Annotated in this window: 99 protein-coding genes and 3 pseudogenes (2 of these 102 running past the window's edge); 37 read left to right on the top strand and 65 right to left on the bottom strand. The window is 70.1% G+C overall.

Features of this window, described 5'->3' with window-relative positions; all coding sequences use genetic code 11:
• On the bottom strand, positions 1-312 hold the start of the coding sequence (locus DWB77_RS03865; protein ID WP_162952406.1) for an MFS transporter. The gene continues 1206 nt to the left of window position 1, outside the view; 312 of the gene's 1518 nt are visible here — the first part of the coding sequence; its start codon is at positions 310-312; the stop codon falls past the left edge of the window.
• Between the two features lie 144 nt (positions 313-456).
• On the opposite strand from DWB77_RS03865, the gene DWB77_RS03860 reads away from it, so the two are divergent.
• Positions 457-1704 (top strand): cytochrome P450, encoded by a 1248-nt coding sequence (locus tag DWB77_RS03860; RefSeq protein WP_120719882.1) that lies wholly within the window; start codon positions 457-459, stop codon positions 1702-1704.
• 184 nt (positions 1705-1888) lie between these two features.
• Entirely contained in the window at positions 1889-2557 is a 669-nt protein-coding gene (locus tag DWB77_RS03855; RefSeq protein ID WP_120719881.1) for a phosphatase PAP2 family protein, read from the top strand.
• A 31-nt stretch (positions 2558-2588) separates the two neighbouring features.
• Here the strand turns inward: DWB77_RS03855 and DWB77_RS03850 are convergent, their stop codons facing one another.
• The 21 genes from DWB77_RS03850 to DWB77_RS03750 form a co-directional block, all read right to left on the bottom strand.
• A complete protein-coding gene (locus DWB77_RS03850) occupies positions 2589-3929 on the bottom strand; it encodes a glutamate-1-semialdehyde 2,1-aminomutase (protein ID WP_428985185.1) in 1341 nt (446 codons plus the stop codon).
• A 73-nt stretch (positions 3930-4002) separates the two neighbouring features.
• Positions 4003-4554, bottom strand: coding sequence for a dTDP-4-dehydrorhamnose 3,5-epimerase family protein (locus DWB77_RS03845; RefSeq protein ID WP_120719880.1), 552 nt, complete (start codon positions 4552-4554; stop codon positions 4003-4005).
• A complete protein-coding gene (locus DWB77_RS03840; RefSeq protein ID WP_120719879.1) occupies positions 4551-5789 on the bottom strand; it encodes a polysaccharide pyruvyl transferase family protein in 1239 nt (412 codons plus the stop codon). Before DWB77_RS03840 ends, DWB77_RS03845 begins: the two co-directional genes overlap by 4 nt.
• Entirely contained in the window at positions 5786-6733 is a 948-nt protein-coding gene (locus DWB77_RS03835) for a glycosyltransferase family 2 protein (RefSeq protein WP_120719878.1), read from the bottom strand. The genes DWB77_RS03840 and DWB77_RS03835 overlap by 4 nt, the downstream gene beginning before the upstream one ends.
• A complete protein-coding gene (locus DWB77_RS03830) occupies positions 6730-8022 on the bottom strand; it encodes a hypothetical protein (protein WP_120719877.1) in 1293 nt (430 codons plus the stop codon). The genes DWB77_RS03835 and DWB77_RS03830 overlap by 4 nt, the downstream gene beginning before the upstream one ends.
• Positions 8019-9302, bottom strand: a complete 1284-nt coding sequence (locus DWB77_RS03825) for a DUF4910 domain-containing protein (protein WP_120719876.1) — start codon at positions 9300-9302, stop codon at positions 8019-8021. Before DWB77_RS03825 ends, DWB77_RS03830 begins: the two co-directional genes overlap by 4 nt.
• Entirely contained in the window at positions 9290-10354 is a 1065-nt protein-coding gene (locus DWB77_RS03820; protein ID WP_120719875.1) for an NAD-dependent epimerase/dehydratase family protein, read from the bottom strand. The genes DWB77_RS03825 and DWB77_RS03820 overlap by 13 nt, the downstream gene beginning before the upstream one ends.
• Before the next feature lie 3 nt (positions 10355-10357).
• Positions 10358-11005: a PIG-L deacetylase family protein gene (locus DWB77_RS03815; RefSeq protein WP_120719874.1), complete on the bottom strand. Its 648-nt coding sequence runs from the start codon at positions 11003-11005 to the stop codon at positions 10358-10360.
• A complete protein-coding gene (locus DWB77_RS03810) occupies positions 11002-11811 on the bottom strand; it encodes a glucose-1-phosphate cytidylyltransferase (protein WP_120719873.1) in 810 nt (269 codons plus the stop codon). Before DWB77_RS03810 ends, DWB77_RS03815 begins: the two co-directional genes overlap by 4 nt.
• Positions 11808-13043 (bottom strand): class I SAM-dependent methyltransferase, encoded by a 1236-nt coding sequence (locus DWB77_RS03805; protein WP_120719872.1) that lies wholly within the window; start codon positions 13041-13043, stop codon positions 11808-11810. The genes DWB77_RS03810 and DWB77_RS03805 overlap by 4 nt, the downstream gene beginning before the upstream one ends.
• On the bottom strand, positions 13040-14248 hold the full coding sequence (locus DWB77_RS03800) for a glycosyltransferase (RefSeq protein WP_120727324.1): 1209 nt from the start codon (positions 14246-14248) through the stop codon (positions 13040-13042). Before DWB77_RS03800 ends, DWB77_RS03805 begins: the two co-directional genes overlap by 4 nt.
• Before the next feature lie 8 nt (positions 14249-14256).
• Entirely contained in the window at positions 14257-15534 is a 1278-nt protein-coding gene (locus tag DWB77_RS03795; RefSeq protein ID WP_174248506.1) for an O-antigen ligase domain-containing protein, read from the bottom strand.
• A 1-nt stretch (position 15535) separates the two neighbouring features.
• The gene (locus DWB77_RS03790) at positions 15536-17074 is read right to left on the bottom strand and encodes a right-handed parallel beta-helix repeat-containing protein (protein ID WP_120719870.1); all 1539 of its coding nucleotides are present in this window, start codon (positions 17072-17074) and stop codon (positions 15536-15538) included.
• The gene (locus DWB77_RS03785; RefSeq protein ID WP_120727322.1) at positions 17071-19041 is read right to left on the bottom strand and encodes an alginate lyase family protein; all 1971 of its coding nucleotides are present in this window, start codon (positions 19039-19041) and stop codon (positions 17071-17073) included. The genes DWB77_RS03790 and DWB77_RS03785 overlap by 4 nt, the downstream gene beginning before the upstream one ends.
• A complete protein-coding gene (locus tag DWB77_RS03780; RefSeq protein WP_120719869.1) occupies positions 19038-21218 on the bottom strand; it encodes a bi-domain-containing oxidoreductase in 2181 nt (726 codons plus the stop codon). Before DWB77_RS03780 ends, DWB77_RS03785 begins: the two co-directional genes overlap by 4 nt.
• A 17-nt stretch (positions 21219-21235) precedes the next feature.
• Positions 21236-23182, bottom strand: a complete 1947-nt coding sequence (asnB, locus tag DWB77_RS03775) for an asparagine synthase (glutamine-hydrolyzing) (RefSeq protein WP_120719868.1) — start codon at positions 23180-23182, stop codon at positions 21236-21238.
• Between the two features lie 2 nt (positions 23183-23184).
• On the bottom strand, positions 23185-24705 hold the full coding sequence (locus DWB77_RS03770) for a Wzz/FepE/Etk N-terminal domain-containing protein (protein ID WP_120719867.1): 1521 nt from the start codon (positions 24703-24705) through the stop codon (positions 23185-23187).
• Positions 24702-26060, bottom strand: coding sequence for a Wzz/FepE/Etk N-terminal domain-containing protein (locus DWB77_RS03765; protein ID WP_120719866.1), 1359 nt, complete (start codon positions 26058-26060; stop codon positions 24702-24704). The genes DWB77_RS03770 and DWB77_RS03765 overlap by 4 nt, the downstream gene beginning before the upstream one ends.
• Positions 26050-27363: a glycosyltransferase family 4 protein gene (locus DWB77_RS03760; protein ID WP_174248505.1), complete on the bottom strand. Its 1314-nt coding sequence runs from the start codon at positions 27361-27363 to the stop codon at positions 26050-26052. Before DWB77_RS03760 ends, DWB77_RS03765 begins: the two co-directional genes overlap by 11 nt.
• Positions 27320-28633, bottom strand: a complete 1314-nt coding sequence (locus DWB77_RS03755; protein ID WP_120719865.1) for a nucleotide sugar dehydrogenase — start codon at positions 28631-28633, stop codon at positions 27320-27322. Before DWB77_RS03755 ends, DWB77_RS03760 begins: the two co-directional genes overlap by 44 nt.
• A 73-nt stretch (positions 28634-28706) precedes the next feature.
• Positions 28707-30185: a sugar transferase gene (locus DWB77_RS03750; RefSeq protein WP_120719864.1), complete on the bottom strand. Its 1479-nt coding sequence runs from the start codon at positions 30183-30185 to the stop codon at positions 28707-28709.
• Between the two features lie 881 nt (positions 30186-31066).
• On the opposite strand from DWB77_RS03750, the gene DWB77_RS37595 reads away from it, so the two are divergent.
• The 4 genes from DWB77_RS37595 to DWB77_RS03740 all read left to right on the top strand — a co-directional run bounded on the left by DWB77_RS37595 (position 31067) and on the right by DWB77_RS03740 (position 36280).
• A complete protein-coding gene (locus DWB77_RS37595) occupies positions 31067-31228 on the top strand; it encodes a hypothetical protein (protein WP_162952405.1) in 162 nt (53 codons plus the stop codon).
• Positions 31229-31416: 188 nt separating this feature from the next.
• Entirely contained in the window at positions 31417-33747 is a 2331-nt protein-coding gene (locus tag DWB77_RS03745; RefSeq protein ID WP_162952404.1) for a DUF6624 domain-containing protein, read from the top strand.
• Complete coding sequence (locus DWB77_RS38735; RefSeq protein ID WP_246033395.1) at positions 33744-34961, top strand: hypothetical protein; 1218 nt, start codon at positions 33744-33746, stop codon at positions 34959-34961. Before DWB77_RS03745 ends, DWB77_RS38735 begins: the two co-directional genes overlap by 4 nt.
• Positions 34962-34990: 29 nt before the next feature.
• Positions 34991-36280 (top strand): cupin domain-containing protein, encoded by a 1290-nt coding sequence (locus tag DWB77_RS03740; protein WP_246033394.1) that lies wholly within the window; start codon positions 34991-34993, stop codon positions 36278-36280.
• Between the two features lie 37 nt (positions 36281-36317).
• On the opposite strand, the gene DWB77_RS37590 is transcribed toward DWB77_RS03740, so the two are convergent.
• On the bottom strand, positions 36318-36470 hold the full coding sequence (locus DWB77_RS37590) for a hypothetical protein (RefSeq protein ID WP_162952403.1): 153 nt from the start codon (positions 36468-36470) through the stop codon (positions 36318-36320).
• A gap of 228 nt (positions 36471-36698) precedes the next feature.
• The gene (locus DWB77_RS39235) at positions 36699-37382 is read right to left on the bottom strand and encodes an LAETG motif-containing sortase-dependent surface protein (protein ID WP_120719861.1); all 684 of its coding nucleotides are present in this window, start codon (positions 37380-37382) and stop codon (positions 36699-36701) included.
• 289 nt (positions 37383-37671) lie between these two features.
• Here DWB77_RS39235 and DWB77_RS03730 point away from each other — a divergent pair, with 289 nt between their 5' ends.
• The gene (locus DWB77_RS03730; RefSeq protein WP_120719860.1) at positions 37672-39279 is read left to right on the top strand and encodes a molybdopterin-dependent oxidoreductase; all 1608 of its coding nucleotides are present in this window, start codon (positions 37672-37674) and stop codon (positions 39277-39279) included.
• Positions 39280-39384: 105 nt separating this feature from the next.
• Positions 39385-40035 carry a fasciclin domain-containing protein gene (locus tag DWB77_RS03725; RefSeq protein WP_120719859.1) on the top strand — a complete coding sequence of 217 codons (651 nt, stop codon included), beginning with the start codon at positions 39385-39387 and terminating at the stop codon, positions 40033-40035.
• Between the two features lie 361 nt (positions 40036-40396).
• On the opposite strand, the gene DWB77_RS03720 is transcribed toward DWB77_RS03725, so the two are convergent.
• Positions 40397-41242 carry an alpha/beta fold hydrolase gene (locus tag DWB77_RS03720; RefSeq protein WP_120719858.1) on the bottom strand — a complete coding sequence of 282 codons (846 nt, stop codon included), beginning with the start codon at positions 41240-41242 and terminating at the stop codon, positions 40397-40399.
• A 118-nt stretch (positions 41243-41360) separates the two neighbouring features.
• Between DWB77_RS03720 and DWB77_RS03715 the strand changes: the two genes are divergently transcribed.
• Positions 41361-42293, top strand: coding sequence for a LysR family transcriptional regulator (locus DWB77_RS03715; protein WP_120727318.1), 933 nt, complete (start codon positions 41361-41363; stop codon positions 42291-42293).
• A 198-nt stretch (positions 42294-42491) separates the two neighbouring features.
• Here the strand turns inward: DWB77_RS03715 and DWB77_RS03710 are convergent, their stop codons facing one another.
• The 8 genes from DWB77_RS03710 to DWB77_RS03670 form a co-directional block, all read right to left on the bottom strand.
• Positions 42492-43052: a GNAT family N-acetyltransferase gene (locus tag DWB77_RS03710; protein WP_120719857.1), complete on the bottom strand. Its 561-nt coding sequence runs from the start codon at positions 43050-43052 to the stop codon at positions 42492-42494.
• Positions 43053-43056: 4 nt separating this feature from the next.
• A complete protein-coding gene (locus DWB77_RS03705; protein ID WP_162952402.1) occupies positions 43057-44274 on the bottom strand; it encodes an MFS transporter in 1218 nt (405 codons plus the stop codon).
• 13 nt (positions 44275-44287) lie between these two features.
• Positions 44288-47440, bottom strand: a complete 3153-nt coding sequence (locus DWB77_RS03700; RefSeq protein ID WP_120719855.1) for an amidohydrolase family protein — start codon at positions 47438-47440, stop codon at positions 44288-44290.
• Positions 47441-47563: 123 nt separating this feature from the next.
• Positions 47564-49024: an NAD(P)/FAD-dependent oxidoreductase gene (locus DWB77_RS03695; protein WP_246033393.1), complete on the bottom strand. Its 1461-nt coding sequence runs from the start codon at positions 49022-49024 to the stop codon at positions 47564-47566.
• An 81-nt stretch (positions 49025-49105) separates the two neighbouring features.
• Positions 49106-51301, bottom strand: coding sequence for an aminotransferase class I/II-fold pyridoxal phosphate-dependent enzyme (locus tag DWB77_RS38380; protein ID WP_216826823.1), 2196 nt, complete (start codon positions 51299-51301; stop codon positions 49106-49108).
• Complete coding sequence (gene pabB, locus DWB77_RS03680; protein WP_120719853.1) at positions 51298-53454, bottom strand: aminodeoxychorismate synthase component I; 2157 nt, start codon at positions 53452-53454, stop codon at positions 51298-51300. Before pabB ends, DWB77_RS38380 begins: the two co-directional genes overlap by 4 nt.
• 24 nt (positions 53455-53478) lie before the next feature.
• Positions 53479-53814: a chorismate mutase family protein gene (locus tag DWB77_RS03675; protein WP_120719852.1), complete on the bottom strand. Its 336-nt coding sequence runs from the start codon at positions 53812-53814 to the stop codon at positions 53479-53481.
• Between the two features lies 1 nt (position 53815).
• A complete protein-coding gene (locus DWB77_RS03670; protein ID WP_162952401.1) occupies positions 53816-55159 on the bottom strand; it encodes a phenylacetate--CoA ligase family protein in 1344 nt (447 codons plus the stop codon).
• A gap of 829 nt (positions 55160-55988) precedes the next feature.
• Between DWB77_RS03670 and DWB77_RS03665 the strand changes: the two genes are divergently transcribed.
• On the top strand, positions 55989-57335 hold the full coding sequence (locus DWB77_RS03665) for a class II 3-deoxy-7-phosphoheptulonate synthase (RefSeq protein ID WP_246033811.1): 1347 nt from the start codon (positions 55989-55991) through the stop codon (positions 57333-57335).
• An 11-nt stretch (positions 57336-57346) separates the two neighbouring features.
• Here the strand turns inward: DWB77_RS03665 and DWB77_RS03660 are convergent, their stop codons facing one another.
• Positions 57347-58123, bottom strand: coding sequence for an alpha/beta hydrolase family protein (locus DWB77_RS03660; RefSeq protein ID WP_216826822.1), 777 nt, complete (start codon positions 58121-58123; stop codon positions 57347-57349).
• A gap of 295 nt (positions 58124-58418) precedes the next feature.
• On the opposite strand from DWB77_RS03660, the gene DWB77_RS03655 reads away from it, so the two are divergent.
• Together DWB77_RS03655 and DWB77_RS03650 are read left to right on the top strand one after the other, a co-directional pair.
• Positions 58419-59789 (top strand): histidine-type phosphatase, encoded by a 1371-nt coding sequence (locus DWB77_RS03655; RefSeq protein ID WP_120719848.1) that lies wholly within the window; start codon positions 58419-58421, stop codon positions 59787-59789.
• Positions 59790-60221: 432 nt separating this feature from the next.
• Entirely contained in the window at positions 60222-60665 is a 444-nt protein-coding gene (locus DWB77_RS03650) for a transglycosylase SLT domain-containing protein (protein ID WP_120719847.1), read from the top strand.
• Between the two features lie 117 nt (positions 60666-60782).
• Here the strand turns inward: DWB77_RS03650 and DWB77_RS03645 are convergent, their stop codons facing one another.
• Both DWB77_RS03645 and DWB77_RS03640 read right to left on the bottom strand, forming a co-directional pair.
• Positions 60783-61454 carry a DUF4232 domain-containing protein gene (locus tag DWB77_RS03645; protein WP_120719846.1) on the bottom strand — a complete coding sequence of 224 codons (672 nt, stop codon included), beginning with the start codon at positions 61452-61454 and terminating at the stop codon, positions 60783-60785.
• Positions 61455-61780: 326 nt separating this feature from the next.
• Positions 61781-62428 (bottom strand): TetR/AcrR family transcriptional regulator, encoded by a 648-nt coding sequence (locus tag DWB77_RS03640; RefSeq protein WP_120727314.1) that lies wholly within the window; start codon positions 62426-62428, stop codon positions 61781-61783.
• A 154-nt stretch (positions 62429-62582) separates the two neighbouring features.
• Between DWB77_RS03640 and DWB77_RS03635 the strand changes: the two genes are divergently transcribed.
• Positions 62583-64067, top strand: a complete 1485-nt coding sequence (locus tag DWB77_RS03635; RefSeq protein ID WP_120719845.1) for an MFS transporter — start codon at positions 62583-62585, stop codon at positions 64065-64067.
• Here DWB77_RS03635 and DWB77_RS03630 read toward each other — a convergent pair.
• Positions 64003-64308: a MarR family transcriptional regulator gene (locus DWB77_RS03630; RefSeq protein ID WP_120719844.1), complete on the bottom strand. Its 306-nt coding sequence runs from the start codon at positions 64306-64308 to the stop codon at positions 64003-64005. The genes DWB77_RS03635 and DWB77_RS03630 overlap by 65 nt on opposite strands.
• On the opposite strand from DWB77_RS03630, the gene DWB77_RS37585 reads away from it, so the two are divergent.
• Positions 64307-64531, top strand: coding sequence for an alpha/beta hydrolase fold domain-containing protein (locus DWB77_RS37585; RefSeq protein WP_162952400.1), 225 nt, complete (start codon positions 64307-64309; stop codon positions 64529-64531). The two genes, DWB77_RS03630 and DWB77_RS37585, sit on opposite strands and share 2 nt — an antisense overlap.
• A 34-nt stretch (positions 64532-64565) precedes the next feature.
• Here the strand turns inward: DWB77_RS37585 and DWB77_RS03625 are convergent, their stop codons facing one another.
• The 3 genes from DWB77_RS03625 to DWB77_RS03610 are packed head-to-tail and all read right to left on the bottom strand — an operon-like array spanning position 64566 to position 67203.
• Positions 64566-65351: a hypothetical protein gene (locus DWB77_RS03625; RefSeq protein WP_162952399.1), complete on the bottom strand. Its 786-nt coding sequence runs from the start codon at positions 65349-65351 to the stop codon at positions 64566-64568.
• Entirely contained in the window at positions 65348-66862 is a 1515-nt protein-coding gene (locus DWB77_RS03615) for a C2 family cysteine protease (protein WP_120719841.1), read from the bottom strand. The genes DWB77_RS03625 and DWB77_RS03615 overlap by 4 nt, the downstream gene beginning before the upstream one ends.
• Complete coding sequence (locus DWB77_RS03610) at positions 66859-67203, bottom strand: hypothetical protein (RefSeq protein WP_120719840.1); 345 nt, start codon at positions 67201-67203, stop codon at positions 66859-66861. Before DWB77_RS03610 ends, DWB77_RS03615 begins: the two co-directional genes overlap by 4 nt.
• Positions 67204-67785: 582 nt before the next feature.
• Between DWB77_RS03610 and DWB77_RS38725 the strand changes: the two genes are divergently transcribed.
• Complete coding sequence (locus DWB77_RS38725; RefSeq protein ID WP_246033392.1) at positions 67786-67986, top strand: hypothetical protein; 201 nt, start codon at positions 67786-67788, stop codon at positions 67984-67986.
• Positions 67987-68062: 76 nt separating this feature from the next.
• Positions 68063-68594, top strand: a pseudogene (locus tag DWB77_RS03600) (transposase family protein); the annotation flags it as partial.
• Between the two features lie 375 nt (positions 68595-68969).
• On the opposite strand, the gene DWB77_RS03595 reads toward DWB77_RS03600, so the two are convergent.
• Entirely contained in the window at positions 68970-69575 is a 606-nt protein-coding gene (locus DWB77_RS03595) for a dihydrofolate reductase family protein (protein ID WP_120719839.1), read from the bottom strand.
• Positions 69576-70068: 493 nt separating this feature from the next.
• On the opposite strand from DWB77_RS03595, the gene DWB77_RS03590 reads away from it, so the two are divergent.
• Positions 70069-71079, top strand: coding sequence for a terpene synthase family protein (locus DWB77_RS03590; protein ID WP_120719838.1), 1011 nt, complete (start codon positions 70069-70071; stop codon positions 71077-71079).
• A 184-nt stretch (positions 71080-71263) separates the two neighbouring features.
• Here the strand turns inward: DWB77_RS03590 and DWB77_RS03585 are convergent, their stop codons facing one another.
• The gene (locus DWB77_RS03585) at positions 71264-71491 is read right to left on the bottom strand and encodes a hypothetical protein (protein ID WP_162952398.1); all 228 of its coding nucleotides are present in this window, start codon (positions 71489-71491) and stop codon (positions 71264-71266) included.
• Positions 71492-72071: 580 nt separating this feature from the next.
• On the opposite strand from DWB77_RS03585, the gene DWB77_RS03580 reads away from it, so the two are divergent.
• Entirely contained in the window at positions 72072-74417 is a 2346-nt protein-coding gene (locus DWB77_RS03580) for a phosphoketolase family protein (protein WP_120719836.1), read from the top strand.
• A 44-nt stretch (positions 74418-74461) separates the two neighbouring features.
• Here DWB77_RS03580 and DWB77_RS03575 read toward each other — a convergent pair whose 3' ends face one another.
• From DWB77_RS03575 to DWB77_RS03560, 6 genes are all read right to left on the bottom strand, one after another.
• Positions 74462-75349: an ABC transporter permease gene (locus DWB77_RS03575; protein ID WP_120719835.1), complete on the bottom strand. Its 888-nt coding sequence runs from the start codon at positions 75347-75349 to the stop codon at positions 74462-74464.
• Positions 75346-76458, bottom strand: a complete 1113-nt coding sequence (locus tag DWB77_RS03570) for an ATP-binding cassette domain-containing protein (RefSeq protein WP_120719834.1) — start codon at positions 76456-76458, stop codon at positions 75346-75348. Before DWB77_RS03570 ends, DWB77_RS03575 begins: the two co-directional genes overlap by 4 nt.
• A 108-nt stretch (positions 76459-76566) precedes the next feature.
• Positions 76567-76722 carry a VenA family class IV lanthipeptide gene (locus tag DWB77_RS37580; RefSeq protein ID WP_162952397.1) on the bottom strand — a complete coding sequence of 52 codons (156 nt, stop codon included), beginning with the start codon at positions 76720-76722 and terminating at the stop codon, positions 76567-76569.
• Positions 76723-76772: 50 nt separating this feature from the next.
• Positions 76773-79445: a class IV lanthionine synthetase LanL gene (gene lanL, locus DWB77_RS03565; protein WP_120719833.1), complete on the bottom strand. Its 2673-nt coding sequence runs from the start codon at positions 79443-79445 to the stop codon at positions 76773-76775.
• Positions 79446-79691: 246 nt separating this feature from the next.
• Positions 79692-79928, bottom strand: coding sequence for a hypothetical protein (locus tag DWB77_RS37575; protein ID WP_162952396.1), 237 nt, complete (start codon positions 79926-79928; stop codon positions 79692-79694).
• Between the two features lie 102 nt (positions 79929-80030).
• The gene (locus tag DWB77_RS03560; RefSeq protein WP_120727310.1) at positions 80031-80264 is read right to left on the bottom strand and encodes a bacteriocin immunity protein; all 234 of its coding nucleotides are present in this window, start codon (positions 80262-80264) and stop codon (positions 80031-80033) included.
• Positions 80265-80435: 171 nt separating this feature from the next.
• Between DWB77_RS03560 and DWB77_RS03555 the strand changes: the two genes are divergently transcribed.
• Positions 80436-80996, top strand: coding sequence for a GNAT family N-acetyltransferase (locus tag DWB77_RS03555; protein ID WP_120719832.1), 561 nt, complete (start codon positions 80436-80438; stop codon positions 80994-80996).
• Positions 80997-81071: 75 nt separating this feature from the next.
• On the opposite strand, the gene DWB77_RS03550 is transcribed toward DWB77_RS03555, so the two are convergent.
• Entirely contained in the window at positions 81072-81776 is a 705-nt protein-coding gene (locus DWB77_RS03550) for a hypothetical protein (protein WP_174248675.1), read from the bottom strand.
• A gap of 287 nt (positions 81777-82063) precedes the next feature.
• Between DWB77_RS03550 and DWB77_RS03540 the strand changes: the two genes are divergently transcribed.
• A complete protein-coding gene (locus DWB77_RS03540; protein ID WP_120719830.1) occupies positions 82064-82816 on the top strand; it encodes an alpha/beta hydrolase in 753 nt (250 codons plus the stop codon).
• Positions 82817-83224: 408 nt separating this feature from the next.
• On the opposite strand, the gene DWB77_RS03535 is transcribed toward DWB77_RS03540, so the two are convergent.
• Positions 83225-83443 (bottom strand): peptidase inhibitor family I36 protein, encoded by a 219-nt coding sequence (locus DWB77_RS03535; RefSeq protein ID WP_120719829.1) that lies wholly within the window; start codon positions 83441-83443, stop codon positions 83225-83227.
• Positions 83444-83704: 261 nt separating this feature from the next.
• On the opposite strand from DWB77_RS03535, the gene DWB77_RS03530 reads away from it, so the two are divergent.
• Positions 83705-84700 (top strand): ArsR/SmtB family transcription factor, encoded by a 996-nt coding sequence (locus tag DWB77_RS03530; protein ID WP_162952395.1) that lies wholly within the window; start codon positions 83705-83707, stop codon positions 84698-84700.
• A gap of 55 nt (positions 84701-84755) precedes the next feature.
• Here the strand turns inward: DWB77_RS03530 and DWB77_RS03525 are convergent, their stop codons facing one another.
• The 4 genes from DWB77_RS03525 to DWB77_RS03510 all read right to left on the bottom strand — a co-directional run bounded on the left by DWB77_RS03525 (position 84756) and on the right by DWB77_RS03510 (position 88204).
• Positions 84756-85295 carry a hypothetical protein gene (locus tag DWB77_RS03525; RefSeq protein WP_120719827.1) on the bottom strand — a complete coding sequence of 180 codons (540 nt, stop codon included), beginning with the start codon at positions 85293-85295 and terminating at the stop codon, positions 84756-84758.
• A 242-nt stretch (positions 85296-85537) separates the two neighbouring features.
• A complete protein-coding gene (locus tag DWB77_RS03520) occupies positions 85538-86101 on the bottom strand; it encodes a YbaK/EbsC family protein (protein WP_120719826.1) in 564 nt (187 codons plus the stop codon).
• 309 nt (positions 86102-86410) lie between these two features.
• Positions 86411-87130, bottom strand: a complete 720-nt coding sequence (locus DWB77_RS03515; RefSeq protein ID WP_120719825.1) for a class I SAM-dependent methyltransferase — start codon at positions 87128-87130, stop codon at positions 86411-86413.
• A 171-nt stretch (positions 87131-87301) separates the two neighbouring features.
• A complete protein-coding gene (locus tag DWB77_RS03510) occupies positions 87302-88204 on the bottom strand; it encodes a LysR family transcriptional regulator (RefSeq protein ID WP_120719824.1) in 903 nt (300 codons plus the stop codon).
• A gap of 130 nt (positions 88205-88334) precedes the next feature.
• Here DWB77_RS03510 and DWB77_RS03505 point away from each other — a divergent pair, with 130 nt between their 5' ends.
• From DWB77_RS03505 to DWB77_RS03495, 3 genes are all read left to right on the top strand, one after another.
• The gene (locus DWB77_RS03505) at positions 88335-89213 is read left to right on the top strand and encodes an inositol monophosphatase family protein (RefSeq protein ID WP_120719823.1); all 879 of its coding nucleotides are present in this window, start codon (positions 88335-88337) and stop codon (positions 89211-89213) included.
• Positions 89214-89285: 72 nt separating this feature from the next.
• Positions 89286-89882: an NADPH-dependent F420 reductase gene (locus DWB77_RS03500; protein ID WP_120719822.1), complete on the top strand. Its 597-nt coding sequence runs from the start codon at positions 89286-89288 to the stop codon at positions 89880-89882.
• A 168-nt stretch (positions 89883-90050) separates the two neighbouring features.
• Positions 90051-90893: a class I SAM-dependent methyltransferase gene (locus tag DWB77_RS03495; protein WP_246033391.1), complete on the top strand. Its 843-nt coding sequence runs from the start codon at positions 90051-90053 to the stop codon at positions 90891-90893.
• Here the strand turns inward: DWB77_RS03495 and DWB77_RS03490 are convergent, their stop codons facing one another.
• Positions 90894-91781, bottom strand: a complete 888-nt coding sequence (locus tag DWB77_RS03490; RefSeq protein WP_120719821.1) for an AraC family transcriptional regulator — start codon at positions 91779-91781, stop codon at positions 90894-90896.
• Between the two features lie 139 nt (positions 91782-91920).
• Between DWB77_RS03490 and DWB77_RS03485 the strand changes: the two genes are divergently transcribed.
• The 6 genes and pseudogenes from DWB77_RS03485 to DWB77_RS03460 all read left to right on the top strand — a co-directional run.
• Entirely contained in the window at positions 91921-92727 is an 807-nt protein-coding gene (locus DWB77_RS03485; RefSeq protein ID WP_120727306.1) for an alpha/beta fold hydrolase, read from the top strand.
• A gap of 248 nt (positions 92728-92975) precedes the next feature.
• Complete coding sequence (locus DWB77_RS03480; RefSeq protein WP_246033390.1) at positions 92976-94142, top strand: serine hydrolase domain-containing protein; 1167 nt, start codon at positions 92976-92978, stop codon at positions 94140-94142.
• Between the two features lie 693 nt (positions 94143-94835).
• Positions 94836-97970 carry an AfsR/SARP family transcriptional regulator gene (locus DWB77_RS03475; protein ID WP_120719820.1) on the top strand — a complete coding sequence of 1045 codons (3135 nt, stop codon included), beginning with the start codon at positions 94836-94838 and terminating at the stop codon, positions 97968-97970.
• A gap of 123 nt (positions 97971-98093) precedes the next feature.
• Positions 98094-98528: a hypothetical protein gene (locus DWB77_RS03470; RefSeq protein WP_120719819.1), complete on the top strand. Its 435-nt coding sequence runs from the start codon at positions 98094-98096 to the stop codon at positions 98526-98528.
• 174 nt (positions 98529-98702) lie between these two features.
• On the top strand, positions 98703-99239 hold the full coding sequence (locus DWB77_RS03465; protein ID WP_120719818.1) for a hypothetical protein: 537 nt from the start codon (positions 98703-98705) through the stop codon (positions 99237-99239).
• A gap of 153 nt (positions 99240-99392) precedes the next feature.
• Positions 99393-99639: pseudogene (locus DWB77_RS03460) on the top strand (maleylpyruvate isomerase N-terminal domain-containing protein); the annotation flags it as partial.
• 27 nt (positions 99640-99666) lie between these two features.
• On the opposite strand, the gene DWB77_RS03455 reads toward DWB77_RS03460, so the two are convergent.
• The gene (locus tag DWB77_RS03455) at positions 99667-100518 is read right to left on the bottom strand and encodes an alpha/beta fold hydrolase (RefSeq protein WP_120719817.1); all 852 of its coding nucleotides are present in this window, start codon (positions 100516-100518) and stop codon (positions 99667-99669) included.
• Positions 100519-100621: 103 nt separating this feature from the next.
• Here DWB77_RS03455 and DWB77_RS03450 point away from each other — a divergent pair, with 103 nt between their 5' ends.
• A complete protein-coding gene (locus DWB77_RS03450) occupies positions 100622-101038 on the top strand; it encodes a winged helix-turn-helix transcriptional regulator (protein WP_120719816.1) in 417 nt (138 codons plus the stop codon).
• Positions 101039-101120: 82 nt separating this feature from the next.
• Here the strand turns inward: DWB77_RS03450 and DWB77_RS03445 are convergent, their stop codons facing one another.
• Complete coding sequence (locus DWB77_RS03445; RefSeq protein ID WP_246033389.1) at positions 101121-101882, bottom strand: DUF2812 domain-containing protein; 762 nt, start codon at positions 101880-101882, stop codon at positions 101121-101123.
• Positions 101879-102226 (bottom strand): PadR family transcriptional regulator, encoded by a 348-nt coding sequence (locus DWB77_RS03440; protein ID WP_120719815.1) that lies wholly within the window; start codon positions 102224-102226, stop codon positions 101879-101881. The genes DWB77_RS03445 and DWB77_RS03440 overlap by 4 nt, the downstream gene beginning before the upstream one ends.
• A gap of 392 nt (positions 102227-102618) precedes the next feature.
• Here DWB77_RS03440 and DWB77_RS03435 point away from each other — a divergent pair, with 392 nt between their 5' ends.
• The 3 genes from DWB77_RS03435 to DWB77_RS03425 all read left to right on the top strand — a co-directional run bounded on the left by DWB77_RS03435 (position 102619) and on the right by DWB77_RS03425 (position 106625).
• Positions 102619-104886 carry a catalase gene (locus tag DWB77_RS03435; RefSeq protein WP_120719814.1) on the top strand — a complete coding sequence of 756 codons (2268 nt, stop codon included), beginning with the start codon at positions 102619-102621 and terminating at the stop codon, positions 104884-104886.
• A gap of 297 nt (positions 104887-105183) precedes the next feature.
• Positions 105184-105657: a DUF1360 domain-containing protein gene (locus DWB77_RS03430; RefSeq protein ID WP_120719813.1), complete on the top strand. Its 474-nt coding sequence runs from the start codon at positions 105184-105186 to the stop codon at positions 105655-105657.
• Between the two features lie 119 nt (positions 105658-105776).
• Complete coding sequence (locus tag DWB77_RS03425; RefSeq protein WP_120719812.1) at positions 105777-106625, top strand: oxygenase MpaB family protein; 849 nt, start codon at positions 105777-105779, stop codon at positions 106623-106625.
• Positions 106626-106737: 112 nt separating this feature from the next.
• Here DWB77_RS03425 and DWB77_RS37570 read toward each other — a convergent pair whose 3' ends face one another.
• The 4 genes from DWB77_RS37570 to DWB77_RS03410 form a co-directional block, all read right to left on the bottom strand.
• The gene (locus tag DWB77_RS37570; RefSeq protein WP_162952393.1) at positions 106738-106914 is read right to left on the bottom strand and encodes a DUF6381 family protein; all 177 of its coding nucleotides are present in this window, start codon (positions 106912-106914) and stop codon (positions 106738-106740) included.
• A 325-nt stretch (positions 106915-107239) separates the two neighbouring features.
• Positions 107240-108853, bottom strand: coding sequence for an RICIN domain-containing protein (locus DWB77_RS03420; protein WP_120719811.1), 1614 nt, complete (start codon positions 108851-108853; stop codon positions 107240-107242).
• A gap of 199 nt (positions 108854-109052) precedes the next feature.
• Positions 109053-110198, bottom strand: a complete 1146-nt coding sequence (locus tag DWB77_RS03415) for an IS701 family transposase (protein ID WP_120719399.1) — start codon at positions 110196-110198, stop codon at positions 109053-109055.
• Between the two features lie 203 nt (positions 110199-110401).
• On the bottom strand, positions 110402-111076 hold the full coding sequence (locus tag DWB77_RS03410; protein WP_246033388.1) for a class I SAM-dependent methyltransferase: 675 nt from the start codon (positions 111074-111076) through the stop codon (positions 110402-110404).
• 196 nt (positions 111077-111272) lie between these two features.
• Here DWB77_RS03410 and DWB77_RS03405 point away from each other — a divergent pair, with 196 nt between their 5' ends.
• Positions 111273-112034 carry a metallophosphoesterase family protein gene (locus DWB77_RS03405; RefSeq protein ID WP_120719809.1) on the top strand — a complete coding sequence of 254 codons (762 nt, stop codon included), beginning with the start codon at positions 111273-111275 and terminating at the stop codon, positions 112032-112034.
• A gap of 52 nt (positions 112035-112086) precedes the next feature.
• On the opposite strand, the pseudogene DWB77_RS03400 reads toward DWB77_RS03405, so the two are convergent.
• The 3 genes and pseudogenes from DWB77_RS03400 to DWB77_RS03390 form a co-directional block, all read right to left on the bottom strand.
• A pseudogene (locus DWB77_RS03400) lies at positions 112087-112425 on the bottom strand (arsenate reductase ArsC); the annotation flags it as partial.
• Positions 112426-112510: 85 nt separating this feature from the next.
• Positions 112511-113629, bottom strand: a complete 1119-nt coding sequence (gene arsB / locus DWB77_RS03395; RefSeq protein WP_120719808.1) for an ACR3 family arsenite efflux transporter — start codon at positions 113627-113629, stop codon at positions 112511-112513.
• Positions 113626-114027, bottom strand: coding sequence for an ArsR/SmtB family transcription factor (locus tag DWB77_RS03390; protein WP_120719807.1), 402 nt, complete (start codon positions 114025-114027; stop codon positions 113626-113628). The genes arsB and DWB77_RS03390 overlap by 4 nt, the downstream gene beginning before the upstream one ends.
• 101 nt (positions 114028-114128) lie before the next feature.
• Between DWB77_RS03390 and arsM the strand changes: the two genes are divergently transcribed.
• Together arsM and DWB77_RS03380 are read left to right on the top strand one after the other, a co-directional pair.
• Positions 114129-115016, top strand: a complete 888-nt coding sequence (gene arsM / locus DWB77_RS03385) for an arsenite methyltransferase (protein ID WP_120719806.1) — start codon at positions 114129-114131, stop codon at positions 115014-115016.
• A gap of 128 nt (positions 115017-115144) precedes the next feature.
• On the top strand, positions 115145-115343 hold the 5' portion of the coding sequence (locus tag DWB77_RS03380; protein ID WP_120719805.1) for a hypothetical protein. Its footprint extends 17 nt past the window's final position; only the first 199 of its 216 coding nucleotides appear in the window; it begins with the start codon at positions 115145-115147; its stop codon lies off the right edge, out of view.

Raw genomic sequence — 115343 nt, 5'->3', positions numbered from 1 at the left:
GGTGCAGACGACAAGGCCCGCCACGAAGGCGCGTCGACGTCCCAGGCGGTCCGTGAGTCCGCCGCTGGTCAGCACCAGACCGCCCAGGGCCAGCACATACGCGTCCACGATCCACTGGGTCTGCCGCATGCTCGCGTTCAGGTCGTCCCGCAGATCGGGGACGGCCACATTCAGTACGGTCAGATCCAGCCCGAGCAGAAAGAGTCCCAGACACACGGTGAGCGCGGCCCCCCACCGGCGCCGAACCGACAGCCCGGCCACTCGTGCCACCACGTCCTGGGGGAGGCCCTCGACCGTCATGAATTCAGCCATGGAGCCAGCGAACCATCGACGGCGCGGCGCATCCGGGCGCCACATGCCGCCAAAGGAAGGGCGTATGAACGCCCCCCGAACGCCGGAGCACGGCGCGACGTGGCTCAACGATCGTGAGCGGGGCGGCCCTTACAGTCACACCTCATGCCGAACACGCGCACCGCCGACCCGGTCTCCTGGCCCGACCTCATCGCGCAGCAAGTGAACTGCGACACGGCGAGCGAGGCCTATCGCGCCGATCCCAACGGGTTCACCGAACCCCTGCGCAGCAGATCCGGCGCCGTTCACCGCACTCCGTCAGGCGCGCTGGTCCTCCTCGGCCACGCCGAGTGCGCCGAGGTGCTGCGCGATCCCCGGTTCGGACACGGCGCCGCCACGGCACGTGACATCACCGCCTACGGCGTGCCCGCCCGGTCGTTCCTGCTGACCGACCCGCCCGACCACGACCGTCAACGCGGCAGGGTCAGCGGAGCCTTCACCGCTCGGGCCGGCGCCCGGCTCGCGCCCAGAATCGAGCAGTACGTCCTCGACCTCGTCGGCAAGGCCTGGCAGCGGCGGGAAGTCGATGTGGTCGCCGACCTCGCCCGGCCGCTCGCCGCATCGGTCCTTTCCGACGTCCTGGGCCTGCCACCCGGCTACGAGCACCACTTCGTGGAGATGGCGGAACTCCTCGTGCGCGGAATGGACCCCCAGCAGGACACCGCGCCCGCCGCCCGCGCCGCCATCACCCGGGCCCGCACCGACTTCGTCCGCACCTTCACCCAACTCCTGCGACGCACCCCCGACGGCTGCGGCACGAGCGTCATCGACCAACTCGCCCGGGGCATCGCGCGCAAGGACGACCCCGTCAAGCTGAGCGAGGCCGTCGCGACCTGCGGACAACTCATCGCGGCGGGCTACGAAACCACGGTCGGGCTGATCGCGAACGGCCTGCACACCCTGCTCACCCACCCCGAGGAAAGCAGCGTCCTCGACACCACCCATGCCGACGCCGATGCCATGGCGACGGCCGTGGAGGAGCTGCTGCGGTACGAGCCGCCCGTCCACATCGCCGTGCGCACCGCGCTGACCGATGCGCAGGTGGGCGAGGTGACCGTTCCCCGGGGGACGATCCTCACCCTGATGCTCAACGCCGCCAACCGCGACCCCCTCGTCTACGCCGACCCCCACCGCCTGGACCTCCGGCGCGGCGGCCGTCACCTCGCCTTCGGTCTGGGCCCCCACTTCTGCCTCGGCGCACCCCTGGCCCGCATGGAAGCGCACCTCATGCTGTCGGCCCTGTGGTCCGGCAGGCCGGAGTTGGTCGAGGAGCGCGTCACGTACACCTTCGGCTTCGTGGCCCGCCGCGTGCAGCGGCTACGCATCCGTCTGACCCAGCGCCCGAAGCCGTAGTCGCGGGAGCGGGAGGGCGCGCGGCCGCATCCTTTCGCGGTCCGCGCGCCCGCAATAGGCTCGCTCGTGCCCGGGCGCGGTGGTGGCGGACCCACCCGACCCGGCGGGGAGGGTGGGGGGTGCTGGTCGTGACGGCTGGGGCGGTGGGGCGAACCAGGGCAGGCCGGCCCGGCGCGGTGAGCGCGTGACCCGCCGATCGGCGCCCGGCGGGGTACCCGCGGTACTGCCCCGACCGTTGCGTGCGTGGCTCGGAATCGCCGCGGCGCTCGCCGCCGTGGTGGTCGTCTCGCTCGGCGTCCTCTACGCCGGCCGGGACAGACCCGGCCAGGTGGATGTGTGGGCGGCACCGGTGGGGAACGACGTCTCGTCGCCGTGGCGCCAACTCGCCCTGATTCTCGACTCCTTGGGGGAGCCCCTCGGATCGGCGGCGCTGGTGGTGGCCGCCCTGGCGGGGAGTCTGTTGCTGCGGTGGTCACGCGCGGTCGTGTTCATCGTGGTCGGCGTCGGCGTGACCGTGGGGGCGGCCACGCTGGGCAAGCACCTGGCGGGGCGTACCATCCACGGCGGCAATCTCTCCTACCCGAGCGGACACACCGCCTTCTTCACCGCGCTCGCCCTCATGGTCGCACTGCTCGCCGCCGGCCGGCTCCGCCTCGGCCGGGCAGCCGGAACGCTGCTCGTATGTGTCGTCACCCTCGTGGCCGGCGCCGCCATGGGCTGGGCCCAGGTGGTGCTGGGAGCGCATTACCCGACCGACGTCCTGGGAGGGTGGTGCACCGCCTGGGTGGCGGTAGGGGCGACGGCGTGGACGGTCGACGGGCTCGCTAATTCAACACCGGCGAAGGTGACTTGACGTACCGTCAGGGCTGGCTCATCAGGTCACGTCACGCCAAGCGGCGGAATACGGGCTTCACCGGTCGTCCTCTCACCCAGGGGGTCGGGTCGGCGGCGTCGAGCGCCTTGCGGTACACGGCGCACGCCTGGGCCACCACCTCGACGGTCTGATCGATGTCGGCCTCGCTCAGTGCGCTGCTGACCACGAACGACGGGGCCAGCACCCCGCCGGCGAGGAGCTGACGCAGGAACAGGGTCCGATAGGGCTGTGACGGCTGCCCGTTCTGGTCGAGGGTGGCGAACACCAGGTTGCTGGCCCGGCCCCGCACGACCACGTGATCGCCGACGCCCATGGCGGCCGCGACATCGCGGACACCCCTGGCCAGGCGTTCGCCGAGCGCGTGCAGTTGTGCGGTGACACCTTCCTGCACATAGATGGCTTGTACGGCCATGGCGGCGGCCAACGAGTGTGTCTCCGCACCATGGGTGGTGGACAACAGGAACACGCGGTCACGGGAGTCGCGCAGGCCGCCCCGCTCCATCAGTTCGCGGCGCCCGGCCAGTGCGGCCACGGCAAACCCGTTGCCCAGCGCCTTGCCGAACGTGGAGAGGTCGGGCACCACCCCGTACAGGCCCTGGGCGCCCGCCGGGGACCAGCGGAGGCCGGTGATCATCTCGTCGAAGATCAGGACACAGCCGTGCCGGTCGGCCAGCGCGCGCAGCCCTTCGAGGTACCCGGGGGGCGGCTCGGTGTGGCCGGCCGGTTCGAGGATGAGGCAGGCGACCTCGTCCCGGTACCGGGTGAGCACCTCCTCCGTCGCGGCCAGGTTTCCGTAGGGGAACGCGACGGTCAGCTCGGCGGCCGTCGCCGGAATCCCGGCGGACATCGGCGTGGTGGCGATGAACCAGTCGTCTACGGAGAAGAACGGATGGTCGCCGCAGATGGCCACCCGCGGCCGTCCGGTGACGGCGCGCGCGAGACGGACGGCGGCGGTGGTGACATCGGAACCGTTCTTCGCGAACTTGACCATCTCCGCCGTCGGCACGGTGGCCAGAAAGCGTTCGGCGGCCTCCAGCTCCACGATGGACGGCCGGACGAAGTTGCTGCCGCGGTCGAGTTCCCGCCGCACCGCCTCGTTCACACGGGGGTGGGCGTGGCCGAGACTCACCGAGCGCAGGCCGGAACCGTACTCGACGTAGCGATTGCCGTCGATGTCCCACACATGCGCGCCACGGCCGTGGCTGATGACGGGGGCGAGATGCTCGGGGTACTGGTCGTCGCCCTTGGCGTACGTGTGGGCGCCGCCCGGGATCAGCGCGTGCAGCCGCTCGTTCGCCAGCCGTGACCGGGACAGGCACAACTCCCCGCCACTGTCGGCGTGTTGGGGCACGTTCGTGTGCGGGGGCAGTTCGGTGTGCGGGGCCAGTTCGGTGGGTCGGGGCAGTTCGGTGCTCACGCCGGCATCACCTCTCCATTCGCTTGAGTGCCTCGTCGAGCGTTGGCGCCTCCCGGTCCCGCTGGGACATCGACGTGACCGGCAGCGGCCACGGAATGGCGAGCTCCGGGTCGTCGAACGCGATCGTCACGTCCTCGGCCGGATCGTGCGGGCGGTCGATCCGGTACGAGGTGTCGGCCGTCTCCGTCAGAGCCTGGAAGCCGTGTGCGCACCCGGCCGGGATGTACAGCGTCACCTGCGTCTCGCCGGACAGCTCGAAGGAGGCTACGGTGCGATAGGTGGGGGAGCCCGGCCGCAGGTCCACGACGACGTCGAAGATCCTGCCGTGGGAGCACCGCACGAGCTTGGCCTCCCCGGCACCCGCGCGCAGATGCAGGCCGCGCAGTACGCCCCGTACCGAACGGGACACGCTGTCCTGGAGGAAGGCGCCCGGGTCGAGGCCCACCGAGCGGACGACATCGGCGTCGAAAGTGCGGCAGAAGAAGCCGCGTTCGTCGGCATGGGGTGTCGGTACGAAGAGATACGCGCCGTCGATCTCGGGGACCTCGATCGCCTTCATGGCTCCTCCGGCATGGCGTGGACGGGGATGCGCGCGGCCGCCGGGAACAGGGCCGCGGTCAAGTCGGCGAACTGGCGGGCCAGTTGGCGTTCGGCGATCAGGTTGCGCTCGACGAGCGTCTGACGCAACCGCGCCGATCGCCGCTCAAGGGAACGGAACTGATCGAGGAGCCGGTCCGCGTCGACCTCGCGCGCCGGATGGCAGTACGCGGCCAGGCCCATCCGGTCCATGAGTGCGTCGCTCTTCGCCGCATAGCTGAGCGCGAGCGTGGGTGTGCCGACCTTCAACGCGCACACCAGGTTGTGGTAGCGCGTCGCCACCACGCTGTCGGCCGCCGCCATCTCCGCCATCAGCTCGGAGAGGGAGGACGTCTCGGCGGCGGTGACCAGCGGCGAGGGCACCGCGTCGAGGATCGCGGCGACCACCGGACGATCCACCTCGTCGCCGATGAGCAGCCGGACCGGCCTGCCGTCCTCCACCAGTGCACGGACGAACCGGGTCGTCCCGTCGAGATAGCGTCGATGGATCGTCTCGGCGCGCGCCCGGTCGTCGTCGCTGCCGTGGTAGTCCATGACGCCGACACAGACCGGGCCCGGCGGCCCCGGCGGCGCGCTCGCCCGTGGTGTCGGCAGGGCGAACGCGAGGTCCGGGTACACCTCGTCGCGCGCGGTGTCCACGCCCAGGGACCGCATCGCGTCACGGGACAGGGCGTCACGGTACGAGCGGTAGGTGGCGAGCCGCGCCGACCAGCGCACCAGGGCCCGGGTCACCCGACTGGTGATCGGGGCGGCGCCGACGCCGACCAGGGCGACCCGTGTGCCGGCCAGCCGGCCGCTCGCGCAGAGCAGGAACAGCGAGTACGGGAAGCCCCAGGGCCGCAGCGGCAGCGTCGCCTCCAGAACGCCCATGCCCGGCACGATCACCACATCGTGCCGCCGCACCCAGGCCGCGGTGCGCGCGGCGTCGACGAGCTTGCCGAGCCCCTTGCCCGCGATCGCCCCCGCCCGCGAGGCGGTCCGGTACTCCCCCCGGTACCAGTGCAGTCGCGTCGCGGGAATCCCGTATCGGCTCGTGACGATCTCGGGTCCGCCACACAGCGCGTCCACCGCCGCCTCCGGGTGCTCGGCGCGGAGGTACGCCAGCACGGCCTCGAGGGATCCGTCGTTGCCGAGGTTTCCGGAGCCGAGCAGCCCGAACACCCCGACGCGCACCGGGAGTTGAGCGGGTGACGTCATGTCTGGCGTCCCTCCCGGCCGGCGACGAGGGCGTCGACGGAGACGGTGAACTCAGCCGGGTCGACCGGGGCGCGGTCCTCGACCCGCTCGCCGGCGCCGGGCCGGAGCCGACTGGTCATCCACGCGGCCAAGTGGCGGTAGCAGGCGCGCCGGTCGGCCGAGGACAACGGCGCCCGCCGGATCGCCGAGGCGAAACCCCAGACGTACTCGGCGAGCAGCCGGGGCGTGGGATGCAGCGGGCCCGCCCGGCGCGGGTCCAGATTGACGCAGCGGGAACGCTTCGAAGGGTTCGCGCGCTCGGCGCGGTCGGGGTGGTCGCGGCGGAAGTACAGCAGCTCGGGCACCTGATGGAAGGGCCCGTGCAGGGTGATCTCGGCGACGAACGTGCGGTCCGCGTGGTGGTAGCTGTCGTGCGGCTTCACACGGCGCAGCACATCGGCGCGCATCACCCCGTAGAAGTCGTCGCCGCCGGGCTCGAAGAGCAGGCTGCGGAAGCGCTCCGGGGCGTGCGGCGAGTCCGTGGCGAGTCCGTACGGGTAGGGGACCTTGACCTTGCCGTCGCCGTCGATCACCGCCTGCCCGGAGTGCGCGAGGATCACCTCCGGCCGCTCGTCGAGCGCCGCCACACAGCGCCCCAGCAGGTCCCGGGCGTATAGGTCGTCGTGTGAGGCCCACTTGAAGAGTTCGCCGCGACACTGGGTGAAGACGTGGTTGTGGTTGGGTGCGGCGCCGATGTTGCGTGGCAGCCGGAGGTAGCGGATGCGTGTGTCCTGGGCGGCGTACGCACGGCAGATGGCCTGTGTTTCGTCGGTCGAGGCGTTGTCGGAGACGACCAGCTCGAAGTCTTCGTAGGTCTGGCCGAGCAGGGCGTCGAGCGACTCGGAGAGGTACTGCTCGCCGTTGTAGACGGGCAGGCCGATGCTCAACCGGGGAGAGGTGGTCAAGGCGTCCTCACTTCGCGGATGGAAGGGCGGTGCTCGCGCAGGGCCCGGTGCAGGTGCAGCCACCACACGACCGAGCCGCAGGCCGTGGCGGCGGCGACGCCCCAGGCCGAGCCGACCGTGCCGGCCACGGCCGCCCCGCCGAGCCCGCCGATGACGTAACAGGTGGAGGCGAACAGTTGGCAGCGCAGGCTGCGGCGGGCCGCGGCGAGCGCCCGCAGACCGGCCGCGGCGCCGGTGCCGAGCCCGGCGCCCGCGACACCGAAGGTGATCGGCACGATGAGCGCCGACGCGGAACTCCAGACGGCGCCGAGCGCGAGTTCGCCGATCCTCTGCGGCAGGAGCAGCAGCGCGGCGCCCCACAGCAGTGCGGCGACGGCCTGCCCGCCGCCCAGCAGGAGACAGAATCCCCGGAGCCGGTCAGGGGCCCGCCGCAGCACCCGCGCCGCTTCCGCGACGGTGACCAGGGAAAGACCCATGAGCACCGCCATGAACGGGCCAAGGAGGAGCTCGGCGCCGCGGACCACACCCACCGCGCTGACCCCGACGATCGCGCCGAGCCCGTACGCCCGCAACTGGCTCGCGCCGCTTACACCGACGTTCTCCACCAGATACCGGTAGCCGAGGTCGCGCTGCTCGCGCAGCCACAGGCGCGCCTCGCCCACCCGGGGCCGGATGCCGCACTGGAAGCAGCCGTACACCGCCGCCACGGCGGCGGATCCGCCCCAGGCGAGCACGAAAGCGGCGACGGTGTCCACGCGGGCCGCCACCACCAGGGCCGGGACGAGCGCGACGCCCCAGACGAGGTCGTTGACGAACGCCTTGCGCCCGGCGCCGGCGGCGAAGAACGCGTAACGCCAGGCGTCCTGCGCCAGCAGTCCCGGCAGCATGACGCCGAGACAGGCGAACGCCGGCCCCATGCCACCGCCCAGGGCGAGACCGGCCGCCAGGCAGGCCGCGCCGATGGCGGTGCCGACGGCGAGGGAGGTGCCCGACGACCGGGCCACCGCGGTGCGCCAGGCCGCCTCCGGTACGCCGCTGAAGCGCACCACGAGCGGGTCGGTGGCAAGGCCCCGGGAGACGCTCAGCACCACGCCGTAGGTCACCCAGGCCAGGCTGAACACGCCGAACGCGGCAAGCCCGAGCGAGCGGGCCACATAGATGCCCACGGCGAAGTTGGAGACGCTGGAGGCGGCCTGGTCCGCGAGCCCCCACGACAACCGGCCGAGGACGGCCCGCCGTGCGCCCCCCGGCGCCGTCGTCGTCCGCTCCGTCCCGGCCACGGGCGTCATGCCTTGATCAGCCCGGCGTCGCGCAGGGCGCCGGCCGCGGCGGCGACCGCCTCGAACGGCAGCCGCGACCGTTCGGCGATGTCCAGCAGACTCTGCTCGCCGTCGGCGTAGTTGAGCACCCACAGCATCGCCATCTCGGCCTGTTTCGCGTCGCTGCGGCCTCCGAGCGAGTCGTACAGCCCCCGTCGGCCCAACTGCGGTTCGCCGTAGGGGCTGAGGTTCACGTATCGCCGGTTGCGGTCGAGGACGGCGAACGCCTCGCCACAGACGGCGAGGGTGTCCGCCAGAGCCTCGGCGCAGACGAAGTCGAGGTCGTCCGCCGAGGTGTGGTACTCGGGGTAGCCCGCATACGGCGTGCGGCTGAGCGAGCCCACGCCGAGATCGAAGCCGGGCGAGCAGAACTGCCGCTCGTCGTAGCCGTAAGGAGTGAACTCCCTGACCGTGTGCGGGCGTTGAGAGGTGTGCAGCACGTGTCGCATCACGCGGTCGATCTCCGCGTCGCCGTTCCTGCTCTGCTTGTACGTGAGCTGCCCCCGGTCACCGGCGCAGGCGAGCACCAGACCGTGCTTGACCCGCTCTATCTGTTCCGCGTTGCGGGCCAGCCAGGTGATCGCCCCGATGGTGCCCGGCGCGAACAGGAACCGGTAGGTGTAGTACGGGGTTTGCTCCGCGAGTCGGCGTGCCAGGAACACCGCCACCGCGATGCCGGCCAGGTTGTCGTTGGCGAGCGAAGGGTGGCACACATGGCAGGAGACGATCACTTCGTCGGCGACCTGGCCGGGCACCACGTGTTCGGCATAGGTGAGGTGGCCGTCGGCGAGCGTGGAGTCGATACACACCTGGTACGCGCCGTCCGGCAGCGCGTCCAAGGTGTCCTGGGCCAGGCAGAATCCCCACTGCGGCTTGTAGTAGCTCGTGCGGTACGGCACCAGGGCGGGCTGGTCCGGCAGCGTGTGCAGATGGGGCCGGAGCTCGTCGAGGGACATCGTCGCCGACACCGGTGTGCTGTAACCGAGCACGTGCAGGTTGGACGCGGCGAAGTCGACGACCCGGCGGCCCGTCGCGTCGGCGATGTACGCGTCGCGGATGTTCCACTCCTGCGGCACCGTCCAGTCCAGCACCCGCGTCCCGGTCGGCACCTCGTGCACCTGGAGCGGGATGTACTCGTCGACGATCGCGAGGGTGGCGCGCACACCGTCTCCGGTGATGCTCCGGCACAGCGGATACAGCCGCTCCACCAGCGCGTGCATCTCCTCGCCGAGCGCGGTCACCGGCGCCACCGCAGCGTCTCGTCGACCGTTCCGGCCTCGGTGGCCGCGCGCAGGACGGCGAGGCGGGTGAAGCGCCGCTCGAAGTCCTCCCGTGTCAGGCCGAACGTGCGGTAGGCGTCGGCGAGTTCGAGGGCGCCCTGCTTCACCGTCCACTCGCAGTCGAAGCCGGGGACCGCGGCGCGGAAGCGGGAGAAGTCCACGCGGTAGGACCGCGGGTCCGCGCCGTTCTCGCCGGTGATCACCACACGTGAGCCGGTGACCGCCTCGGCGACCTGATCGGCGATCTCGGCGACCGTGACGTTGTTGGTCTCGCTGCCGATGTTGAACGCCCGGTCGTGCACCGCTTCCCGCGGCGCGGTCAGCGCGGCCGTGAAGGCCCGCGCGATGTCGGCGGCGTGCACCAGGGGGCGCCAGGGCGTGCCGTCGGAGAGCACGAGGACCTCGCCGGACAGGAGCGCGTGACCCACCAGGTTGTTCAGGACGATGTCGGCGCGCAGTCGGGGCGAGTAGCCGAAGGCGGTGGCGTTGCGCATGTAAACGGGGCTGAAGTCGCCGTCGGCCAGCGCGTGCAGATCGTCCTCCACCCTCACCTTGGACTCCGCGTACGGTGTCACCGGGCGCAGCGGGGCGTCCTCCGTCACCAGCTCGTCACCGCCGGCGGCGCCGTACACCGAGCACGTCGACGCGTACAGGAAGCGCCGCACTCCGGCGTCGCGGGCCAGGGTGGCGAGGCGCACGGACGCATGGTGGTTGATGTCGAAGGTGAGCTCCGGCGCCAGCGACCCCAGGGGGTCGTTGGACAGCGCGGCGAGGTGGATCACGGCGTCCACGCCCGCCACGTGCTCGGCCGTGATGTCGCGCAGATCCACCCGGCCCCAGGTGCTCGGCGCGGCTCCGGCAGGCGATGCCCCGGCGCCCAACGGGTCCACGGGCGGCGGCCCGAGGACGCAGTCGGCGAACAGGCCGGAGTCGAGGCCGACGACCTCGTGCCCCGCGGCTTTCAGGACCGGGGCCATCACGGTGCCCAGGTAGCCCTGGTGTCCGGTCAGCAGTACACGCACGGTTCAATCCCCCAGATCGAGAACGAGTTTGGTGACGGCGAACGCCTCGGCGTAGCGCGCATGGCATTCGATGCCGCGAATGCGGGCGAGACCGAGGAAGGCCTCCCGGTCGTACCAGGGCCGGTGCCGCTGCGAGGGGTAGTGCTCCCACAGCAGTTCCGCCTTGCGTTCCGCGACCTCCGGTGTCAGCGGCTGGTAGGCGGTGGGACGGCCGAGGTCGCCGTCCCACTTGACGATCTCGTAGCCCAGCACCAGATGGTCACGGAAAGCGGTGGTCACGAGCTTGGCCAGGCCCCGGTGGTCCTGGTGCGCGTCGTCGGTGCGGGGGGCGAGGACCAGATCCGGGTCGGCCCGCAGCCGCACTTCCTCCACCGCGGCCTTGGCCTCGTCCCAGTGCGCGGGCAGCCGCCCGTCCGGCAGTTTGAGGACGGTCAGCCGCACATCGGCGCCGGGGCAGAAGGCGGCGAGCGCGGCCCGTTCCTCCTGCTCCCGCTCGCCGCCACCACCGGAGAGCACCAGGGCGTCCACGCGGATGCCGGGCCGCGCGAGACACAGGGCGAGGAGCGTGCCGCCGGCGCCGATGGCGATGTCGTCGCAGTGCGCGCCCACCGCGACGAGCCGTTCCGGGCGCCCGGCGCCGAGCCGGATCACGCTGTCCCCGCCTCGATGCCCGCTCCCACGCCGTCGCGTTCCCACACCGCCCACGGGCGCTCGCCCCGGGCGTAGGCGGCGTCGAGCGCGGCCCGCTCCTTCACGGTGTCGGTCGGCTTCCAGAAGCCGCGGTGCTGGTGCGCCACCAGCCGCCCCCGCTTGGCCAGTTGGGCACATCCGTCGGCGACCAGGTCCCCGCCCTCGGGGATGTGGTCGAACACCTCCTGGCGCAGGACGAAGTAGCCGCCGTTCTCCCACAGCGGCAGTTCGCTCACCGCGGTGATGCCTCCGACCAGGCCGTCCTCGCCCAACTCCACACAGTGGAAGGAGGATTGTGGTGGCACCACCATCATCGACGCACCGGCGTCGCGCCCGGCGAACCGGTCGATCATCTGGGGCAGCGGGGCGTCGGTGAGCACATCGGCGTAGTTGGCGAGGAACATCTCGTCGCCGTCCAGATGGTGGCGCACCCGGCGCAGCCGCTCCCCGATCGGTGACTCGATGCCGGTCTGCGCGAAGGTGATCGTCCAGGTGGCGATGTCGGTGGACAGCAGCTCGGTCCGGCCGCCCCGCAGCACGAAGTCGTTGGACGTCGTCTCCTCGTAGTTGAGGAAGAAGTCCTTGATGTGATGGGCCCCGTAGCCGAGGCACAGGATGAACTCCGTGTGCCCGTAGTAGGCGTAGTAGCGCATGACGTGCCAGATCAGCGGCCTCGGGCCGACCATGGCCATCGGCTTGGGCATGTCGTCGAAGGCTCCTTGGCGCATGCGCAGCCCGTAACCGCCGCAGAACAGAACGACCTTCATGGCTTGACCTCGACAATGCTCAGTTCCGGTATGGGGAAGACCAGCCGACCGCCCCAGGCGTGAATGAAGGACAGCTGCTCGACCAGCTCGGCCCGCAGATTCCAGGGCAGCACCAGGACGTAGTCGGGTTTGTCGACGCCGATCCGCTCGGGCGGCAGGATCGGAATACGGGCGCCTGGGGTGAACCTGCCGTGCTTGTACGGGTTGCGGTCGACGGTGTACGGGAGCAGGTCGGGCCGGATGCCGCAGTGGTTGAGCAGCGTGTTGCCCTTGCCCGGAGCGCCATAGCCCACCACCGTCTCGCCGCGGTCCGCCGCCTCGATGAGGAACCGCAGCAGATCACGGCGGACCTTGGCGACACGGGCGGAGAACTCCGCGTAACCGGAGAGCTCTTGAAGCCCTGCGGCCTTCTCGCGGGCCAGCACATCGGCGACCGCCGGAGCCGGATCCGCGGCGACCTCGGCGGGCCTTGCCCACAGGCGGATCGATCCCCCGTGCGTCGGCAGCAACTCGACGTCCACGAGGGCGAGTCCACCGCTCGCCAGGGCGCGGATCGCCGAGGCGACCGTGTAGTACTGGAAGTGCTCGTGGTAGATCGTGTCGTACTGGTTCTCCTCCATCAGGGTCAGCAGGTGCTGCACCTCGATGGAGACCCAGCCGTCGTCGGCGACCAGCGCGCGCAGCCCCCGGGTGAAGCCGACGACGTCGGGGATGTGTGCGTACACGTTGTTCGCCACGACCAGGTCCGCGGGGCCGTGTTCGGCGCGGACGGCGGCGCCGGTGGCGGGGGCGAGGAACTCCGTGAGCGTGGGCACGCCCGCGTCCCGCGCGGCGGCGCCGACGTTCACCGACGGTTCGATGCCGAGACAGCGGATCTCGCGGTCCACCAGGTGCTTGAGCAGATATCCGTCGTTGCTCGCGACCTCGACCACGAAGGAGTCGGGGCCAAGTCCCAGGCGCTGTACGGCGTCGGCGACGAAGGTACGCGCGTGCTCCACCCAGGACGTCGAGTACGAGGAGAAGTACGCGTACTGCGTGAACGTCTCCTCCGGCGTGATCAGCGGCGGGATCTGCGCGAGCCAGCAGTCGGTGCAGACCCGCAGGTGCAGCGGGTACGCGGGCTCGGCCCGATCCAGTTCGTCCGCGGCGAGAAAGCTCTCGCACGGTGGTGTCGCCCCCAGATCGACGACGCTTGCCAGCGCCGTCGAGCCACAGAGTCGGCATCGTGTCATGTGCTGCCCCCCATGCGTTGTGACCGTCCCGCGATCGCGGTGCGGTACTCCTCCACCAGGTGCTCGAGCCCGACGGCCGGGCTGAAGCCCTGCTCGTAACGGCGCCGGGCCGCCCGGCCCATCTCGCGGTTGCGGGACGGCTCGGCGGTGATCCGGCGCAGACAGGACGCGAGCGATGCGGGCTCGCCCGGCCGGTGCAGCAGCCCGGCCACCCCGTCCTCGACGAGCTCGACGAAGGCGCCGTGACCGGCGGCGACGGCGGGGACCCCCGCCGCCATCGCCTCCACGACCACCAGGCCGAACGCCTCCTGCCAGGTCGAGGGAGCCACCACCGCGACCGATCGCGCGATCGCCTTCTGGACTTGCGCCGCGTCGTACAGGCCGACGTACCGCACGTCGTCCCGGCCCGCCGCCCAGGCGGCGACCTCCCGCTCCAGCGGCCCGGCGCCGGCGATCACCAACGGCACGCCCACACCGCCTCCGGCGGCGAGTTCGTCCCACGCGGCCATGAGCAGCGGTACGCCCTTGGCCTCCGCGAGTCGCCCCAGATACAGCAGGTACTCGCCGTCACCCACCCGCCGCACGCCCGGCTCCGGCACGAAGTTGTGCTTCACCGCCAGCCGCTCGGACGGCATGCCGGCCCGTACCAGGACCTCGCGCTGCGCCGCGGAGATGCACAGGAACCGCTCCACGCCGGACCACCAGCGCCGCCGGTTGACCGACAGGCTGACCGCGAGCGGCACCGTGGCGAGGCGGGAGCCGCGGTAGCAGCCGTGCCGGACGGCGGGCAACGGCGTCGCCCCGACACACTCGGCGCAGGGCCGGCCGTCCCTGCGCAGCGTGCCGGGCGGGCAGACCTGGGTGTAGTTGTGCAGCGTGGCCACCGCGGGCACCCGGGCGTCGGCACAGGCGGCCAGGACCGCGGGAGACAGCAGCGGGAAGACGTTGTGGACGTGGACCACGTCCGGACGCTCGGTGCGAAGCCGCGTGGCGAGCTCCGCGCGGACCGACGGATTCCAGGGCACGCGGAGCGGCAGCGCCGCCTTGCCGAGCAAGGACAGGCCGGAGATGTCGTCACTGCGCCGCTCGAACACCTCGACCCGGTGGCCCGCCGCGCGCAGCAACGCCACCTCCTGGTCCACGACGGTGTTCTCCCCGCTCGGCTGCGCCGAGGAGTAGCGGTTGTGCACGACCAGAACGTGCAGGGGTGGGGTCACCTCACGTCCTCCGCCCAGCGCGGGACACGCCGTCGAGGCCCCCGGGGCACCGCGAGCGGGGCGGCCTCGGCGGGCGCCGCCAGCAGCGAGGCGGCCAGGGCCAGATGGAGCAGATACGGGGACGCGTCGCCGAGGCCCGCCTCGGTGTACGAGGCGATCGCGCAGTAGCTGATCAGGAAGATCGCGCAGGCCCGCTCGAGCGACGGCGGCCGCAGCAGCGCGACACCGGCGAGGACGAGCATGAGCGCGGCCACCAGGGCGATGCCGACCAGACCCTGCTCGTTGTAGATGGCCAGCCAGCTGTTGTCGATCGGCAGACCGCCGAACGACTTGTCGCCAAGGCCCACGCCGAACACCTGCTCCCCGGTCGTCCGGGGCGCCGCGAGCAGCGCGTCCCACACCTTGGCCCGGCCGGTGAGGTTGGAGAAGTTCTCCTTGCTCTGCCCGCGCAGGAACCACGTCTGGAGGGCCGAACTGAACACCACGGCGGCCACCGCGGCGCACGGCACGGTCCAGGTGAAGAGCCGGCGGGCGGCGGGGCTGGTCAGGACGAGCGAGCCGATGGCGAGCGCAAGACCGATGAGCAGGCCGAGCGTCGCGGTCCGGGTGTGGGTCAGCGCGAGCAGGACGAGCGAGGGCACGATCACCACCAGCGCGCTGGTGCGGTCGGTGCGACGGCCCAGGACGAGCAGCACGGTGAGCCCGATGATCACCGCCGCGTACTGGCCGATCTGCGGCGGCGTGAGCGGCCACACCGCACCGACCAGCCGCCCGCCGTAGAGCCCGGGCAGCGCGGCGCCGGGCGAGACGGCAAGCCCGACGGCCACCGACCCGAGCACCGCGAAGTACATCCGGATGTGGGGCCTGACGAGTGCCAGGCCGCCCCACCAGCGGCTGAGCAGCCACAGCGTGCCGACGAACAGGGCGAGCCGGAAACACCGGAACAGGGCGCCGAACCCGGCCTCCAGGTGAGCACTGGAGATCACGCTCGACACCAGCAGCAGGGTGAGCAGGGACAGCAGGGCGCCGGATCGCACCCGCAGGCGCGGGTTCAGGGTGAGCGCCAGCGCGAAGGCGGTGACCAGCGAGCCCATGGTGACCAGCTGGATGAGGGAACGGGGCAGCGGGACGATGGTCTTCGCCCCGGCGGAGCCGAGCGTGTTGAGGATCAGCAGCCCCCAGACCGTCCCTACAAGCCCGGGTGGCGCGGCAGGTCGTGTCTCGGTGGTGACGGAACCCTCCGTCGGCCCACCGCGTCGCAGCTCCCCACCCATGTCAACCACCGGCCTGAGGAGCGAAGGTGCTGTCCGCGTCCTGCCGGTACGGCGTGCCCTGCCATTGCCCGGCGTCGAGCACCCGGCTCGGGTCCTCGGCGACGAACTTCCACGGCCCGACATAGACGTTGTGGTGCCAGCGGTTGTCCTGCTTCAGCGTGATCGCCTCGGCCACCTGCTCACCGTGGTACGGCGACCAGTCCGGATAGGTGCCGTAGTTGGCGAGGAGCGCCATGCGGTCGCATCGCACCGTGCACTTGACGACGGAGGGGTCCAGGACGAAGCGGTTGTCGTGGATGTCCACCCGCTGGGTCTTCCACCGGCAGTCGGCGTAGAGCGGCGCGGTCGCGATCGCCGGGCGCGCACAGCGCTCGGAGTGCGGCACCAGCAGAGTGCAGTCGCCGGACGAGGTGTTGGCCGGGCTGTTGCAGAACCGGTCGGCGTTCTCCCACAGGGTGATGCCGGACCAGTTGTTCTCCAGCGTGTTCCCGTAGATCTCGATCTTGTTGGTGCGGGCGTGGATCCGCGGTTCGCCGCCGGACTCGGACACGTAGACGGTCGGATAGGGGAAGGTGTCCCCGCGGTCGGCGTACTTGCGGCCCTCGACCCAGTTGTTCCGCAGGAAGGAGTTGTTCCGGATGACCGCGTTGTAGCTGGTCTCGTAGATCAGCGCGGCCCCGTCGTTGGCCTCGACCACGTTGTTCTCGATGCGGAAGTCGTTGTTGTTGGTGTCCGCCCACAATCCGGTGCCGCGGTTGTCGTGCACCCAATTGCCGCGCAGATCCGCGCCGTTGACGGCCCAGAACTTGACGCCTCCCGTGCAGCCGCAGCCGGGGGTGCGCCGCTCCCAGTCGTCGGTGTTGTTGCCCGCGATCTCATTGCCTTCCAGCACGAGACCGGTGAGAGGGGCGCCGTTCTTGTAGGCGTTCATGCCGTACTGTCCGTTGCCGCGCAGGCAACTCGCGCGGACCTGCTGGTGGACACCGGCCATCAGACCGGCGCCGGAGTTGTTCTGGATGGTCGTGTGCTCGATCAGCCATCCGTCGGCCGAGTCGTGGTTGACCACGCCCTCGTTCTGCGGCGCGACGAAACCCTGCACGGTCACATAGCGCAGGGAGACGTCGCGGGCGGCGCCGCCGAAGGCGTACTGGTTCGTCTTGTGGCCGTCGAGCACCGCGCCCGGCGCGCCGAGATAGCTGTCCCCGTCCTTGGGGATGACCTGGGCGTAGCGGTCCTGTTCGAGGCGGTGCGTGCCGGAAGCGAGCCAGAACGTGGTCTTGGGGGGATTGCTCTTGGTCTTGGTGGCGAGGTCGCCGACCACCGCGGGGTCGACCGGCACCGCCCCTGCCGGGGCCTTGGTCGGGCCGGCCGGCGCCTTGGCGCACACCCGGGCCACGGACAGCGAGGGCGCCCCGGACGCGCTGGCGGTACCGGTCGGTTCCGCCGGGCCGTCCGGTGCACTCGTGCAGGCGGTCGCCACGAGCAGGATCAGCGCCAGCGCCGCCGCCGGCCGTGCCCGGTGCCGCCACGCGATCGTCACGGGGCCCCCTGATCGCGGAAGGCGAGGACGGTGACGAACCTCTCCGAGCCGTCGGCGAAGCCGGTCCCCACCAGGGTGGTGGCGGGTTCCTTGCGTCCGAAGCCGGGGGAGTACCAGCCGAGCGGCGGATCGCTCTCGCCGCGATGCGCCCGCCAGGACAGCTGGGGCGGCAGATCGAGCGTGGCGGAGCGGCCCTCGCCGTCCCGGGACCAGGTGAGCGACGCCCGGTTTCCCTCCAGGTCCGCGGTGATGAGCGGGCCGAGGTGGAAGGCCAGACGCACGGCCCGGCGCGGGCCCCGCACCTCGTCCGTGATCCGCAACTCACCTCCAGCGGCGGCCAGTTCGGCCCTGCGGCGGTGCACGGAGTCCCGGTAGCCGTCGTGCTCGGCACACCAGCGGATTACACCCGCCTCGGACCGGTCCATGCCCAGGACGCGGCTGCGGGCGTGCCGGGTCCACAGGAACGGGCCGCCGGAGACCGACTGGTCGGCGCCGTCCAGTTGCAGCGTGTTGTGGCCGAGGGTCGAGCGGAAGTAGCGCCGCCACTCGGGCTGTCCGTGGTAGCAGTACGTGCCGGGGTCGGCGAGTACGTCGACCCCGTCGTGCCGCACCTCCACGGACAGCGCGTCCGCATGGGCGTGCGCGGCGATGGAGAGGAAGCCGTGCGGGCCGCCGTCGCAGCGGCACCAGAGCCCGCCCGGGCCGCGCAGGATGGTCAGGCCCGCATCGGGGAAGTGGTCGGGCCGGGTCGCCGGGCGGCCCACGGCCGGCGCGGGCGCCCCGGACGGGCGGGGCCGGATGAGCGCGGCGAGGAGCGGGGTGCGCACATCGGTGCCGGTGACCGTGGGCCACCAGTCGAGCCGGCCGAACACGGCTTCGCCGGTGGCCAGCAGGGAGGCCCAGCGGTCGGTGCCCGCGCCGTCCACGACCAGACCGTGGCCGTCGTCCGCGTCGCCCTGGCGCGGCGGCCGCAGCCGGCTGTCCACGACGGCCGCGAGGGCGTCGGTCATTCCCAACAGCACACGGCGGACGGAGTCGGGGACCGGCACACCGGAGGCATCCGCCTCGGCCACCGCGGCCAGACCCAGTTCCAGTACGAGGCCGTGGTACTCGGTGGCCAGCTCGCGGTTGAGGCCGGAAGCAAAGGTGTTGGCGCGCAGATGCCGTTCGAGGGAGCGCAGCGCGCCGGAGCGCCAGCGCGCCGAGGTGGAAAACCACGGGAACGCGCAGGCCGCCGCGAACTGCCCGGCCGCCTCGGCGATGACGTGGTTGTTCGCCGAGGACCCCCGGCTGGGGAAGTCGGCAAGCCAGCGCTGGTGGTGCCAGACCTGGTTCACCGCCACCGCGTTGTTCTCGAACAGTGCGGGGGCACCCGACCAGCCGTCGAGCAGCCGGCGGATCCACACCCAGGACAGGAGCCGGATGCCCAGCTCGATGCCGCTGATCCAATGCACGCCGTGCAAGGGCGGGTTGACCGCCCACCACGACCGCAGGTGCTGGGCCACGCGCTCGGCGTACCGGTCTTCACCGGTGATCGCGTAGGCGGCGGCGAGCACCGTCAGATACTGGTGCCGGGACGGCTCCCAGATCTGCTTGATGTCCCCGACCACGCTCTCGTCGCGGTACGGCACGTCGAAGGCGTGGCCGTGCCCGGCCCGGCGTCCGGTCTTCGGGTCGTACCACCAGTCCGGGTCGACCAGGTCGTCGCGGGCCACGCCGAAGTACTCGGCGCGCCCCGACATCAGCCGGTCCGCCTCGACGACGAGACGCTTCGCCGCGTCCGGCGGCACGGCGAGCACCGCCCCGGCCGGCAGTGCCGTCGCGAACCGGCAGCCGGTCGTGCGCGGGCAGGTGGGCGGCGCCGAGCGCCGGCGCCGTCTGCGCACCGCGTCGCCGGCCCGCCCGGCGATCTCCCGCGGTCCCATCCGGGAAAGACGCCGCAGGTACCAGCTCGCGCTCAGGGTCACCGCGCCCTCGCCAACGTCACGGGCGCGCCGCACACCAGGCCGGTCCGCACGGCGAGGGTCGCGGCCGTGGTGGCGACCAGCGACTCGAGGGGCACCGGCATCGGGCCGCCGGTGCGCACCGCCCGCACGAACGCGGCGAGCTCGGCCGACTGACCCTTGTCCCGCGCCTTGGGCAGCCGCGAACTGACCCACCGCTTGTCGCCGTACACCGAGGCCCGTACGAAGTCGTCGAGCCGCAGCACCTTGCCGTCCGCGATCAGATCCAGCGTCTCCTTGGGGAAATTGGGCGCGCCGGTGGTGACGTAGCTGAGGGTGGCGGTGGACTCGTCCGGGTAGCGCAGCACGATCTGGAGGTCGTCGCCGCCGGCCGTCGCGAGCGCGTACACCGAGACCGGATCGGAGCCGAGCAGCCAGCTCGCCGTGTCGATGAAGTGGCCGCCCTCGCCGGCGAACCGCGTGCCCTCGGCGCCCTGTTGGAGGTACCAGCTGCCCTGGTTCAGGCGACCGGCGTTGACCAGATAGCGCAGGCTCGCCGGGCCGGTGCGGGGACCGAACCGTTGCTTGGCCTCCCGCAGCAGCGGCGCGAAGCGCCGGTTGAAGCCCACCTGCAACCGGTCGTTGCCGGACTCCTCCACCGCCGCGAGGACGTCGGTGAGTTCTTCCTCGGTGAGCGCCAGCGGCTTCTCCACGAAGACCGCCTTGCCGGCCAGCAGCGCCTTGCGGGTCAGTTCGGCGTGCGAGCTGTGCCGGGTGACCACGAACACCGCGTCGATGGCGGGGTCGCCGAGCACGGCGTCGAGATCGGTGGTCGCCGCGGTGAAGCCGAACTTGCGCTGTGCGTTGGCCGCGGACAGCGCCGTCGTGGTGACGACCGTCGACAGCTCGATGCCGTCACGCCCGGCCAGATGCGGCAGCAGCATCGACGTCGCGTAGTTGCCCGCGCCGACGAACGCGAGCCGCACCGGTCCCGCGGCGGCCCGGGTCCTGGTCGGCGCGCCGGCGCCGCGTCGTACCGAGGGCACCGCCGCCGTCGGGGCGCCCGCCTCGGGTGCCTGGGCCGGGTAGCGGAACAGCACGGCCACGGCTTTCAGGTCGCCGTCCTTCAGTCGCCGGTACGTCGTGACGGCGTCCTCGAAGTCGGCCGTGTGCGAGACCAGGGGCTCCACGTCGACCCGGCCGCGGGCCATGAGGTCGAGGAAGCACGCCAGGTTGCGGCGCTCGGTCCAGCGGACGTAACCGATCGGGTAGTCCCGCCCGTCCAGCTCGTACTCCGGGTCGTAGCGCCCGGGACCGTAACTGCGGGAGAACCGGACGTCGAGTTCCTTCTCGTAGTACGCGTTCCACGGCAGGTCCAGACGGCACTTGCCGATGTCGACGACCCGGCCGCGGTCCCGGCACAGCCGGGCGGCCAGCTCGACGGGCTGATTGCTCGCGCCGCCGGCGGCCAGATAGACCTGATCGACGCCATGGCCACCGGTGAGCTCGGCGACGGCGGCCTCGACGGTGGTGGACGCGGGATCACCGCAGGCCACGGCCCCGGTGCGGACGGCGAGTTCACAGCGCTCAGGGTCGGGGTCGGCCCCCACGACCCGCACCCCCGAGGCGGTCAGGAGCTGCACCACAAGCTGCCCGATCAGTCCGAGGCCGATGACGAGCGCCACGTCGCCGAGGTGTGACTCGCCGCGGCGCACTCCCTGCAACGCGATCGACCCGACGGTGGCGAAGGCCGCGTGCCGTGGCGCGAGGCCGTCCGGCACCGGCGTGAAGAGGTTCTTCGGCACCCAGTTCAGCTCGGCGTGCAGCGCGTGCTCGTTCCCCGCGCAGGCCACCAGGTCGCCGACCTTCACCTCGTCGATGCCGGCGCCGACCTGCTCGACCACCCCGCACAGGGAATAGCCCAGCGGCGTATAGGAGTCCAGCTTGCCCATCACCTTGCGGTAGGTGGCCGGCACCCCGTTGGTGGCCACGCTCTGCATGACCTTGGCCACCTGGTCCGGGCGGGAGCGGGCCTTGCCCAGCATCGACATGCCGGCCTCGGAGACCTTCATCAGCTCGGTCCCGGTGGATATCAGCGAGTAGGCGCTGCGCACCAGCACACCGCCCGGCTTGCACCCCGGCACCGGCACGTCGAGCACCGCCAGCTCGCCGGTCTTGTAGTTCTGCACTACCTGTTTCACCCAAGTCCCCTTGTTTCTCAGCCGTGTTCCGTGCCCGCCGTGCGCGTGCTCCCGCCGGAACCGGAGGTCGCCTCGCGGTACCAGTGCTCGAGCGTCAGCACGTGCCACAGATGCTTGGAGAAGTCCCGCTGCCCGGCGGCGTCCTGGGCGACCATCCGGGCCAGCGCGTCCCGGCGCAGCAACCCGGAACGCACGAGCACCCCGTCGTGCACCACCTCGCGCACCAGCGGCGCGAGATCCCGGCTCATCCAGGCGCGCAGGGGGGCGCTGAACAGCCCCTTGGGCCGGTAGACGATCTCCCGGGGCAGGATCGAGGTGGCCGCCTCCTTGAGGGCGGCCTTGCCCTGCCGTCCGACGATCTTGCGGTCACCCGGGATCGCGAACGCCGCCTTCACCACCTCGACGTCCACATAGGGCACCCGCACCTCCGTCGAGGCGGCCATGCTCGACCGGTCGGTGTAGGCGAGGTTCAGGCCCGGCAGGAACATCCGTGTGTCGCCCAGGCACATGCGGTTGACGAAGTCGTCGAGGTCGTTGTCCCGGTAGACGTCCGCGTGCTCGGTCAGCACGTCCTGGACGGCCCCGGACAGGTCCGGATTGACCAGTGCGAGCAACTCCTCCTGGTCGTACAGGGTGTAGCTGCGCCGAAAGGCGGTCTCCTCCGGCAGATCGGCGAAGGACAGGAACCGTTTCGCGAAGCGCACCGACCTGAACCCCCTGCGGGAGGTGGCGACCGGAAGCCGGTCCACGGCCGAGGACAGCCCCCGCCGCAGGGGCCGCGGCACCCGTTGATAGCGCAGCGCCAGCACATTGGCCAGGTGCTTGCGGTACCCGGCGAACAGCTCGTCGGCCCCCATCCCGGACAGCATCACCTTGATCCCGGCTTCCCGGGCGGCCGAGCAGATCAGGAAGGTGTTGATCGCCGCGGGGTCACCGATCGGCTCGTCCAGGTGGTACGTCATCCGCGGCAGCAGGTCGAGCACGTTCGGAGCGATCTCGATCTCGTGCAGTTCGACGCCGAACCGCTCGGCGACCTGCCGGGCGTAGCGCAGATCGTCCGGCATCGCCTCGAACTTGGCGTCCTCGGCGCGGAACCCGATCGTGTAGGCGGAGATCCCGGGCTGATGCCGGCTCGCCAGCGCGGTGAGGAGACTGGAGTCGAGACCGCCCGAGAGGAAGGTCGCCACCGGTACGTCGGACAGCAGGTGCCGCCGTGTCGACTCCTCGACCACGGCGGCCAGGTCCGGCCGCTCACCGTCGAGGGCCCGCTCGCGGCCTTCGGCGGCCACGTCCTTCAGGTTCCAGAACCGGCCGCGCTCCACCCGGCCGTCGGGACGGCACCTCAGCCAGCTCCCCGGCGGCAGCTTCTCCACGTCCCGGAAGGCACAGCGCGAATCCGGCACCCAGTAGTACAGGAGCGAGGCCACCAGAGCTGTGTGGTCCACCTCGAGCGCCGCGCCGTCCACGGCGGCGAGCGCCTTGAGTTCGGAGGCGAACACCAGGCCCGCCCCGCGCCGCAGCAGGAACAGCGGTTTGATGCCGAGCTGGTCGCGGGCGAGCACCAGCTCACCGGTCCGCTCGTCGAAGACCGCGAACGCGAACATGCCGCGCAGCCGGGGCAGACAGTCCGTGCCCCAGTGCCGCCAGGCCTCCAACAGCACCTCGGTGTCGGACGTACCGCGAAAGCGGACCCCCTTGGCCGTCAACTCGGCCCGCAATTCAGGTGAGTTGTACAGCTCGCCGTTGTATGTCAGGGCCAGTCCGCCCGACACCATCGGCTGGGCGCCGGTCTCGGACAGGTCGATGATGGCGAGCCTGCGGTGCCCCAGGTGTACGTCGCCGTCCCCCAGCGGGTGGCTGTAGTGGCCCGCGCCGTCCGGGCCGCGGTGGGCGAGGGTGTCGGTGAGCCGGTCGGTCACGAGCTTCCCGTCCGGCCACCGGTAGGTGCCTGCGATGCCACACATCTCTAGCGCGCCTCCTGATCGCTGTCCGGGACCCGTACGGGCGGCATCGCCGGCCGCACCGCGCGCGGCAGCCCCGTCCCGTTCCGCCGCACCAGCCGCTCGTGATGGCCGCGCAGCGCCGTGTACAGCCCGTCCCACAGCGTGCCGTCGGTCCGGTCCCGCGGATCGGGGTCGATCAGCACCACACCGATCACCGGAATGCGCTGGTCGGTGAGTTGCCGCGCCACGGTGTGCAGCCATGCGGCGCCGGCGTGCCCGGCGCGGACCACGAGCACGGTCTGCGCACCGAGGTGGGGCAGGTCCAGCCATGCCGCGCCGGGCGCGACCGAGCCGACACCGAGCCGGCGCGTCCGCTGCGGCAGATCCGCCACGTCCTGGGCGCGCACCACGGCCGGACCTCCCGACTCCCGGCCCAACGCGGCGAGTTCAGGTCCGGGCAGGGCGTCGACGACGGCCACCGGACCTTCCACCGCCAGCGCCTTGGCGACGTTCCACGCGATCAGGCCGGCGCTGCGCGCACAGCCCAGTTCCAGGAGCGAGACCGGTTCCCCCGCGCCGCGCACGGCACGGACCACGGTCGCGGTCAACCGCTCCTGGGCCGCCCGGGCCCGTCCGCGCCGCCACCGCCTGCCCGTGCGGCCGGGCAGCTCGGCGATGACCGAGGCACCCAGGTGCGCCGCGATCTCCCTGCGCAGCACGGGACGGTCCGCGACCACCGAGCCGACCGCCGCCAGCGCGAGGCCGAGGACGAGCCCGAGTACGAGTCCGATCGCGGCGTCGGTCAGCACGGCCTTCGGCACCGAATGCGGCACCGCGCGCGGGGAGTCCACGATCTGCGTGCCCGCGACGAGCTTGGGCATGCCGGTACGGGCCTCCGCTGCCCGCTGATCGAAGTCGGTGATGCGGGAGCTGAGTTCGGCCCGGTGCGCGAAGAGCGACTCGATGCTCGCCGACGCCCTGGGGTCGTTGCCCGGCGTCCGGGTCCCGATCTCCTTGTTGACCTGGGCCAGTTCGTCCCGCATACGGTCACGCTGCCCGAGCAGCGCTTTGGCCTCGGCGTCGGACGCCGCCTGTATCCGCTGCGCGTGGTCCGCCACGAAGGCGTCCGCCAGCGCCTTGGCGCGGGCCACCGCCTGCGCCTGGCTCGCGCCTGTCACGGTGATGAGCAGCAGGTTGTTGGTCAGGCCGGTGGCCGTGTACTCCCGCAGGAAGTCCTCGGCGCGTTCGGGGGAGTTGAGCGCGCCCAGGGCCGCGCCGGCGATCCGGGTGGTTCCCAGGAGCGCGACATCGGTACGGATCAGGGTTCCGGGGTCGTTGGGCTGGTCGCTCTCGTGCGCGACCAGCACCGTGGTGACCGCGGTGGGCGGCGGCTTCAACAGGACCGCCGTCGCCGCGCCGAGCAGCAGCCCGATCAGTGCCATGGAGCACCACAGGCGGCGGCGCCTGCGGACCGCCGCGACCAGCGCGTGCAGATCCAGAAGCGGAACGGCCGTCTCCGACCGGGACGTCGTGCTCGTCGTCACGCAGAACCCCCCGCCGCGTGCTGGTGAACCGCGAGCTCGGGAGCTCGGTGCTCCGATGGCTGGACGGCGGAGGAGGGCCGGACCGGACCGGCGACCACGACACCGACGACGACATGTCCGCCGTCCGCGCACGCCCCGGCGAGGTCCGCGAGTTCCTCCGCGGTGCGGCTGCCCACGCTCAGCACGACGAGGGCGCCGGACTCGGTGACGCGGTCCGGCACCATCGGCTGGGACACCGGGACGCGCACCGTCCGCAGCCGCGGGGTGCTCCCGGCCTCGGCCACGAGCCGCTCCGCGGCCCCTCGGCCGATGTCGTCCCCGCCCGGCACGACCACCAACAGCCGCTCCGCGCCCGGCAGTTGCTCGCGCAGATGGGCACAGATCCGCTGGTAGCGGATCCGCTGTTCGGCCTCGGCGGCCCAGGTCCGTGGGATCGGGATGTCCCACCGGGTGTCGACTCCGAGCAGGCGGCCGACCCGAGCCCGCGGACCTGGGCCCTCGGCGCGGTGCGCGGGACGCTCCTGGGGTACGTCGACGGTCCCGAGCAGCGTCGAGCCCAGCGCGGCGGCGATCTCCGCCGGCGTACGCAGTCGGCGGTTCATCCGTGCGGCGGCGAGATGGCCGACGACCGCGAGCAGGAGGAACAACACCGCCCCGGCGACGACGAGTTGCGTCGTGGTCGGTGGCGCGGGGGCGGTCGGCCGGGCCGCCGGGCCCATGACGACCATGCCGGCCTTGTTGGCGGTCTGGTCGGCCAGGTCCAGCTTCTTCATCGCCTCTTGCAGCCCGGTGCGCAGCTTCTCCAGTTCGGTGCGGGCCTGCACGCTCTCCACGGTCTGTCCGGGGTCGGCCGCCTTGGCGAGGTCGCTGATGCGCTGATTGGTCTCCGCCACCTGTTTGCGCAGGGCCTCGGGTCCCGACGTCGGATCGGAGTCGGCGCCGCTGCCCGCGATCCGCGCGGCGAAGGTGACGAACTGCTGGGCGACCTGGTCGGAGAGTTGCTGCGCGCGCGCCGGGCGATCGGCCGTGGCGGAAATCTTGATGATGTTCCCGTCGGAGGCCTGTGCGCTCACCCGATTCCGCAGTTCGCTCCGGTTGACGTCCCGCCAGCCGAGCGCGTCGGCCGCGCGGTCCACCACCGCCGAACTCGCCGCGATCTCCGACTGGGTCAGCAACTCGCGCTCCTCCCACTGCCCCGGCAGCAGGACCGACGCGGTGGCCGTGTAACGCGGCGGAAACAGCATCGAGGCGCCGTAACCGACGAGCGCGCCCACCACGGCGATGATGAGGAGAAACCGCCGACGGCGACGGAGGATCCGCCCGATCGTGACCAGGCGTATGGTGTCATCGCTCAACGGCGCGGCCCTCTCCTTCGCCGGTCTGCCGGGCCGGGGTGTCCGGCGTCGGCGGGACGCGGTCACGGCAGGCGGCGGCGTAGGCCGCCAGCAGCGATCGCTGGGAGTTCCGCCAGGAAAGCTCCCCGCCGATCCGCTCCTGGCCGACCTTGCCCATCCGGGCCCGCCGCTCCGGATCGTCGAGCAACTCGCCGATGAGACGGGCGAATTGGGCCTCGTCGTTGGCGGGTGCGTAGACGGCGGCGTCACCGGCGGAGACCCGTGCCTCCCGCAGGTCGAACGAGACGATCGGCCGGCCCATCGCCATGTACTCCAGGACCTTGTTCATGGTCGACACGTCGTTGAGCGGATTGTGCGGGTCGGGGGAGAGGCACACGTCAGCTGTGGACAGGTAGCGCACCAGGTCGGCGTCCGGAATCCGTCCCGTGAACTGCACCTGGTCGGTGAGACCGAGCCGCTCGGACAGCCGCACCATCTCATCGAAGGCGTCACCGGCACCGATGAACACCGCGTGCCAGTCCGCGCGGCCGATCTCGTCACGCAGCTTCGCGAGGGCCCGCAGGGCGTAGTCGACGCCGTCCTGCGGCCCCATGACGCCGAGGTAGCACAGCAGATGCGGCTTGCCCCGCTTCAACTCCGGTTCGGGCGGCACCGGTTGGAAGCGGTCGCTCGCGGGGGCGCTGCGCACCACGAACACGTCCTGAGGCCGTCGGCCGCCGCGTCGCAACGCGACGTCCCGATAGCTCTCGTTGGTGGCGAGCACGACGTCCGCGGCCCGATAGGTCAGCCGTTCAAGGGCGCACACGGCGCGGTAGAGCAGGTCCTCGCCGCGGTCGAACCGGGACAGGTACAGCTCGGGCACCAGGTCGTGCTGGTCGAAGACGAAGCGGGCGCCGCGCCGCTTGAGCCACAGGGCCGGCAGGAACAGCAGGTCGGGCGGGTTGCAGGCGTGGACCACATCGACCGGGCCGACCCTGCGGGCGAGCCGAACCGTGTGCCACAGCGCCGATCCGTACTCCCGCAGATAGCCGGCCGGGCCCGCGGTGGCCGCCCGCAGGGGATAGCGGTGGATCCGCACCCCGTCGATCTCCGCCTCCGCCTCCGTGTCCCGGGTCCGCCCCCGGGGGCAGATGACGTCCACCCTCCAGCCCGCCTCGCGCAGCGTCGTGCACTCCTGCCAGACCCGCCGGTCGAAGGGCACCGACAGGTTCTCCACCAGGATCAGCGCGCGCCGGCCCCGCCGGTCGCCACCCTGCGCGTCACCAGGCAAGGCCCACGTACCCGGGTTCGGCACGGCGCGCATCGGCGTCGGGCACGCGGACGAGATCGATCAGCACCGGGCCGCCGTGGGGCAGGGCGGCCAGAACGTCCGGGTCCCTGGTGCCGACCAGGCACACCTCGGCATGGTCAAGGACGTCGTCCACGGAGGTCGCCAGTAACTGGGCGAGGTGGGGCAGCCGGGTCTCGATGTACTCGCGGTTGGCGCCGATCAGCCGGGACAGGCTCACGTTCGCGTCGTAGATCCGCAGGTCGTAGCCCCGTCCGAAGAGTCGCTCCGCGAGCTCGACGAGCGGGCTCTCGCGCAGGTCGTCGGTGCCCGGCTTGAAGGACAGCCCGAACAGTCCCACCCGGCGTTTGCCGGTGCGCTCGACCAGCTCCACGGCCCGCTGCAAATGGTCGGAGTTGGACGGCAGCACATGAGCGAGGATCGGGACCGACACATCGGCCCGCCGCGCCGCGTGCACGAAACTGCGCAGGTCCTTGGGCAGACAGGAGCCGCCGAAGGCGAAGCCGGGGCGCAGATAGGCGGGGCTGATGTTCAGCTTGCGGTCGGCGAGGAACACGTCCATCACCTGGTGGGAGTCCACGCCGAGCGCCCGGCACACCGCGCCCACTTCATTTGCGAAGCCGATCTTGAGCCCGTGGAACGCGTTGTCCGCGTACTTGATCGCCTCGGCGGTCGGGATGGGCACCCGGAACACCTCGCCGGGCAGCCCCTCGTACAGCGCCGCCACCGCGTCGCCGCTTGCCGGGTCGAGCTCGCCGATGACGGTCTTGGGCGGGTCGAAGAAGTCGCGCACGCTCGTGCCCTCGCGCAGGAACTCCGGGTTGACCGCCACCCCGAAGCTCACCCCGGCCGTGCCGCCGACGTACTTCTCCAAGATGGGCACCAGCAGGTTCAGACAGGTGCCCGGGAGCATGGTGCTGCGGAACACGATGGTCTGGCGCCCGCCCCGTTCGGCCAGGGCCGCGCCGATCTGTTCGGTGACCCGTTCCAAGTAGGTCGTGCACAGGCTGCCGTTGGGCTCCGACGGCGTGCCCACACAGATCAGCGATATCTCACTGCCCCTGATCGCCTCCCGCACGTCGCGGGTGGCGCGCAGTGCCCCGGCCCGCACCACCTCGGCGGTGAGATCGGCGATCCGTTCCTCGACGACGGGGGCCTTGCCCTCGTTGACCAGGTCGACCTTGACCTGGTTCACGTCCACCCCGATCACCTCGTGCCCCATGCTGGCCAGGCACGCGGCCGACACGCAGCCCACGTAGCCGAGCCCGAAGACACTGACCCTCATGCCCCGCCCCTTTCCCCTGGCAGACCGCCCCGGCCCGGAGGCCGGGCGCCCGCCGAACGACCCCGTTCGCGCATCAGTAGGCCCCCTGCCCGTAGACCACCGCACGCAGGGTCTTCCACAAGATCACCGTGTCCAGGGCGAGCGACCAGTCCTCCACGTACCGCAGGTCGAGCCGGACCGCCTCCTCCCAGGGAAGGTCACTGCGTCCGCTGATCTGCCACAACCCGGTGAGTCCCGGCTTGACCAGCAGCCGCCGCCGAATGTCGGGCCCGTACGCGGCGGACTCCTCGGGCAGCGGAGGACGCGGGCCGACGAGCGACATCGATCCGGTGAGTACGTTGAGGAGCTGCGGCAGCTCGTCGATCGAGTAGCGGCGCAGCACCGCGCCCACCCGGGTCACCCGTGGGTCCCGGTGCAGTTTGAACAACAGCCCCGCACCCTCGTTGCGGTCGGCCAGCTCGGCCCGCGCACGGTCGGCCCCGGCCACCATGGTGCGGAACTTGAGGATGGTGAACTCGCGGCCGTCCTTGCCCACCCTGCGCTGCCGGTAGAACGCGCCGCCCCGGCTGTCCGCCAGGACGAGCAGCGCCACGAGCGCCATCAACGGTGCGAAGAGCACCAGCAGGATCGCCGCGCCCAACCGGTCGACGACCTCCTTGACCGCTCGGCGTCCCCCGGTGAAGGTCGGCATGCTCACGCGCAACAGCGGGATCCCGAGCACCGCGTCGACGTGCAGCCGGGGCCCCGCCACCTCCATGAGGACGGGCGCCACGACCATCTCCACGTCGCTGCCTTCGAGGTTCCACGCCAGACGCTGCAACCGGTCGGGTGACCAGTGCGGGTCAGGTGTGACGGCCACGACCCGGTAGCCGTCGCGACGGACGTGGCCCGCGATGTCCGCCAGCCGGCCGACGACCGGCACTCCGGCCAGCTGGTCACCGTCGACACCGAGGCCGTCCGTCGTGCACACCGCCTCCACCCGCCAGCCCAGGTGCGGGAACTTGCGGGTGCGGATGATCAGGTCGCGTACGGACTCCGGGCTCCCGGCGGCCAGTACCGGCCGCAGACACTCGCCCTGCTTGCGTCGCTTGTGCAGCCAGAGGCGCAGAAGGTAGCGCTCGGTCATGGTGACCAGGGCGATCGCGGGAATCGCGACGAAGATCCAGAGTTTGATGTTGCGCGAGGTGAGGGCGATGCCCTCCAGCGCCAGCACCACCGCCGACGTGGACAGCGCGCGTCCGAGCCGGCGGAATTCCTCGGCACCCTGGCCGAGCACGGCCGGAGCCCAGGCCCGGCCCACCACCAGCGTTCCCAGCACCAGCAGTTCGGTGCCGAACGAGAGGATGCCCCACTTCTCGTGCCAGTTGGCCGCGTCGCGAGCCCCGAAGAAGAGCCCGATCGCCATCACCACACATGAGGTGGCCAGGGCGTCGCCCGTGATGACGGTACGGCGGTACCGCTGCTCCCAGTCCATCGCGGGCCGGCTGATGACCCCGTTCGCCAGACGTCTGCGCGTCGACGGAAACGGGCTGACTAATCCCCCCTGCCGCATACGACCCCCCAGGTCGCCAGTGGTTCGTAGGGTTCGCGCAACACTGTTCCTCCCCCTGGGAGGCCCCCGCCTCCCGCACTGCCTCCCCCACGAAACCCATGCCCTTGGCATGACATTTCGGCTGTTCAGTGCCCTTTGAACGCCCACACCGGCGCAAGCGGGCTCGTAAGCCTGCCGGAATTACCAGTGGTGGGAAAAACGCTGAACCCCCGGTGCTCCCCGCACCCGAGGCCGCCCGCCCCGCTTAAGACCCCCTGCCCGAACCCAAGAATTGATCACCCCCATGGACGGTGCCAGGACATGGTCGCCGACCGTCCAGCACCGGACCCGTAGATCATTATTGGTCGCCCCGTATCCGAGGAGCTGAAGCACGGTCAACTTAGACCACCGGAGCCCATATGTAGAGAGGGTGTGAGTAATTTGTGCTCGGCTTTCAGACGCGATCCGCCGCTCCGGCCCCCGGCCGGTTTGCCGCCCCCGCGCCCCTCTTGACCCCTCCAGCCCCTGGTGGCAGCGTCGGGCGACAACGAGCGGCGAGCACACCGCGTTTCGGCGGTGCCTGGTGGGGTGACGAATTCGCGCTGTTCACGCACGGCGGCGGGACGCTGTCCGTGTCCGAAGCGGACCGTGCGCCTTCTTGATCGCGCCGACGGCCGGCAGTCTGTCCAAAAGCGGGCTCCTTTTCCACGACGGGAGTTTTGGCGGCGTCCATCGGAGAACCGCACGCAAACGCACTCTTGACAGGTGCATGGGCCATTGGAAGGCTTACACGCGCCAAAGCCCTTGTGATCTACGGCAGTTACTCCGTGCGACCAGAATCTCCGACCGGGACATCCGATCGGGGTGGTTTTCGTGTGTCACTGATGTGTCAGGAGGAAGCGATGAACGCTGTTGTGGTCCAGGACCCCACGAGCGCGGCGCAGGTCACCGACGAGGTGTTCGATCTGGTGATCGGCGAGCTGGAGCAGGAGCTCCCGCAGGACGCGCCGGACCGTGCCGCGCAGGGCAGCACCTGTATACGGGTCTACTGCATCGTGGAGTGACCGTGTGAAAGCTGACAGGGGTGGTGCCGTCCGTCCGCGACGGCACCACCCGTGCTACCTGGCCGAGGCCGGCCACGGACAGGTGGGGGAGTGCGATGCCGGAATGCTTGTGGGAGCTGCGTACCGCCGACACCGGGCCAAGGCCGACAACGTCCGGTAGCCGCCAACTCCCGTCCGCTGTAAGGAAGTTGCTGGCCAACCTTGCCGCAGGGGGCGCCAAGGGAATGTTCCCGCCCGTCGTGGGGGACGGGCCGGACGGAACCGTCCGCGTCGTGCGGCACCTGGAGTGCCGCGCGGAGTCCGATGCCCTGGCGACGGCCCTCTCCGACGACCGCTTCACGCCCTTGACCGCGGCCCTTGAGCGGCTCGACACCTGGTGCCTGCGGGCGGCCGAGCAACAGAGGGGGCGGGTCGCCCCCGGGGTCCTCGACGTCACCAATGCCGAACTGTTCGGTCCTGTGGTCACGGAACTCTTCGAGGCGTGCGCGACCCGGACCGCACGGCGGGCCGCCGACTTCACGGCGCTGCGCGTCGCCCAGTTCGAACGCTGCCTCGACCTCTTCCTGGCCCGCCTGGCCCACGACCGCCCGGCCGGCCTGCCCGACGTGCCGGGGCTCGACGGCCCCGTGAGCGGGATCCGGGCACACGGCGACGAGACACACAACGGCGGCGGCCGGGTGCTGAGGGTGGAGTTCGCCGGGGGCGGGAGACTCGCCTACAAGCCTCGGCCGGCCTCCGGCGAGGTGCTCTTCCTCGCCGAGAGCGCCGAGGGGGCACCTCCCGATTCCGTATTCGCGCTGCTCAACGCCCTGCCCCCGGCATCGGGACCGGTACGGCTCCCGGTGCTGCGGTGCCGGATGGGGCAAGACCCCGACGGCGCCGCCTACAGCTGGCACGAGTGGATCGAGCCGCCCGCATCCATCGGCGACCTGCGCACCGACGGTGAACTCGCCCTGCGCGCAACGGTGTTGGACCCGCCGTGCGCCGGCGCGCTCTGGCACCGGGCGGGCGCGCTGGCCGCGGCGGCCTTCGCGTTCGGGATCGCCGATCTCATCGGGCCCAACGTGCCGGCCGGAAGCCGCCCGAGGGACGACGGCCCCCTGCTCTACCCGGTCGATCTCGAGGTCTACTTCACCGACGTGGAGCGGCTGTCCGGCACCGGACTCGTACAGGGCCCGCTCGGCGCCGGACACCATCACGTGGGCCTGGAGAACGTGCCCCGCTGGTGCGACCTGGACGGCCCGCCGACCTGTTGGACCCAGGATGCCGACGGGGTGCTGCGCCTGACCCGCAGGACCCGCCCCCTCGCGCGCACCCGGGCCCCGTCGCTGGTGGCGGACACGGAGGGCCGCACCGGCTACGGGCCCTACCTGGGCCGGATGCTGCGGGGCATGTTCGACGCCTGGACCCTGATGTGCCGCAACCGCCGACGCATCGCGGAGTTCATCGCGGAACGCGCCCCCGACCACGTCGTACGTGTCCTCGCACGACCCACCCGGGAGTACGCGAACGCCCTCGGGGCCGGCCCGGGCGACACCGTCGTCCTCGCCCGCGACGAACGGTCGCAACTGGCGCGGGGCGACGTGCCGTACTTCTTCCGCAGAGCCGACGGCGGACCGTTGTGGGCGCTGGACCCCCGGAACGGACGCACCGTCGAGGCGCGGTTGCCGGAGTTTGACGACGGCCACGCCGGGCCGCCCGCACCCGCCGTACGCGAGAGCCACGGGCTCGACCTCGCGGGTCTCGGAGTCGCCCTGCGCGACGCCGTCACCCATGTCGCCGCCGACCTCGACGGACCCGACGTCACGCTCCACGACGACGGCGTGCGGATCGCCCTGCACGGTCCGCACGACGGCGAGGTGTCCTTCGAGTGGACCGGGACGGGACGGCGGATCACCTACTCCTGGACCCTGACCACACTCCGGCTGCACATCGACGAGATGGACGAGCCACCCGGGACGAGCCCGACGGACGGGGAGGCCGCGCGCCCGTGCGACCGCATCCGGGAACGCCTGCGACGCCTTGCCCGAGTGGACGCGGCCCTGCGCGAACCGTGGGCGGCGGGCGGCTTCACGGACACGGAACTGGAGCGCAGGCTACGGCAGTTGACCGACACCGCGGCCGACTGGCTCGATGGGGTGATCGCGGAACACGGCTGGCCGGGACGACGACTCGTGGGCGAGGAGGCCGCGGCCGTGGCGAGCCGGCTGGTCCAGCACCTCGTGGACCGGACCGACTTCCAACGCCGCTGTCTGCGTCTGGTCGAGCAGGCCGCGGCGGAGGGCGATGTGCCGGAGCGCGAGGTCGCGTATCTGACCGACGCACTGCGCTGGGCGGAGGGGAGGGAGCAGGTGTACGGGACGAAGTTCCGCGACGTGGCGGGAGACCTCGTGCCCTGCCCGATCGAGGACCCGACCCGTGTCGACGAACGCCGGGCCGCCGTCGGGCTCTGCCCGCTGGACGAATACGCCCAGCGGCTGCGCGAGCGCTTCGCGCCCACGGTGAGGGAACCGGCGTGACGGACGTGACGAGCGTGACGGGCGAACAGGACGTGTACTGGGACGAGTTGGCGACACACCACTGGGGACACCGACCGGGCCGATTCATCGTCCCGGTGCCGTTCTCGGCCGCGTGGGCCCATGAGCTGGTGGTGAAAGCCGCCGAGCCGTTCCGTGCGGGCACCGTCTACGGGGCGCTGCCGAAGGTGCGTCTGCACACCTCCCGTGGATGGCTGGGCGCGCCGGGGCGACTGCTGCCCGGCGCGGGCGACACGAGCGCCGAGCGGTATCTCGCCCGCGCGGAACGGGAGTTGGCGCTCCCAGGGCTGTTGCTGAGCGTGCACCGGCCCCTCCACCTCGATTACGCCCTGTGGGCGGCCGTGCGAGACGCGCTGGCCGGACTGTGGCGCACGGTCGGGTGGCCCTGCCTGCCCGTCGAAGCCGAGCTGACCGAGGCGCGGGGGTTCACCTGGGACCGGGGCATGGGTGTCCCTTCCGAGCACGCGGTGCTGCTCTGGGTTCTCGAAGGGAACCTGGAGGTCACCCTGTGGCCCGGCACGGAAGGCGAACCCATGCAACTCGCCGCCTCTGCCGGTGAGTTGCTGTACTGGCCGGACGGATACCGCAGCCAGGAACGACACGCGGAGCGATGTGTGACACTGCGTGTCCATGTGCCGAGGGCGTCGCGGCTGGCCACGACCGCGGTCAGGACGTTCCTCGCGGACGCCGTGCACGACCGCCTCGGCCGCGACGGATCCGTACCCCTGCTGCCCTTTCCCGCGCCCGCGGCGTCCGACGGCGGCGCCCCCGTCGCGCAGGTACTCACCCAGGTCGGCGAGGCTGCCGGGGCGGTCATGAAGGACGAGCACCTCGCCCGTGCGCTCCGGGTCCGCTGGGCCGCTCTGCGTTCGGCCGCCGGACTCGACCCCGCACCCCCACCCCGCCCGACCGCACCCCCGGCCCCCGGGCGGCGCATCGAAGTGGTGCGCGACATCGTCCGGATACCCGACGGGCCGAATCGATGGATCTGGGCCGCCGAAGGACACGCCTTTCCCGTGGGCGGATCGTCGGGAGCCCGTCTCGCCGAACAACTCATCCCCGGACGCCAGCTGACGATCACTCAGCTCTGCCGATCAGTCGGTGCCGACGAACACAACACGGCCGTACTCGCCCTCGTCACCAAGCTGGCCGGGTTGCGAGCGGTCGAGCTGCTGGACGAGGAGACACGGCGTTGACGGTAAGCGACAGGCAAAGGAACCACGAGGTGATCGTCGAAGAGCGTTTCGACTGGGGTGCGTTCACCTCGCGCCACTGGGACCGGCACCCCGTGTTGTACAAGTCGGTGCGCCCGGAGCCCTTCCAAGAGGACGAGGTGTTCCAGGCGGCGCTGCGCGCGACCCGAGCCCCAAATCCGTATCTCATCCCGCCCCACGCCCAGTTCGCGGTCGGACGATTCCAGCAGACGGCACCCGGAAGGTGGCTGCCGCGTGCCTCGGACCGTACGTTCACGGGCTACGGCGAACGCCTGGCGACCACGGACCCACAGGTTCGCGCGGACGGTTACGCACTGATGGTGCACGCGTTCCACACCTTTCACGCCGCGCAGTGGGACCGCGAACGCTCCTTCTTCGCCGGCCTGTGGGAACAGGTGGGCCTGCCGACGACGGGAGCGATCACCACCCTCTTCCACGGCACCTACGAGCACACGCCGGTCGGCGTGCACAAGGACCGCTTCGCCACCTTCCTCTTCGCGGTCCAGGGCCGCAAGCGCATGCGCTTCTGGACCCACCGCCCATGGAGCCACACGGCGACCACGGTGCTCGACTACGAGCCCTACCTCGCGGATTCCTGCACCGCGGAGGTGGAACCCGGGGACCTTCTGTACTGGCCCGCCAGCCATTACCACGTAGGTGAAAGCGTGGGGAAGTCGATGGCGACCAGCGTCAACGTGGGGGTGCCGCGGGAGAACCACCGCGCGGTGTACGACCTCGACGACCTGCTCGTGGAGCACGACGCCCAGTCCTTGATGGACCCGGACGCCGCCCTGTCGCGGCTGCCCGCCGTCCCGGCGTCGCTGTCCGTCCCCGATCCGGCGACGACCGGGCTGCCGGCCGCCCTCGACCAGGCGCTGAGCACGTTGGGCACGTACACCGAAACGGCGCGTATGCGGGACCGGGCGATCGTGCAGTCCCTGCGGACCTGGACAGCGGGTGGCCTGCGCCCCGTACCCCCGCCCGAGGAGCCACGCGCGCTGCGCGACGAGACGATCGTGCGCGCGACCGCGCCGGTGCTGTGGGGCGAGACCGAGGACGCGCGGGTGTGTGCGACCAACGGTCACGCGGTGACCACCGCCCTGGACGCGAAGTGCGTCGCCCGCATGGTGGGCCTCTTGAACGGAACGGTGAAGGGCGTCCGGGTGGGCGACCTGTTGGGTGGCCTCACGGACGCGACCGTCGATACGAGCGGCGACGACACACTCCCGGCGAACAGGGCGGGCGCCCGACGGCTCTTGGAGGTCCTGGAGAGCTTCCGGGGGATCGGGCGGACCGAATAGGGGCCGCACGTCCCTCCGGCTCAGGAGGTACCTGTACTCAGGAGTTCGTCTTCTCCACCCGGCTGACGATGCACTCGCCGACCAGTGTGCGCATGTCGGTGTCCGGGGTGGCGGCCGTCTCGGTGACGGTGTTGACCGCGGTCTGTCCCGGGGCGAGGTCCTTGACGGTGAGCGTAGGAACACTCAGCACCTGGCGGTCCGAACTGCGACAAGAACCACCGCGAACACGGCTATGGACCGGACATGGCGCAGCTTCACCTGGGACCCCCGTCGACCGAAGTAGCCGCCAGGCGGCCTGACTTGGCGGCCGAAATACCCTGACAGTCGGGGGACGGGGGCTCTCGGTTCTCTTCGGCCCGCATGTGCGGTCAGCGACCCGCTCCGGTGGTCCGGGGCGGGCCACCGGAGCGGGTCGCGGTCAGCGGCGTGTGGTCGCGCCGCGGCGTCGCGCGGCGAACAGCACGCCGGCACCGCCCACGATCACCACCGCGGCCGCTCCACCGATGAGCGCGGTGTGGCTACCGCCGCCCGTCTCGGCGAGCCCGGTGCCGGCCGGCGAGGACGCGGACGCCGACGGGAGCGGGGACGTCGAGGTTCCCGACGCGGCGGCCGAGGAGGCCGGCGTCGCGGCGGCGGACGGCGATGCCGAGTGGCCCGGGGCCGGGTGGGACGGGGTGCCGGAGGGGTGGGAGGAGGCGGAGGAAGCCACGCAGGGGCTGTCCGGGGAGACCGGCAGGTTCGTCAAGCGCTCCTCCTTGAGGCTGCCCGCCGTCACGTACACGTTCCACTGGTAGCCCTGCATCCAGGGCACCAGGATCGTGGTGCTGACGCCTGCCGCCGTGGGGTGCTCGATGTGCCCGGTGCCGACCGTCTCGCCGTCGGTGCCGACGGCCATGCGTATCCGCACGGTGATGTCCGCGGGCGTGCCGGACGGGTCCTTGTTCGTGATGGTGATGGCCGCCCGGGCCTTACCCGTGCTGGTGTCGCACGTCGCCTTCGCGGTGAAGTCGCCGATGCTGCACGCATAGGCGCTTCCGGAGGCCAGAAGCACGGCAGCTGTCGCGGTAGCGGCGGTGACGGTGACGGCGCGCTTGAATGCCACGGGTCCCTCCCAGGGAACGTTCCACGAAGAGTGCCCCCGACGGGCACCCGTTCGTCGCGGGCGGGGACCCGCGGAAGGCTTCGAGAGGGGCAGAAGCCCGATCGAAGCGGCTCATCATCGCACCCCCGGAAAGCGTGAACGCACTTGCCCCGGCCATAGCTCAGCCCCCCGTCGATCGCGTACCGCACCGCCGGCGGAGCCGAAGTTCCTGCGTCAGCCATCCATGTGGGGCCACTCGTTGGAATGAGAGGCCAATCCCGATGCCCACCGGCTCCGAATAGGAGCCGTGATGAAGATTCTGAGCAAAGGCATCCGCCTTCCGCTCGCGGCCCTTTCCGGACTGCTGGCCGGGCTCGCCGCGCTGGCCGTCGCGGAACTGGTCTCCGCCGCCGTCCGACCCGAGGCCGGACCGGTGATCGCGGTGGGTGGTGCGGCCATCGACCGCACGCCGCCCGCGCTGAAGGACTGGGCGATCCGGCACTTCGGCACCCACGACAAACTCGTCCTTCAGCTCGGCATCCTCGCGGTCCTGGCCCTGCTCGCCCTCGTGCTCGGCGTGCTGGCCCTGCGCTTTCGCCGGGTCGGCGCCGCCGGAGTGCTGCTGTTCGGTGTGGTGGGAGCGATGGCCGCCGTCACGCGGCCCGACTCCACGAGTACGGTCGACGCGCTGCCCTCGGTGGTCGGCTCGTTGGCGGGGGCCGGGCTGCTGTACGTGCTCATCGGCCGCCTCTCCGTACGCACCGGCAGCCCGTCCGAAACGTACGGCGCTACCGGCCCCGATGGACGGACCGCAACCGGGACCGAGAACTGGGACCGGCGCGGGTTCGTGATCGCGGCGAGTGCGGCCGCCGCCGCGTCGGCCGGCGCGGGGCTGCTGGGCAGGTCGTTGAAGAACACCCGGGGCCAAGGAGCGATCGCCTCCCGCAGCAGGGTGTCGCTGCCCCGGCCCGCGTCCGCCGCACGGCCCGTTCCGCCGGGTGCCGTTCTGCACACCCCGGACATCAGCCCGTTCGTGACGCCCAACGGCGACTTCTACCGCGTCGACACCGCGCTGGTGGTCCCGAAGGTGGACGCGTCGTCCTGGCGGATGAAGATCCACGGTCAGGGGGTGAGACGTCCCCTCACGCTCACCTTCCAGGACCTTCTCAATCGCCGACTGATCGAGCGGGACATCACGTTGACCTGCGTCTCCAACGAGGTCGGCGGCCCCTATGTGGGGAACGCCCGCTGGATCGGGGTGCCATTGGCCGACCTGCTGAAGGAGGCGGGGGTACGGCCGCCGTCGCGTGGAGGACCGGCCGATCAACTCGTGGCGCGCTCGGTGGACGGCATGACGATCGGCAGCCCCGTCGAGGACATCATGGACGGCCGCGACGCGATGCTCGCTCTGGGCATGAACGGCGAACCCCTCCCGTTCGTGCACGGATTCCCGGTCCGCATGGTCGTGCCCGGTCTCTACGGCTACGTCTCCGCGTGCAAATGGCTCCAGAGCCTGGAACTGACCACGTTCGCCGCCTACGACTCGTACTGGGTCAAGCGATCCTGGGCCAGGAAGGCGCCGATCAAGACCGAGTCGCGTATCGACACCCCGAAGCCGTTCGCCCGCCCGAAACCCGGCACGGTGATGATCGCCGGGGTCGCCTGGGCCCAGCATCGGGGGATCGACCGGGTCGAGGTACGGGTCGACGACGGGCCCTGGACACAGGCCGACCTCGCGGTCGAGGACACCACCGACACCTGGCGTCAGTGGTCCCTGCCCTGGAAGGCCACCTCCGGCGCGCACACCTTGACCGTCCGGGCCACCGACCGCACCGGCCAGGCGCAGACCGAGCAGCGCACGCCCACCATCCCGTCCGGCGCCGACGGCTGGCACTCGGTGGTGATCACCGTGGACTGACCGGCCCACCTTCCATCACCTCACGACCCCCCCCTCGATCCGATCCCTGTCCGTGCGGGCCCGGCCTGCGAATGGCCCGCCCCACACCACCTCATAGGAGAAGTCATGAATGCCCTGCGTTTTCGCCGTGCCGCGATCGCCGTCAGCGCCGCCGCCGTCCTGCCCTTGGCACTGAGTGCCTGTGGAGGTGACGACAGCAAGAAGGACGCCGCCTCCTCGGCTTCGGAGTCCGCCGCGGCCCCCGCCGCGCAGCCTTCGACCGGCGGCGACGCGTCGATGACGGACAAGCCGTTCGGCCCCGGGTGCGCCTCGGTGCCCAAGGACGGCGCCGGCAGCTTCGACGGCATGGCCAAGGACCCGGTCGCCACCGCCGCGTCCAACAACCCGGCGCTGTCCACCCTGGTCGCCGCGGTCAAGAAGGCGGGCCTGGTCGACACCCTCAACAACGCCCAGAACATCACCGTGTTCGCCCCCACCAACGACGCCTTCGCGAAGATCCCGAAGGCCGATCTGGACAAGGTCCTCAACGACAAGGCCACCCTCACCAAGATCCTCACCTACCACGTGGTCGGCCAGAAGCTCACCCCCCAGCAGCTGGAGAACGGCTCCTTCGACACCCTGGAGAAGGGGAAGGTCACCACGTCGGGCTCGGGCACCGCGTACAAGGTCAATGACAGCGCCAACGTCGTCTGCGGCAACGTGCCGACGGCCAACGCGACCGTCTACATCATCGACTCCGTCCTGATGCCCAAGTAGGCAGGCGGCCCCCGGCCGCAAGGCCATAACCGGATACGAGCCGGAGCGCGCGGACCTTTCAGACAACGGCGGGTCCACCGCTCCGGCCCACCGCTGGAGCCGCGGGGAGGAACGCGACCCGAACGTCCGGAGCGAGGACGCGCGTCAGTAGAGCTTTCTGGCCGCGGTGGCGCAGGACGTGCTGACGAGGTCGAGGGTCACGTACTTGAGTGGCACGTTCGACTCCACAAGGCTGTCCGGCTCGGACGCGTCGTGTTCCCCAGTTCCAGGTGGAACTCGGGGAGAGTGTGACACGAGGTGCCGGCCGACCGGCGCACACCCCGGGCAGGTCGTCAGGCCCCGGGCGGCCCGCCCAGACGGCTTACGTGGCGAGGGCCGCGGCGAGTTCGTCAGGGCGGGCCGCGAACGGGCTGTGGCTGCCGGGCAGGGTGCGCACCGTGAACGGGCTTTCGGGGAAGGCCCGGTCGGCTTCGGTGATCATCAGGTCCTGCGCGGCCGGTGTCAGCGCCCGGTCCTCGGCGCAGCGCAGGAACGTGCGGGGAATGCGACCCCACCGTGCCGGGGTCAGGGCGACCGGAGCCGTCGGGATCGCCAGCGGCAGGTCAGGGCTCAGCGCGGACCGCCACCGGTCGAAGCGGTCCTGCGGGGTGTCGTGGTAGTGGGTTTCGCGCAGTTCGTGGAGGTAGGCGGGATCCGGTGAGAGCGGGTTGATCCGTATGGCGCCCAGGGCCTCGGGGTCGCCGAGGATCAGGTTCTGGCCCAGCGCGGTGGCGTTCTCGGGTGAGCCCAAGTAGTCGCGGAACCGCGACCGCCCGCCCGGGACGAACGCCGACAGGTAGACGATCCGGTCCACCAGCTCGGGCGCCCGCTCCGCGGCCAGGGAGGCGGGACCGCCGCCCGCGCTGTGCGCGACGAGCACGACGGTGTGATGGTGCCGCACCCGGCGCAGGACGCCGAGCACTGCCTCGGCGCAGTCGTCCATCGTCAGGGAGGCGAGCCGTGACTTCTCGGTCAGCAGGCCCGGCTGACCGGGCAGCAGGTATCCGCTGGGCAGGCGGGCGTCGAAGCCGTGCCCCGGAAGGTCGACGGCCACGCTCGCGGCGCCGAGCCCGGCCAGTGTGCGCTGCGTCGCCGCCCACTGTCCGGAGCTGTGCCAAGCGCCGTGCACGAGAACGAAGACGGTGTCGGTCAGAGGTGCGTTCTTCATGGCTCCATTCCAGGCAGGAACCACGGCGCCATCCACTCCCAGATCCGGTAGGTGGCCTGGCGATATCTTTGAGGTCTTGTCCAACAAGTGGACGGGGTCGATGGGATGGGGGCGCGTCGTGGAAGCGCGACACCTGCGGTACGCGGTCGCTCTCGCCGAGCACCACCACTTCGGTCGGGCGGCCGGCGAACTGGGCATCGCGCAGCCGCCGTTGTCCAAGCAGATCGCCGACCTGGAGCGCGAGGTCGGGGCCCGGCTCTTCGACCGCACGCGTCAGGGGGTCTTCCCGACCGCCGCGGGTGAGGCGTTCCTCGCGCGGGCACGCCGGGCGCTCGACGAGATCGCGGCCGCCACGGTCGACGCCGGCCGCGCAGCGCGCGGCGAGACGGGACGTCTGCGCCTCGGCTTCATCGCCTCGGCACTGCTCGACCCGCTGCCGGGTGTACTGAACCGCTTCCGCCGCGAACGGCCCGACGTGAGGCTGGAGTTGCACGAGATGGCGACCAGCCGCAGCGGCTCGGCCCTTGTCGGCGGGGAGCTGGACGTGGCCCTCACCCTCGGCCCGCCACGGGGCGCCGGAGCCGAGCATCTCGTGTCGGTCCCGATCGGACGCGACCACGTGATCGCCGTGGTGAGTACGGCGCACCCATACGCGGGTCAACAGACGGTAACTGCCGATCAGTTGCGACAGCAGACGCTGATCGTGTCGGCCGGCGAGGACGAGCCGGCCGTGGCCGCCGGGCTGCGGACCCTGCTGGGCGCGGACTCGCCGGCTCTCGGCGGCGCGACCGTCGCGAGGGATGTGCACACGATCATCGGCCTCGCCGCCTCGGGCGTCGGCGTCGGCCTCGGGCCTTCCCGTATGAGGGCGGTTCCGCGTCCGGGAGTGCGGTTCTGTGACGTCACCCCGCGCACGCCCCTGCCCGATCTCGTCCTGTCCTTCGCGGGCCGCGATCGCTCCCCGGTGCTGCGCGCCTTCCTCGACACCGTCCGGGAGAACTGCCCGGACGTCGGCGCCGCCCTCAACGACCGGCTACGGCACCACACTTGAGCGGTCACCGAAGGGTTGCCGACCACGGGTCGGTGCATGGGGCCGGTGCACGGGGCGAGCGCCGCCGGCCGAGGGTCGACGTAACGGGGCAAGGGGCTGGGCGCGGACCTGACGGGGCATCCGCGCGTCCCGGTCTCCGTGTGCTGCGGCCCGATCGCCGGTACGGATGCGGGCCTGGCAGCACGCCGTGCGGTCGGGTCAGTTGGTCGGGTGCCAGTCGCGGGCGAGGATCGCGTAGATGACCTCGTCGGTCCATTCGCCCTTGACGAACTCGTTCTCCACCAGGTGCGCCTCGCGCCGCATGCCCAGCTTTTCCAGGACGCGTGCCGAGGCGGCGTTGCGGCCGTCGAGGCGGCCGACGATCCGGTGCAAATCGAGTTTCTCGAAGCCCAGTTGGAGGAGCGGCCGCGTCGCCTCGGCGGCGTAGCCCCGGCCCCGGTGGTCGGGGTGCAGGACGTAGCCGATCTCGCCCTGGCGGTGGGTCCGGCTCGTCCAGTGCAGGTTGACGTCTCCGATGAGGGCGCCGGTGTCGCGCAGGGCGACCGCGAGGAGCAGGGTGTCGCCCTCGTCCTCCAGCTTGGTGAAGGTGATCCGTTCGAGGAGCTTGGCCCGCACCTCGTCGCGGGTGCGCGGCGCGGAGTACAGATAGCGGTTGACGTCCTCGCGGCGCTGGATGTCGTACAGCGCGTCGAGGTCGTCCTCGACGAAGGGGCGCAGCACGAGGCGTTCGGTGGTGATCGGATGGCCCAGGCTGATCATTCGGCTACTCCATGACCGTTGCGGTGATCGAGGCGGGTTCCTCGGGGGCCGGGGTGAACGAGCGGCCGCCGACGGCGGTGGTGGCGGTGGCCAGCGCCCCGAAGCCCACGACGAAGGTGAACGCGAGTCGGCTGCCCCCCATGTCGGCGAGCGTACCCGCGATCGCGTTTCCGGCGGACATGCCAAGCGTGAGCGCGCTCCCGACCACGGCGAAGCCCTCGGCGAGGGCCTGGCGGGGCACGATCGAGCCGACCACCGAGCTGCCGGTGATGAGGACCGGTGAGATGCCCACGCCCGACAGGATGACGAACCCGTACATGGCCGCCATCGAATCGACGAAGACCAGCGGCGCCATGGTCAGGCACAACAGCACATTGGTGGCCAGGAGTTGACGCACTACCGGGATCTTCCAGTTCACCAGGCCGAAGGCGAATCCGGCGACCATGCTGCCCACGATCATGAGCGCGAGCAGCAGGCCGGCCATCCCCGATTCGCCGTGCTTGTCGGCGAAGTTGAGGACGGCCACATCGGCCGTGCCGAGCAGGGTTCCGGTGGCGAGGTAGCCGAGCGTCAGAAGCGGCATCCCGCGCATCCGGATCACACCGATCCGCGGCCGGTCCGCGTCCGGATGGATCGTCGGCTCGGAGCGCCGCAGCGTCGCCATGACCAGGGAGCCGCCCACGGTGAGAGTGATCGCGCCGATCAGGCCGGCGCTGGGGAAGAGGTCGACGGCCAGCCAGACCACCAGGAGCGGGCCGACGATGTACACGACGTCGTCGAGGACCGCTTCCAGGGCGTACGCCGTCTGCATGCGCTTGCCGTCGTCGAGTACGGCGTTCCACCGCGCGCGCACGAGCGATCCCAGGGGCAGGGCGGAGGCTCCCGCCAGGATCGCGACGGGGAAGAACGTCCAGGAGGGCATTGCCGACTCCGCCACCAGGACGAGGCCGAGGATCCCGCAGGTGTGGATGAGCGTCGACCACAGGATGACCGGTCGCTGGCCGCGCCGGTCGGCGAGGCGCGCGAGGAACGGCGCGGTGAAGGCGTTGGAGAGGCCGAACGCCCCGGCGACCGCGCCGCCCAGCGTGTAGGAACCGGTGAGCGCCTCGACCATCAGCAGACAGCCGAGCGTCCGCATGGACATGGGTATCCGGCCGATGAAACCGGCGGCCACGAAGGCCGCGGCACCCGGCACTTTCACCAGGTCGCGGTAGGAACGCATGAGCAGAATCTCCTTATCGAGCCCGGCAGCAGCCGTTGTGCGCCCACTCCGGCTCGTGCCAGTAGTGGTCGTCGCGGGGGAGGGCGGTCGGGGCGTCGGCATGGACCCGAGTGCCGGGCCGGGCCATCCCGTCGGCCTTCAACTGCCGGAAGGGGGAGAGGAGTTCGGGCACGGTCCGCACCTGGCCGCCCACCAGTACGGTCCGCACGGCGGCCGCCGCCCGGATGTCGTGCAGCGGATCGCCCTCGACGAGGACGAGGTCGGCGAGCTTTCCGACGGCGATGGACCCGACCTTGTCGTCGATCCCGAGACACCTGGCCGCGTTGCCGGTCGCCGTGGTCAGCGCCTCGCGGGGGGTGAAGCCGTACTTCACCATGGCCCGCAGGTTCTGGTGGAGACTGATGCCGACGTCGTCCAGCGCGGCGTCGGTCCCGGCGACCACGAGACCCCCGGCCCGGTGCACCCGCAGCAGCATCTCCGCGTCGCCCATGGTCCACGCGTGGTTCACGTCGGACCCGGGGCCGCCGTCGGCATCCGCGGCCTTTTGCAGGAGCCGCTGGTACTCCCAGTCGGGATAGAGCACCTTGGTGCGGTCGTCGTCGATCAGCGAGCGGTCGCCCACGAACAACTCACTGGCGAAGATGGTCGTCGTCGAGATCCACATGCCACTCGCGGCGAGGATCGCGACGGAGTCCGACGCGGTGCGCCCGCCGGCGTAGCTCAACGTCCGCGAATAGCCCAGGCGGTTGCCGCCGCCGGTGTGCTCCATGCCGTCAAGTCCCGTGTGGGCGGCGGGATACAGATAGTGGGACGTCACCGGGATGCCCCGCTCGTGCGCCCAGGACACCACGCGCTTCTCGAACGACACCGGCAGCCGCATATAGGACTTCACGAGGTCGTAGTCGAGTCCGCGCGCCCGCTCCAGCTCCCGTTCCAGCTGCTCGGGCGTGAACACCGGGCGCATGAAGTTGTAGTACGCGCGCGTGCCGTCGAGCGCCTCCCCGGTGCCCAGGTAGCGCGGGCCGACACGGGAGCCGCTCGCCAGGGCCTCCCGCGTCTCGACCATCTGGTAGGCGGGGTCGCCGGGGGAGCGGCTGGTGGTGATGCCGTACGACAGCCAGAGCCGACCGGCGCGGTCGCCCCACTGGCGGCCGCGGATGTGCCAGTGGTTGTGGGTGTCGATCAGGCCCGGCATGACGGTGAGCCCGGACGCGTCGACCACCCGGCCACCGCGCCCGGCGCCGCGCGGCAGGAGCGCAGCGATCTTCCCGTCCTCGATGACGAGGTCCACGTCGCGGCGCAGCTCCGCGCTGGTTCCGTCCCAGATCGCGCCGGCGCGCACCACGACCCGCTCGGGCCGGTCGGCGGCCCGCCAGGACAGGTGGACCGGGATGGTGCGGGGGCGGCCGCCGTCGACGGAGACCGTGCGCAGGGCGCCGTTGGAGAGGTAGAGGACGGTCCGGCCGTCCGCGCTCACCGAGATCGAGTCGGTGACCTCGTCGGTGAGTCTGCTCGGCGCGCCGGTGATGTGGCCGCTCGCGTCGACCGGCACCCGCCACGCCAGGCTCTCCATCGCGAAGACGAAGTACTTTCCGTCGCCCGTCCACACGGGCCCGTCGTCACCCCGGGTGGCTATGGACCGGTCGGTGGCCACGGCCTCGTACCGGATCTGGTTGCCGTGCAGGTCGACGGTGAGGATCTGGTTGTGACCCGCGCGGGAGCGCTGGGAGTACGGTCGGATCGCGGCGAGCGAGAGGCGGGCGGAGTCGGGGGACCAACTCGGCCTGCCCGGCTGGTACATGGCGGGCAGGACCTTGGTGGCGGCCTTGGCCGCGAGGTCGAAGACCCAGGTCGCCCCGCTCTCGTCCTGGTACGCGATCTTCGCGCCGTCCGGGGACCAGCGGGGGGTGAGCTGGGCGTTGGGCAGATCGGTGAGCCGCTCGGAGCGGCCGGTGGCGAGGTCGTGGCGCCAGAGGTTGGCGGTGCCCGCACGGTCGCTGACGTAGACGAGCGAGCGCCCGTCGGGCGACCAGTCGGGGTCCGTGTTGAAGTAGCCGTCCGACACGATCCTTTGGGGCCGGCCTCCGATCCGCAGCAGCCACAGGGCGTTGAGCGCGCGGAAGGCGATCCGGGAGCCGTCCGGCGAGAGGACGGGCCCCGCTATCCCCTTGAGGTCGAAGGGGCCGGTGGCGGCCAGGTCCCTGACCTTGCGACGGTAGTCCCGGCGCGCCAGCGGCACGACCGCGGTGAACGCGATGTCTCGTACGGCGCCCGGGAGTTCACGGCGGCGGATCCTCCCGTCGGAGGTGTAGAGGAGTTCCTTGGCGGACACCCAGCCCGGCGCGAACGGCGACACGTCCTCGTCCCCGCTCACCACCGTGTCCCCGATGACGAGTTCGCCGCGGGGGCCGCTCACCCGCGTGTAGCCGAGCGTCCTGCCGTCCCGGGCGAGCTGCGGTCCGTAGAACGTCGCGTCGCCCTCGGCGGTGACCAGCTGTTCACGGCGGCCCGAGGCCACGTCGACGGCCTCGATGACGGAGAAGTCGACGACGTAGACCACGCGGGAGCCGTCGGGCGACCAGGACGGCATGGTGTACGCGTGGCCCTCGTCCACGAGCGCGCGGATCGTGCCGGTGGCCCACTCCAGGAGGCAGATCCGGCTGCGCCCACCCTGGTCCGACGCGTACACGACGTACCTGCCGTCGGGTGAGAACCGGGGCTCCAGGTCGTAGCCGGGTCCGCTGGTCAGCCGGCGCAGGCCCGAGCCGTCCGCGTCGATCCGCCACAGGTTGTAGACGCCGTCGCGGAACGACTGGAAGACCAGGCTCTTACCGTCGGGCGACCAGTCGGGCTGGGTGGCGTCCTGTACGTCGTCGGTGAGCCGGCGCGCCTGCCCGCCACCGGCGGGCACCAGCCAGATCGAGTTGAGCGCGTCCATGGCCAGGGTGCGGCCGTCGGGCGACATCACCGCACGGAGGTTGGAGCCCTCGTGCACCGCCACCGACCGCGCGGTCCCGTCCGTGTCCTGGGCGGCCACCGCCCGGCCCCCGGGGCCCACCAGCGAGGGGGCGAGCCAGAGGGCTTCGGCCGCCACCGCGAGTCCGCCGCTGTAGCGCAGCACCTCGCGGCGTCGGATCTGGTTCGGTTCACTATCGCTTGCGGACACTAAGACCTCGATCTTCGCTGGCGGCAACGGGCAGGAACGCGGAGCATCGACGAGCAGAAGCGGAAGTGCGGGAACAGCGACGGTCCGCGGGGCGACTTCCGCCGCCCCGCGGACCGTGGTGGATCACGCCTCGGCGCGACTGGCCTCGTAGTAGTCCTGGAGCATCTTGACCAGACTCGGGTGGATCCTGGACGCGGCGAGCAGCTCGGGCGGCGGCGTGAACTGCGGGTCGAAGTCCTCCGCCCACTCCTGGTACGACGGGCGCATGTTGTACTCGACGATGACCGGCCAGTCGACGGTGACCTGCCAGTTGTACTCCCAACCGGTGGCCAGCATGTGGGTCACCGCCTGATTCACGGCCTCATCGCGGCTCATCGGCTGGATCGGCGCCCGCACCGGCCGGAAACGGTCGATGTCCAGCTCCGGCTTCTCGCCGAGGATCCGGGCGGCCATCTCCTTGGCGAGCAGCGGGGACAGGTGCAGACCGTCCCGGTAGGTGCCGGTCATCATCCACAGACCGGCCAGCCCCTCCGTCTCGCCGAGCAGCGGGAAGGCGTCCAGGGAGACCGGCCGGTTGCCGACCTGCAACTTGGCGAGGCCACCGTTCCACAGTCCGGTACGGACCTGGCGGTGCGCACAGTCGAGGAGGAACTGGACGTCCCGCAGGACCGGGGTGTCCATCGGCTCCGGCGAGATGATGTTGGTGGCGCCGACGTACACCTGTCCGTCGCCGCGCGGCACGATGTGCAGACCGCAGGCGAACGCCCGGTTCGGGGTGCGGATGACGCTGCGGGGCACGGTGTTGTCGTCGGTCTGGATGATTGCGGACACGCCGTAGCCGCTGATCAGTCGGGGCACCCTACGGGCGATGTCGGGCACCGTGTCGAGGAGGTCCTGGCACCGGACGCCCGCCGCGAGCACGACGTCCTTCGCGCGGAGGGTGTCCCCGGATTCCAGGACCACCCCTTCGATCGTGCCGTTGCCGTATTCGAGCCGCACGGCGTGCTCGGCGATGAGCACCCCGCCGGTGCTCAGATAGGCCGCCTGGAGCTGGTCGAGCAGCCGGTGCGAGTCCACCGCGTGCTCGCCGGGGATGAAGAACGCCTTCAGCGAACGCTGGCTCGCGTGGGCCTCCATCCACTCGATGTCGGCCGGGTCGAGGTCCTCGTAGGGCTCGTCGTATCGGTCCAACTCGGTGCGGATCGCCTCGTAGTTGCCCTCGTCGATGCCGGGGTGGCCCACCGTGTTCAGATGGACGATCGTCCCGTCGGCGGTCTGGACGTTGGCCTGGCCGGTCTCCTCGGCGAGCTGCTGCGACCACTCGGGCCACATCTTGCGGGACTGGATGTCCATCTCCAGCTTGTACCGGCCGTGTTCGCTGGCCACCAGCGTGGTGGTGACCTCACCGAAGCAGCCGTTCATCGCGCCGGCCGCGGTCGACGCCGCCCACGGGCGGTGCGGCTGCCCGAGCAGGGCGACCCGTATCTTGCGGCGGGCCAGCGTGAGCGCCAGCGAGAGGCCGAGCGCCCCGTTGCCGACGACGATGACGTCGTAGGACTGCTTGTCTTCCTGAGTGATCGTCACGGTAGTGCTGTCTCCTCATGGATGGGAAAGCAAGGTGCGGCTGCCAGAACAAGTGCGTGGGGCAAGCGATGTGATGATGAGTCAGCTGCTTATGTGGTCCAGCGCCAGGGCCTTGGCGGCGGTCTCCAGGTGCTCGCGCTCGTGCAGGGCGGACAGGGCGAGGCGGACGAGTCCGGTGCCCTTGGCCACCGTCGGGAAGAACGCGGGCAGCACCAGCACGCCGGCCGCCCGCAGCCTTCTGGCGGCCGCGAACCCCTCCTCCTCGGTGGGGTAGTGCGCGCCCCGAACCGGCGAACGCAACCCGGCGTTGACCAACTGCCCGCCGGTGAGCGCGTCGAGTTCGTCGGCGTTGCGCCAGAGCCGCTGTTGCAGCGCGGCCACCTCGCCGTTGAGGTGCAGGTGGGCGGCGGCGACATCGGCGGCCAGCATCGGCAGCATGATCGAATGGCCGAACACCAGGGGGTTGGCGAACTTCCGCAGCACACGTACGTCGGCGTCGGCGGGGACCAGGGCGAAGCCGCCCGCCCCGCCGAACCCCTTGGAGAGCGAACCCGCGATCACCACGTTCGGCGGGAGCCGGTCGCCGAACTCCTCGAAGGCGTAACCGCCGCCCAGGGGGCCCGCGATGGAGATGCCGTGCGCGTCGTCGACGTACAGATGGCCGCCGTACGGTTCCAGGGCCGCGCGCAGACCCACCACATCGATCAGACCACCCATCGAGCCGACGCCGTCGACCAGCACGATCGGTGTGCGCCCGGCCGCACCGCAGTCCCCGAGGACGCGGCCGAGCGCCTCCTGATCGGCGAGGTCGAAGCGGTGCAGCGGGCCGATCTGCTCCAGGATGCCCCGGATGACCTGCATGGAGGCGTGGGCCGTGCGGTCCACGATGAACGTCACGCCGCGGGGTGAGACCGGATAGCTGGGCAGCGCACCGGATCCGAGGAGCGGCAGCAGCCCCAGATGGACATTGCCGACGGAGGTGAAGGCGACGGCCTTGTTGCCGTGGTACACGGTCGAGAGCAGTTCCTCCAGCTCGCCGAGGTAGACCGGGCGCATCCGGTTACGGGACGACGACAGGTGCGCGCCGTAGCGCCGCAACCCCTCGGTTGCGGCGTCGACCAGGGCGGGGTGCTCCTCCAGACCGAGGTAGGAGCAGGACACGAACTCCACCGACTCCGAGCCGTCCTCCAGGCGGACACGCTTGCCCTTGCGCTCGGTGACGACGTGTCCGGTCAGGCCCTCGTTGAAGGCGCGGTCCATCGAGTCGGAGGTCTTGCTGATCCGGGACTCGACCCAGTTCGCTGGGTTCGACTCCTTCTCTGCCAGGGGCATCGTGCCCCTCCCGTCTCCCGTGGGATCGTGCGAGGTGGGCGAAGTCGCGGTGGAGCGTGGGGTGTTCATTTCCTCGAAGGCGTGGGCGCAGACGGCGGCGTAGTGCTCGCCGTGGGAGCCGAGGAACCCCCGGCATTCGTCGAGCAGCGTGGCGAAGTCGGCCACGCCTCCGATGTGGTCGGCGAGCCGCCGCAGCCCCTGGGCCAGCGCCTCGCGGGCGGCCGGCGCCTGCGGGTTGGCGGCCTGTACGTCCCAGTACACCTCCGGGGAACCGGCGGTGATGCGGGCCAGCAGGGCGAGCAGCATCGTGGCCGGCGGCGGTGCGATTGCCCGCAACTCCACGATGTTCACGTCGAGTTGAGTTACGGCGAGACCGAAGCTGAGGACGGCCGCGTGGGTGAGTGCCTGTGATGCGGCGGCGAGGCGGTCGTGGTCGTGTTCGTCGACCCGGACCACTCGGCCGCCCCAGTCCTCGATGAGTCGCAGCAACTCCGCACCGCGCGGCCCCCCGTGGACGACGACGGTGGCGACCGGCCGGCCCTCGATGCCGAGCGAGGGCGCGAACATCGGGTTGAGACCGACCGCTTCGAGCCCGTCGGCCGACTCGCGCACCAGCTTGATGAACGGCGTCTTGACCGACAGGGTGTCCACGAGCAGCGTGCCGGGCCGCAGCATCCCGGTCAACGACTTGATCGCCGACAGGGCGACCTGTTCGGGAACGGCCAATACCACCGTGTCCGCGCCGCCCAGTTCCCGAGCCAACTCCGTGTCGATGTCGGTGAGATCGCCGCGTTGGATCCGGGGGAGCGCGGGGTCGTCCTGGAGGCCGGGCGCGCGGTCGACGACCAGGACATCGGCGCCGGAGCGCGAGAGCAGCCGGGCGAACAAGGTGCCCACGGCCCCCGCCCCGACGACGACAACGCGACCCAGCACATCGGCGGTCATCGACTCAACTCCGCGCGCTCGACGATCACTTGAGAGGCCGGCTCGGTGGCGGTCTTGGCGCTGGCGGCCACCGCCGCGAGCATGGCCCGCGACTTGACGACCGTCTCCGTGTACTCCTCCTCCGGGTCGGACAGGGCGACAATGGCGCCCCCCACCCCGAAGCTGGTCCGTCCGCTCGCCGACACCAGCGTGCGGATGACGATGCTCAGATCGGCCGCCCCGCTGAGCGAGAACCAGCCGAGCGCCCCCGAATAGACACCGCGCGGCCCGTCCTCCAGCCGGTCGATGATCTCCATGGTGCGCAGCTTGGGCGCTCCCGTCATCGAACCGCCAGGAAACGCCGCCCGCACGCACGACACCGCGGACTCCGACGGGCGCAGCCGGCCCCGGATCGTCGACACCAACTGGTGCACCGGCGCGTACGTCTCCACGTCGAACAGCACGGGCACGTGCACGCTGCCGACATCGCACACCACGTTGAGGTCGTTGCGGACCAGGTCCACGATCATCAGGTTCTCGGCCCGGTCCTTCTCGTGGCCGAACAGGTCGGCGCGCAGCGCCTCGTCCTCGCTCGGGGTCGCACCGCGTGGCCGCGTCCCCTTGATCGGCTTGGACTCGGCGATCCGGTCGGCGCCGATCGACAGGAACCGTTCCGGTGAGGCGCTCAACACCGCGAGGTCCTCGAAGTCGAGCAGCGCCCCGTACGGCACCGGGCTGATCCGGCGCAGCTGGGTGTAGGTGCGCAGCGGGTCGACCACTTCGGCCGCCCCGACCATGTTGGTCAGGCAGATCTCGTACGACTCCCCGTCGCGGATCTCGTCCAGGCAGTGCGCGATGCGCTTGAGGTACGCCTCCTTGTCGTGGCGCGGGCGGGGCTGATGATGGTCGGGTCCGGCGGTGAGCACCGCGGGCGGCACCTCCCGGGACGCGTCCGGGGACGGGATCGCACGCAGCCGTTCCGCGGTGTCCGCCAGCCAGGACTCGGCCTGCGCCGGGCCGGTGCCCGCTCCCTCGCCGTCGCTGAGGGCGAGCAGATAGGTGGTGCGCTCCAGGTGGTCGAGGACCACCAGCCGGTCGACGAACACCATCGCCGCGTCGGGTGTCGGGGAGCGGTGGGCCGCGCGGCCGCCGGTCTCCGCCTTCAACTCGTACCCCAGATAGCCGACATAGCCGAGGTTGAAGTCGAACGGGAGCCCCTCGGGCGTGGGCACCGCACGGCGGCGCAACCGCTCGTCGAGGTAGTCGAAGAAGTGCTGCCGGATCCGCCGCGTCCGGCCGTCGGCGCGCCGCACGCTGACCGTGTGGTCCGCGACCTCGTGGGTGATGTACTCGGCCAGCGGTCCGTCGGCGGCCCCGAGGAACGAGAACCGGGAAAGGCCGTCGATCACGGAACTGCTGTCGAGCCAGAAACTGAGCCCGGAGTCCGCGAACAGGTCCCGGTAGACCGCGTCGGCGCCGGGCAGGTGGGGCACCTCGCGGACGTGCACCCGAAGAGCGCTGTCACCGGACCGAGCCGGCGTACGCGTCGACGGTGCCGCGGCGCGCGCGACGCGGGGTGCCACCGTCGTCGGCTTGCGGACCCAACCGCGCGCCATATCACGGAAGTTGGCAAGCAGTTCCCTGCCGTACTCGCTGCCGATGGACTCCGGGTGGAACTGCACCCCCCAGATGGGCTCCGTACGGTGCCGCAGTGCCATGACGACGCCGTCCGGGGTCCAGGCGATGGTTTCGAGCTCCTCGGGCACCTCGGTCACCGCGAGCGAGTGGTAGCGCACCACCGAGAACGGCGAGGGCAGGCCCTTGAGGATGTCGACATCGCTGTGGAGGACCGGCGAGACCCTGCCGTGCATCGGCTGCGGCGCGTGCGCCACGGCGCCGCCGAACAGATGGCTGATGCCCTGGTGGCCGAGGCAGACGCCAAGGGTGGGCAGACCGCCGGAGCGAATCGCCGCCGCGCTCACACCGAAGTCCCGTTCGCGATCCGGCCGGCCGGGGCCCGGGGAGACGACCAGAGCGTCGAATGCGGCGAAGTCGAGGTCGTGGACGTTCACGTCATTGCGGACGACCGTCGGCGGCCGGCCGTTCACCTCGCCGAGGTATTGGTAGAGGTTGTAGGTGAAGGAATCGTAGTTGTCTATCAGGAGTGTGCGCATCCCAGCATTCCCCCGTAGTCAAGCTCATTCTGGAGTGCCGCCCACGACTGCCTTCGGGAAGGTGGCGGCGGGCCCCGCTATCACCAGGTCCTCCACCCGGCAGGTCTCATCGACGATCACGTCGTAGAGGCGGCGAAGGAAATCGCGGTCGACACCGTGGGCCGCGCCGTATTCCGCCGCCCTCTGCTGAACGATGCCGATGCGATGGGGTTGCATCATGGGGACGTCGTTCTCACGCTTGTAATCCGCTATGCGCACACAGCATTCGATGCGCTGCCTGATGATGTCAAGGAGCTTCTCATCGATGCGGTCGAGTTCTCCGCGTAGGACTTCGAGTGGGTCCGAATTACCGACGGGCATGTCACATCCTCTGGTAGAGAACCGGCACTTTGTTCCGTTCGGTCTGCGCGAACTTCTCCAGGCCCGTCCGCTCCACCGTGAATTCGACACACCTCGGACCGGTGATGACCTGGTGGATGTGATGGGCCGCGTGCAGTGCTTCGGCGACGGCCGCCGTGGTGATTCCGGCCGGCGTCCTGGGCGAGAGCAGCAACTTCACTCGGTAGTGGGGGAACTCCCAGAGCACCTGGAATTGGCAGTCGGCCGGGTCCACGACACCCAACACGGCCAATCGCTCCATGAGGTGGTCGGACGAGACCTTCCAGGTGTCCACGATCAGCGTCTGGCCGGTGCGGCCCAGCAACGTCAGCCGCGGTGTCGGGCTGCCGCACGCGCACCCCGGCGGGTCCAGTCGGCCGCGGTCCCCGATCCAATAGCGGAACAGGGCCATCCCGGTGGTGGTGAGGGGAGTGACGAGCACGGCCCCGGGACGGCCCGCGGGCACGGGCTCACCTGTGCTTTCGTCGACGATCTCCACCACCACGGCGTCCTCGTGCACATGGTGCTCCGTCGCGGAGACGTGCGCGCACTGGTATCCGATCGGACCGGTCTCGGTCGTCGAGTACGCGAAGGAACGGACCGTCAGTTCCGGTGCCGCGGCGGCGATCGCGTCCCTGCGCACCTGCCCGACCGGTTCTCCCATGTAGAGGATCCGCCTCAGGTGCGGCACCGTCCGCGCGGTCTCGGTCGTGACGAGTTCCGCGCCGTGTGAAGGCGAGGCGACGATCGTGTCGATTCCGTGCTCGCTCACCAGTTCGGCTATATGGGCCATGGCGGGTTTGCTGCCGAGCGGGAAGGCGAGGGCGGGGATCAGTTGGAGCACGTCCTGCACGAAGGTGAAGGCGCCACCCAGTTCCGCCGGGTGCATGCAGTTCGCCACCCGGCGGGGCAGGGGGGACGCGGCGTCACGGAGGCCCCGGGCGCCGAGCCGGTTCACCTGGCGGGTGAACTGCCAGGAGTGGTAGAGGACTTTGTCGAGTCCCGAAGTCCCGCTGGAGCGGATCACCAGGCCCGTTTCCCCGCCGTCGATGAGGAATTCGTCCGACCCCGGTGGACAGCCCTCGGCGAGCTCCTGCGGCGTCAGCATCGGTAACCGGGCCAGTTCGGACGGGTGGGTCACGTGGGCAAGGGTCGGCCAACGCCGGTGCACCGAGGGGCTGTTGAGGGCCGCCGCAACCATGGCCCGCACATTGTCGTCCCGCAGTCGTTCCAGATCCGGTCGGCTGAGCGTGCTGAGGCGATCGGCGAGCCTTATCGCGTCATCGCCGGCGACGTCGTTCGGGCGTGTGTGTGTCTCGGTTGCCATGATGAGCGGGCCGATAACCCTTCTGGTAAGTGCACGACGGCGTCGCATCGCGCACATTCGGGCCTGCGGCCCAGTGCGCGCTGCCTTGAGATCGACATCTGTTTTGACGCTGAGATCGATATGTCAACGTGGTGCCCAGTGCGGTGCCGCGGTCAAAGACCCGGCTATTCGACGCGATTGTCCACGGATGCCATGCGAAGATCGGCACGGCCAAACGGATGGTGATACTCCACAACCGTCAAAATCCCCGCTGTTGCCGCAGCATTGCATGGCGCTCGGCTGTTGACAAGGGGTCTCCGGTTCGACCGAAATGCGTTGTCGGCATTCCGGTTCGGTGGCACTTCGCAGGGATTCGCGGGGTCGCCGACAAGCCAAGTGGCTTATTCGCCATGATCGCTGTGGCTGGTTGTCGCCGTGTACGTTCCGTATCGCGGAGCGGGCTGGTTATCCTGGCCGCTATCTGACGCAGCGCGTTTCGGGGGACCCTCGGGAAGGGGTGGCGCTTCGCTTCACGTGGCTCCGTGGCCACGTCTCCGTGATCGACTTTCCAAGAGAGCCGCTGTCGGCCGAGTGCCGACGGTGCTGCTGACACGCGGATTTCCAGTGCAATGCCGGCCCGGTGCCGGAAACGGGAGGCGCGCGTTCTTCTGGCGCGCCCCGAACAAAGGTGTCGCGCGATGTGGGCGCGACGCCCCGGTGTGCTGCTTATGGACGCTAATCGACGAATTAGGTGCCTATGAAAAGTACCGTGCGTTCCAACGACGTGTTCGGCCTGGCGGGACCGCCGCCGAAGGACCCGGCGCCGGGGGCCGTGTCGCTCCCCGCGGAACTGCGACGACGACTGCGCGAGGCCCTGGACCGCCCCGCCGCCCACCAACCGGACTGGGCCGATCCGGCGCAAGTGTCGCAGGTGAGGACGGTATTGGAGAGCGCGCTCCCCATCGCCGTACCCGCCGAAGTGGACCGACTGCGCGAGCGCTTGGCCGAAGTGGCGCACGGCAGGGCGTTCTTGTTGCAGGCCGGCGACTGCGCGGAGACCTTCGCGGGGAACACCGAGACCCCTCTGCGCTCGACCATCCGGACCATCTTGCAGATGGCGGTGGTGCTGACCTATGGAGCGAGCCTGCCCGTCGTGAAGGTGGGGCGGATCGCCGGACAGTACGCCAAGCCCCGCTCCTCGGCGACCGACGCGCGGGGCCTGCCGTCCTACCTGGGCGACATGGTCAACTCCGCCGAGCCCACCCCGGCGGCCCGCACTCCCGATCCGTCACGCATGATCCGGGCCCACGCCAACGCCGGGGCGACGATGAACCTGGTGCGGTCCCTGAACACCGCGGGCCTGGCCGACCTGCGTCAACTCCACGACTGGAACAAGGACTTCGTGCGCGACTCACCGTCCGGGCGCAGGTACGAGGCGGTGGCCGCCGAGATCGACCGGGGGCTGCGCTTCATGTCCGCCTGCCGCGCCGACGACGCCCAGGTGCGGGGCACGGAGATCTTCGCCAGCCACGAGGCACTCGTCCTGGACTACGAACGGTCGATGCTCCGCCTGGACACCAGCAGAGGGCCGCGACTCTACGACGTATCAGCGCACTTCCTCTGGATCGGGGAGCGCACCCGGCAGTTGAGCGGGGCCCACGTCGCACTGGCCGAGCTGGTGGCGAACCCCATCGGGGTGAAACTCGGCCCGAACGTCACCCCCGAACAGGCGGCCGAGTACGTGGAACGCCTGGATCCGCACGGGGTGCCGGGCCGGCTGACGCTGATCACCCGGATGGGCAGCGAACGGGTCCGTGACGTGCTGCCCACGGTGGTGGAGAAGGTGACCGCGACCGGCCACCACGTGATCTGGCAGTGCGACCCGATGCACGGCAACACCCATACCTCGGCCAGCGGCTACAAGACCCGCCATTTCGACCGGATCGTGGACGAGGTGCGCGGCTTCTTCGACGTCCACCGGCACCTGGGCACCCACCCCGGCGGCATCCACGTCGAACTGACCGGCCAGGACGTCACGGAGTGCCTCGGCGGCGGCCAGAAGATCGCCGACACCGATCTCGCCGGACGCTACGAGACCGCCTGCGACCCCCGGCTCAACGCGCAGCAATCCCTCGAACTGGCCTTCCTGGTAGCCGAGATGTTCCGCCCGGGGAAGGAGGCCGCGCCCAGTCGTTGAGGGCGTACGCGTCATGCCTTGTCCAGGATCTGACGCACCGCGTCCCGCACGGCGGCCCAGGCGGAGGAGCCAGGCCTGACGACGTCGACGTGGCTCGCGCCCGGCACCTCGACGAGGGTGCCTCCGGCCGCGGCCCGGTAGCTGCGGGAAACGGACACCGGCACCATCTCGTCCAGCTCGCCGTGGACGAGGAACACCGGGATCCCCAACTCCCCGAAGCGGGCCGGGTCGGTGGCCGCGTACCGGTCGGGCACATCGTCCGGGCCGCCCCCGAGGACATGTGCCACCGCACCATTGTCCAGGTTCAACCGATGTGATTCGGCCATGTCCGCCAGGGCGGCCAGCGCGACGACTCCGGCCACCTTGGCAGGATGCGCACGCCATCCGGGCGTCCCGGGCGCGAGCCGGTGGCGGAGCGCGGCCCACAGCCCGAGCTGTCCACCGGCCGAATGCCCGACGTACACCACCGCGTCGAGATCGACCCGGCCCGGATACCCGCGCTCGATGAGGGCGGGCAGCGCGTCGAGGGCCTGGGCGACATCGGTGAACGTCGTGGGCCAGCCGCCGCCCGCGCCGGTCCGCCGGTACTCCACGTTGGCCACGGCGATCCCGTCCGCCGTGAGCGAGTCGGTCGCCTTCGCGAGGTAGTGACGGTCGTTCTGCGCGCGCCAGAAGCCGCCGTGCAGCAGCACCACCAGGGGCACGGGTCCGACCGCGGGGGCCGGGACGACGAGGTCGACGACCTGATCGGGCTCGGGCCCGTATCTCACCGTGGAGCGGTCGTTCACCGTGACGCACCTCGCGGATGGGATGGGCAACGTGAGGCCGCCCAGGATCCCGCCCCGGCGCGCGGACATCAATACCTCGTGCGTAGGGGTGCGTTGAATTCGGCCAGGGCGAGGGCGAAGGCGAGGGACAAGGGCAGGGGAGGGGGCAGGAGGGGCTCGGGGCTATGGAACAAAGCCGTTCAGCGTCTCTTCACCCGGACTGAGGGGTGACGCCGCCAAGGGTCTTCATGTGCGTGCCAGCGTGCGTCGGACCGCGGCTGCCGAAGGGTGGCCCGTACCGATCCGGAGGGCCTTTGTGAAGCGCACCGCACCGTTGTCCGCCGCCGTGGCCGTCTCGCTCGCCGCGAGCCTGCTGTTCACCTCGGGCACCGCCTCCGCGTCGCAGGGGCACGACGGGTCACGCACCGATCGTGATCTGTACGGAACCAAGGCCCCGTACATACCGCAGGGGAGTCCGGGCGACTACCAGCGGGCCCCGAAGGGTTACGTGCCGGTCTTCACCGAGAATGTGGCCCGTCACGGCTCCCGCGCCATGACGGACAGCGCCGACGGCGACGCCGTGCTCGCCCTGGTGCGCACGGCACAGGATCAGGGGCGGCTCACCAATCTCAGCGCACGCCTGGGACCCCAGGTCCAGTCACTGCTGGACGCGGCCTCCGCGCTCGGTTATGGCGGGCTGTCCGCCCGCGGTGCCCAGGAGCACCGGCAGACCGCGCTGCGCATGGAGCAGCGGTTGCCGTCCCTGTTCGCGCGCATCGCGGCCCGGCACGAGCCCGTAGTGGTGGAGACGTCCGGGGTGCCGCGCGCCGTGGCGAGCGCCGACGCGTTCACGGCCGCGCTGGTCGCCGGCGATCCCGCACTGGCGGACCTGGTCGAGCCACCGGTCACCGACAAGAACCTGCTGTACTTCCACAAGCAGCCGCAGAACGCCGACTACCAGGCGTATGTGAAGAGCGATCCACAGCTGGCCGAGGTCCTCGCCCGGATCGACGGTGACCCCCGCACCGCCGAGGCGGCCCACCGGGTCGTCGCGCGCCTCTTCCGGGCGGACTTCACCGCGGCGCTCTCCACGGAGCAGCAGATCTCCTTCGCCCGTTCGCTGTACCAGCTCTACAGCGCGGCGCCGGACCTCAGCGTGGAGGCGCCGACCGTCGATCTCACCCCCTTCCTGGACCGCCGCGACGCGCGCTGGTTCGCCTACCTCGACGACGCCGAGGAGTTCTACCAGAAGGGGCCCGCCTTCAGCGGGCGCACCATCACGTACAAGATGGCCGACGTCCTCCTCGACGACCTCCTGGCCCAGGCCGAGGCCAAGGCGGCCGGGACCCGTGACAACGGCGCGGTCCTGCGGTTCACGCACGCCGAGGAGATCGAGCCGCTGGCCGCGCTGATGGGACTGCCCGCGAGCACCGCGCCCGCCGAACCCGACCGGCCGTACACCTACGGGAACAACCCGTGGCGCGGAGCCGAGGTGTCACCGATGGCCGCGAACATCCAGTGGGACCTCTTCGCGAACACGCCCGCCAAGGACCGTCCAGCCACCTACCTGGTGCGCATGCTCTACAACGAGAAGGAGACGGCCTTCAAGTGGTCCTGCAAGCCCGTCGCCAAGCACAGCTACTTCTACGAACTCGACGAGCTCAAGCGCTGCCTCACCCGCAGCTGACCCGCCGCCGCCACTCGGCCGGGTCCGGCTTCAGACCTCGATATCGGGTGGTGGGGTGCGGGGGTTTCCTTCGATTTTGGGGGTGGTGTGTGGTCCGGGCCACGCGTCTCGAAGGGTACGTACGGTGACATTCGGTTAGTTTCGGGCATTTGGGCGGTGAGGCGGCCCACAGGACCCACGTCACATACGGCCGGGGTTAGTGGGTTGAGGTGCCGCGAGACCGTGTGCCGACAGGGCTGTCACCTGGGGGTTTGGTGCAGGTGGTGGGTGGGTCGGAGGTCCTTGGGTGTGGGGTGGGGTAGTAGGTGGGGGGCATTGCCAGGGTGCTGGTGGGTGGGTAGAACTGGATGAGTCGCCGGGCGGCACGGGGTGGTTTCACCCGCCGCAGACGAACCCCCTTGCTTGTGTGAGTGGCTTCCGCATGTCCCTGGCATGCCGCGACCGTCCTTGTTCCCTTTGGAAGGCTTCTCTGTGTCCAACGCTGTCATCCGCCGTATCGCCGCTTCGAAGAAGACTCTCGCGGGTACCGTCGTCGCCGTGGGTGTCGCCGGTTCTCTGTTCGCCACGGTTCCCGCTCAGGCGGCTCCGGTGAACGCGAAGGCGATCGCCCAGCAGATGATCAAGGACCCGGCTCAGTTCGCGGCGTTCAGCAAGATCGTGTCGCAGGAGAGTGGCTGGGACCACACCGCCACGAACTCCTCCTCGGGTGCGTATGGTCTGGTCCAGGCGCTGCCGGCGTCGAAGATGGCCTCTGCCGGTGCGGACTGGAAGACCAACCCCGCGACCCAGATCAAGTGGGGCCTGGACTACATGAACTCCCGCTACGGCAGCCCCGTCGGCGCCTGGAACTTCTGGCAGAACCACCACTGGTACTGAGCCACACCCAGTCGTACCGGGCCGCACTGAGGCACCCGTAAGACACCCAGACACACCACAACGCTCGGCCGGGACCCCCGGCCGAGCGTTGTGGTGTGTCTGGGTCGAGCCGTGACCTCAGTTGGTGGTGTGGGTGGGGTAGACCTGGACGTCGGTGTAAGCGCCCTTTATCTGACCGTCGCCCGCGGGCCACTTCAGGGTCACGCTGTGGGTCTCGTTGGGGGGCGTCACCAGGATGTTGGTGGGGTGGGTGAGGCTCTTGCCGGTCCGGTCGAGGGTGTAGGCGAGGTCGAAGACGGCGGCGTCGCCGGGCTTCAGGGTGGTGATGCGCGGCTGGGCGGGACCGCGTTCGATGGGGTTCGAGGTGTGGTCGGCGTCCTTGATGTCGACGCCCGCGAAGCCGGTGGCCGAGCAGGTGGTGGAACCCCGGTTGATCATGGTGATGTCGACCCTGCCGGAGTCCTTGTCGGTCGCGGCGTTCCGGGCGTCGATCGCCAGGTCCGCCGTCTTGCAGAACGGGGTCTTGCCGTCGCTCTTGCCCTGGCCGTTGGCGGAGCCCGCCGGGGCTTTGGTGTTTTTACCGGTGCCCGAGTTCCCGCTCCCGGCGTCCGAGCCGCCCGCGCCTGAGCCGTCCTCCGGCTTCGAGCCGCCGTTCGAGGACGAAGAAGACGGGTGCGAGGAGGCCGTGGCGGGCGCGCCCTGTGCGGAGTCGTCGCCACCGCAGGCGGTGAGCGAGAGGGCGGGGGCCATGCCGATGGTGGCGAGAGCGGCGATGCGGGTGTGCTTCACGGTGGTCCCCCAGAAGGAGTGCGGTGCGGGCGTCGAAGATATTTGTATCTCGCACCGAGTTACAGATGGTCACCCGTGATGTCTCTGTTCTGCCACAGGCGGGTTGACCACACGCACGCGTCAACACCCGCATGGCGACAGGCGGTTGGCCTGGATGCGGCCGCCGTCGGGTCCACGCGCCGCGAGGTGAACGACCGGGCGTGCCATCGGAGTTCGGCGCGGGCGGGACATCAACGCCGGCCGAATCCGAGGGGCTCGCAAGGCAGGGCTCGCGGGGCTCGCAGGGCTCCCGGGGTCGGCCCGAGTCGCCGCCCATGCGGGTCGGCTCAGGCTTCGGCTTGGAGGCGCAGGCCCGTCAGGGTCAGGTCCAGCGCGGCGCGGAACTGGTCGATGTCGTCGTGCCCGTCGAACTCGTCGATGATCTCGTGCACGAAGGGGAAGTCCGCGGAGTCGAGCTCCCGCCAGGCCGCGGCGTAGCGGCCGAGGAACTCCTCGCGGTTCACGGCGCCGTCGAGGATCTCCTGGGGCGGCTCCTGGCCCAGGTCGACGGCTGAGCCGACGACCACCCCCACCACCGCGGACACCGCGTGGAACCGCTGGCGCGCAGTGAGATCCAGGCGAAGGGTCTGCTCCCCGAGCCTCTCGTACACGCGCAGGGCATTGCCCTGGACATCGGTGTTGCGCATGAAGTAGGCGCCCAGCCACGGTCGTTTCACGATCGTGTCGAACAGGGTCAGCGCCATCGCGCGGAGGTCGTCGATCGGGTCGTCGCTGTGCGGCAGCGCCTCGATGTCGGCGAGTGCCGCGGCCATGACGTGGTCGGTGGCGCGGTCGAGCAGTTCGTCCTTGCTCGCCACGTACCAGTAGATGCTGGCGACGCCGCCCCCGAGACGCTGCGCGAGTGCCCGGAACGTCAGCGCGGGCGCCCCGGCCTCATCGAGCAGGGCCACCGCTTCGGCGAGCACGGACTCCATCGAATGTGAGGCCCGTCGGCGCCCACCCCGGGAGCGTTCCTGCTGGCCGGCCATCGCTTCTCCCTCGCCCTTTGCGTCGTATCGAACCTTGTTCTATCGTATCGCATCGTACGCCGTTCGATAGCCGAACGGCGTTCGATCGAGAGGACTCGTCATGACCACAGCCCCGCCTCCACCTGCCTCACGGGCCTACCCCTCCCTGCGCGCGGCGTGGATCCCCCTGGCCGCCCTCTGTCTGGCCTTCTTCGTCGAGATGGTCGACAACACGTTGCTGTCGATCGCGTTGCCCACCATCGGCCGCGACCTCGGCAGCGGAACGACCGCGCTGCAATGGGTCACCGGCGCGTACTCGCTGACCTTCGGCGGCCTGCTGCTCACCGCGGGATCGATGGCCGACCGGTTCGGGCGCCGTCGCGTGCTGCTGATCGGGCTCGCCGTGTTCGGCTCGCTTAGCCTGTGCGTCGTCCTGGTCTCCACGGCCGGCGAGCTCATCGCCCTGCGGGCCGCGCTCGGCATAGCCGCCGCCGCGATGGCCCCGATCACGAACTCGCTGGTCTTCCGGCTGTTCGACGACAAGGCCCTGCGCATGCGCGCCATGACGGTGATGATCATCGTCGGGATGTCCGGATTCGTCCTCGGTCCGCTGCTCGGCGGCACCGCACTGGCCCACGCGCGGTGGGAGTGGCTGCTCGTCGTCAACGCCCCGATCGCGCTGCTCGCGTGCATCGGTGTCCGGTTCGGCGTCCCGGCCGACCGCCCGCAAGACCTCACCAAGGACGCGCTCGACCTGCCGGGTGCCGTCCTGAGCGTCGCGGCCATCGGGCTCGCCTGCTACTCCTTGACCAGCGGCGTCGAGCACGGCTGGCTGTCCGCGATCACCCTCGCGTCGATCATTGGCGCGGTCGCCGCCGCGATCGCGTTCGTACGGCATGAACGCCGCAGCGCCGCGCCCATGCTGGACCTGAAGGTGTTCGCCAACGGCACCGTCCGCGGCGCCGTCATCGCGCAGATCGGGACGTCCATCGCGATGGCCAGCGTCATGTTCGGGCTGATCCTGCACTTCCAGTACGCCTATGGGTGGAGCCCCGTACGGGCCGGACTGGCGAACCTGCCGATCATCGTGACCATGTTGACCGCGACCCCACTGTCCGAGTGGCTCGCGCGCCGGTTCGGCCACCGCATCGCCTGCCTCGTGGGTGCGGCGTGCCTGGCCGGGGCGCTGGCCGGTCTCTCCTGGGGCGTCGACCACGGGTATGCCGCCATCGCGGTCTGCATGGTCCTCATGACCGTGGGGCTGCGCACCGTCATGACGATCTGCGCCGTCGCGCTCGTCGACGCGATGCCGAGCAACCGCACCTCGCTCGGCGCCGCCCTCAACGACACCGCGCAGGAGGTCGGGTCCAGCGTAGGCACCGCCGTGGTGGGCACGCTCATCGCCGCCCTGGTCACCACCCAGCTGCCTGCCGGGACGTGGAGCAGCGGCCTTGTCACGTCGTTCTTCCACGGCGAACGGATCACTTACGCCCTGCTCGCCGTCGTCGTCGGGGTGATCTCGGCCGGCGGCGCGCTGAGCCTCACCCACTCCCACACCGTCGACGAGCCCGCCGCCGAGGAGCCTGCCGCCGCGGAGGTCGCCTGACCGGTGGTGGGCGGAAGGTGTCCTCGGCCCGGGCGAGCAGTCGTGCGCCCTCCTCGGTCAGGGCCAACAGATGGGACCTGCGGTCCGCGGGATCGGCCTGCCGGACCACCCACCCCCGCTTCTCCAGGCGGTCGACGCCCTTGCTGGTCGCGCCCACGCCGATGGCGAACTCCGTTGCCAGGTCCGCGACCCGGGAGTCGGGGTGCTCCCGAAGGAAGCGCAGGAACTCGTACTGCGACATGACGATCCCGTGCCGCTCGCGCAGCGGGACGTGCAGCGCGTTGTACAGCCGAGTCTCCGGACAAGGGGGCCGCGCGCCCGCCGTGGACTACCGCCTCGCCCCCGAACACCCCTTCCCGGCCGGCCTGCTCGGGGTCCTGGCCCGCGAGGTACAGGGCGCCGGTGCCGCTCAGGCGCTCGCCCGCGCGGCCTTCTTCCTCAGCCAGCACCTCTCCGCCGCCTGACCCCACATCGGGCCGACCACTGTTGGGGGGCCAGTCAGCTGGACGGGCCGATCAGCTGGAGGTCCACGTAACCCGAGTTGGGGTTCGCGCCCGACGGGTCGCCGTCGCCCGTGTCGATCGCGGTCAACTTCCAGAGGCGGCCCGCGAATTCGAGGGTGTCGCCGACTCGCGCGTCCGAGTACACGCCACCCCCGCCGGCGCGGCTCGTGACCGAGATGTCGGCGCGGGCCGGGTCGGCGGCGACGTCCTGGAGGACCGCGCTGATCGCGCCGTGCTCCTCCGTGTTCGGGACGTGCCAGCGCAGACGCAGACGGCCGTCCGTCAGGGCAGGCCACTTCGGGTCCACGACGTTGGGTACGGGCGGCTGGGTCACGGTGGTCCCGTCCTTCGGTGTGAGTACGACCCGGTAGGTGCAGATCTGGGAGACGGTGAAGGCCTTGCCGTGCACCGTGAGAGCCTGGCCGAGCCGTACGGGCCAGGACTCGGTGCCTGCCTGCGCGGTGCCCGTGCCCGTGCCGTTGGTCAGGGTCGCCGTACGGTGCGTACCGTCCGAGCCGCCCTCCTTGTACAGCACCGGGCCGGCCCCGCCGGGCAGCACCTCCGAGCCGCCGCGCAGGACGTGCAGGCCCTTGGCGGTCGGGGAGCCTTCGCACGGGGGGCCCTTGTCGGGCGGGGGCGCGGGGGTGTGGCTGGGCGGCGCGGACGTCGCCGTCTCGGTGTCCGAGGCGGCCGAACCGGATGCGCCACCGCAGCCCGCCGCCAGCATCATCACGCATCCCGCCAATGCGGCGGCACGCGCGAAACGTACGGCGGCTGTCACTTGGGAACCTCCAGGGCCTGCGGACTGTTGAAGAACTTCTTGTACTGCTCCGGCGTGGCCACGATGTCCGCGTGCGGCGGGCCCCAGGGGTTGCCCAGGACGATGTTGTCGCCCTGGAAACCCTTCACGTAGTACACGTGCCGGGTCGAGAACGTCTCTCCCCACAGGCCCTTGCCCTTGGTCTTGTCGTCGTCACCACTGCCGGTGGCCACGATAATCGGGTGGCCGGACTCGAAGCTCTTGCGCAGTGCCGGAACGTTGTTGCTGATGCCGTCCGAGTCGTTTCCCGTCACGTACGGCGGCGCCTTGTCCGTGTTGTCCCACTCGGTGGCCCCGTAGGTCCCGTGCTCCGCGCGGTCGTACTTCCTGTTGCCGCCCTTGCCGTCCGGTGCGCCGCCGTCATCGCCGCCGTACACCAGGGCGAAGGCCTTCTCGTAGTACGCCGGCCAGGTCGAACCGTTGGCGGAGGCACCCATCACTTTGCCGTGCTGGTCCAGCGGCAGATCGGGCGTGACCGTCACCCAGTGCTTGTTGCCGTCCTTGTCCCAGATGCGCACGTTCACCGTGCCGTTCGGGTTCTGGACGAGGCCGTCCCGGATGAACTGGGGGTTCACCTGGGCGGTCGAGGTCAGTGACGCTATGTACCAGCAGTCCGCGAAACGCCCCTGCTTGATGTCGGCGGCCGTGATCTCCTTGCCGTCGGTGCCCGGCGCGAACAGGGGGTCGCCGGGGAGGCCCCAGTGCATCCCCTTCGCCTGGTCTCCGCTCTGCGCGTTCTGGCCGTCCAGAAAGGCGTCCGTGGTGTCGAAGCCCGGCTGCATCCCGGGGAACGCGGACTGTGCCTTCGCCCAGTGTGAGGGGCCCAGCTTCGCCAGGATCGAGCTGAGGTGGTCGCGGCGCTCGCTGTCGGGGAGGCCGTTCTCGTCCCACCACTTCCAACCACTGTCGTCCGTGTCGGTCACCAGGTCGTTGTAACGCTTGAGATCGGCCTCCGGCACCTTGTCGAAGAAGGCGTCGAGTTCGGCCGGTGTCATGCCCTCCAGCATCCGCCTGACCTTCTGGAGGTCGTCGCGGTTGCCGTTGGTGCCGAAGTCCTTGCCGTCGAGTTCGTGGAACTTCTTCAGCGCGTCGGTGATGTCCTTCTCGTTGGGGGCGTCCTCGTCCGCGAAGAGGAGGGCGGGGTCGACGGCGTACCCGTGCTCGATGAGCACCTTGACCTCGTCCAGCTGCTTGCTGCGGCGTTCCATCGAGTCCGCCATGTCGCCCAACTCGCCGCCGAGCACGCCCGGCAGGGATGAGGGGCCGCCGAAGAACGGGAAGGTGAGGACCTGCCCGACCAGGGGGCTCAGCAGCGGATCGGTGGTGGCGGGCTTGCCGTTCAGGAGCTGCTGCGCCTCGGTGAGGAGCCAGGCCAGGTCCTTGTGAATCGCCCGCGCGTCATCGCCCTGCTTGCGCAGGCCGGAGGCGAGAGAGCGTATCTCGGTGGTGTCGAAGCCGCGGAAGTCGGTCAATTCCCTGCCCCGGCCCCTGCCTTGGGCTTGGCGCCCGCCGCCTTCGCCTGCTCGTCCAAGCTGGTGGCCTCGGCCTCCCAGCGGCCCGCGTCGTGGAGGAGCGCTGACGCCATCTGGTTGACGGAAGTCTTGCGGTTCACCAACGTGCCCGTCGACCGGGTGGCGAACGGACCCCGCCAGATCGCCGGATCGGACTGCGCCGCCTTCTTCGCCGAGCCGTCCAGGAGGGGGCCGAGCCGCTTGGCGAGCTCGCGGGCCTTCCGGGCACACTCGCGCAAGTCATTGGCGCGCTTCTTCAACTGCTCCGGGGTTTCCCCCGGCGTATCGTCAGGTCGCCCCACGTCTTCCAACCCCCGTCACTCGCACGACCCGTCCTGCCCCATCGCCAGAACCGGCAGGCGAGACTAACACCTCCCTCAACTCCGGTTCCGTGCGAAGCGATCGGGGCGCCGCGGCGCCGGGCAGCGGCAGGTGGCTCACCGTTCCTCCATCGCGGATCGCGGATCGCGGGGCCGTAGCCACGGCGAGTGCGTCGATGGAGCGGCAGGGTGGACACCGGCGCGTGACCAAGGGCTGTCCCGCTGTTCCGGCCCAGTGATGGCAGGGGCTGGGGGCTGGCATGATGACTTCCATGACTGCACAACGAAAGGCCGATGCCGCGTAGACGGCCGAACGCCCTGCGCGCCGAACAGTGTGGCCCACGTACCTGGGAGGTCCTGTCCTCCGGCCGGATCCGCGGGCTCTCTGCCTCCACCAGCCTTGCGATACATCGGGTGGAGTGGCGTTCCGGCGACTACTACGTCTACCCCGGCGCCACTGAACGCGCGTTGAGGCGGTATCAAGAGTTCCTGGCACCGCAGGGATGCGGTCCTCTCTATCCGCGGTATGCGGGGTGCTCATGCCGCGATTGTTCCTTCGACGACGTGCGGCATGCACGCGACGTGCTGGAGCAGGTCCTTCAGGAGCTGCCTCCCCGATCTCGCCTGGAGCTGAAACGCCAAGTGGTGTTCCTGGACACCGCATATCTCGGGCGCACCTTGCCCGATCCCTTCGCCCATCAGCGACAGCGGCGCTCTGATCTGTGGTGGCGTCGCCGTCTCGCCGACGGCGAAGAGGGCGGGTAACGGCCTTCTGCCCACTCCGCCACAGTGAAATGATCACAACGTGACTGGTGTGATCACGGCGTCGTAGCCGTCCTGGATAGCCCCGTTCACCGGGCTGAGCCCTCGCTGCTTTGGCGAGTTGGTGAGGACACTGCGCGGTGAAGGGGCGGATTCGGTCCGGCGGGGCCGGCCATGGGGTTTGCCGTTGGAGGACCTGATGATGCTGGTCGCGGCGTACTGGCGCACCAACTTGACCTTGCGCCAGCTCGCCCCGCTGTTCGGTGTCTCGAAGTCCGCTGCCGACCGCATCATCAACCACCTCGGCCCCCTGCTCGCGTTCAAGCCCCGGAAGCAGTTCCGCAAGGACACCGTGCTCATCGTGGACGGCACGCTGGTGCCCACCCGCGACCACACGGTGGCCGAGCAGTCGAAGAACTACCGGTACTCCACCAACCACCAGGTCGTCATCGACGCCGACACCCGCCTGGTCGTCGTGGTGGGCCAGCCCCTGCCCGGCAGCCGCAACGACTGCAAGGCGTGGGCGGAATCCGGCGCCAAAGCTGCCGTCGGCAAGACGATGACGATCGCCGACGTCGGCTATCCAGGCACCGGACTCGTGATGCCCCACCACGCCATGCTCGGCAACGCCCGCCTGCACAGCCTCAACCTCGCCGGATTGGCAACGTCGCCGACGACCGAGCCGCCACGCCCCGCCAACTCGAAGATCATTTACGGGACGTCCCTTAGGCACCCCGGACGTCGCGCGGACACGGGCGCCGTGCTCACAACGGCGTGGGCAAGGGGCTGACGGGGCCTCGAAGGCGGGCCGTGAAATAGCCAGCGGAGCCAGGAGCGTGGCCAAACCCTCGACCCGTCGAACTGGCGTGCACTACGCCGTGCTCGGCATCGCACGGATGCACAACCTCGCCCTCACGAGGTGAATCGTCCGCCCGAGTCGGGGAGCTCGCGCGCCGCCGGACCGGAGATCATTTACGGGACAGCTCTCAGTAACTGTCGTAGGTGGGCTTGCCGTTCGGCCGGTAGATGCCGAGGACGGTGCCGCCCTTCGTCGTCGTGACGCTGACCGGCTCCAGCGCGGTGGGGATCGCTCCCTCGGCGAACAGCCGCTTGCCGGTGCCGATGATCACCGGGTGAATGGTCAGCCGGTACTCGTCTACGAGGTCGTGCCGCATCAGGGTCTGGGCGAGGTCGCCACTGCCGACGACGTTGATGTTGCCGCCGTCGGACGCCTTCAACGTGCGCAGGGCCTCGACAGTGTCGCCCTCCAGCAGGGTGGAGTTCTGCCACTCGACGGACGTCAGGGTCCGGGAGGCCACGTACTTGTGCATGCCGTTCATCTGGGCGGTGAACGGATTGTCGGGGTCGGCGCTCGGCCAGTACGACGCGAAGATCTCGTACGTCTTGCGGCCGAGCAGCATCGCGTCGGAGTGCTGGTACCAGCCGGCGATGCCCGCGCCGACCTCGTCGTCGGACGCCGCCTTCTGCCAGCCGCCGTGCGTGAAGCCACTCTCCGCGTCCTCGTCCGGGCCACCCGGCGCCTGCATGACGCCGTCGAGCGTCAGGAACGTACAAACGATGATCTTGCGCATGGTGTGCTCCCTTTGTCGTTGAGGGGTAGACCGCACCTCCGCCAAAAAGTAATCGGCGAACCCGCGACGCACGGGAGTGCGCCTCGCGAAACGCCGGCCGCCGCCCGCGGCTGGAGCACGTCTCTGGCGCTCGCCGTCCAGCGTCGGCGAAAACCACGGCGTGGGCCAACGCCATGTCGTACGCCCTCGTGCAGCGCTACGGCCGGTGGCCGTCGGTGGCGCTGGGCGCACGACGAGGCTGGAGTACCTCGCCGGGTGGATCGAGGCCGACGTACGCGGACCCGTTGCCGGAGCCGCAGCCCCCGCCGGGCGCGGTTGCGCTCCCGCACGCCCCCGCCTTCCCCAGCGGAAAGCTCCCTGCGCACCGTGGTCTTCAGCTCCGGCGTCGTGGTCGTATGGGGAGTGGCGGGGCCGCGCCTGTTCACCATGACGAGCGGTGTGAGGCGGGCCGTGTCGTGCCTGGCCGTCCGACGTGAAACGAAACGGAGACGACATGAGCCGCGAGCCGTTCCCTCCCTTCGATACGTTCGATCTGTCGCAGCTGCGCGGCCTACCGCCGCGGGAGGAGAACCCCGAGGCCGCCCGAGCCGAGGCCGTCGTGCGTGAGGAGTTGCTGGCGGTCGGCCTGACGCAGCCGGACCACGCGGCCTACACCAGCATGACGAGATATCTGTTCCCGGTGACGCCGGCCGATCGGCTCATCCCCATGGGGCTGCTCAACGACATCCTCTTCTACGTCGACGACCGGTACAGCCCGCACCGGTCCAGTCTTGACGACACCATGTCCCCGGACGTGGTCGAGGCGATGGACAAGGCGATCGACGCGTTGCGCAACGGCGTCGTCGCGGGGACCGCCCTGCCGGACAGCGAAGCGATCAGCAGAGGGTTTGCGCGCGTCCATGATCTGCTCGCGCACCGCGCCCCACCGCTGCTCCGCGAGCGCATCGCCACAGCCGTCGAACAGTGCCTGCTGGCCATGAGACGGCCGGTGAAGGACATCTACGTGGACGGAATTCCGGACCCCGAGCGCTACACCCGCATTCGCTACCACGATTCCGGGATGAAGGTGGAAGTCGAACTGGCCGACTTCGCCCGCGGGTTCCTCCTGCCGGACGAGGTGATCCGCCACCCCGTCATCGCCCGGGCCCGCGACATCACGGTCCACATCGGCGGACTGATGAACGACCTGTTCTCCTACCAGAAGGAGGTGGTCCGCAATGGGCAGATGTTCAACCTCGTCCCCGTGATGCAAGGCGCGTTGAACTGCTCGCCCCAGGAGGCGTTCTCCGCCGCGGTGCGGTACGTCAATGAGCTGACGGCCGAGTTCGAGCAACTCGCGCCCACCGCAAGCGAGTTCGCCGAGCCCTGCCCGGCCGGACAGGTCGCGGCGTACCTGGAATCGCTCGCGGATCAGATAGCGGCGACGTACAACTGGCAGTTCTACACCAGCCGTTACAAGGCGGTGGACTCGGTGGTTCCGTTGCTTCGAGTCGACGGTGTGTGACGGCAGGTGATGGGGGGCGTCCCCGGATGGGCCGGCCTCATTCGGCGTCGCCCGAAGCAGTAACCGACGCGTGATGTTACGAGTGCGACGACGGAAGCAGCTGCTGGTACGTCGTCGGCGTGAGGTGGCTGGAGGAATCGAGGGGCGAGCCGCACACCATCAACTTCGTTCGATCGCTGGGCAGTTAAGGACCGGTCGACGCCTCATCCGTCAGCTGCCGCAATGCCGGATCGTCGCCGAGCTTCCGGCCCACCACCTCGTGCAGGCGGTCCATCCCGGCGTCCAGCACCCGGTCGACCTCCCCGTCGGCCCGCCCGGCCATGCGTTGGGCCTTGCGGACCGCCCACGCGAGGTACCCGGTCGCGATCTCGATGCCCGTCACCGCACCCCCTACGGCCAGTGCTGACTTCACGACGGACCGTACCGCTCGCAGGGCGGCGAAATCGAGGGGCGGACCGCCGTGGAGTTCGCGGTGCGTGAGGCCGAGGTGCACGGTGCCGGACGCGTCCGGTCGCGGAGCGAAACGGCCCGGGAAACCCGGCGCGTCCAGACCAGCGGAGCGAAACGGCCCGGGCAATCCGGCGCATCCGGACCACCGGCCTCGCGCCTCACGGCACCGGATACTCGCGTCGCTCAGGGCATGCCCGCCGATGCTCCCGTGGCCGCCGACCGGGTGAAAGGCGCGGTCGAGGCACGGCCGGAGATCGTCGCGGAGGCGCCCGCACGGCACTCTTGGGCGCGGCGCGTGGCGCGCGGGGCCGATCCGCCGGTGGTCGGGCGGCCCGTCGGCGCAAGGGCCCCTGGGCATGCGAGGCGGCACCGTCCACCACTGCGTACCGCACCACGCGTCCCACCCGGGACCGCGATTCCGCGCCAGTCAGGAATGACGGGCCGCATGCGCGTCGTCGCGCGTGGTACCCGCACCCCCCGACGAAGCACCGGGAACGACCAAACAACCGGGAACGACGAAACACCGAGAACGAGGAGTCACCGTGACGAACGACCGCGAGGTCGACCTGGCAGCTCTGAACGCACACTGGAGGGCGGCCAACTACCTGGCCGTGGGCCAGATCTACTTGATGGCCAACCCGTTGCTGACCGAGCCGCTGCGTCCCGAACACATCAAGCCTCGGCTGCTCGGCCACTGGGGCACGTCGCCCGGGTTGAACCTGGTCCACACCCACCTCAACAGGGTCATCCGGGACCGCGACCTGAACGCGATGTGCGTCTGGGGCCCGGGCCACGGAGGGCCTGCCGTGCTCGCCAACTCCTGGCTGGACGGCTCCTATTCACAGGTCTACCCGGACGTGAGCCGCGACGCCGCGGGCATGGGGCGGCTGTTCCGCCAGTTCTCCTTCCCGGGCGGGGTGCCCAGCCATGTCGCGCCCGAGACGCCCGGCTCCATCCACGAGGGCGGTGAACTGGGCTACTCCCTCGCCCACGCCTACGGGGCCGCCTTCGACAACCCCGGTCTCCTGGTCGCCTGCGTGATCGGCGACGGTGAGGCCGAAACGGGACCGCTGGCCGCCTCCTGGCACTCCAACAAGTTCCTCGACCCGGCGCGTGACGGTGCCGTCCTGCCGATCCTCCACCTCAACGGCTACAAGATCGCCAACCCGACCGTCCTGTCCCGTATCCCACAGGCCGAACTCGACTCGCTGCTCACGGGCTACGGGTACGCGCCGATCCACGTGACCGGGTCCGACCCCGACGCGGTGCACCTGAGCATGGCGCGCGCCATGGACGACGCCCTGGAGCGGATCGCGCGGGCCAGGGAGCAGGGCAGTGGCCGGCCGGCGTGGCCGATGATCGTGCTGCGCACGCCCAAGGGCTGGACCGGTCCGGTGGAGGTGGACGGCGTACCGGTCGAGGGGACCTGGCGCTCCCACCAGGTGCCGCTCACCACCGTTCGCGAAAACCCCGAGCACCTGCGGCAGTTGGAGAGCTGGCTGCGTTCGTACCGGCCGCAGGAACTCTTCGACACCGACGGGCGCCCGACCGAACAGGTCCTGGCCTGCGTGCCGGACGGGGAGCTGTGCCTGGGGGCCAATCCGCACGCCAACGGCGGTCTGCTGACCCGGGACCTGCCCATCCCGCCCCTGGAGCACTTCGCGGTCCCGGCCGACAAGCCCGGCGCCACCCTGCACGAGCCGACCCGGGTGCTGGGCGGCCTGCTCGCCCGGATCGCGGCCGATACCGCCGAAAGCCGGAACTTCCGGGTGGTGGGACCGGACGAGACCGCCTCCAACCGGCTGGAAGCGATCTACGACGTCACGGGCAAGGCCTGGCAGGCGGAGATCCTGGAGAGCGACGAGCACCTCGCCCGGGACGGCCGGGTGATGGAAATCCTCTCCGAACACCTCTGCCAGGGCTGGCTTGAGGGCTACAACCTCACCGGCCGCCACGGTCTCTTCTCCTGCTACGAAGCGTTCGTCCACATCGTCGACTCCATGGTCAACCAGCACATCAAATGGCTGAAGACCTCGCGCCGGCTGCCGTGGCGGGCACCCATCCCCTCCCTCAACTACCTTCTGACGTCGCACGTCTGGCGCCAGGACCACAACGGCTTCTCGCACCAGGACCCGGGGTTCGTCGACCACGTGCTGAACAAGAGCCCCGAGGTCGTCCGGGTCTATCTGCCGCCGGACGCCAACACCCTGCTCTCCGTGGCCGACCACGTCCTGCGCAGCCGCGACTACGTCAACGTGATCGTCGCGGGGAAGCAGCCCTGCTTCGACTGGCTGTCCCTCGACGAAGCCCGCGCGCACTGCGCACGCGGTGCCGGAATCTGGGAGTGGGCCGGTACGGAGGACGGCACACGGGAGCCGGATGTGGTCCTGGCCTGCGCGGGCGACGTCCCCACCCAGGAGGTGCTCGCCGCCGCGTCCCTGCTTCGCCGACACCTGCCCGACCTGGCGGTCCGGGTGGTCAACGTCGTCGACATGACCAAGCTGCTGCCCAGGGAGGAACACCCGCACGGAATGGCGGACTTGGAGTACGACGCGCTGTTCACCCCGGACAGGCCGGTGATCTTCGCCTACCACGGCTACCCCTGGCTCATCCACCGTCTCGCCTACCGCCGCACCGGCCATGCCAACCTGCACGTACGCGGCTACAAGGAGTCCGGCACCACCACGACCCCCTTCGACATGGTCGTACTCAACGACCTCGACCGGTTCCGCCTGGTCATGGACGTCATCGACCGCGTTCCGGGTCTGGCCACCCGCGCTGCCGGTGTCCGGCAAACCATGACCGACCACCGCACGCGCCACCATGCGTGGATCCGCGAACACGGCACCGACCTTCCCGAGGTCGCCGACTGGTCCTGGAGCGAGTGACCGAGTAATGGTCCCGCCGCCCCGGTCATGCGCCTACGGGTGCGTCACTCGGGGCGGCTGAAGAGGTGGGCGGCCCAGAGCAGGGCCACGGTTCCGCAGGCCAGCAAGAGTCCGGCCTCCAGGAGGAGCGGGGGGTGCCAGTGGGACCACTGGACGCCGGTGTCGGCCGCCCCGCCCGGGACGCGGAGCGCGATGCAGCGGCGGAGCAGATCCACTCCGTAGGCGAGGGGGTTGACGGCGGCCACCGCGTGGGCCCAGCCCGGCAGGTTCTTCAGGGGGAAGAAGCCGCCGGACAGGAGTACCAGCGGCATCATCACCAGGCCCAGCAGCATGTTGAAGACTTCGGGCCGGCTGAGGGTCACGGCCAGCGCCAGCGCCAACGCCGTGAGCGTGAAGGACGTAATGATCATGCCGGCGAGGAGCAGCGTCAGGAGGAGCGGATCGTAGGGAAGGCCGATGGTGCCGACCAGGGTGAGCAGGACGGCGCCCTGCACCGTGGAGACGATGGTGCCGCCGGCGCAGCATCCGAGGAGCAGGGTGGGGCGGCTCACGGGCGCCATCAGGAGTTCGCGCAGATAGCCGCTCTGGCGGTCGGTGATCAGGCGGATGCCGACCATGATGGTCGGCGTCTGCACCGTCATCATCAGCACCCCGGGGAAAAGGTACGTCTGGTAGCCGACGCCCAGCGTGGCGTCGGGGATCAGCGCCGCCAGACCGCCCCCCAGGATGAAGAGATACAGCACCGGCTGGACCAGCATCAGCGCGGTGTGGACGGGCTGGGACGCCAGACGCAGCAGGTCGCGGTGGACCAGCGCGTGAACCGCACGCGCTTCGTGGCGCAGCCGGGGTACCGCCGCTCGGCCGGTGTCGCCGTGGGCGCCGGGCCCGTCCGGCGTCGTGGCGTCCGGGGCCGGCAGCGTGGGCGCGGTCATGAGGCCTCCTTGGCAGCCGCCGCCGCGGTGCCCGGCGTCGTGGCGGCTTGAGCCTGGTGGGGCCGGGGGGTGTGGATGCTGCGGCCGGTGTGGTGGAAGAAGACGTCGTCGAGCGTCGGCGGGGCCGAGGACGCGGAGTGCACCGCGACGCCGTGTTCCTCAAGTGCCGCGCACAGCCGGGGAATCCAGGTACTGCCCTCGGGCAGCCGCAAGGACACCCCCGCGCTGTCCAGGGTGACGGCGGGACCTGCGGGCACGGCCCCGCGCACGATCCGACGTGCTGCCGCGTCGTCGCTCGTGCGCAGGACCACCCGGTCGTCCCCGATGGCGGCCTTCAGCGCGCCGGGCGTGCCCAGCGCCACCAGTCGGCCATGGTCGATGATGCCGAGCCGGTCGCAGTGCTCGGCCTCCTCCAGATAGTGGGTGGTGACGAACAGCGTGCTCCCGTGCTGGTCGCGCAGCACCCGCAGGTAGTCCCAGATCTGGGCGCGGGCGTGCGGGTCGAGTCCGGTGGTCGGCTCGTCGAGGAACAGGAGCTGCGGCGCGTGCAACAGGCCGCGTGCGAGCTCCAGTCGGCGCCGCATGCCGCCGGACAGCGTACGCACCAGGGAGCGCCGCCGGTCGATCAGCCCGACGTGTTCCAGCGTCTCGGTGGTGCGCAGCCGCGCGTCACGGCGGCGCAACCCATAGAGACGGGCGTGGATGAACAAGTTCTGATCAGCCGTCAGATCCGGGTCCAGGGCGCTGTGTTGGAAGAGCATCCCTACTCTTCTCCGTACCTGGTCCGGCTGTTGGAGCACATCGATGCCCGCCACCGTGGCCTGCCCGGCCGTGGGACGGGCCAGGGCGCACAGCAGGGCGACGGTGGTCGACTTGCCCGCGCCGTTGGGGCCGAGGAAAGCGAACGTCTCGCCTCGGAGCACGTCCAGATCCAGCCCTCGCACGGCATGGGTGGTGGTGCCGCCCGGGCCGGGGTAACTCTTCACCAGACCCCGCGTCGTGATGGCGTACGCGGACGGGCCGCCGGGCTCCGGCGCCTCCGGGCCCGGGGGAGTGACCGCGGGGTGGCTCGCTCGGGTGGTGGCGTCGTCTTCGGCGTGGGGCCGCATGGTCGGGTCCTTGTCTACGGGAGTGTCGTCCGCAGGCCTGCCGGTCCCGGCGGCCGTCGCTCCGGTCGACGGCCACTGAAGGCTGGCCGCCGACCGGAGGTTCATGGGCTAGGAACAGCTCACACCGACGCAGACGGTGTTGAGAAGCGTCAGCAGGCCGGTGCACGCGCACGTCCCGCCGAACTGGGCCTCGTCGACGCCTACCGGGTCCGTTTCCGGAAGGGCGTGCAAGTGGGCCAGAACCTCAAGGTCTTGGATTTCCATGCCAATCTCCTTCTGTGAGGTGTCGACAACGGTGCTGGAACCGCTGTCGTTCAGCCCGGCTGCTGGACCATCCAGTGCCGGGGGCTTGGGTGGCGGGAACGCAGCAGGAACGCCAGGATTCCCGAGGATCCGTCGCTCCAGCTCGTCGAGACCTTCCCGTGTTCGTTGGGGAAGACGACGTGCGTTCCGCGGTGCGCGCGTTCGGCGGCGATGAGGGTGGCCAGGTCGTCGGCCATCGCGCGGTAGGCCGGATCGCCGGTGGCTTCGGCCATGTCCAGGAGGAAGTCGCCGTTGCCCGCGAGGCCGTGGCACTGGGTGAGGGCGGCGCGTGTGGCGCGCTCCATGACCGCTTCCGCGGCATGGTGGGCGAGGTCGCGGAACCGTTCGTCCGCGGTTGCCTGCCACAGCCGGATCAGGAACGCCCCGACGCCCGCCGCACCGTGACACCAGTAGGGGGCCGTGGGCACGTCCGCGGTCTGGGCCGGCCACTGTGCTGTTCGGCCGACCATCAGGACGCCGGCGGCCAGCGACTCCCCGGCCGCCACGGCCAGTCGCAGGTGATCGCGGCGTCGGGAGACGGCTGCGGCGGCGAGGAGGAAACAGCCGATGCCCGCCGTGCCGTGGGCGAAACCGAGATAGCGTTTGCCGGCCTCTTGGGAGACGGCTTCCGCGGGAACGGGCCAACTCACACCGGCGGACTCCACACGCGCGGCGGCGACGAGGCGGTCGGCATCGGCGACGACCACGTCGGCCAGACGCGGGTCGCCCGTGCGATGCCACAGGTGGACGGCGGCGAGACCACTGCCAGCGCAGCCGTGCGTGATGTCGTAACTGGGGGTCGGCTCCAGTGGTGCCAGAGCCAGCGCCAGTGCCCGGTCCGTCAGTTCCTCATCGCGGACGGCCAAGCCGGCCTCGTACAGCGCCCAGGCCGTTCCGCGGCCACCGAAGTGCAGGCCTGGACGTATGGAACGGGTGTCGACGCGCGCCGCTATCCAATGTCCCGCGGTGGATATGAGTTCCGGCAGGCGCGGATCACCGGTGACCTCGTAATACCGGGTCAGAACCGCCAGCACTCCTGCCGCACCTTGTTGGACCGTGCAGGGGCCGGCCTCGCCCGCCAGCGTGGACACGGGCCACAGCCGCCCGTCGTCGGCCGGGGTCATCGAATCGACGAGGTGGTTCACCATCCCGGCGATCGCGACCTGCGTCGCGTCGGACGCGGCTCCGGTACGTATCCTCTCGCGGGTGGCGCGCTCGGGCGGCGCCGGGTTCACCTTGCGAAGGGCCTCCCGCGCAGCGGCCGGGTCCATGCGCTCGGCGGGATCGTCCCTCATCAGCCCGAGGATCACCTCGGTGACGCCGTCCGGCAGCCGCAGCATCCGTCCGCAGACGGCCAGCCAGTCGGCGAAGCGTTCCTGCGCGGGTCGGGCCGCCGGCTCCTCGACCAGCAGGTTCGCCACCTTCCCTGCGAGTACGAAGCACATCGTGGCGCCGAGGCTGTAGTAGTCGGCCGTTCGTGCGACGGGAGCGCCCACGAGTCGCTCGGGGGCACTGAAGCAAGGGGTCCCCACCGTGGTCGGGAGCATGCTGTCGCCCTCCAGGACGGCGAGCTCCAGGTCGATGAGGCGTAGTTCACCGTCGGGGCGGACCATGACGTTGCCGGGTGTGAAGTCCCTCAATATCCAACCGTGGTCGTGCGCGGAGGCGATCAGTTCCACCAGACGCCCGACCTGGGCGAGCGCGTCGCGTCGGTAGCTTTCCCTTCCGACATCGCGAAAACGCTCGGCGACCCAGGTGTTCAGGGGCACGCCCGGTATCTCCTCCTGGGCGAGGAACAGGTGCCCACCCGTCTCGAACATCGCGAGCGGTTCGGGTGCCAGTCCGGTGCCCTTGAGCTTCTCCAACGCCCGTGCCTCGGCCCGTAACCAGTCGCGGACGTCGAAGCCCGACGCATCTCCATCGACGTGCGGCCGGGCCTCTTTGAGCACCACAGCCGCGCCCGTCGTGACGTCCGTGCCCCGGTAGACGCCTCCCTTGTTCGTGTGCCGGATGGCTTCCCGTACCGAGAACCGGCCGCCGAGCAGGACGGGACCGCTCGCCGCCTTGTCGCGCTGCGGGGGGAGCGGCACCGAGGCGGGAAAGGGGCTGACCGCCCAGGGCGGCGGTGCGTACTGCCCGGTCCGTTTGTCTTCGACGGGATTGCCGTCGGGATCCTCGATGAACCAGACGAGCAGCCCGTGCTCCGACAGCCTGCGCCGGCCCACGAAGGCTCCGTAGCGGTAGTGCACCAGGCTCTGCGGGGCGTAGGGCTGGTCCGACAGGATCCGCGGCCCGGCGAGCCCCAGGGTGGCCTCGTGCAGGGCGAGCGCCAGGCGGGCCGCGTCGTCGTCGGAGGGCGGGTAGACCGTGATGAACTTTCCGGAGCTACCCCTCGGCGTGGCACGGGAGTTGAGCGCACCCACCTGTTCGAGCGATCGGGCGAACTTGAACGTCGACTCCTCCCGCAGCAGTACGTCCAGAGCCTTCACGAGAACGTGCGGCGCCGAGGCGGCGGTCGCGGAGACGTGCAGTTTCCAGCCCTGTTGACGTCGAATGCCGGACGGGCACGCGAGGCGGCACCAGGTCTCGTCCACGTCGATGGTCCAGCGCTCGCTCGTACCCGTCGCCCGCAGGGCCCGGTGGAGCAGGACTTCGAGATCGAGCTCTGTCGCGTGACTCGTCATGCGCGTCCCCCTCACGGTGAAACCGCTGGTGGAATATGCCTTCGGTAACAGAAAAACGTATAGCCTGAACCGGTGGGAAGGTACTTGGTACTGCTGGCGCACAGTGGCACTGGAACAATGGAGGGCGCAGTCCGGCGCACCTGGGGGCGCGCGGATTCGCCACGGCCCACTAATCCAAGTGTTCGACGATCCTTTCGCGCATTGCTCATTGCAGGAAGGGTGGCAATGCGGAATTACTTTCCGGCGCTAATGCTGCTTCGTGTTCACCATGCCAGATCGTGATGCGCCTTGCGCAGTGAATTGCCCATTGGTTGAAATTGTGCCCGGAGCGAGGCTGTCGGAGCCCGATGCCGCCGCGATCTGCACGCCCCACAGCTTCACTCGCACCCGGTACGCGGTAAAGAGCGGAATCCCGCCAAGATTGCCCATCTTGTCATCCGGGGGAGCGATCGAGCCATATCGGCGGTCACTGGTGCGCGCCATTCCGGCAACAGAAGATATTGAACCGTCAACTCGTCCCGGCGGGCTGTGGGAGTTGAGCTGTCCGGGCTTTGATCGCAAAAGGATCGGTTGCCACCTCTGGTCTTACAAGGCGATCGGTCGGTACGCCATGGCCTTGTCGACCACCTCGTCGGCCGAGAGGTGTTCCCGCTTTGGTGGCCAGAAGAGGAGGTCACTGACGTGGCCGGTTGGGCAGGCCAAGGCTCGGTCCAGCTTATCCAGGCAACCGTCGACTTCCGCTTCCGAGTCGAAGTCCGCGTCCATGATCCGCTGCACGAGGGCAACGGCCTCCGCCCTGTTCAATCCCGCCACGCTCATCTCGTTCACAGGGCCTACCAGCAGTACCGGCGCCGATGTCCGGAACCGGCATGGTCCACCAGCCCGGACAGCAGGGTCAACACCCCGGCCGGCCTGTGCGAGCGGCAGCCTTCACCGAGCCGCGGCGAAAATCCGGTGGCGGGCTCAGCTGGCGGCCATGAAGATCGCGGCATGAACACCTTCCTGGAGACCGGACGGCTCGTGCTGCGCGGGTTCACCGAGGCCGACGCCGACCACCTGCTCGCACTGGACAACGACCCCGACGTCATGCGCTTCATCAACGGCGGTCGACCCACAAGTCGAGAAGCGATCCAGACGCAGACCCTGCCCAGGCTCCTCCACGACTACCCGTGCTTCGGGACCCGTGGCTATTGGGCCGCAGAGGAGAAAAGCACCGGCCTCTTTCTGGGCTGGTTCGAATTCCGTCCCCTGGACGATCACAACCCCGCCGTGGTGGAACTGGGATACCGGCTGAACAAGGCCGCCTGGGGGCGCGGTTATGCCACCGAAGGATCACGGGCCCTGATCCACAAAGGCTTTACTGTTCTCGGGGTGGAGCGGGTGACCGCGAACACCATGGCGGTCAACACCGGATCCCGGCGCGTGATGGAAAAGGCGGGCCTGACGTTTCTCCGCAGCTTCACCGGGGAATGGCCGGAGGCCATCGAAGGCTCGGAGCAGGGCGAAGTCGAGTACGAGCTAACCCGGGTCAAGTGGGTGCAATACGCTTAGGAGTTCGCCGTTCGGTGGGAAGTTCAGCGGTACTGCTCCGTACATGCAGCCCTGCTTCCCGCAAACGCCCACCCCCTACCCGTGCAACCAGACCCGCAACGGGCCCAGCGTCTCAAAACCGTGACGGGCAGCGGCGTCCAGGTCCGCTCCGTGCTCGTAACCCACCACGGGCAGGGTGGGAAAGAGCTGATGCACCGCTTCCAGCACCATCGGCCACGCCCGGTCGGCGTTGCCCTCCACCGCGAAGACGTTGGAGACCCCGACTACGCTCTCGCTGCGGCTCGCCACAGCACCGGCGGCCACCTGGCCGTCAGGGGAGTACCCCATGAGTACGGACGTGTCCGGATCATCGAGCAACTCGGACCGGAAGAGGTCCGCGTTGCCGTCCCCGCCATCCCAGGCATCGGCCCACGCCCGCAACGCGTCCTGGTCGTCGACCACGCGCCAGGCGAGGTCGGACTTGATGACCGGCGCACCCGCGGGGCGGTGGATCCACTGAGCTTCGAACAACACGTCGAAGCCGGCCCCCGACAGGTCGAGGTCGGCGAAACTGTCCTTCACACTGGCCCCGGCACTGCCGATGTCGATCCGGTCGACCAGCGCGTTGGCGTGAGCCCCCGGCACCAGCGTCACGGCGTCTGGGTAGTACAGCGGCGGCCGGGCCGGGACGGTCCACGCCTCGCCTCCGAACTCGCCCTTCACGCCGTGCGACCGGCTCATCGACGCGCACCATTCGGCATTGTTGCGGGCAGCGGCCTGGATCATGGATGGGTTGATCATCGTCACAAGCGCGCATCATGACTGTCCCGGCCGGGTTCGTCGAATGGCTTTCCGTAACCGCGAGCGGAAGGGGGGCGGTACGGGGGCGGGTGACCGGCGACAGCTCCGCCGCCATTAATCGTTGGCGGAACCCCGGCAGCCACTGCTACGTTTCTGGGGCCGTGCAGGAGAGCGAGGAGGTGGTACCCGTGAACGCAGTATCGACATGGGTGCTCCCTTCTGGGGCCACGGTCGGGCGATAGGTCGTCCGGGAGCGCCGTTCCATGGCAATCCCGAAAGGCACGACCATGCACTTCACTTCTGAACAGCGTCTCGACGACGCCGTCATCGAGCGCGAATTCACCCTCGGCGACATCCCCGGCATCCTCTGGACGCCCGCATCCGCATCCGCATCCGCGCCCCCGTCCGCGCCGGCGCCGCTGATCCTGCTCGGCCCGCCTCCGCTCGGGCTGCGCAAGGCGTACCCCCGACTGGTGGCCCGGGCCCGGCATGCCGCGGCGGACGGCTTCGCCACCGCCACCATCGAGCTGCCCGGTAGTGGCGACCGGCCCCTCTGGCCCGCCGCCGAGCAGGCCCGCGCCGACCTGCGCCGGGCGATGGAGGCCGGCGAGCCGGTCACCGACGAGATCATCGACGCACTCGTCCTCCCCCTGGTCGACAGGGCGGTCCCGGAATGGCAGGGCGCGCTGGACGCTCTCTTGTCGCTGCCCGAACTCGGCGGCCCGGTCGGGTACTCGGGGGGAGTCATCTCCATCGGGACCCGGCTGGCGGTGGTCGAGCCGCGCATCTCGGCCGCCGTTCTGTTCGCCGGGAGTTTCGTCCCGCGCGCCATCCTGGAGGAGGCTCGGCAGGTCACCATTCCCCTGCACGTCCTGCTCCAGTGGGACGACGAAGGCAACGACCGGCAGGCCGCTCTGGACCTGTTCGACGCCTTCGGCTCCAAGGAGAAGACGCTGAGCGCCAATATGGGCGGGCACACCGGCGTCCCGCAGTTCGCGGGGGAGGCCGCTGCCCAGTTCTTCGCCCGACACCTGAAGTGACGCCGGTCGTCGGGGCCGTCGGGCCGTGATCCGGCGGTAGCTGTCCTGGCCGGGACCCGTCCATCCAAGGGTGGGTCCCGGCCCTTCTCGGCTCTGCTACACCGCGGGCCCCGCGACACATAGTTGGCGCCATCCGGTGCTGGGCGGCGTCATTGCGCGAACTCTGCGGCTCCCCCCCGCCTCGCGGGCCCAGCGGCTCCCGCCGACCGGCCCTCGATCCGGGTCGGCGGGAACCCCTCTGTGCGGTCAGCCGTCAGCAGTAGTTCCACACGTACCAGACGGGCGCCCAGTCGCCGTGCGGGTCGCCGTAGGGGGCGCCGGGGGTGATGTACACCAGTTCCTTGTGTTTGCCGTACATGCCGGTCTGGGTGCCGTCGGTCTGGTTGTTGAACCACGAGCCACCGCTGTTCAGGCCATCCGGATTTTCTGCATGTAGCAGTCCTTGAAGCGGAACGCGAGGTGCTTGTAGTTGGGATCCTTGTACCCGCAGAAGTAGCCCTTGGGGCAGTCCGAGGGGGCCTGTGTCGACTGCGGCTGGGCGGTCGCGGCGCTCGGCGATGCCAGAAGACCGCCCACCGCCAGCCCCGTGGCGGCCAGGCTCATGAGAAGGCTGTTCCTGAACGGCATGGGCGCATTCCTCTCTCATCGATGCATTCATGTTGTCGGTGTCGGAGGCCGCAACTGTGTTGTCCAGATGGGTCTCTGACGCTCTATCAGGCCGAGACGAACCTTTCGTGCGGTCGGCCGTGCGACTCATACTCGAACGGCTCGGTCGGCGATCGCGAACGATTCGGCCCTGACCGAACCGTGGGGGAGCGGTGGTCGACCACGCGAAGCCGGAACCGGGTGGCCGAGCAGGCTGTCGACGGGACAGGATCGGGGGATGGCGTGCTGCGCCTTCATTTCACCGCGGAGGACCTCTTGCGGGTGTCCTTCGCGCCGGAGCCTGCTCCGCTGCTGGAGCTGATGACGGTGACGGCCCTGCTCCAACGACCTTCTGTACCACCTGTGTTGAGTGGATGGCAGCGACGGACGCGCAGGGCGCTTCCGGCCGGGGCGAGCGTACTGACGTCTCTGGTGCCTCCGACCGGCCTGGGGCCCATGTTCCTCGACCCGCTCAGCCACGGATTCGAGGACGGCCTGGAGACCGTCCTCTCTACACCGGCGACACGCGTGAGATCAGAACTGGGGCGCCTCTGTCCGGACAGACGTCCCCTGACCCCGTGGATACGCAGACTGGCCGATGGCGAACGGGAGCCGTGGCGGGCGCTGGCAGGCGCGATGCGACAGGCCTATGCGGCGGTCCTGGCCGACCAGTGGCCCCTCGTCCAGTCCGCGTTCCATGCCGAACGGGCTTGGCGGACAAGGATGTTGGCGGAACACGGCATCCGGGCCACACTCGCATGCCTGGGGCCGGGCGGCCGGTGCGAAGGCACCACGCTGATCTACGACTGTCCGACGCAGACGCAGGCCCACCTGGTCGGGCACGGCATCATCCTGCTCCCGTCCGTCCTCTGGCAGGGTCGCCCGCTGCTGGCTGTCCACGACGACGGACCCAGCATCCTGTTCTACGCGGCGACCACCCCTCTGCCTCTGCTCGGCTCGCCTGCCGACATCGATGCGTACGGGGCTCTCACCGGCTTGCTGGGGCGGACCCGCGCAGCCATCGTGCACTTGCTGGTACGGCAGTGCACCACGAGTGAGGTGGCCCGGGAGCTGGGCATCAGCAAGTCCTCCGCCTCGGAACACACCAAGGCCCTACGGGCGGCCCGGCTGATCTTCACCCACCGGGAGGGAAAGACCGCCTGGCACTCGTGCACCCCACTCGGCCTCGACCTGGTGACCGGCGCGACGGCAGCCCTTCAGACTCCCCGCCGTCACTGACGCGCTCGTGGCGTCGCTACGGCAGGGTGCCTCAGCGACGGCCGTCCTCGGGGGCCTAGTCGAGCTTGGCGCCAGCGGTCTCGTACTCCTTGGCCTGGGCGGGGGTGAGAAGGCGGGAGACGCGGATGACGCTGGTCCCGTGGACGTAGTCGTATTCCCCCAGGGCGGGGATGCCTCGGGTGACGGTCTGGATGTACTTGGCGCGCGTCTCGGCATCGTTGTTGTCCGTGAAGACTTCGATGCTGCCGCCGTATCCGACATCACCGGCTTTGAGACCCTGGGTGTCAGCGGCCTTGATGCGGCTGTCAGTGAAGGTGATCTTCGATGTGTACTGGCCGGGCCTGCCGAGCAGGTGATTACCGTCGTTTTCGGCGGTGACGGTCGTGCCGAACGTGGCGGTCTTCACGCCGGCGGCAAGGGACTTGAAGGCGCTGGTTGCGTCAGTCGTGCGCGCGGCAGGGGTTGCGGGCGCGGGGCGGGGGCTGACTGCGGTGGCGGGCCGGCCGTCCGCGGTTGGCGGAGTGTTGGAGCAGCCCGGGAGGAGCAGCACGGTGGCGGCGGTGAGTGCGACAGTGGCGGTTCGGGTGAGATTCATGGGTCCCCCAACGAGATGAGGGAGCAATGACATCCCTTGATCTCGTTGCGGCGTGGGGGAGTTGCCGTTTTGTGACGGACCGTTTGCCTCAGGGGCCGGTCCGGCGTCCGGAAGGCTGAGCCGTCGCGCGGACGAGCAGCGGACGAACAGAGGACGAAACAGCGGACGGACAACAGCAGGATCCCCAGAGCGACCGGCAGGACGACGAGGATGCCCGTGCAACTGTCGGGGTTGCCCAGGAGTCAGAGGGCCAAGCCTTGGAGGACTTCAACGCCGGGGAGTTGGGCCAAGGCCCAGCCGGGGACGATCAGTTTGCCGCGGCGCCGGCCGCTGCCGATCAGGACGAACGGGGTGTCCACCACCGCCGCGTCGATGAGCAGCGGCCAAGAGGACGGCAAACCGATGGGGGTGATGCCGCCGTACTCCATTCTGCTCTCGGTGACGGCGACCTCCATCGGCGCGAACGATGCCTTGCGCGAACCGAGGTGCTTGCGGACGGAGTTGTTCACGTCGACCCGGGCGCCGGCGAGCACGAGGCAGGCGGCGAGCGTGGTGTCTCCACCGTGCTTGGCGGCCACCACGACGCAGTTCGCGGAGGCGTCGAGCGGGACGGCGTACGCCTCGGCGAAGACCGCGGTGTCGGCCTTGGCAGGATCGGTGTCGACGTAAAGGACTGCCCGGGCCGCCTCTTGGGCGCCCCAGTCCGTGAGAGCCCCCGCCACAGGCGAGGCCAGGTCGTCGAGGACATCGAGCGCGACGTGGGCAACGTCGAAGGTGCCAAAGGGGGCCGCGACTGAGGTAGCCATGGACGGACTCTAGTGCAGCGCTCTGTCTCGCCCTACGTGGGCCCGATGCCGTTGGCGCCCCCTGGGTCACGGCGGCGCGGACCACGGCGCTCGGCACTCATGCGAGTCGGCGGCCCGCACCACACCCGTGCCGTGGTGCGCGCCGCCTTTGGCCGGCCCCGCCGATGCCTGCCCGTTGTTCGGGCCTGCGCGGCGGACGTTCGGCACCGGATGAAATCCGGACGGGGCCCGGACGAAATGCGGACGGGAGCCGGACGGGAGCCGGACGGGGCCTGTTCGGCCCGCGCCGGGCAGCGGCCCAGGATCCAGTCAGGGGCGGCCGGCGACGAACCAGCGGGCTGGGAGTTGCACCGGGGTGCCGTCCGGGCGGGTCTCGCTCATGGTGAGGGCGGTCGCGCCCTCGGCGAGGACGGTGAGGCCCGCCGCGCACAGCAGGGCAGCTACTTCGCCCTCCGCGACCTCGCCGGGACGCAGGTCGTGTTCCTTGACGCGCCGCAGTTTCAGGGAGGGGCCACCGGGCTGAGCGGCGATGGCGGCGATGACTTCCTTGGCCTCCCCGGTCGGTTCAAGGACGAGGGCGCGGCCGTGCGTGCCGACGAGCCGGGCGACCGAGGCCGCAACCGCCGGGCGGTCCTCGGGGTCGCTCTGGTGCAGGACGGCCCGCATGTAGGCGTTGGTGTCGCCGAGTCGCTCGTGCAGGGCGTCGGCCTGGGTCGGGTCGGCGAGGTTGAGCTGTTCGTACGTGGCTGTTCCGGTCGGGTCGGCGCGGTGGGCGTGGGCGACCGCGGCGGCGGAGAGATCGACCCCGACGGCACGGGCGAAGCGGGTGGCGAGGAACCGGGTCTGGGTGCCGTTGCCGCACCCGAGGTCGGCGATGGGGAGGGCGGGGTCGGCGTACGGGGTGAGATGGTCGAGGTCGCGCTGCGCGGTCACGGCCGGGTCCGCGTCCCAGAAGGGTTCGCCCGTTTGGCCCGAACTCTGCTCCCAGAAGCCGTCCCAAGCGGTGCGGTATCGGTCGGACATGGTCATCCGGGTCTCCTCGCGGTGTGCGGTGTGCGGTGTGGGGGCGGGTGCTGCGTGGTCTGAGTGGGGGTGGTGGGCGGCGCGACTGGTTTGGCTCGCCTGGTGGTTACCGATACCCGCCGCGCGGCCCGCCTAGCCGCGCTCGGTCCTGGCGGCACGCTCTCGTGTAGTCCGTGGTCAGCACGCCGACTCGGCGAGTGCCGTCCGCGCCAGTTCGCGTAGCCACGCGTGTGCTGGGTCGGTGTCGTAGCGCTGGTGCCAGGACAAGTACACCGGGGCCGACGGGAGTTCGAAGGGCAGGGGGAGGAGCGTCAGGCCGAGGTCCGCGGCCGCCGAGCGCGTCGTCGACTCGGGGGCCGTGACCAAGAGGTCGGACGCGCGCACGAACGCCAGGCCCGCCGCCTCGGTCGGCGCGGACGCCACCACGTGCCGCGTGTGTCCGAGCTGCGCCAGCGCGCCGTCGAGCGCGCTCTCGAACCGTCCGCGCCGGGAAATGGTGATGTGCTCGGCCTCGGTGTACTGGGCGAGGGTGACGCCCTCGGCGCGGGCGAGCGGATGGTCCTGCCGTACTACGACGACGTGCCCGGTCCGGGCGAGGAGCTCACCCCGGACGTCGGACTGGGTCGGGCGGCTCGCATTGGCTTCGAGATCGACTTCGCCGCGCCTCAACTCCGGTGTGTCCACGCTGGATTCGGCGATGAAACGCAGCCGTACGCCCGGAGCCTGCTGACGTACCTCCGCGAGGAGTGAGGGGCCGCCGAGCGCGACGAGGGAATCGTGCCAGCGCAGGGTGAACGTCCGCTCCAGCGTCGTGAGATCGAGCTCGCGGCTCGGCGCCAGTACGCCCCGAACCTGCTGGAGCAGTTCGTGGACTTGACCGCGAATGGCGATGGCGTAAGGGGTCGGGGTCATGGTGCGTCCGGTGCGCACCAGGATCTGGTCGCCTGTCGTCTTCCGGATCCGGCCGAGGCTCCGGCTCATCGCTGGGGCCGTCACGTGCAGGCGGTCGGCCGCGCCGGCCACGCTGCCTTCGTCGAGGAGCGCGTCCAGGGCGGCGAGAAGGTTCAGATCCAGTTGCATGGGAGTCATTCTACGCGTGCTTTACATGCACTTGAGGTTAAGTGGCCGTGCCCATACCTTCGAGATGCGGGGCGAGGAACCAACCTCTCGTCCTCGCCTTCACCGCCCCTGCTGAGATGGGAGAACTGCCATGTCCGAGTTGATCCGGAGCACCGGCTACACCGGCTACACCGCAGGTTCCGCAAATGCCGCGAGCGCCGCTGGTGCCGCAACTGCTGCTGCGGCGTCCGATGCCGAACTGCTGGCGGGAACCGTGGCGGCCGTGGAGGCGGCCGGTTCGGTACTGCGCGAGCGGTTCGGCGATGTGGTGCGTCACCGGACCCGCGAGGAACTGATGAACGCGCTGGCCGCCAACGACGAAGCGGCCCTCGATGTCCTGCGTCCGCGCCTCAACAACCTTCGCCCCGGAGCCGGTTGGGTGGAGGAGGAGCTGGAGGGCGGGGCCCTGCCTGCCGGTGAGTGGTGGGTCGTCGATCCGGCCGAGGGCAATGTGAACCACTTGCACGGTCTGCCGGAGTGGGCCGTCACCGCCACCCTCGTACGCGAGAACCAGCCGGTTCTCACCGCTGTCCACCTGCCGTTGACCGGCGAGACCTACACCGCACTCGCGGGCGGCGGTGCTCACGTCGACGGCCGGCCGTTGCGCGTCTCCGAGACCACGGACCTCGGTCTCGCCCTGGTGGCCACGAGCCAGGCCCGGCCGGACGAAGCCGAAGCCGTCACGCGGCGCATCGGCTCCTCGATCACGGCCATGCTCCTCGACGCGCTCGTGGTGCGTACCTCGGTGCCCGCCACCCTGCACCTGCTGAACGTTGCCGCCGGCCGGATCGACGCCTTCTGGCAATTCGCGGGCGCCCGAGCCGACTTGCTGCCCGGTGCGCTGCTCGTCGTGGAGGCCGGCGGGCGGATCTCCGACGCCGAGGGCCGCCCGTGGACGACGGACAGCGAAAGCCTGCTGGCCGCCGCCCCCGGCGTGCACAGCGACGCCGTCGCCACGCTCTCGCGCTGACCGGAGGCTGACCGGACGTCGAGCCCCAGCACAAGACTTCGTACCCAGTAGCAACGGAAGGACCAGATCGGTATGACCCTCATCGCTGTATTCGGAAACGGCCGCGTCGGGAGCGGACTCTCCGCAGGCCTCACCCTGGCCGGGCATCAGGTGACCGTCGCGGATCGCTCCCCGGGCGCAGCCGCCGACGCTGCCCGGGCCGCGCAGGTCATCATCAACGCGACGCCGGGCGCGGGCTCACTGGAACGGCTCGTCGCCCTGCGGGACGAACTGGCGGGCAAGATCCTCGTGGACGTCTCCAACGCCACCAGCGACGGACCGGACGGCCTGCCCGCCGACCTTCTCCACCCCGGCTCGAGCCTCGGCGAGAAACTCCAGCAGGCTCTCCCCGACACGCGCGTGGTCAAGACGCTGAACACCATGCTCTACACGGTGATGACCGCACCCGCTGCCCTGACCCAACCGCCCACCGCCTTCCTGTCCGGCCAGGACGAGGAAGCGAAGCGAACCGTCCACCGGCTTCTCGAAGACCTCGGCTGGCAGCCGGACTGGATCACGGACCTCGGCGGGATCGAGACCGCGCGGGCCACGGAGGCCGCGGTTCTGTTCGTACCGCATGTGATCCGTTCCAGCGGCTTCACGCCCTTCGCCGTATCGATCGCTCGCTGAGCCCGCAGCCGAGCCAATGTCGTACGGGACACGCCAATGTCGTACGGGACACGCAGGGCACGCCGGGGCGTGTGGGGTGCGCAGGACATGCGGGGCGCGCCCCGGAGGGCGAAGCTGGAAGTGAGCCTGTGCCCCCCGGGACGGCCGCCACGCCGGAAGGAGATCGCCGTGGACGGAGCAATTGGTCCCCAAGGAGTTGGCAACCCGGAGTCCGCCGAGGACAGCGGGCGGTACGGGACGGGTCTGTTCACGCCCGACGGCGAGGGGGAGGGCGAGCGCATCGACTACGGCGCCCTCGCTTACGACGCGGTGACCCGAGCACGGCTGACCTCTCTCGGTGTCGGCCCGGGGTGGCGTTGCCTGGAGGTGGGTGCCGGTACCGGGACGATCAGCCGTTGGCTGGTCGACGAGGCCGGGGTCGACGAGGTCCTGGCTCTGGACCGTGACCCCCGTTTCGTGCGGGCCCGCCCCGACGGGCGAGTGCGCACGATGACTGCTGACGTCACGGACACGACGTTGGCGCCGGGCCGGTTCGACCTCGTCCACTGCCGTTTCGTCCTCATGCACCTGCCCGAGCACGCGGACGTCCTGCGCCGCCTCGCGGACTGGGTGGCACCCGGCGGCCGGCTGGTGGTCGGTGACGCCATCGACCTGACCACGGCCCTGTCTCCCCCCAGCGCCTATCAGCGGACCATGGCGGCCATGTGGGAAGTCCTGCGCGAACAGATCGGCACGGACATCACCTGGGTGACCAACTACCCTTATCTGTTGCGCGACTTGGGATTGCAGGAGGTCGGCGCGGAAATCGTGGTGCCACCGCTGACCGTGGACGCCCCCATCACGGCCTTCTGGAAGAACACCTGGGGCGGAATGCGGGACGCTCTGGACGCGAGCCCTCTGCTGGAGCCGGGCGAACTCGACCAGGCGCTGGCCGAGTTGGCCTCGCCGTCGCTGGCCGCGCTGTCTCCCGGAATGATCACCTCGTGGGGGCGTCGCCCCCCGTCGTCGTGATCAGACGCCGCGGGCCGTGTGCGTCGCCGCGTAAGCGGTTCGCCAGGCCGCAGGTGGCACGCCTGCTTGGCGTCGGAAGAACGTGGTGAAGTTTGCGACGTCCCGAAAGCCGAGGCGCCGGGCGCAGCCCTCGACGGGCACGTCGGTGTGGGCGAGCAGTCTTTTGGCTTCCAGGAGAATGCGTTGGTCGAGGTACGTCTTCGCGCCCATGCCCTTGAGGGCACGGGTCGCGCGGGTGAGGGTCCGCACGCCGTAGCCCAAAGCCGTTGCGTAATCGGCGACTTGGTGCCAGTCGGTGCAGTGCTCCTCGACGGCGGCTTGGTAGGCGCGGAACACGTCCTTGGTCCGGTTGTCGGGCGGAGGCGAGTCTCTCTGGGCGAGCTGGTCGGGAAGCGCTCGCAGGACCAGTGCCGCGAGCAGATGGGAGAGCAGGGCAGGGGACGCCAGGTGCGGGAGGCGGGCTGCCGTGGCGTGCTCACGGCAGAGATGCTCGACTGCGTACAGAGCAAGGCCCAGACGAGTCTTGTCAAGATGCCAGCACGTCGGGGCCAGAGCCTCCAGGGCGGTCGAGTCGGGGAGAAACCCGGGGCGGAAGAGGACCAGCGGACCGTCGCAGTCCTCGACGTCGCTCCAGCGGTGCACCATGCCGGGTCGGATCCACACGGCGCTGCCCTCCGCCAGCGGCGAGGAGCGGAAGTCCGCCTCGTGGTTGCCGGAGCCCGAGGTGACCAGGGCGAGGACGTGGAAGGCGGGCCGTTGCGGGAGCACTCGACGGCGCTGCGCGTCCATGGAACGCAGCGCGGCGAACGAGAGGACCTCCACACCGTGGGGTGAGCCGACGGCGGGGGAGTAGGGCAGCTCCCGTACAGCTCGATGTCCGTTTTTCACAAGTACCACGCTCCTTTTCACCAGGGAGCGGATCGCATCTCCCCTAGCGTCAAGTCTCCACCTGGCACGCGGTCAGGTGACTCGTTCATCGCTGCGAGCACGGGATACGACCGTCTTCCGCGGCGGAGTGAAAGGTGTGCTGAGGGTGGAAACGACAAGGCGGGTTCCCGTGTCGGGCGGGAGCGTGGACGTACGGATCGGCGGCCGGAGCGGAACGGCGCTGGTCTTCGTCCACTATTGGGGAGGCTCCGCCGACACCTGGAATGGTGTGCTGGCCCATCTGCCGTCCGAGCAGCGGACAGTCCGGTTCGACCAACGCGGCTGGGGCGGCTCGCGGGCGCTGCCCGGTCCGTATCACCTCGAGCAACTCGCCGATGACCTGACCCGCGTCGTCGACGCGTGTGTGCCGGGACCGTTCGTCCTGGTCGGTCACTCCATGGGCGGGAAGGTGAGTCAGCTCGTCGCGGGCCGCAGGCCGGCCGGCCTCTCCGGCGTGTTCCTGGTCGCGCCCGCCCCGCCCGAGCCACCCGCCACCGTGACCGAGGAGTACCGCCACGGCCTGTCCCACGCATACGACTCACCCGAGACGGTGCGGCACGCGCTCGACCACGTCCTGACCGCCACACCGCTGTCCGAAACGGTGCGCGCCAGGGCCGAGCGCGACAGCCTCGCTGCCGGATGCGCGGCTCGCCAGGAGTGGCCACTGCGCGGAATCGCACAGGACATCACACGTACCGTGCGCGGCATCGCGGCTCCAGTGACCGTGCTGGCCGCAGAGAACGACATGGTGGAACCGCCGAGCGTCCTGCGTCAACACCTCCTGCCACACATCCCGGGTGCGACCCTCACCACCGTCCCCGAAGTCGGCCACCTCCTTCCGGTGGAGGCGCCGGGCGCCGTTGCGAAGGCTCTCGGTGAATTCGCCGCGTTCCTCGACGGCACCTGAGAGCGAGGACGGCGGACGGCTACGACCAACTGGAGAGCCGGGCCTTGCGGCAGTGGTGGCCGTACGGGGTGGGGAGAACCCCCGCATCGACCCGGGCGTCAGCAGGATGGGCGACCAGTGGGGCGGCCGGGCACGCTGGGGCAAGAACGCCCACACGGCACGCTCGACGTGAACGAGGTGTACGACACGCACGACGTGGGCGGGGTGGGTGACGTGGACGACAACGGCAAGAGAAACAGGGGCAATTGGTGAGGGTACGTGCGCGGGCGGCGACGCTGTTGGTGGGACTTTGCGCGGTGGCCGTCTCGGGGATCTTCCCGGCGGGCGCCGCGGACCAGTCGTCGGCTCCGCCACCCGTCGGCCTCAAGGAGGCCGTAGAGCAGACGGTCGCGGACGGATTCCCCGGTGTCGTGGCGTACGCCAGGCGCGGAGAGCGGGAGTCGCGGACCGCGGCCGGGCTCGCGGACACGGCGAGCGGCGAGCGAGCACGGCCGGACCAGCGGTTCCGGATCGCCAGCAACACCAAGTCCTTTGTGTCGACGGTGCTGTTGCAGCTGGAGGGCGAAGGACGGCTCTCGCTGGACGACAGCGTGGAGAAGTGGCTGCCCGGCGTGGTCCAGGGAAACGGAAACTCCGGGAAAGCCATCACCGTCCGGCAACTGCTCAACCACACCTCGGGCATATACGACCCGACCGAGGAGCGGGAGTTCTTCGCCCCCTATCTCGAGCGCAAGGACTGGGACTACGTTTACACCCCTCGGGAGGTGATCGCCCGCGCCGTCCGGCACGAGCCACTCTTCGCGCCCGGCACTGGGTGGTCGTACTCCAACACCAACTATCTCCTCGCCGGTCTGGTCATCGAGGCAGTCACAGATCACAGTGCGCCCTCCGAAATCCGGCGCCGGATCCTCACCCCGCTCGGCCTGAAGGACACCTCCTTCCCGGTGACCGACCCCGCCCTTCACGGCCCCCATCTGCACGGTTACGACCTCGCGGGACAGGATGTGACCCGGTTCAGCCCGTCGTACGACTGGACCGCCGGCGCCATGCTCTCCACCGTCGACGACCTGGCTCGTTTCCACCGCGCCCTGTTCACCGGAAAGCTGCTGCACCCCGCCCAGCAGCGTGAACTCCTGACGACGGTGCGGTTCCCCAAGAAACCGGCGTACGGACTCGGCGTGCAGCGCATGGACGTGCCGTGCGGCTCGGAGCCGGACAGTGCGCGGATCAGCACCTGGGAGACCGACGGCGCCGGACCAGGCTTCACCAGCGTCTCCCTCACCACCGCCGACGGGAAGCGACAGCTGGTCCTCGCCGCCAATGTCTACGACCTCGGTGCGGAGTTGAAGGGCGAGCGGCCCATCCCGCAGAGCGAAGGACTGGGGAAGGCGCAGCGAGCAGCCCTGTGCGACTGAGGCGGTGCCATTGACGAAGGTGCCAAGTCGACGAGCGTGGACCGACCAGCAGCGCCCGTACGCGGTCGTCGACGTGCTGGGCGTGATCCGTCCACTTCTCAACCACGGGACAGGGCGCGATCGCGCCGCGTCATCCAGGCAAGCACAACCCGGAGCCCAGAGAAACCGGTCCACGTCGGCCATGCGGTCCCGGCCGGCGCGGCATTTCACCGGTCGGCAGCGCTGGTAACGGCAGTCCCAATTGTTTGCCACGAATTGGTAGGTTCCGGTCCTGTCGGAGGCGTCGTACGAACCCGCATTCATGACAGCTGTGGGGTGTGGCCCCTCGAAGCCTTGCGGCAACGCGTGGCGAGGCCGGCCGTGGCGCAGTACGTCGCGCGTACCCGTGCGTCGAAGGTCTTGCAGCTACGAGGGCACGGTTGATCAGTGCTCCTGCTGCCGCTTTGCCGATCGGAAGTCGTGCGGCAGTGCGTAGGAAGCCGTGCGGCGGGGCGCGCGGACCGTACGGCGGAGGCTCGGGAACGCGCGCCGGAGTTCGCCGGACGGGAGCATTCCGTGCGGAGTCCTGGGGCCCGCCCTTGCCGAGCCGCGCCGCACAGACGCTATGGACACGCATCCGTAAGCCGTCCTAGATTCGTCCGCGTGCCAGGTCAGCCGGGGCATGGGCGCCAATCTTAACGTGCCGGGGGGAACATGAAATTCGGCTTACTGGGGCCGTTACATGCCCAGATCGCCGAACGTGCGGTCCAGCTGAACGGACCGCGGCAGGCCAAGGTGTTGGCCGCGCTTCTGATCGACGCCAACAGCACGGTCTCCTTGGAACGGCTCGTCGCCGTGATGTGGGACGCCGACGCGCCCGCCACCGCGGTCCGCCAGGTCCAGGACGCCGTTTCCGGGTTGCGCCGCAACCTCACCGCCTGCGGAGCGCCCCGCTCCTTGATCAGTACGCACCGCGGCGGCTATGCGATCCATGTGGCCCGAGACCAGCTCGACCTGCTGGAGTTCGACCACGAGCGGCACCTCGCCGGGCAGCAAGTGGCCCCGCGCGAGGCGGCGGTCGCGCTGCGGCGGGCGCTGGCGTGCTGGCGGGGCAGCGCCCTGATGGACATCTCCAGCCGGGTCCTTGAGATCGATGCGGCGCGCTTGAACGAGAGACGCGCGGCCACGCACAAACAGTGCCTGGCCATCGAACTCGACCTGGGGCGTCACCGGGAGGTCATCGACGAACTGGCCGACCTGCTCCGGGAGCACCCCTACGACGAGGATGTCGCCCAGCACCTGATAGTCGCTCTCTACCGGTGTCGACGGCAGGGCGAGGCGTTACAGGTGTACGAACGGCTGCGCCGGACACTGGCCGACGAGCTCGGTGTCGACCCCACTCCCTCGCTTCAGGCGCTACACCGGCGCATTCTGACCGGGGACCCCGCATTGACGCCTCCGGATCCGGCTCCGGCTCCAGCTCCGGACCGGGCCCCAGAGCCGTTGCCGGCTCCAGACCGGATGCCAGATGCAACAGCTGACGGGGTTGCGGCCCCGACGGCCGACCGGACTCCCGGCCCGAGAGCGGACCGGGCTCCGGACCCCACCCCGGCCCCGACTCCGGGCTCGGCTCACGGCCCGGCAACAGAGCGGCCCGCGGACTCGGATCGCCACCCCTCCCACACATCAGCACCCCAGCACCAGGACACGATGACCGGCCCCGTCATGGTGCTGCCGGTGCGTCAACTACCCCTCGACGTACCGGACTTCGTGGGCCGGGCCGACGCGCTGGACGAGATCGCGGGGCTGCTCGACGAGTCCGCGCCGAAGCGGGCGCCGGTGGCCGTCGTCGTGGGCGGGCCCGGCGTCGGCAAGTCCTGTCTGGTGACGCACGCCGCCCGGCTGGCGCGTGGCGGCTTCCCAGACGGGCAGCTCTACCTCAACCTCGCGGCGACGTCGGACGAACCGCGGGACCCCGGACTGATGCTGGCCGAAGCCCTGCGCGCGCTCTCGATCGCCGGCAGCGCGATCCCGAACAGCCTCGTCGAGCGGGCCGCGCTCTACCGGTCCCTCCTGGTGGACCGTCGCATGCTGGTGGTACTGGACGATGCCGGTCACGCCGATCAGGTGGTGCCGCTGCTGCCCGGAGCCGACGGCTGTGCCGTGTTGATCACCAGCCGCGCCCTGCTGACCCAACTCCCCGGCGCTCGGCACATCGACCTCGACGTGCTCAGGCGGGCGGAGGCGCGCGAGTTGTTCACGGGAATCGTCGGGCGCGACCGGGTCGAGCGGGAACCGGGCGAAGCCGACGCGATCCTCGACTGCTGCGGCAACCTGCCGCTGGCGATCCGGATCGCCAGCGGCAAACTCACGGGTCGCCCGGCCTGGTCACTGCGGGTGCTGCGGGAACGGATCGAGGACGAGTCCCGACGGCTGGCAGAGCTGAGGATCGGAGACCTCAGCGTGCGCGCCAGCGTCGAGCTGAGCCTGCGCTTGCTGCCCGCCGACGCGGTGCGCGCGCTGAGCCTGCTCGGCCTGCTCGGCGCCTACACGCTGCCCGGCTGGGTGGTCGGTCCGCTCCTCGACCGCCCGGACGGAGAGGAGGTGCTCGACATTCTCGTCGACGCCAGCCTGGTGCGGCTGGTCGCCACCGATGCCCTGGGCGAGCCCCGGTACCGGCTGCACGACCTGATCAGGACCTGCGCCGTGGAAATCGCGGCGCCGCTCGCGACGGCGGACAAGCGGGACGCGATCGTCCGTGTGCTGTCCGTCTGGCTCGATCTGGTCAGGCGTGGCACCGACCGGCTGCCGGGCGGACTGCTGGCCGCCCCGCGTGGCACGGCGCCCCGCCGGTCGCTGCCCGACACCGTCGTGGAGCGGCTCATGGCCGACGCGTTCGGCTGGTTCGACGTGGAGCGCGACAACCTGCTCGGTACGGTGAAACTGGCCGTGGACTGGGGCCTGGACGAGTTGGCCTGGGAGCTGGCGGCCGGTACGGCGACCTACTACGACCACCGGTGTCTGTATCAGGACTGGCAACACGGCCACCGGCTCGCGTTGGACGCGGCCGAGGCCGCCGGCAACGCGACGGGAGCGTCGGTGCTGCTGCGCGGCCTCGGCCAACTGCACATCTACCAGGACGAGTACGACCGTGCCACCCGTGCCCTCGAAGCCTCCATCGAGCTGTGCCGGGACACCGGGGACAAACGCGGCGAGGCACTGTCGTTGGCGACGCTCAGTACGGTCAGCCGGGTGCAGGGTCGTGACGCCGAAGCACTCGATCGCGTCGAGGAGGCGCTGGCCATCGCGGTCGGTGAGGGCGACCGTCACATCGAGGCACAACTCTCCTGCTCCATGGGCGTGATGCGACTCATGCAGGGCGAACTCGACGAGGCGGAGTCCTGGTTCACCGGAGCCCTGCGCCTGGCCCGGGACCTGGACGACGAGCACCGCGTGGCCGTCGTGCTACGGCGGTTCAGCAGACTGCACGACCGGCGGGCGGATCCGGACGAGGCGCTGCACTGCCTGAGACAGGCGCTCGCCACGTTCGAGAAGCTCGCCGATGAACGGTGCGCCGGGTACACGCTGCTGGAAGTCGGACGCGTATACGCCGGGCAGGACGACCGGAACCGTGCGACCCCCGCGTTGGAGCGTGCGGCGGCCCTGTTCCACCGACACGGCGACCGCCAGGACGAAGCCACCTGCTGGCAACTGATCGGGGACCTGGAAGCCGCCGCCGGAATCCATGACCTGGCTCGCCAACACCGGGAGCGTGCGGCGCGCCTGTGGCAGACGATCGGCGAGATGAACGACACGGCTGCTCCTCCGGCGCGGCCGTCGTCGCCGTGAGGGGGGCGATTCAATGAGGGCAGAGGCGGCTTCGACGTCACCGCCGGTCGATGACGTTTGTCATGCGGAGGAGGTGCTCCTGGGCACTGATGGCGTGCCAGAGTGCGGCCGTAGTTTTGAGGCATGGAGATCACGAAGAACACCACGTCCCCGGCCCGCCGCACCGAGTGGAGCCTGTCCCTGGTCGGAGGCCTCAACCACCGTGGCGCCTTCGAAGCCCACGAGCGTACGGTGCACGTCTCGGCGATCGGTGGGGCCGCGCTCGACCACACGGAGGCGAGGCTCCCGGCCGGTCCTACGCACCTCGTGAAGGCGTCTCTGGTCGGTGGCGCGGAGCTTGCCTACCCAGAGGATGCCTCTGCCGAGGTCCGCGCCTTCTCGGTGTTCGGCGGGGTCGACGTGACGGTCCCGGTCGGTACGACGGTGGAGGTGAGCGGGTTCTCCCTGTTCGGGTTCGGCGGACGCCGCCGGGACCTGGTGGGTGAGCCGGGGGGCGCTGTGGTCAAGGTGCGGGCGTACTCGCTCGTCGGCGGAGTCAAGGTGCGCCAGGGCAAGTAGGCGCTCACCCAGCCGCCCGCCTCGTTCCCCTCCCGGCACGTTCGCCCCTCAACTCCTCGAACACAGCGCCAGGGGTACCGCGAGTGGAGTGGGATTCGCCAGACGTCGGCCTGGTCGGCGGACTACTGTGCTGACACGCCGCGTTACTCACCGCGGTCACTGAGGAGGGTTTCTGTGTCATCGTCCTGCGACCCGAAGAACGCTCCCGCCGGCGATGTGGGCGCAGCGCTCATGGTGATCGACTCTCAACTCAGAGGCATCCACGACGGCAAGACCGAGAGCGACCCCGAACAGCGCAAGCTCACCGACCAGTTCACCGCGTCGCTGGGTCCCAAGGGAGTCGATGACCTGCTGGACGGCACCTGCACGCTCATCTTCATGTTCATGAAGTGGCTGCGGGAGGCCCACGAGGCCCAGGGCAAGGACGTCATCGAGTACGTGGTGCCGAGCGTCGTAGCCACCATGCGCATGATGCCCAGGAGCATCCGCCCCGAGGCCATCCCCACCATGGCAGGTCTGCTCGTCGCCGCCGGCACCGGTCTGAGCCCCCGTCTGTGGCGTCAGCAGTACGGGTACTGGACGGCGGAGGAGATGACTCCTCTCGAAGCCACCGCCCTCCTGCTCGCGGAACACATCAACCGGGTCACCGACGACCGCGACTTCGCCACCCGCCTGATCGCCGAAGCCCTCTCCCAAGCGACCGGCGATTAGCGACGGCTCCTCTTCGCCGCCGGCGACCGTGAGGGCGCCGCCCGCGACGGTGGCGGTGAAAATCGCTGTTCGATTGTCGGTACGCGGTGATGGGGATGCCGCGTGACCACGACACCCGAGTTCCCGTTCTGCTGCGACTGATCGACGAACGCGGCCAAGTCCGCAGCGGAGGGCGCCCCGCCCGCCCCTTGGGAGCGCGAGGCACTGCTGGCGTGGCTGGCGGAATCCACCGAGCAACTGGTGGACGCGTTGCGGAAGGCAGGCCCGGATCGTGGTTGCTGGACGTGGTGGGACACGTCGCAGTCGCCACACACCTCCGGCGCCCGTAGCTTGGCACCAGCTCCAGCAGATGGCGGTGCACACGTACGACGCCCAGATCACCACGGGTGCCCCGCGGCCGCCACGCCACGCTGGACCCTCGCCCCTCTCAGACCGCTCCGGCGTCCTCCGCGGCCAGGAAGGGGCGCAGCAGGGCGAGCAGCGCGCGCGGTCGGTGCAGCGGGATGATGTGGCCGCAGTCTTCTATGACGTGGCCGATGAGATCGTCGGTGACCGGGCGGAGTTGGCGTTCCAGTGCGGCACCGACCGGCCGGGCGCCCAGCGCCATCGTCGGCACCGTCAGGCGCGCTGTGGTGACGGCCCGCTCGAGCTGTACCGCGCTCTCGGGCAGGGCCCGGTAGTACGAGAACGCGCAACTCAGCGCCTGCCGGCCGGTGTAGGCACGGATGAAGGCGTCCCGGACGGCGGGACGCACGCCGTCGCCGAGCGTGCCGGTGCGCAGGAACCAGTCGACGTAAGCGGCCTCGTGTCCCTCCAGTACGGTCTCGGCCAGGTCGGGCGCGGCGGAGTGGAAGCCGAACCACCACGGCTGCCCGGCGCTGAGAACGTCCTCGGCACCGGGCAGGCTGCCCAGCAGGGCCTCCATGACGACCAGGCGCCGCACGAGATCGGGGCGGCGCAGGGCAAGGAGGACGGCGGGTGCGGTGCCCGCGTCGATGCCCACCACCGCGGCCGAGGAGGCGCCCAGCGCGGTGAGAAGCGCCTCGGCGTCCGTGGCCAGGGTGCCCGCGTCGTACCCGGAGGCGGCTCGGCTGCTCGCGCCGAACCCGCGCAGATCCGGTGCGATGACGCGGTAGCCGTCGGACAGCTCGGTCATGACATCCGTCCACAGCTCCCAGGTGTGCGGGAAGCCGTGCAGCAACAGGACGGCGGGGCCTGATCCGGCGAGGGCGACGTTCAGTTCGACGCCGTTGACGCGGACGCGTCGCAGCTCGGGCATGGGGGGACCCCCGTTGAGTGGTGAACCATGGTGACAAGCTCACGCTAGGGAACTAGCCTGATCCGCCCAAGACGGCACTTTCGCATCAGGTGGTGAGCTCCGGGTGACCACGGCAAGGCCCAGCGGACGTGACGAGCGACCGCCCGGTGAGCGCGGTGATCTGCTGGATCCGGGCTGCCCGACCCGTCAGCTGCTCGACCGCATTGGCACCAAGTGGACGTCGATGGTGGTCAAGGTGCTGGCCGAAGCGGCTCCGGACGAGCTCCGTTTCGCGGAGGTGCGGCGGCGTGTCCCCGGCATCTCGCAGAAGATGCTGTCCGTCACCTTGCAGAGCATGGCCCGCGACGGCCTGGTCGCGCGTCGCGTGGAACCCACCGTGCCGCCCGCGGTCCACTACCGCCTCACCGAGCTCGGCCTGTCCCTCGAAGGACCGCTCTCCATCCTGCGGGACTGGGCCGAGACACACATGCCGGAGATCGACCGCAACAACCGGCTCGCCGAGGAGTCGCCCGCCCAATAGGGCGTGGCAGACAGGGTGTTGAGGGCGCGAGGAGAGAAGCCGGCACTCGACACCACAAGACCGAGCTCAGCACCGGGAGTTCCTATGGTTCGGTGATCGCCTTCGGGCGGTGCGGGCTCTGGGCGCCGCGGGTGATGTCTCGTTTCACCCCGTACCAGCCCGCCAGCCCGCCCATGGCCGCCGCGGCCAGGATCGCGCAGTAGACAACGGGACGGTCCAGGTCGATCACGTCGAAGCCGATGCCGAGCACGAGCAGGATCACGGACACCGCGAACACGGCAATCAGGCCACGGTACTTGGCGCTGAAGAACACGTGCCGCGCCGGCGGGGCGGGTGTGGTGGTCAGTGTGGCGGCCGGTCCGTCGCTCGCCGCGAGTGGCCGCTTGAAGTACGCCATGTAGAGCCACCGGCCACACAACTCCCAGCCGTCCGGGGCGAGTTCGGCGGTCAGCTCCTCGCGGTCCTTCAGGCCCTGCGTGCTCTCGCGCCGGTACTCCCAGCGCATCGCGGCCCCGGGACTGCGGCGGCATACGAAGCGTCCGGCGAAGTCGATCCCCTCGACCTCCCACCCCTCGGCGCCGTACTGGTTGAGGAGCAGTCGGTCGGTGTAGATGTCGCTGGTCCACTTCCACGTCTCGTCCGCGGCGCCGGGCCGTTCGCCCCGGTCGCTGCGGGTGAGTCGGTCCGCGAATGCGTCCGGCGCCCCGAACTCCTCGCGGGCGTCGGGTGATCCGGACTCCGCGAGATAGCCGGAGAGGTCGGCGACGGTCGCGGCGACCTCTTGGTCCGGCATCCCGCGGGCCGTGAGTTGTTGGCTCAACTCGGCGAAGTATGTGGTGTTCACGCTGTTCCCCCTGGAAGTGTGCTGGTGAGCATGGTGGTGACGGCGGCGTGGAACTCCCGCCAGGAAGCGCCCTGTTCGGCCAGTGCTCGGCGACCCTCGTCGGTCAGCCGGTAGTAGCGGCGCCCCGGTCCGCGTTCGGCGGCCCGGAACTCGCCGACCGCCAGGCCGGCCTCCTCCAGGCGGTTGAGCACGGGGTAGAGCGTCCCGCCCTTGATCTCGCCCAGCCCTGCGGCGGTGAGCGCCTTGGAGATCTCGTATCCATAGCTTTCGCCTCCGGTGAGACAGGACAGGACGAGGAGGTCGAGGACGCCCTTGAGCCAGCTTGATCTGCGGTCTGCGGCCATGCCCGTATTCCATCACCAGCTAGATAGGAATGCAACCTAGGTGGTGATGTCGTCTCAGTGTGGCTGCGGCAGCGCGGGCTCACCGATTGAGCTGTCGATCGCCCCTGTTGGCGGAGGAGGCCCGCTCTCTTTGACGGCCTGCGCCCGCTCTCTTTGAGGGCTGATCCGGACGACTGTGGTCGGCTCACCCGGTACTGGATGCGGGGTGATGGACCGCCTTCCGCAGTGTGCTCGGGCGGACAGAGAGTCTCGGCCGACCGGTGTCTCCATCTCGCCGTAGGGGGTGTGAGGCCCGGAGTGCGGGGCACCCAGCTTTGTGAATCCGTAACGTTGGATATGTCTGGCTTTAGAGGCTTTCTTCCGTTCGCGCTCCACGCACCGAGGAGACCAGAGTGACCGACCAGAACCCCATCAAGGCAGCGGCGAAGAAGATCGCGGACACGCTCCGCGACGGAGGCGGCCCGCAGGACGGCGTCCCCGGGAAGCCGGCCCCGGCCTCCCCGACGGTCGAGGAACCGACCGCGCCGACCGAACCGCTGCCGCCCAAGGCCGACCAGCAGGGCCCCGAGACCGTGAGCCCCACCGGTCAGCCGACGGGGGCGGAGCAGGCCCGGATGGCGCAGAGCGGTGCGTATCTGACCACCGCTCAGGGCGCGCGGCTTTACGACACCGACCACTCGCTCAAGGCGGGACCGCGGGGCCCGGTGCTGCTCCAGGACCACCATCTGCGCGAGAAGATCACCCACTTCGATCACGAGCGGATCCCGGAGCGCGTGGTCCACGCCCGAGGCGCGGCTGCCCACGGCGTTTTCCAGGCGTACGGGAACGCCTCCGAGGTCACCAAGGCGGCCTTCCTCGCCGAGGGCGCCGAGACCCCGGTCTTCGTGCGGTTCTCCACCGTTCTCGGCTCGCGAGGTTCCGCCGACACGGTGCGCGACACGCGAGGTTTCGCGACGAAGTTCTACACCGAAGAAGGCGTCTTCGACCTGGTGGGCAACAACATCCCGGTCTTCTTCATCCAGGACGCCATCAAATTCCCGGACATCGTCCACGCCGCCAAACCCCACCCCGACCGTGAGATCCCGCAGGCCCAGAGCGCCCACGACACGTTCTGGGACTTCGTCACCCTGCACACCGAGGCCACCCACCACACGCTGTGGAACATGTCCGACCGCGGCATCCCGCGCTCGTACCGGACGATGGAGGGTTTCGGCGTCCACACCTTCCGTCTCGTCAACGCCGAGGGTGTCAGCACACTGGTGAAGTTCCACTGGAAGCCCAAGCTGGGGGTGCACTCCCTGGTCTGGGAGGAAGCGCAGATCGCGGCGGGGGTCGACCCCGACTTCCACCGGCGCGACCTCGCCGACGCCATCGAGGCCGGCGCCTTCCCGCAGTGGGAACTGGGCATCCAGACCTTCCCCGACACCCCCGAGCAGACCTTCGAGGGCATCGATCTCCTCGACCCGACGAAGATCGTCCCGGAGGAAATCGCACCGGTTCAGCCGATCGGTCTGCTCACGCTGAACGCGAACCCGTCGAACTACTTCGCCGAGACGGAACAGGTCGCCTTCCACGTCGGCCATCTCGTCCCGGGCATCGACGTCACCAACGACCCACTGTTGCAGGGCCGTCTCTTCTCCTACGTCGACACCCAGCTCACCCGGCTCGGCGGCCCCAACTTCGGCCAGCTCCCGATCAACCGGACCCACGCTCCCGTCAACGACATGCTCCGCGACGGCATGCACCAGACCGCCGTGCACCGCGGCGTCGCCCCCTACCGCCCCAACAGCCTCGACGGGGGCTGCCCCTTTGTCGCCGGAGCGGACACCGGAGCGTTCATCGAGGTGCCGGCCCCGGTGGCGGCGAGCCGCAAGGTCCGCGAGGCACCGGCTTCGTTCGACGACCACTTCAGCCAGCCGCGCCAGTTCTGGCTCAGCATGACCCCGCCGGAGCGGGAGCACATCATCGCCGCGTACACCTTCGAACTCGGCAAGTGTTACGAGCAGTCGATCAAGGAGCGCGCGCTGCAAGTACTCGCCAACATCGACTCGCACCTGTGCGAACAGGTCGCCGCCGGCCTCGGGCTCCCCGCACCCGCCGCGACCGGCCGGCTCGCCGACCCCGAGCCCAGCCCCGCTCTCTCCCAGCTCGGACAGATCTGGCCCGGCGACGGCCGGATCATCGGGATCGTGGCCGACGCGGGCGCCGACCTCGACGGGGTCACCTCCGTACGCGAGGCGGTCCTCGGCGCGGGCATGGTCCCCCTGGTCATCGCTCCCGCCGGCGGCAAGATCGGGGGCGGCGATGGCGCGGTCACGGTCCAAAGGACCTTCGCCACAGCGCGCTCGATCGAGTTCGACGCGATCCTCCTGGCCGGCGTCCCCGCCGTGGGTGCGGACGCCTTCCCCGCACGGGACGCGAAAACGGACGCCACCCCCGCACCCACCGACCCCCGGCTTCTGCTGCTCCTGAACGAAGCCTTCCGCCACGGCAAGGCCATCGGCGTCTGGGCCGGCGCCGACGCCGTCCTGCCCGGCGCGGGCATCCCCGCCGACGCACCCGGGGTCGTCCTTGCCGACACCGGGGCCACCGCCTTCGAACAGGTCAGCCAACTCCTGGGCGCGCACCGCGTCTGGGAACGCTTCCCCGCCGGGGCCTGACCCCTGGGCGCCGCGCCCGGCAAGGGCGCGGCGCCACCCCCACGGTCGCGGGCCACCCTCATGAATGCGGCGCCACCCCCACGGATGCCGACGGCACAGAATGCGCTCGGTGGGTGCGTGTCCGCGGCGGGTCCGGGTAGTCGGCTTGGCGGCAGTGCCATCGGGCAGTGCTCTTGGCAGTGCTTTTGGCAGCGATACGGCGGTGCTCCTGGCAGTGAGATCGGCAGCGATGTTGGCAACGATGGTGCGCAGAAACCACGACGTACGAGCGCCCGAGTAGCGGAACGAGGCAGTTCGATGAGGCCAGTGCAAGCCATGCGGTCCCATGGCGGTCACCTGAGCGCGATGATCGGCTTCACCGGGTACGCGGCCGGGTGGGCCGTGTTGCATCGACGGCGCGGACGGCCTCTGCCTGCCGCACCCGACCCCTGGGACCTTCTCCTCACCGCGGCGGCCACGTTCCGGCTCAGCCGTCTCATCGGCAAGGCCACGATCACGCGCCCGCTGCGGGCCCCGTTCACCGAGGTGGACGGCGACGGCGCCCCCGCCGAGCTCAACGAAACCCCGTGCGAGGAACCCGGCCGCCACACGCTGGGCGAGCTGCTCAGCTGCCCGTTCTGCCTGAGCGTATGGATCGTGACGACGTTCACCGGCGCCCGTACCGTCTGGCCGGAGGCCACGCGCACGGTGACCGGCGCGCTGACCGCTCTGGCCGTGGCGGACGCCCTTCAGTTCGGCTACACGACGCTGGCCGAGCATTCAGAACACTGAGCGGTGTCCGCGCCGGGGAGGGGAGGGGGTGGGGTGGGCACTTCGGCACGGTGCTCGTCTCCGGGGCCGGTATTCCGGGGCGTGCCCGCTGCCCCCCTCCAGCGCGCGATACTGGCCTCATGCTCGTGGATACGGTGCGCACACGACTCGGATCCGCCCTCTTCTCGCGCGTGGCGGGACCGGACGGCCCCGCCAACCGAGCCCGTATACATGACACGCCGGGCCCGCGCTGGTTCGCCCCGGACTCGCCCGTGCGGACGGTGCACGGCGACGCCTCCATGTTCATAGGCGGCATCGCCGCCCTGCTCCTTCAGTCCCTGCACCCGCTCGCCATGGCCGCCGTGGCCGGCCACTCCGGCTACAAGGGTGACCCGTGGGGCCGCCTCCAGCGCACCAGCACCTTCCTCGCCGTGACCACCTTCGGCGCCGCGGAGGACGCCCAGGATGCGGTCGACGAGGTGCGCGCCGTGCATGCCCGGATCCGGGGCACGGCCTCCGACGGACGTCCCTACCGTGCCGACGACCCACACCTCCTGACCTGGGTGTACACCGCCGAGGCGTACTGCTTCCTCGCTGCCCATCAGCGGTTCGGCGCCCACCCGTTGGACGAGGAGGGACGCAACCGGTACGTCGGCGAGGCCGCGCGGGTCGCCATCGCGCTCGGGGCCGAGGACACCCCCGCCGATCTGCCCGCGCTGCGCCGCCGCCTGAACACCTGCCGCCCCGAACTGCGCGCCACCCCCGCCGCGCGTGAGGCGGCCCGCTTCCTGCTGCTGACCCCACCGCTGCCCTGGGCGGTCCGACCCGCATACGGGGTGCTCGCCGCAAACGCGGTCGGGCTGCTGCCCCGCTGGGCTCGCCGGGAGCTACTGCTGCCGCACGTTCCGGTGGTGGAAGAGACCTTCGTACGACTCGGGGGCCACGGGATGACCCGTGCCATCCGATGGGCAATGCGCCCACCGACCTGACGGGCCCTCGGCCTGAGCGGTTCTCTGCTGGTGAGCAAGTGCTGGAGGTCGGCCTGGCTGGGCCGACCGTCCAGATCGTGTCCGGGTGGAAGCGGCCGAGGAACTCCTCGGGTCACCCCGTTTCTGTGGGGGTGCTCCGTTCGCACTGTTCCCGCAGACGATGGATCTTGGCTTCGAGACGCCTTCGCAGCTCGGGGTCGAGGGTCCGGTCGGCGGCGTGGCCGAGTTCTTTGACTTGAGCGCGCATCTGCTCCAGGCGGCGCACCCCGAAATCCTTTGGGCTGCTCATGAGTCCTCCAGGGTCGTGAGGAGCGGGGTGTGTTCAGGAAAGCAAGAGCAGCGTCGGAGCGCACCCCGAACGATCACGGAGTGTGAGTATCGGGGTGAGGCGAAGGCGCGCGGCGGGTTCGGCATCGGGGGCCGGACGGCGGCCAGGTGAGTACCGCTTGAACCTGGTGCCCGCAGCGCACGCCCCGGGGAGTTCCCCGTTCGTAGCGATCGGCCATACGACAACGTCTGCCTCCCGGGCCATCGTGGCCAAGCAGGCAGACGTCACGCCAACTCCCCGATCGAGCCGTAACGCCCTTATGGGCGCGGGAAGTTGGGGCGGAGCGCTAGAAGCTACAAATGATCATCCCCGCGGCCGCGCCGCCGATCATGCCCAGCACTCCTCCAACCAGGATGCCGCCCGGGCCGGTGACAACGCCCCCGGCAGCCCCGCCTGCCGCTGTGGCCAGCGTGTTCTTCGCGACGCACTTGTCCCAGTCGTCGAGCTTCTTCAGGTGGTCCTTGTACTTCGCGAGCTCGTCCGCCGAGCACCGATGCCCGTTGTACTTCTCGCATCCGTCGTCCACGCGGTCCTGCGGCTGCATCAGGGCTCCACCGGACGACTTCACCTTCGCCGGCGCCGCCGCGTTGGACGACGGAGGAACGAACGCGCCGGGGCCGTTCATCGTGATGAGCGGCGTCGTTTCCGTGCCCTCGATCGAGGCGCCCGGCGCGTCCTGAAGGGTTTGCGTGACCGCGTTCCCGTTCACCGACACCTTGTAGGCGTGGCTCTTACCCTGAGCGTCGATGACCTCGCCGGGCTGCATGGTGGCGATGGCGTGGCCCGTGCCGTCCACGATCTGCACGGCGCTGCCGTCGCGGTAGGACGCGAGGTGCGTCCCCTGGGGCAGATCGGTGTACGTCTTGCTCGCGGTGGTGGCGTACTTGTGCGTCTCCGCCTCACCCGTCACCGGGTCTTCGCTCGGAGGGGTCGCGCCCGGAGGCGTCGTCCCGGTGTGCGCGACGTACATCGTGGACCCGGCAGGCGAGTCCACCACGGGCACTGTCACGGTCGCGTCCGCGGTCCACGGGAAGCGTCCCGCGTCGAACGTCCAGGTACCCGTGACCTTCTTTCCGACCGCCGCGAAGTCGACCCAGCCGTAGTTCTTCGGAGGGACCGTCACGATGACACCGTTGACCTGCGCTTCGTCCGAGGTGTAGGTGATCGTGGACGACATCTGGGAGGAGATCATCGTCTGGATCGGCACGGAGATGCCGGCCGACACCGAAACCCCGGCCGAGAGGCTCTGGGACCAGCCGCTGTGGTAGATCGTGGTGAATACCTGCGCGACCTTTTCCGACGTGTCGTTGTACCAGACCGAGGACGCCTTCACGCGCGGCAGTACTTCCAGCGGGCCTTCGGACTTCTGCGTCCACGAACACGTCGAGGTGTCCTTGGTGCACAGCTGCGAGTAGTAGTCCAACGCCAGCTTCAGCGCCTCGGGCGCCTTTGCCTGGGACACCGTCCACGCCTGCGTAGAGGATCCGTCACAGGGGTTGGGCTGCGCCAGGATGCCCCACAGGTGCAGTCCGCCCCGGTTGTCCAAGCAGTAGTTGTTGTCGTCGCGCACCAGCATGAACGTGCCCGGTTTGCCATTGACGGGGTGGAAGTGCCAGAGCTGGCCGTCCTCCGTGTCGCCCACGCCGCAGGACCGTTGCGTGAGCGGCTGGGTGGAGTAGAGGCACTTGCCGGTGTTGGTGTTGGCGACACGGAAGGCGCCCGTGCCCGCGGGAATCAGGCGCCAGTTCGTGTAGTTGGTGCCGTCGGGGGTGACGGAGATCTGTGCTCCGTCACCGGTGCCGGTCGCGTTGAGGGTGCCGTCCGGATTGCTGAACGTCCAGGCACCGGAGTCGGCCGCCTGCGCGGCGGTCGCGGTGGCGACAACGCCGGAGGCGAGCATGAGTAAGGCAAGTAACGGCGCCGCTAATACCGCAATCACAGTTATGGGGTGTGTCCGCGTTGTTTGTAGTGGCTGTCGCGGGCACGTGTCTGGCTGAGTCTTCGCCAGTGTGACCAGTGCAGATGGTGGTGGATGGTGAGGTGGGCGGGGTGGAGAAGGTGGCCGATGAGGCGGCGTATCTCCGCTACGGACAGCGGTATCAGGCCACCGCTGTTTCCCCTTTTGAGAGTTCGCAGGCGCGGACGGCGGTGAGGGCCGCGAGGGCGGCCATGGCCAGGGTGATGTGCCGGTACCAGGCGTGGTAGAGACGGACTTGGTAGTGGTCCAGGCCGCACTCGCCCTTCGCGGTCTGGAAGCATTCTTCGACTGCCCAGCGGGCGCCGGCCACCCTGACCAGGTCTTTCAGCCGGGTAGCGACGGGGCCGTAGCAGACGTAGTAGGCGAGGTCCGTGGGGTCTTTGAGGCTCCGGCGGGCCAGGACCCAGTGGCCGTGGCCGTTCTCCCACCAGATCCGGATCGGGATCCGCGCCCACTGGTACATGCGCTCGCCATGGGATCCCTTCCCGGCGGACAGGCGCTTCCACGCCTGCGGCGCGAGACCGGTGACGAGGTCGTCGACACGGCGTTCACCCATGCCGCGGGTGATGACGGTGTCGCTGGTCTTCACGCACATCACATGGCTGATGGCCCGCTGTTCCATCCAGCACCTGAGGGATTTCGACTGTCCGTAGGCCTCGTCCGCGGTGACCCACGCGAACGGGACGCCGGCCTCCACCGCACGAAGGAGCATGGCCTTGAAGTGCTCCGTCTTCGTCGCGAACAACACCTCGTCCGGAATCCCCGCGTCCCGGCACCGCTCACGGTCGTCCGTCCACGAGGCGGGCACATACAGCTCCCGGTCGATCAGAGCCCGGCCTTTCGGCGAGGCGTAGGCCAGAAAGGTGCCGACCTGGCAATTTTCCGTACGTCCAGCCGTTCCGGAATACTGCCGCTGGACGCCGGCCGAGCGCACACCCTTCTTCAGGAAGCCAGTGTCGTCCCCGATCAGGACGCCGTCCTTGTCACCGATCGTCTCCACAACGTAGTCCCGCACATCGTCACGGACTGCGTCCGCGTCCCAGTCCGCCTCGCCCAACAGCCGCTGCATCCCGATCGGCAGCCGGTCACCAGCCCGTTCCGCCAGAGTCCAGCCGTTCTTCCGCTCCAATGGAGCGATCAGGCCTCGCATATACGCAAGCGCCCGCGCACGAGGCTCCGACCTCACGAAACGCGACGCGAACCTGGCATGTAAACCCGCCAGCACCCCGTCCCACTGCCCAACCAACCCCACCCCGAGCTCAGCCATACACCAACTCAACCACACACAAGTGTGATTGCAGTACTAAGAGTCGGCCGACGCTCTTGAGATGTCTTCGCATGTGACTTCCTTAGTGAGGCTGTGAACTTCCCGGGGAGCAGGGCGAGTCGCCGAAGGCCTCAGACACTTCGTCCGACCCGGCGTTTGTTCGTGATCTCAGCTACAGGTGTTGCAGTCCTCACTCGGCGAGTTTACGAAGACCGATGAAATCGGGATGAACGGCGTTGACCGCGCTGGACTGGGGTATCGGCGGCAGTCTCCTGCTGCAATCCCAAGTAGCTCCAGCGCACGCCATGCCGGGCATGCGGGTCCTCCCGCTCGCTGTGGTGCACCACCCTCAGGCCGTGGCCACGCGCGAGGTCGACCGTTTCGCGCACCGAAACGTCGAACATCCGCCGGCCGGCCGGGACGGGGCCGTGTCGCAGGGACAGGACTACGCGTCCTTCGCGAGCCAGCATGTCGGTGATGCTCTTCATCGCCAACGCCCGCTGGAGCGCGTCCAGATGCATCCATACAGCCGTCAGAAGAATCAGGTCGAACCGCTGGGCGCGACTGCGAAGCATCCGCATTTCGGGCAGCGAATCATCGACCCACTCGAACTTCCGGTCACCATGGATCCGTTGACCCAGGGCACGGAGTTCCGCCGTAGGTTCAGCGGCGACGACCATGTGTCCCTGGCGGGCCAGTGCGGCGGCATCGCGGCCGCTGCCTGCTCCGATGTCGAGGATCGCGCTGGGTCGCACGGGGAACAGGTGCAGTACGTCGCGGTGGACATCGGCGAAGGAGACGCTCTCGTACTGCTCGACCAGCGTGTCCGCGGCTTCGCCATAACCGGCGGTACTGGAAAGGGGCTTGGTATCGGTCACCCGCACAGGTTACGGAGTTGGGCGTCGGGGGCCGGATCCGCAGAGATGCAGGCAATTCCACTACCCGGCTCGCCGATTGCCGCGCCCCGGCGGGGCTCAGGCCCAAACGCGTAAAGATCCCGTACCTCGCCGCCGCGAACTACGCGCCCGGCGAACAATCCCTCATCCCAGCGCACCTCATCCCACAGTGGTGCCCATGTTGAACCGAGTAGCCGTCCTGTCCGACATCCACGGAGTGCTGCCCGCTCTGGAGGCCGTGCTCGCCGAACCAGACGTAAGGGCCGCCGATCGCATCGTGCTGACCGGCGACATCACCGCCGGCCCGCAGCCCCGTCAGGTCCTCGACCTGCTGATCGGTCTCGGCGACCGCATCGTCTGGATCAGCGGCAACGCCGACCGTGAACTCCTCGAATACCGCCGTGGCCAACGCGATTCGATCCCCGATCCCCTTGCTCCCTGGGCCGCCGAACAGCTACGCGAAGACCATCTCGACCTACTCGGCCGGCTGCCCCGATCGCTCTCCTTGCCCGTGCGCGGCTTGGGGGAGGTGCTGTTCTGCCATGCCACCCCGCGTGACGATGAAGAGATCGTCCTCGTGGACTCACCCCTCGAACGCTGGCAAGAGGTCTTCAGCGAACTCGACTCCGATATTCGCACCGTGGTCTGCGGACATACACACATGCCGTTCGTCCGCCTCGCCCACGGCCGACTCGTGATCAACCCCGGCAGCATCGGCATGCCCTATGGCCGGGCGGGAGCCCACTGGGCGCTGCTGGGCCCCGGCGTCGACCTACGCTCGACCAGCTTCGACGTGGAGGCCGCCATCACCCAGGTCACGCAGGACTCCTCCTACCCCGAGATCGCCGAGTGGGCCGACTACTTCCTTCGCGCTCGGGCAACCGACGCTGACGCTCTGGGAATCTTCGCGCCGCGGGGCGGCCACAGTGATGCGCCGTGACTGGTGCGCCACAACGGGCCACACAGCTGACGCAAGTACCGTCACCGCCCCCGAGCAGCTCGGCGAGCAGCGCGCGGATGCGTGTCTCGATCTCGTTCCTGATCGGGCGGACGGCCTCAATGCCCTGACCGGCGGGATCGTCCAGCTTCCAGTCCAGATACTGCTTGCCCGGGAAGACCGGGCAGGCGTCCCCGCAGCCCATCGTGATCACCACGTCGGACGCCTGGACCGCCTCGGGGGTCAGTACCTTGGGCACGTCGGCGGACAGGTCGATCCCGACCTCGGCCATTGCCGCGACGACCGCCGGATTGACCGTCTCGGCCGGCGCGGACCCGGCCGAGCGGGCCTCGACCCGGCCGTCGGACAAGCGGGTGAGGAAGGCGGCAGCCATCTGTGAGCGTCCGGCGTTGTGTACGCACACAAACAGCGCCGACGGCCGGGCGGAGACGGTTTCGAACGCGGTCTCGGGCACGGTTTCAGACACTGGGGGAACCTTCCTCGACGGGGGCCAACGGGTAGGCCACCGGGTCGGGTTGGGGGAAGAAGCGACGGGCGGCCAGGGCGACATAGACCAGCGCGATCAGCACCGGCACCTCGATGAGGGGACCGACCACGCCGGCCAAGGCCTGGCCGGAGGTCGCGCCGAAGGTGGCGATCGCCACCGCGATGGCGAGTTCGAAGTTGTTGCCCGCGGCGGTGAAGGCCAGCGTGGTCGCCCGCGGATACCCCAGGCCCACGGCCTTGCCCAGCGCCATCGACCCGGCCCACATGACGGCGAAGTACACCAGCAGCGGCAGCGCGATCCGCACCACGTCGAGGGGACGGGAGGTGATCGCCTCGCCCTGGAGGGCGAACAGCACCACGATCGTGAACAGCAGCCCGTACAGGGCGAACGGGCCGATCCTCGGGAGCAGTTGCGTCTCGTACCAGCTCCGGCCCCGCGCTTTCTCGCCCAGCTTGCGGGTCGCGAAACCGGCGATCAGCGGGACGCCGAGGAAGATGAGCACGCTGCGGGCGATCTCCCACACCGACACGTCCAGCGCGGTCTGCTCCAGACCGAGCCAGCCGGGCAGGACGGAGAGGTAGAACCAGCCCAGGGTGGCGAACGCGATCACCTGGAACACCGAGTTGAGGGCGACGAGCACGGCGGCGGCCTCGCGGTCACCGCAGGCGAGGTCGTTCCAGATGATGACCATGGCGATACAGCGGGCGAGCCCGACGATGATCAGCCCGGTCCGGTACTCCGGCAGGTCCGGCAGGAAGATCCAGGCCAGGGTGAACATCACCGCAGGGCCGACGAGCCAGTTGATGGCGAGCGACGGAACCAGCAGTCTCTTGTCGCGGGTGACCGTGTCGAGGCGGTCGTAGCGGACCTTGGCCAGCACCGGGTACATCATCACCAGCAGGCCGAGCGCGATCGGCAGCGAGACGCCGGTGACGGTCACCTTCGCCAGTACGTCCCCCAGGCCCGGCACCAGACGGCCGAGACCGAGGCCGGCGGCCATGGCCACGAGGATCCACACGGCCAGGAAGCGGTCCACCAGCGAGAGTCGCCCGGCCACCGAACCCGTCGGGGCGGCACTCGGCCGGGTCACGAGGCCGCTCCGGCCGGTTCGCTCGGGGAGTGGAGATCGGCGGCCTGCGGCCGGGTGAGGACCGCGGCGAGCTTGTCCGTCATCGCGGGCAGGGGGCGGTAGTACACCCAGGTCCCGCGCCGCTCGGAGTCGATCAGTCCGGCCTGCTTCAGGAGCTTGAGGTGATGGGAGATCGTCGGCTGCGACAGATCGAAGGCCGGGGTCAGGTCGCACACGCAGATCTCCCCGTCCTCCTGCGAAGCGATCATCGACAGCAGGCGGAGACGGACCGGATCACCCAGAGCCTTGAACACCTTCGCCAGTTCTTCGGCCTGGTCCTGTCCCATCGGCGCAGTCAGCAGGGCCGGGCAGCAGGCCGCCCCGTCCTGGCCGAGCACCGCCAATTCTTGTTTCGACATGCTTCTATGTTGACAGGCCTCGATTCAAGTCGCAAGCTTGCATCGAGAAACGTCAATGCAGCTCCATCGGGGCCGTGCCCCACGACCAAGGAGTCACCGCCATGACCGAGCCCCACATCGACCTCCGCGAGACCGTCCGCCGACGTTACGCCGCGGCTGCCGTGCAGGTCACCGAGGGTGGAACCACCTGTTGCGGGCCGCAGGCCATCGAGGTCGACGACAACTTCGGCTCCACCCTCTACGCCGCCGACGAGCGCGACACCCTGCCCGCCGAAGCCGTCGCCGCCTCGCTCGGCTGTGGCAACCCGACCGCCGTCGCCGACCTCCACGAGGGCGAACGCGTCCTGGACCTCGGCTCCGGCGGCGGCATCGACGTCCTGCTCTCCGCCCGTCGCGTCGGCCCCACCGGAAAGGCGTACGGCCTGGACATGACCGAGGAGATGCTCGCCCTCGCGCTGGCGAACCAGAAGAAGGCGGGCGCCACCAACGTCGAGTTCCTCAAGGGCACCATCGAGGCGATCCCGCTCCCCGCGAACACGATCGACGTCGTGATCTCCAACTGCGTCATCAACCTGTCCACCGACAAGCCCGCCGTCTTCGCCGAGATGATCCGGGTCCTCAAGCCCGGCGGCCGGATCGGCATCTCCGACGTCGTCGCCGACGACGAACTCACCCCGGCCCAGCGGGCGGAGCGCGGCGACTACGTCGGCTGCATCGCCGGGGCCCTCTCCTTCGGGGAGTACCGCCGAGGCCTCGAAGCCGTCGGCTTCACCCACATCGAACTTCGCCCCACCCATGCCGTCGCCGACGGCATGCACTCCGCGATCGTCCGCGCCACCAAGCCCATCACCAGCGACGAGTCCGGGTCGAGCACGGCCGGCGACTCCTGCTGCGGCGTCACCGCCTGCTGCACGACCGCCGAACAGGCCGACGACCCGAACAGCACCGTCGCCGAAGCCAAGAGTGCATCCGGCTGCGACTGCGCCTGACGGCAGGCGGGCGCCCGCCCGTCGCGGGCGGTGCTCCGGCCCGGGCGGGATTGAGGGAATCGGGGTTTGGCCGGCCGGCCCGGCGATACCGTGGTGGCACACGACAGATGACCGTCCAGGAGCCCCGGATGAGCCAGCAACCGGCCCCCGCGCCCGCCCGCCAGCCCCTCGATGAGCATGCCGCCGAAGCGGCCCGTGCGTACGCGGCCGCGGAGCGCGCCAGGACGGATGCCCTCGCCTCGGTCCTGGAGGACATCGCCGCCCACGGCTACCCCTCGCCCGAGTCCGGCGTGCCGTGGGAAACCGCGCGGGACGCCCACCTCGCCC

It is taken from the genome of Streptomyces hundungensis, from assembly GCF_003627815.1.
Lineage (GTDB): Bacteria > Actinomycetota > Actinomycetes > Streptomycetales > Streptomycetaceae > Streptomyces > Streptomyces hundungensis_A.
This window is presented reverse-complemented; position numbering and strand designations above follow the sequence as displayed.

Bases quoted from the DNA above. Each gene is read 5' to 3' on its own strand.
- DWB77_RS37595 (WP_162952405.1), top strand. From the start codon at position 31,067: ATGAACGCTGTTGTGGTCCAGGACCCCACGAGCGCGGCGCAGGTCACC.
- DWB77_RS03540 (WP_120719830.1), top strand. From the start codon at position 82,064: ATGCACTTCACTTCTGAACAGCGTCTCGACGACGCCGTCATCGAGCGC.
- DWB77_RS03510 (WP_120719824.1), bottom strand. From the start codon at position 88,204: ATGCAACTGGATCTGAACCTTCTCGCCGCCCTGGACGCGCTCCTCGAC.
- DWB77_RS03470 (WP_120719819.1), top strand. From the start codon at position 98,094: ATGGAGATCACGAAGAACACCACGTCCCCGGCCCGCCGCACCGAGTGG.
- DWB77_RS03425 (WP_120719812.1), top strand. From the start codon at position 105,777: ATGCTCGTGGATACGGTGCGCACACGACTCGGATCCGCCCTCTTCTCG.
- DWB77_RS37585 (WP_162952400.1), top strand. From the start codon at position 64,307: ATGACGATCCCGTGCCGCTCGCGCAGCGGGACGTGCAGCGCGTTGTAC.
- DWB77_RS03520 (WP_120719826.1), bottom strand. From the start codon at position 86,101: ATGGCTACCTCAGTCGCGGCCCCCTTTGGCACCTTCGACGTTGCCCAC.
- DWB77_RS03415 (WP_120719399.1), bottom strand. From the start codon at position 110,198: ATGGCTGAGCTCGGGGTGGGGTTGGTTGGGCAGTGGGACGGGGTGCTG.
- lanL (WP_120719833.1), bottom strand. From the start codon at position 79,445: ATGACGAGTCACGCGACAGAGCTCGATCTCGAAGTCCTGCTCCACCGG.
- DWB77_RS03430 (WP_120719813.1), top strand. From the start codon at position 105,184: ATGAGGCCAGTGCAAGCCATGCGGTCCCATGGCGGTCACCTGAGCGCG.
- arsM (WP_120719806.1), top strand. From the start codon at position 114,129: ATGACCGAGCCCCACATCGACCTCCGCGAGACCGTCCGCCGACGTTAC.
- DWB77_RS03595 (WP_120719839.1), bottom strand. From the start codon at position 69,575: ATGCGCAAGATCATCGTTTGTACGTTCCTGACGCTCGACGGCGTCATG.
- DWB77_RS03575 (WP_120719835.1), bottom strand. From the start codon at position 75,349: ATGACCGCGCCCACGCTGCCGGCCCCGGACGCCACGACGCCGGACGGG.
- DWB77_RS38380 (WP_216826823.1), bottom strand. From the start codon at position 51,301: ATGACCGCCGATGTGCTGGGTCGCGTTGTCGTCGTCGGGGCGGGGGCC.
- DWB77_RS03795 (WP_174248506.1), bottom strand. From the start codon at position 15,534: ATGGGTGGGGAGCTGCGACGCGGTGGGCCGACGGAGGGTTCCGTCACC.
- DWB77_RS03860 (WP_120719882.1), top strand. From the start codon at position 457: ATGCCGAACACGCGCACCGCCGACCCGGTCTCCTGGCCCGACCTCATC.
- DWB77_RS03720 (WP_120719858.1), bottom strand. From the start codon at position 41,242: ATGAAGAACGCACCTCTGACCGACACCGTCTTCGTTCTCGTGCACGGC.
- DWB77_RS03420 (WP_120719811.1), bottom strand. From the start codon at position 108,853: ATGCTCGCCTCCGGCGTTGTCGCCACCGCGACCGCCGCGCAGGCGGCC.
- DWB77_RS03630 (WP_120719844.1), bottom strand. From the start codon at position 64,308: ATGTCGCAGTACGAGTTCCTGCGCTTCCTTCGGGAGCACCCCGACTCC.
- pabB (WP_120719853.1), bottom strand. From the start codon at position 53,454: ATGCGCACACTCCTGATAGACAACTACGATTCCTTCACCTACAACCTC.
- DWB77_RS03555 (WP_120719832.1), top strand. From the start codon at position 80,436: ATGAACACCTTCCTGGAGACCGGACGGCTCGTGCTGCGCGGGTTCACC.
- DWB77_RS03650 (WP_120719847.1), top strand. From the start codon at position 60,222: ATGCCGCGACCGTCCTTGTTCCCTTTGGAAGGCTTCTCTGTGTCCAAC.
- DWB77_RS03390 (WP_120719807.1), bottom strand. From the start codon at position 114,027: ATGTCGAAACAAGAATTGGCGGTGCTCGGCCAGGACGGGGCGGCCTGC.
- DWB77_RS03590 (WP_120719838.1), top strand. From the start codon at position 70,069: ATGAGCCGCGAGCCGTTCCCTCCCTTCGATACGTTCGATCTGTCGCAG.
- DWB77_RS03440 (WP_120719815.1), bottom strand. From the start codon at position 102,226: ATGGCCGCAGACCGCAGATCAAGCTGGCTCAAGGGCGTCCTCGACCTC.
- DWB77_RS03755 (WP_120719865.1), bottom strand. From the start codon at position 28,633: ATGAGGGTCAGTGTCTTCGGGCTCGGCTACGTGGGCTGCGTGTCGGCC.
- DWB77_RS03810 (WP_120719873.1), bottom strand. From the start codon at position 11,811: ATGAAGGTCGTTCTGTTCTGCGGCGGTTACGGGCTGCGCATGCGCCAA.
- DWB77_RS03710 (WP_120719857.1), bottom strand. From the start codon at position 43,052: ATGATCAGCCTGGGCCATCCGATCACCACCGAACGCCTCGTGCTGCGC.
- DWB77_RS03725 (WP_120719859.1), top strand. From the start codon at position 39,385: ATGAATGCCCTGCGTTTTCGCCGTGCCGCGATCGCCGTCAGCGCCGCC.
- DWB77_RS03455 (WP_120719817.1), bottom strand. From the start codon at position 100,518: ATGCCCGAGCTGCGACGCGTCCGCGTCAACGGCGTCGAACTGAACGTC.
- DWB77_RS03640 (WP_120727314.1), bottom strand. From the start codon at position 62,428: ATGGAGTCCGTGCTCGCCGAAGCGGTGGCCCTGCTCGATGAGGCCGGG.
- DWB77_RS03830 (WP_120719877.1), bottom strand. From the start codon at position 8,022: ATGACGCCCGTGGCCGGGACGGAGCGGACGACGACGGCGCCGGGGGGC.
- DWB77_RS03705 (WP_162952402.1), bottom strand. From the start codon at position 44,274: ATGCGTTCCTACCGCGACCTGGTGAAAGTGCCGGGTGCCGCGGCCTTC.
- DWB77_RS03635 (WP_120719845.1), top strand. From the start codon at position 62,583: ATGACCACAGCCCCGCCTCCACCTGCCTCACGGGCCTACCCCTCCCTG.
- DWB77_RS03505 (WP_120719823.1), top strand. From the start codon at position 88,335: ATGTCCGAGTTGATCCGGAGCACCGGCTACACCGGCTACACCGCAGGT.
- DWB77_RS37575 (WP_162952396.1), bottom strand. From the start codon at position 79,928: ATGGCGCGCACCAGTGACCGCCGATATGGCTCGATCGCTCCCCCGGAT.
- DWB77_RS03840 (WP_120719879.1), bottom strand. From the start codon at position 5,789: ATGACGTCACCCGCTCAACTCCCGGTGCGCGTCGGGGTGTTCGGGCTG.
- DWB77_RS03405 (WP_120719809.1), top strand. From the start codon at position 111,273: ATGTTGAACCGAGTAGCCGTCCTGTCCGACATCCACGGAGTGCTGCCC.
- DWB77_RS03805 (WP_120719872.1), bottom strand. From the start codon at position 13,043: ATGACACGATGCCGACTCTGTGGCTCGACGGCGCTGGCAAGCGTCGTC.
- DWB77_RS03760 (WP_174248505.1), bottom strand. From the start codon at position 27,363: ATGCGCGCCGTGCCGAACCCGGGTACGTGGGCCTTGCCTGGTGACGCG.
- DWB77_RS03515 (WP_120719825.1), bottom strand. From the start codon at position 87,130: ATGACCATGTCCGACCGATACCGCACCGCTTGGGACGGCTTCTGGGAG.
- DWB77_RS03525 (WP_120719827.1), bottom strand. From the start codon at position 85,295: ATGAATCTCACCCGAACCGCCACTGTCGCACTCACCGCCGCCACCGTG.
- DWB77_RS03750 (WP_120719864.1), bottom strand. From the start codon at position 30,185: ATGCGGCAGGGGGGATTAGTCAGCCCGTTTCCGTCGACGCGCAGACGT.
- DWB77_RS03570 (WP_120719834.1), bottom strand. From the start codon at position 76,458: ATGCGGCCCCACGCCGAAGACGACGCCACCACCCGAGCGAGCCACCCC.
- DWB77_RS03535 (WP_120719829.1), bottom strand. From the start codon at position 83,443: ATGCCGTTCAGGAACAGCCTTCTCATGAGCCTGGCCGCCACGGGGCTG.
- asnB (WP_120719868.1), bottom strand. From the start codon at position 23,182: ATGTGTGGCATCGCAGGCACCTACCGGTGGCCGGACGGGAAGCTCGTG.
- DWB77_RS03730 (WP_120719860.1), top strand. From the start codon at position 37,672: ATGAAGATTCTGAGCAAAGGCATCCGCCTTCCGCTCGCGGCCCTTTCC.
- DWB77_RS03560 (WP_120727310.1), bottom strand. From the start codon at position 80,264: ATGAGCGTGGCGGGATTGAACAGGGCGGAGGCCGTTGCCCTCGTGCAG.
- DWB77_RS37580 (WP_162952397.1), bottom strand. From the start codon at position 76,722: ATGGAAATCCAAGACCTTGAGGTTCTGGCCCACTTGCACGCCCTTCCG.
- DWB77_RS03500 (WP_120719822.1), top strand. From the start codon at position 89,286: ATGACCCTCATCGCTGTATTCGGAAACGGCCGCGTCGGGAGCGGACTC.
- DWB77_RS37570 (WP_162952393.1), bottom strand. From the start codon at position 106,914: ATGAGCAGCCCAAAGGATTTCGGGGTGCGCCGCCTGGAGCAGATGCGC.
- DWB77_RS03475 (WP_120719820.1), top strand. From the start codon at position 94,836: ATGAAATTCGGCTTACTGGGGCCGTTACATGCCCAGATCGCCGAACGT.
- DWB77_RS03550 (WP_174248675.1), bottom strand. From the start codon at position 81,776: ATGATCAACCCATCCATGATCCAGGCCGCTGCCCGCAACAATGCCGAA.
- DWB77_RS03670 (WP_162952401.1), bottom strand. From the start codon at position 55,159: ATGGCAACCGAGACACACACACGCCCGAACGACGTCGCCGGCGATGAC.
- DWB77_RS03845 (WP_120719880.1), bottom strand. From the start codon at position 4,554: ATGAAGGCGATCGAGGTCCCCGAGATCGACGGCGCGTATCTCTTCGTA.
- DWB77_RS03675 (WP_120719852.1), bottom strand. From the start codon at position 53,814: ATGCCCGTCGGTAATTCGGACCCACTCGAAGTCCTACGCGGAGAACTC.